At 63.4% G+C, this 113,936-nt stretch carries 95 protein-coding genes and 2 tRNA genes; 68 read left to right on the forward strand and 29 right to left on the reverse strand.

Translation table 11 applies throughout. The features are described 5' to 3' along the window. Both ACXAF3_RS12635 and ACXAF3_RS12640 read right to left on the reverse strand, forming a co-directional pair. The coding region (locus ACXAF3_RS12635) for a hypothetical protein (protein WP_475112668.1) at positions 1 to 753 on the reverse strand (753 nt) is incomplete at its 3' end. A gap of 43 nt (positions 754 to 796) precedes the next feature. After that, complete coding sequence (locus ACXAF3_RS12640; RefSeq protein WP_475112669.1) at positions 797 to 1,906, reverse strand: hypothetical protein; 1,110 nt, start codon at positions 1,904 to 1,906, stop codon at positions 797 to 799. Here ACXAF3_RS12640 and ACXAF3_RS12645 point away from each other — a divergent pair. From ACXAF3_RS12645 to ACXAF3_RS12670, 6 genes are all read left to right on the forward strand, one after another. Continuing rightward, positions 1,905 to 2,882: a DUF1722 domain-containing protein gene (locus ACXAF3_RS12645; RefSeq protein ID WP_475112670.1), complete on the forward strand. Its 978-nt coding sequence runs from the start codon at positions 1,905 to 1,907 to the stop codon at positions 2,880 to 2,882. The genes ACXAF3_RS12640 and ACXAF3_RS12645 overlap by 2 nt on opposite strands. A gap of 11 nt (positions 2,883 to 2,893) precedes the next feature. Then, positions 2,894 to 3,790 carry a MerR family transcriptional regulator gene (locus ACXAF3_RS12650; RefSeq protein WP_475112671.1) on the forward strand — a complete coding sequence of 299 codons (897 nt, stop codon included), beginning with the start codon at positions 2,894 to 2,896 and terminating at the stop codon, positions 3,788 to 3,790. After that, positions 3,787 to 5,247, forward strand: a complete 1,461-nt coding sequence (locus ACXAF3_RS12655) for a cryptochrome/photolyase family protein (RefSeq protein WP_475112672.1) — start codon at positions 3,787 to 3,789, stop codon at positions 5,245 to 5,247. The genes ACXAF3_RS12650 and ACXAF3_RS12655 overlap by 4 nt, the downstream gene beginning before the upstream one ends. A 135-nt stretch (positions 5,248 to 5,382) precedes the next feature. Next, positions 5,383 to 7,557, forward strand: coding sequence for an autotransporter outer membrane beta-barrel domain-containing protein (locus ACXAF3_RS12660; RefSeq protein WP_475112673.1), 2,175 nt, complete (start codon positions 5,383 to 5,385; stop codon positions 7,555 to 7,557). A 273-nt stretch (positions 7,558 to 7,830) separates the two neighbouring features. Beyond that, positions 7,831 to 9,039: a pyridoxal phosphate-dependent aminotransferase gene (locus ACXAF3_RS12665; protein WP_475112674.1), complete on the forward strand. Its 1,209-nt coding sequence runs from the start codon at positions 7,831 to 7,833 to the stop codon at positions 9,037 to 9,039. Between the two features lie 138 nt (positions 9,040 to 9,177). Then, a complete protein-coding gene (locus tag ACXAF3_RS12670; RefSeq protein WP_475112675.1) occupies positions 9,178 to 9,654 on the forward strand; it encodes an Lrp/AsnC family transcriptional regulator in 477 nt (158 codons plus the stop codon). 82 nt (positions 9,655 to 9,736) lie between these two features. On the opposite strand, the gene ACXAF3_RS12675 is transcribed toward ACXAF3_RS12670, so the two are convergent. The 5 genes from ACXAF3_RS12675 to ACXAF3_RS12695 form a co-directional block, all read right to left on the reverse strand. Beyond that, positions 9,737 to 10,555 carry a sterol desaturase family protein gene (locus ACXAF3_RS12675; RefSeq protein ID WP_475112676.1) on the reverse strand — a complete coding sequence of 273 codons (819 nt, stop codon included), beginning with the start codon at positions 10,553 to 10,555 and terminating at the stop codon, positions 9,737 to 9,739. Between the two features lie 192 nt (positions 10,556 to 10,747). Next, positions 10,748 to 11,815 carry a helix-turn-helix transcriptional regulator gene (locus ACXAF3_RS12680; RefSeq protein WP_475112677.1) on the reverse strand — a complete coding sequence of 356 codons (1,068 nt, stop codon included), beginning with the start codon at positions 11,813 to 11,815 and terminating at the stop codon, positions 10,748 to 10,750. A 3-nt stretch (positions 11,816 to 11,818) separates the two neighbouring features. Next, complete coding sequence (locus ACXAF3_RS12685) at positions 11,819 to 12,385, reverse strand: lytic transglycosylase domain-containing protein (protein ID WP_475112678.1); 567 nt, start codon at positions 12,383 to 12,385, stop codon at positions 11,819 to 11,821. 131 nt (positions 12,386 to 12,516) lie between these two features. Next, the gene (locus ACXAF3_RS12690) at positions 12,517 to 14,244 is read right to left on the reverse strand and encodes a proline--tRNA ligase (protein ID WP_475112679.1); all 1,728 of its coding nucleotides are present in this window, start codon (positions 14,242 to 14,244) and stop codon (positions 12,517 to 12,519) included. Positions 14,245 to 14,434: 190 nt separating this feature from the next. After that, entirely contained in the window at positions 14,435 to 14,851 is a 417-nt protein-coding gene (locus ACXAF3_RS12695; protein WP_475112680.1) for an HU family DNA-binding protein, read from the reverse strand. A 292-nt stretch (positions 14,852 to 15,143) separates the two neighbouring features. Here ACXAF3_RS12695 and ACXAF3_RS12700 point away from each other — a divergent pair, with 292 nt between their 5' ends. From ACXAF3_RS12700 to nadA, 18 genes are all read left to right on the forward strand, one after another. After that, positions 15,144 to 15,428 (forward strand): FmdB family zinc ribbon protein, encoded by a 285-nt coding sequence (locus ACXAF3_RS12700; protein WP_475112681.1) that lies wholly within the window; start codon positions 15,144 to 15,146, stop codon positions 15,426 to 15,428. Between the two features lie 60 nt (positions 15,429 to 15,488). After that, positions 15,489 to 17,267: an aspartate--tRNA ligase gene (aspS, locus tag ACXAF3_RS12705; RefSeq protein ID WP_475112682.1), complete on the forward strand. Its 1,779-nt coding sequence runs from the start codon at positions 15,489 to 15,491 to the stop codon at positions 17,265 to 17,267. Between the two features lie 165 nt (positions 17,268 to 17,432). After that, a complete protein-coding gene (locus ACXAF3_RS12710) occupies positions 17,433 to 18,176 on the forward strand; it encodes a YebC/PmpR family DNA-binding transcriptional regulator (RefSeq protein WP_475112683.1) in 744 nt (247 codons plus the stop codon). Positions 18,177 to 18,344: 168 nt separating this feature from the next. Further along, positions 18,345 to 18,875: a crossover junction endodeoxyribonuclease RuvC gene (ruvC, locus tag ACXAF3_RS12715; protein WP_475112684.1), complete on the forward strand. Its 531-nt coding sequence runs from the start codon at positions 18,345 to 18,347 to the stop codon at positions 18,873 to 18,875. Between the two features lie 180 nt (positions 18,876 to 19,055). Continuing rightward, positions 19,056 to 19,664, forward strand: coding sequence for a Holliday junction branch migration protein RuvA (gene ruvA / locus ACXAF3_RS12720; RefSeq protein WP_475112685.1), 609 nt, complete (start codon positions 19,056 to 19,058; stop codon positions 19,662 to 19,664). A gap of 111 nt (positions 19,665 to 19,775) precedes the next feature. Beyond that, positions 19,776 to 20,795 (forward strand): Holliday junction branch migration DNA helicase RuvB, encoded by a 1,020-nt coding sequence (gene ruvB, locus ACXAF3_RS12725; RefSeq protein ID WP_475112686.1) that lies wholly within the window; start codon positions 19,776 to 19,778, stop codon positions 20,793 to 20,795. Between the two features lie 37 nt (positions 20,796 to 20,832). Then, complete coding sequence (gene ybgC / locus ACXAF3_RS12730) at positions 20,833 to 21,237, forward strand: tol-pal system-associated acyl-CoA thioesterase (RefSeq protein ID WP_475112687.1); 405 nt, start codon at positions 20,833 to 20,835, stop codon at positions 21,235 to 21,237. A gap of 3 nt (positions 21,238 to 21,240) precedes the next feature. After that, on the forward strand, positions 21,241 to 21,930 hold the full coding sequence (gene tolQ / locus ACXAF3_RS12735; RefSeq protein ID WP_475112688.1) for a protein TolQ: 690 nt from the start codon (positions 21,241 to 21,243) through the stop codon (positions 21,928 to 21,930). Positions 21,931 to 21,947: 17 nt separating this feature from the next. Then, on the forward strand, positions 21,948 to 22,379 hold the full coding sequence (tolR, locus tag ACXAF3_RS12740) for a protein TolR (protein WP_475112689.1): 432 nt from the start codon (positions 21,948 to 21,950) through the stop codon (positions 22,377 to 22,379). A gap of 15 nt (positions 22,380 to 22,394) precedes the next feature. Continuing rightward, positions 22,395 to 23,168: a cell envelope integrity protein TolA gene (tolA, locus tag ACXAF3_RS12745; RefSeq protein ID WP_475112690.1), complete on the forward strand. Its 774-nt coding sequence runs from the start codon at positions 22,395 to 22,397 to the stop codon at positions 23,166 to 23,168. Further along, the gene (tolB, locus tag ACXAF3_RS12750; RefSeq protein ID WP_475112691.1) at positions 23,165 to 24,460 is read left to right on the forward strand and encodes a Tol-Pal system beta propeller repeat protein TolB; all 1,296 of its coding nucleotides are present in this window, start codon (positions 23,165 to 23,167) and stop codon (positions 24,458 to 24,460) included. Before tolA ends, tolB begins: the two co-directional genes overlap by 4 nt. A 96-nt stretch (positions 24,461 to 24,556) precedes the next feature. Next, a complete protein-coding gene (locus ACXAF3_RS12755; RefSeq protein ID WP_475112692.1) occupies positions 24,557 to 25,030 on the forward strand; it encodes an OmpA family protein in 474 nt (157 codons plus the stop codon). Positions 25,031 to 25,046: 16 nt separating this feature from the next. Next, complete coding sequence (gene ybgF, locus ACXAF3_RS12760; RefSeq protein WP_475112693.1) at positions 25,047 to 25,880, forward strand: tol-pal system protein YbgF; 834 nt, start codon at positions 25,047 to 25,049, stop codon at positions 25,878 to 25,880. Between the two features lie 121 nt (positions 25,881 to 26,001). Further along, positions 26,002 to 26,661, forward strand: a complete 660-nt coding sequence (queE, locus tag ACXAF3_RS12765; protein ID WP_475112694.1) for a 7-carboxy-7-deazaguanine synthase QueE — start codon at positions 26,002 to 26,004, stop codon at positions 26,659 to 26,661. A gap of 57 nt (positions 26,662 to 26,718) precedes the next feature. Next, the gene (queC, locus tag ACXAF3_RS12770) at positions 26,719 to 27,396 is read left to right on the forward strand and encodes a 7-cyano-7-deazaguanine synthase QueC (RefSeq protein WP_475112695.1); all 678 of its coding nucleotides are present in this window, start codon (positions 26,719 to 26,721) and stop codon (positions 27,394 to 27,396) included. Between the two features lie 128 nt (positions 27,397 to 27,524). Then, a tRNA-Lys gene (locus ACXAF3_RS12775) sits at positions 27,525 to 27,600 on the forward strand. Between the two features lie 106 nt (positions 27,601 to 27,706). Next, positions 27,707 to 27,782, forward strand: a tRNA-Lys gene (locus ACXAF3_RS12780). 144 nt (positions 27,783 to 27,926) lie between these two features. Beyond that, positions 27,927 to 28,997 (forward strand): quinolinate synthase NadA, encoded by a 1,071-nt coding sequence (gene nadA / locus ACXAF3_RS12785; RefSeq protein ID WP_475112696.1) that lies wholly within the window; start codon positions 27,927 to 27,929, stop codon positions 28,995 to 28,997. Between the two features lie 82 nt (positions 28,998 to 29,079). On the opposite strand, the gene ACXAF3_RS12790 is transcribed toward nadA, so the two are convergent. Then, entirely contained in the window at positions 29,080 to 30,588 is a 1,509-nt protein-coding gene (locus ACXAF3_RS12790) for a M48 family metalloprotease (RefSeq protein ID WP_475112697.1), read from the reverse strand. A gap of 303 nt (positions 30,589 to 30,891) precedes the next feature. Here ACXAF3_RS12790 and ACXAF3_RS12795 point away from each other — a divergent pair, with 303 nt between their 5' ends. The 12 genes from ACXAF3_RS12795 (at position 30,892) to ACXAF3_RS12850 (ending at position 43,871) form a co-directional block, all read left to right on the forward strand. Continuing rightward, positions 30,892 to 31,146 carry a sulfurtransferase TusA family protein gene (locus ACXAF3_RS12795; protein WP_475112698.1) on the forward strand — a complete coding sequence of 85 codons (255 nt, stop codon included), beginning with the start codon at positions 30,892 to 30,894 and terminating at the stop codon, positions 31,144 to 31,146. A gap of 16 nt (positions 31,147 to 31,162) precedes the next feature. Beyond that, complete coding sequence (locus ACXAF3_RS12800) at positions 31,163 to 32,263, forward strand: AI-2E family transporter (protein WP_475112699.1); 1,101 nt, start codon at positions 31,163 to 31,165, stop codon at positions 32,261 to 32,263. 136 nt (positions 32,264 to 32,399) lie between these two features. After that, positions 32,400 to 33,503 (forward strand): phosphoribosylaminoimidazolesuccinocarboxamide synthase, encoded by a 1,104-nt coding sequence (locus ACXAF3_RS12805; RefSeq protein WP_475112700.1) that lies wholly within the window; start codon positions 32,400 to 32,402, stop codon positions 33,501 to 33,503. A 372-nt stretch (positions 33,504 to 33,875) separates the two neighbouring features. After that, positions 33,876 to 36,218 (forward strand): marine proteobacterial sortase target protein, encoded by a 2,343-nt coding sequence (locus ACXAF3_RS12810; RefSeq protein WP_475112701.1) that lies wholly within the window; start codon positions 33,876 to 33,878, stop codon positions 36,216 to 36,218. Then, positions 36,218 to 36,805, forward strand: coding sequence for a class GN sortase (locus ACXAF3_RS12815; protein WP_475112702.1), 588 nt, complete (start codon positions 36,218 to 36,220; stop codon positions 36,803 to 36,805). The genes ACXAF3_RS12810 and ACXAF3_RS12815 overlap by 1 nt, the downstream gene beginning before the upstream one ends. Positions 36,806 to 37,307: 502 nt before the next feature. Continuing rightward, on the forward strand, positions 37,308 to 39,977 hold the full coding sequence (gene aceE, locus ACXAF3_RS12820) for a pyruvate dehydrogenase (acetyl-transferring), homodimeric type (RefSeq protein WP_475112703.1): 2,670 nt from the start codon (positions 37,308 to 37,310) through the stop codon (positions 39,975 to 39,977). Positions 39,978 to 39,994: 17 nt separating this feature from the next. After that, the gene (gene aceF / locus ACXAF3_RS12825) at positions 39,995 to 41,635 is read left to right on the forward strand and encodes a dihydrolipoyllysine-residue acetyltransferase (protein WP_475112704.1); all 1,641 of its coding nucleotides are present in this window, start codon (positions 39,995 to 39,997) and stop codon (positions 41,633 to 41,635) included. A gap of 170 nt (positions 41,636 to 41,805) precedes the next feature. Then, positions 41,806 to 42,075 carry a hypothetical protein gene (locus tag ACXAF3_RS12830; RefSeq protein ID WP_475112705.1) on the forward strand — a complete coding sequence of 90 codons (270 nt, stop codon included), beginning with the start codon at positions 41,806 to 41,808 and terminating at the stop codon, positions 42,073 to 42,075. 67 nt (positions 42,076 to 42,142) lie between these two features. Next, positions 42,143 to 42,433 (forward strand): hypothetical protein, encoded by a 291-nt coding sequence (locus tag ACXAF3_RS12835; RefSeq protein ID WP_475112706.1) that lies wholly within the window; start codon positions 42,143 to 42,145, stop codon positions 42,431 to 42,433. Further along, on the forward strand, positions 42,423 to 42,734 hold the full coding sequence (locus ACXAF3_RS12840) for a hypothetical protein (protein ID WP_475112707.1): 312 nt from the start codon (positions 42,423 to 42,425) through the stop codon (positions 42,732 to 42,734). Before ACXAF3_RS12835 ends, ACXAF3_RS12840 begins: the two co-directional genes overlap by 11 nt. 143 nt (positions 42,735 to 42,877) lie before the next feature. After that, positions 42,878 to 43,504 (forward strand): carbonic anhydrase, encoded by a 627-nt coding sequence (locus tag ACXAF3_RS12845; protein ID WP_475112708.1) that lies wholly within the window; start codon positions 42,878 to 42,880, stop codon positions 43,502 to 43,504. A gap of 25 nt (positions 43,505 to 43,529) precedes the next feature. Beyond that, the gene (locus ACXAF3_RS12850; RefSeq protein WP_475112709.1) at positions 43,530 to 43,871 is read left to right on the forward strand and encodes a hypothetical protein; all 342 of its coding nucleotides are present in this window, start codon (positions 43,530 to 43,532) and stop codon (positions 43,869 to 43,871) included. 10 nt (positions 43,872 to 43,881) lie between these two features. Here the strand turns inward: ACXAF3_RS12850 and tmpT are convergent, their stop codons facing one another. The 3 genes from tmpT to ACXAF3_RS12865 all read right to left on the reverse strand — a co-directional run bounded on the left by tmpT (position 43,882) and on the right by ACXAF3_RS12865 (position 49,060). Continuing rightward, positions 43,882 to 44,514 carry a thiopurine S-methyltransferase gene (gene tmpT, locus ACXAF3_RS12855; protein ID WP_475112710.1) on the reverse strand — a complete coding sequence of 211 codons (633 nt, stop codon included), beginning with the start codon at positions 44,512 to 44,514 and terminating at the stop codon, positions 43,882 to 43,884. A gap of 55 nt (positions 44,515 to 44,569) precedes the next feature. Beyond that, on the reverse strand, positions 44,570 to 47,758 hold the full coding sequence (locus ACXAF3_RS12860; RefSeq protein ID WP_475112711.1) for an efflux RND transporter permease subunit: 3,189 nt from the start codon (positions 47,756 to 47,758) through the stop codon (positions 44,570 to 44,572). 159 nt (positions 47,759 to 47,917) lie between these two features. Beyond that, complete coding sequence (locus tag ACXAF3_RS12865) at positions 47,918 to 49,060, reverse strand: efflux RND transporter periplasmic adaptor subunit (RefSeq protein WP_475112712.1); 1,143 nt, start codon at positions 49,058 to 49,060, stop codon at positions 47,918 to 47,920. A gap of 379 nt (positions 49,061 to 49,439) precedes the next feature. Between ACXAF3_RS12865 and ACXAF3_RS12870 the strand changes: the two genes are divergently transcribed. Beyond that, a complete protein-coding gene (locus ACXAF3_RS12870) occupies positions 49,440 to 50,393 on the forward strand; it encodes an AraC family transcriptional regulator (RefSeq protein ID WP_475112713.1) in 954 nt (317 codons plus the stop codon). Between the two features lie 12 nt (positions 50,394 to 50,405). Here the strand turns inward: ACXAF3_RS12870 and ACXAF3_RS12875 are convergent, their stop codons facing one another. The 7 genes from ACXAF3_RS12875 to ACXAF3_RS12905 form a co-directional block, all read right to left on the reverse strand. Continuing rightward, the gene (locus tag ACXAF3_RS12875) at positions 50,406 to 50,678 is read right to left on the reverse strand and encodes a high-potential iron-sulfur protein (RefSeq protein ID WP_475112714.1); all 273 of its coding nucleotides are present in this window, start codon (positions 50,676 to 50,678) and stop codon (positions 50,406 to 50,408) included. 168 nt (positions 50,679 to 50,846) lie between these two features. Further along, complete coding sequence (locus tag ACXAF3_RS12880) at positions 50,847 to 52,172, reverse strand: sensor histidine kinase (RefSeq protein WP_475112715.1); 1,326 nt, start codon at positions 52,170 to 52,172, stop codon at positions 50,847 to 50,849. Then, positions 52,172 to 53,521 carry a sigma-54-dependent transcriptional regulator gene (locus tag ACXAF3_RS12885; protein ID WP_475112716.1) on the reverse strand — a complete coding sequence of 450 codons (1,350 nt, stop codon included), beginning with the start codon at positions 53,519 to 53,521 and terminating at the stop codon, positions 52,172 to 52,174. Before ACXAF3_RS12885 ends, ACXAF3_RS12880 begins: the two co-directional genes overlap by 1 nt. A gap of 163 nt (positions 53,522 to 53,684) precedes the next feature. Continuing rightward, positions 53,685 to 54,890, reverse strand: a complete 1,206-nt coding sequence (locus ACXAF3_RS12890) for an ABC transporter permease (protein WP_475112717.1) — start codon at positions 54,888 to 54,890, stop codon at positions 53,685 to 53,687. Positions 54,891 to 54,900: 10 nt separating this feature from the next. Beyond that, positions 54,901 to 56,226, reverse strand: a complete 1,326-nt coding sequence (locus tag ACXAF3_RS12895) for an ABC transporter permease (protein WP_475112718.1) — start codon at positions 56,224 to 56,226, stop codon at positions 54,901 to 54,903. Positions 56,227 to 56,236: 10 nt separating this feature from the next. Beyond that, positions 56,237 to 56,935: an ABC transporter ATP-binding protein gene (locus tag ACXAF3_RS12900; protein WP_475112719.1), complete on the reverse strand. Its 699-nt coding sequence runs from the start codon at positions 56,933 to 56,935 to the stop codon at positions 56,237 to 56,239. Positions 56,936 to 57,134: 199 nt separating this feature from the next. Then, positions 57,135 to 58,415 (reverse strand): efflux RND transporter periplasmic adaptor subunit, encoded by a 1,281-nt coding sequence (locus ACXAF3_RS12905; RefSeq protein WP_475112720.1) that lies wholly within the window; start codon positions 58,413 to 58,415, stop codon positions 57,135 to 57,137. A 315-nt stretch (positions 58,416 to 58,730) separates the two neighbouring features. Here ACXAF3_RS12905 and ACXAF3_RS12910 point away from each other — a divergent pair, with 315 nt between their 5' ends. Beyond that, a complete protein-coding gene (locus tag ACXAF3_RS12910; RefSeq protein WP_475112721.1) occupies positions 58,731 to 60,233 on the forward strand; it encodes a SulP family inorganic anion transporter in 1,503 nt (500 codons plus the stop codon). Further along, a complete protein-coding gene (locus ACXAF3_RS12915; RefSeq protein ID WP_475112722.1) occupies positions 60,233 to 61,159 on the forward strand; it encodes a universal stress protein in 927 nt (308 codons plus the stop codon). Before ACXAF3_RS12910 ends, ACXAF3_RS12915 begins: the two co-directional genes overlap by 1 nt. Positions 61,160 to 61,325: 166 nt before the next feature. On the opposite strand, the gene ACXAF3_RS12920 is transcribed toward ACXAF3_RS12915, so the two are convergent. After that, entirely contained in the window at positions 61,326 to 63,008 is a 1,683-nt protein-coding gene (locus tag ACXAF3_RS12920; RefSeq protein ID WP_475112723.1) for an aminotransferase class V-fold PLP-dependent enzyme, read from the reverse strand. 192 nt (positions 63,009 to 63,200) lie between these two features. Here ACXAF3_RS12920 and ACXAF3_RS12925 point away from each other — a divergent pair, with 192 nt between their 5' ends. Next, entirely contained in the window at positions 63,201 to 63,671 is a 471-nt protein-coding gene (locus ACXAF3_RS12925; RefSeq protein ID WP_475112761.1) for an Lrp/AsnC family transcriptional regulator, read from the forward strand. Between the two features lie 7 nt (positions 63,672 to 63,678). Here the strand turns inward: ACXAF3_RS12925 and ACXAF3_RS12930 are convergent, their stop codons facing one another. Then, positions 63,679 to 64,386 carry a DUF2238 domain-containing protein gene (locus tag ACXAF3_RS12930; RefSeq protein WP_475112724.1) on the reverse strand — a complete coding sequence of 236 codons (708 nt, stop codon included), beginning with the start codon at positions 64,384 to 64,386 and terminating at the stop codon, positions 63,679 to 63,681. A 313-nt stretch (positions 64,387 to 64,699) separates the two neighbouring features. Here ACXAF3_RS12930 and fabV point away from each other — a divergent pair, with 313 nt between their 5' ends. The 8 genes from fabV (at position 64,700) to ACXAF3_RS12970 (ending at position 72,453) form a co-directional block, all read left to right on the forward strand. Then, a complete protein-coding gene (fabV, locus tag ACXAF3_RS12935) occupies positions 64,700 to 65,878 on the forward strand; it encodes an enoyl-ACP reductase FabV (protein WP_475112725.1) in 1,179 nt (392 codons plus the stop codon). A 303-nt stretch (positions 65,879 to 66,181) separates the two neighbouring features. Continuing rightward, the gene (locus tag ACXAF3_RS12940; protein WP_475112726.1) at positions 66,182 to 67,225 is read left to right on the forward strand and encodes an NADP(H)-dependent aldo-keto reductase; all 1,044 of its coding nucleotides are present in this window, start codon (positions 66,182 to 66,184) and stop codon (positions 67,223 to 67,225) included. Between the two features lie 91 nt (positions 67,226 to 67,316). Continuing rightward, a complete protein-coding gene (locus tag ACXAF3_RS12945) occupies positions 67,317 to 67,550 on the forward strand; it encodes a DUF2789 domain-containing protein (RefSeq protein ID WP_475112727.1) in 234 nt (77 codons plus the stop codon). Positions 67,551 to 67,640: 90 nt separating this feature from the next. Then, positions 67,641 to 68,606 (forward strand): LpxL/LpxP family Kdo(2)-lipid IV(A) lauroyl/palmitoleoyl acyltransferase, encoded by a 966-nt coding sequence (gene lpxL, locus ACXAF3_RS12950; protein ID WP_475112728.1) that lies wholly within the window; start codon positions 67,641 to 67,643, stop codon positions 68,604 to 68,606. Positions 68,607 to 68,691: 85 nt separating this feature from the next. After that, the gene (dapA, locus tag ACXAF3_RS12955; protein WP_475112729.1) at positions 68,692 to 69,567 is read left to right on the forward strand and encodes a 4-hydroxy-tetrahydrodipicolinate synthase; all 876 of its coding nucleotides are present in this window, start codon (positions 68,692 to 68,694) and stop codon (positions 69,565 to 69,567) included. Between the two features lie 71 nt (positions 69,568 to 69,638). Then, complete coding sequence (gene bamC / locus ACXAF3_RS12960; RefSeq protein WP_475112730.1) at positions 69,639 to 70,814, forward strand: outer membrane protein assembly factor BamC; 1,176 nt, start codon at positions 69,639 to 69,641, stop codon at positions 70,812 to 70,814. Positions 70,815 to 70,824: 10 nt separating this feature from the next. Then, positions 70,825 to 71,598 carry an MBL fold metallo-hydrolase gene (locus tag ACXAF3_RS12965; RefSeq protein ID WP_475112731.1) on the forward strand — a complete coding sequence of 258 codons (774 nt, stop codon included), beginning with the start codon at positions 70,825 to 70,827 and terminating at the stop codon, positions 71,596 to 71,598. Between the two features lie 30 nt (positions 71,599 to 71,628). Next, positions 71,629 to 72,453, forward strand: a complete 825-nt coding sequence (locus tag ACXAF3_RS12970) for a sulfite exporter TauE/SafE family protein (protein ID WP_475112732.1) — start codon at positions 71,629 to 71,631, stop codon at positions 72,451 to 72,453. Positions 72,454 to 72,573: 120 nt separating this feature from the next. Here the strand turns inward: ACXAF3_RS12970 and ACXAF3_RS12975 are convergent, their stop codons facing one another. After that, a complete protein-coding gene (locus ACXAF3_RS12975; protein WP_475112733.1) occupies positions 72,574 to 74,358 on the reverse strand; it encodes a peptide MFS transporter in 1,785 nt (594 codons plus the stop codon). A gap of 295 nt (positions 74,359 to 74,653) precedes the next feature. Between ACXAF3_RS12975 and ACXAF3_RS12980 the strand changes: the two genes are divergently transcribed. Continuing rightward, entirely contained in the window at positions 74,654 to 75,796 is a 1,143-nt protein-coding gene (locus ACXAF3_RS12980; protein ID WP_475112734.1) for a tetratricopeptide repeat protein, read from the forward strand. Between the two features lie 155 nt (positions 75,797 to 75,951). Here the strand turns inward: ACXAF3_RS12980 and ACXAF3_RS12985 are convergent, their stop codons facing one another. Further along, positions 75,952 to 78,654, reverse strand: coding sequence for a TonB-dependent receptor plug domain-containing protein (locus ACXAF3_RS12985; RefSeq protein WP_475112735.1), 2,703 nt, complete (start codon positions 78,652 to 78,654; stop codon positions 75,952 to 75,954). Between the two features lie 404 nt (positions 78,655 to 79,058). After that, positions 79,059 to 79,643, reverse strand: a complete 585-nt coding sequence (locus ACXAF3_RS12990; RefSeq protein WP_475112736.1) for a MarC family protein — start codon at positions 79,641 to 79,643, stop codon at positions 79,059 to 79,061. A gap of 193 nt (positions 79,644 to 79,836) precedes the next feature. Between ACXAF3_RS12990 and ACXAF3_RS12995 the strand changes: the two genes are divergently transcribed. The 3 genes from ACXAF3_RS12995 to ACXAF3_RS13005 all read left to right on the forward strand — a co-directional run bounded on the left by ACXAF3_RS12995 (position 79,837) and on the right by ACXAF3_RS13005 (position 83,170). Continuing rightward, the gene (locus tag ACXAF3_RS12995) at positions 79,837 to 80,817 is read left to right on the forward strand and encodes a class I SAM-dependent methyltransferase (RefSeq protein WP_475112737.1); all 981 of its coding nucleotides are present in this window, start codon (positions 79,837 to 79,839) and stop codon (positions 80,815 to 80,817) included. A gap of 127 nt (positions 80,818 to 80,944) precedes the next feature. Further along, positions 80,945 to 81,241 carry a hypothetical protein gene (locus ACXAF3_RS13000; RefSeq protein ID WP_475112738.1) on the forward strand — a complete coding sequence of 99 codons (297 nt, stop codon included), beginning with the start codon at positions 80,945 to 80,947 and terminating at the stop codon, positions 81,239 to 81,241. A 276-nt stretch (positions 81,242 to 81,517) separates the two neighbouring features. After that, the gene (locus tag ACXAF3_RS13005) at positions 81,518 to 83,170 is read left to right on the forward strand and encodes a tetratricopeptide repeat-containing sulfotransferase family protein (protein WP_475112739.1); all 1,653 of its coding nucleotides are present in this window, start codon (positions 81,518 to 81,520) and stop codon (positions 83,168 to 83,170) included. An 86-nt stretch (positions 83,171 to 83,256) separates the two neighbouring features. Here ACXAF3_RS13005 and ACXAF3_RS13010 read toward each other — a convergent pair whose 3' ends face one another. The 5 genes from ACXAF3_RS13010 to ACXAF3_RS13030 all read right to left on the reverse strand — a co-directional run bounded on the left by ACXAF3_RS13010 (position 83,257) and on the right by ACXAF3_RS13030 (position 94,907). After that, on the reverse strand, positions 83,257 to 86,262 hold the full coding sequence (locus tag ACXAF3_RS13010; protein ID WP_475112740.1) for a TonB-dependent receptor domain-containing protein: 3,006 nt from the start codon (positions 86,260 to 86,262) through the stop codon (positions 83,257 to 83,259). A gap of 246 nt (positions 86,263 to 86,508) precedes the next feature. Next, positions 86,509 to 89,307 (reverse strand): TonB-dependent receptor plug domain-containing protein, encoded by a 2,799-nt coding sequence (locus tag ACXAF3_RS13015; RefSeq protein WP_475112741.1) that lies wholly within the window; start codon positions 89,305 to 89,307, stop codon positions 86,509 to 86,511. Between the two features lie 553 nt (positions 89,308 to 89,860). Beyond that, complete coding sequence (locus tag ACXAF3_RS13020) at positions 89,861 to 92,758, reverse strand: TonB-dependent receptor (RefSeq protein WP_475112742.1); 2,898 nt, start codon at positions 92,756 to 92,758, stop codon at positions 89,861 to 89,863. A gap of 134 nt (positions 92,759 to 92,892) precedes the next feature. Further along, positions 92,893 to 93,954: a FecR family protein gene (locus ACXAF3_RS13025; RefSeq protein ID WP_475112743.1), complete on the reverse strand. Its 1,062-nt coding sequence runs from the start codon at positions 93,952 to 93,954 to the stop codon at positions 92,893 to 92,895. Between the two features lie 425 nt (positions 93,955 to 94,379). Beyond that, on the reverse strand, positions 94,380 to 94,907 hold the full coding sequence (locus ACXAF3_RS13030; protein ID WP_475112744.1) for an RNA polymerase sigma factor: 528 nt from the start codon (positions 94,905 to 94,907) through the stop codon (positions 94,380 to 94,382). Positions 94,908 to 95,132: 225 nt separating this feature from the next. On the opposite strand from ACXAF3_RS13030, the gene dnaX reads away from it, so the two are divergent. The 10 genes from dnaX to ACXAF3_RS13080 all read left to right on the forward strand — a co-directional run bounded on the left by dnaX (position 95,133) and on the right by ACXAF3_RS13080 (position 103,669). After that, positions 95,133 to 97,055, forward strand: a complete 1,923-nt coding sequence (gene dnaX / locus ACXAF3_RS13035; RefSeq protein WP_475112745.1) for a DNA polymerase III subunit gamma/tau — start codon at positions 95,133 to 95,135, stop codon at positions 97,053 to 97,055. A gap of 48 nt (positions 97,056 to 97,103) precedes the next feature. Continuing rightward, positions 97,104 to 97,448: a YbaB/EbfC family nucleoid-associated protein gene (locus ACXAF3_RS13040; protein ID WP_475112746.1), complete on the forward strand. Its 345-nt coding sequence runs from the start codon at positions 97,104 to 97,106 to the stop codon at positions 97,446 to 97,448. Positions 97,449 to 97,471: 23 nt separating this feature from the next. Further along, positions 97,472 to 98,077, forward strand: coding sequence for a recombination mediator RecR (gene recR / locus ACXAF3_RS13045; protein ID WP_475112747.1), 606 nt, complete (start codon positions 97,472 to 97,474; stop codon positions 98,075 to 98,077). Positions 98,078 to 98,085: 8 nt separating this feature from the next. Beyond that, positions 98,086 to 99,216 carry a ribonuclease D gene (rnd, locus tag ACXAF3_RS13050; protein WP_475112748.1) on the forward strand — a complete coding sequence of 377 codons (1,131 nt, stop codon included), beginning with the start codon at positions 98,086 to 98,088 and terminating at the stop codon, positions 99,214 to 99,216. After that, a complete protein-coding gene (locus tag ACXAF3_RS13055) occupies positions 99,213 to 99,500 on the forward strand; it encodes a YcgL domain-containing protein (protein ID WP_475112749.1) in 288 nt (95 codons plus the stop codon). The genes rnd and ACXAF3_RS13055 overlap by 4 nt, the downstream gene beginning before the upstream one ends. An 11-nt stretch (positions 99,501 to 99,511) precedes the next feature. Continuing rightward, the gene (locus ACXAF3_RS13060; protein ID WP_475112750.1) at positions 99,512 to 99,961 is read left to right on the forward strand and encodes a YcgN family cysteine cluster protein; all 450 of its coding nucleotides are present in this window, start codon (positions 99,512 to 99,514) and stop codon (positions 99,959 to 99,961) included. Between the two features lie 96 nt (positions 99,962 to 100,057). Continuing rightward, positions 100,058 to 100,438 carry a hypothetical protein gene (locus ACXAF3_RS13065; RefSeq protein WP_475112751.1) on the forward strand — a complete coding sequence of 127 codons (381 nt, stop codon included), beginning with the start codon at positions 100,058 to 100,060 and terminating at the stop codon, positions 100,436 to 100,438. A gap of 184 nt (positions 100,439 to 100,622) precedes the next feature. Next, positions 100,623 to 101,324 (forward strand): YEATS-associated helix-containing protein, encoded by a 702-nt coding sequence (locus tag ACXAF3_RS13070; protein ID WP_475112752.1) that lies wholly within the window; start codon positions 100,623 to 100,625, stop codon positions 101,322 to 101,324. Positions 101,325 to 101,522: 198 nt separating this feature from the next. Continuing rightward, on the forward strand, positions 101,523 to 102,368 hold the full coding sequence (locus ACXAF3_RS13075) for an AAA family ATPase (RefSeq protein ID WP_475112762.1): 846 nt from the start codon (positions 101,523 to 101,525) through the stop codon (positions 102,366 to 102,368). 119 nt (positions 102,369 to 102,487) lie between these two features. Beyond that, the gene (locus ACXAF3_RS13080) at positions 102,488 to 103,669 is read left to right on the forward strand and encodes a vWA domain-containing protein (protein WP_475112753.1); all 1,182 of its coding nucleotides are present in this window, start codon (positions 102,488 to 102,490) and stop codon (positions 103,667 to 103,669) included. Positions 103,670 to 103,733: 64 nt separating this feature from the next. Here ACXAF3_RS13080 and ACXAF3_RS13085 read toward each other — a convergent pair whose 3' ends face one another. Next, positions 103,734 to 105,209 (reverse strand): peptide MFS transporter, encoded by a 1,476-nt coding sequence (locus tag ACXAF3_RS13085; RefSeq protein ID WP_475112754.1) that lies wholly within the window; start codon positions 105,207 to 105,209, stop codon positions 103,734 to 103,736. 151 nt (positions 105,210 to 105,360) lie between these two features. On the opposite strand from ACXAF3_RS13085, the gene hrpA reads away from it, so the two are divergent. The 6 genes from hrpA to ACXAF3_RS13115 all read left to right on the forward strand — a co-directional run bounded on the left by hrpA (position 105,361) and on the right by ACXAF3_RS13115 (position 113,822). Continuing rightward, positions 105,361 to 109,281: an ATP-dependent RNA helicase HrpA gene (gene hrpA, locus ACXAF3_RS13090; protein WP_475112755.1), complete on the forward strand. Its 3,921-nt coding sequence runs from the start codon at positions 105,361 to 105,363 to the stop codon at positions 109,279 to 109,281. 233 nt (positions 109,282 to 109,514) lie between these two features. Then, on the forward strand, positions 109,515 to 109,862 hold the full coding sequence (locus ACXAF3_RS13095; RefSeq protein ID WP_475112756.1) for an HvfA family oxazolone/thioamide-modified RiPP metallophore: 348 nt from the start codon (positions 109,515 to 109,517) through the stop codon (positions 109,860 to 109,862). 62 nt (positions 109,863 to 109,924) lie between these two features. Further along, a complete protein-coding gene (locus ACXAF3_RS13100; RefSeq protein WP_475112757.1) occupies positions 109,925 to 110,827 on the forward strand; it encodes an HvfB family MNIO-type RiPP peptide maturase in 903 nt (300 codons plus the stop codon). After that, on the forward strand, positions 110,808 to 111,578 hold the full coding sequence (locus ACXAF3_RS13105; protein WP_475112758.1) for an HvfC family RiPP maturation protein: 771 nt from the start codon (positions 110,808 to 110,810) through the stop codon (positions 111,576 to 111,578). The genes ACXAF3_RS13100 and ACXAF3_RS13105 overlap by 20 nt, the downstream gene beginning before the upstream one ends. Before the next feature lie 111 nt (positions 111,579 to 111,689). Continuing rightward, complete coding sequence (locus ACXAF3_RS13110; RefSeq protein ID WP_475112759.1) at positions 111,690 to 112,601, forward strand: MlaA family lipoprotein; 912 nt, start codon at positions 111,690 to 111,692, stop codon at positions 112,599 to 112,601. A gap of 39 nt (positions 112,602 to 112,640) precedes the next feature. Continuing rightward, positions 112,641 to 113,822 (forward strand): PP2C family protein-serine/threonine phosphatase, encoded by a 1,182-nt coding sequence (locus ACXAF3_RS13115; protein WP_475112760.1) that lies wholly within the window; start codon positions 112,641 to 112,643, stop codon positions 113,820 to 113,822. Positions 113,823 to 113,936: the final 114 nt, after the last annotated feature.

Here is a 113,936-nt window from a genome sequence, read left to right on the forward strand (position 1 = left end):
CCGCTCGCGCTTGTGCGCCACCGGGGCCGGCGCGAGCCGGGTCTGCAGTGCCTGCATGGCGCGCACAAAGGTGCCGGCGCCCTCGCCGTGTACCAGCCAATTCACCGGCGCACCGGCGGCCATGGCCTGCTGGATCAGAGAGACCAGGTGATCCCGCTGGCGGTCGCTCTTGTGGCCGCCGTTTTGCCAGTAGAGGGAGTAGTGGTTGTCGGCCCGATTGATATCCTGTTCTTTGAGGGCGGCCCTGTAGGCTTGGCGGATATGCTCTATCAGTAATTTTCCTGCATCTTCCTTGCTGTCGAACTTGCCGCTGACGGCGGCGTAGTGGGCGTTATTCCAGCGGTGGGAGAGTTCCAACTTGGTTTGTGCATCTTCCCTCGTGGTCCATCTCAGACCACCGTCTTGGCTGCGCAAGAATTCAACTTTATAGAGACCAGTCGCCTGCCGGCCGCCCAGGGATTTGTAGTCGCTGTTGACTTCCAGGCCGTGGATCAGCACATCGCCGTCGCTGTCCAGCTGGTAGTGGATGGCCGCGCCGTCGAAGATCATCTTCTCGGTCTGGAAGCGGCGGCCCACCGCCGCACTGTTCAGTGAGTGGACGGCCCTAAGCACGCTGGTCAGGTAGTAGTTGCCACTGTGCTCGCGCTTGATGGTTTGCCAGGCGTCGTACTGGGTGTGCAGCACATAGACATTGCGGCCAATCCGGTTGGCACCGCCGCTGATCAGTTTCCAGGTTTTGTTTTCGCCTTGCATAACAGCTCCTTGTTATTTGGGATTAAGTTTTGGCGGATAGGTCTTAGGGGGTAAGCGCCGGCGGCGGGCTGCCGGGCTTTACAATCACTATGCTGTCCTCGCCCTTATCCCCGTCGCCATCGCGCCATTCGGGGTAAATCCAGGGCTCCGGATCGCGGTGTTCACTGGCGCGGGCATCGGGCCATTTGCGTTTCGCCTCGGCGAGACTCTTTTTCGCTGCAGGCCCAAACTCAAGATGCACTGAATCCAGTACCGAATCACGCAGTGCGTTCATATTTGCCAGGCAGTAGTCGACGGGTGCGTAACCGATGTAATCGAAGCCCATATTCAGGTAATAACGGTCGTCCAGTGGTGCCCGTAGACAACTGCCGCGATAGGTATGCATAAATTCGGGCGGCGGCTCCGCATTGTGGGAATAGTCGCGGTGGCTTTCGAAATAGAGCCAGGTTGTGCCGGATTTTCGGTAGCTGTGCCAGTTGATCGGGGCGCGGAATCTTCCTATTTGTGGCTGGGCGGGGCCACTGAACCAGAGGTCGCGCAGGGCCATCTGTTCGAAGTGGGCTGGATTGAAACAGCTCATACCGTCCGGCAGCGCGTCGTAGCGGCAGATACTAACGCCGAAATAAATGGTTCCATAGGGGCGGGCGCGCCACGGCGGACCGTAAAATTCCCAGTTGCGCTTTAAGAGGTTGAGCCACGCCATCCCCTCGCGCCGCCACTCCGGCAGGGGGCTGTCATCGATGTACGGCTCCGGATCATAGATATTCACCCGTGCCGGCGGCTCCTTGCCGGGGAAGCCGTCGTAGTTGGAGTGCGGCGGCATCGATAGGGTCAGCACACTGCCGGAGAGATCTACCGTTACCTGATCGGGCCGGTTCAGGGACGGCACATAGGGGTGCCTGCGGGATGCGAAGAGTCGTTTGAGCATGATTTCCCTGGCCTGCGGAAGGCCTTTGCCAGTCTTCGTGATCGAGCCTGGAATCCTACCGGCCACCTGGGTTCGGTGCAATCGCCGAATTGAGCCACTTCTCCGAAATTTTTCGATTAAAATCAATTGGTTAGGTGTTTTTTCGCGTTCGCGATAAAGCTTGTACAAAAAATTGTGTTGTACAAGTTTTACCGCCGCACTATAAAAGTTGTACAGATTTAACATGTGTACAACTGCGATGAAGATCGAGCTGCTGACGCAAAAGATACCCGTCGGGATCAGCCAGTGTGCGCTCGGAGAACCGGTGCGCTACAACGGCGGTCACAAGCACAGCAAAGTGTGTACCCAGCTGCTGAGCCACTGTTTCGAATACCGGCCCTACTGCCCGGAAGTCGCCATCGGCCTGGGGGTGCCGCGACCGCCGATTCACCTGATCGTCAGTGACCGGCTGCGCGCGGTGGGCAGGGACGACCCAAGCGTCGATGTGAGCGAGGCCCTGGAAGACTATGCACAGCAGCTGGCCCCCGAGATAGCGCAGTTGCGCGGCTTTATCCTGATGCAGAAGTCCCCCAGTTGCGGGCTGCGCAGCACGCCCCACTACAAGGCCGACGGCTCGGCGCCGGTCGGGCACGGCGCGGGTCTGTTCGCCGCGCGCCTGCACCAGCTGTTTCCGCATCTGCCACTGGAAGAGGCGGGGCGTTTGAATGCCAGCGATATCCGCGAGCACTTCCTGACCCGCGTCTTCGCCTATGATGCCTGGCACCGTTATGTGGAGCCCGATCCGCAGCCGGCCAGGGTGATCGAATTCTACAGCGCCTACAAATATCTGTTGCTGGCCCACCAGCAGCCGTTGACCCGCGAACTGGGCCGCTGGCTGTCCGGCGCCTCGGACATCGAACCGCGGCAGCTGGCCCATGGGGTGCGCGGCCGCATTATGGAGATACTTTCCCACCCGGCGAGCCGCAAGGACAGGACCAACGCGCTGATGCACAGCCAGGGCCACCTGAAGAAATACCTCAACCGGGAGGAAAAGGCGGAACTGACCCGGCTGATCGAGGAGTACCGCCGGGGCCTGAAACCGCTGTCCGCGGTGCTGACCATGCTGCGGCACTATCTGCCGCGCAGCCCGCATCACTTTATTCACAGTCAGGTCATGCTCGCCGCGGAGCCGGCGGAGCTGGGCCTGTGCGATTTCCGCTGAGGGGCGGCGTCGTGGATAGACCGCAAGCGCTGTTGCCGATTCGCGAGGTGGCCAGGCGCACCGGCGTGAACCCGGTGACACTGCGCGCCTGGGAGCGCCGCTACGGCCTGCTGGTGCCGGTGCGCAGCGGTAAAGGCCACCGCCTGTACAGCGAGAAGGATCTGCGGCGCGTCGAGGAGATTCTCACCTGGCTCGCGCGCGGCGTCGCGATAGGCCGGGTGCGCCCGCTGCTGGACGAGCGCGGGGAAAAGCCCGAGGCGGGGGACAGCTGGGAGCGGTTGGTGGACGAGAGCGCCGCGCTGGTGGAAGCGCTGGACGGCGCCGGGCTGCAGCGCCAGCTGCGGCAGCTGCTGGCGGGCTATCCGCTGCCGTTGCTGCTGGATCGCTGGCTGGCGCCGCTGCACCGGCTTTTCAGCCGCCGCAGCCGCTTCGGCAGCGGTGTAGCGCAGTCCCTGTTCTGGCAGCTGCTGGCGGAACAGCTGGCGGTCTCCGTACACGCCGGCCGCAAGAGTTTGCGCCGCGACGGCGGGGAGCGGTTGCTGCTGGCGAGCTATCCCGGCGCCGAGCAGCAGGCGTTTGCGCAGTTGTTTACCGCCGCGCTGATTGCCGCCGGCTTCGACGCGGTGCATCTGGGCCCTCAGGTGGAACCGGGTGAGCTGGCCTACGCGGCGGAAAAACTGCAGGCGCGGGGTGTGGTCTGTTACAGCCACAATGCGTTGCCGATGGCGGTTTTCGGCAGCGGCATGGAGCGGGGGCTGCGCAGCCTGCGCCTGCCGCTGTGGTTCGCGGGGGATTTTGTCGCCTTGCAGCGTCGCGACTTGCAGAAATTTGCCCGGCGGGAAAATGTCACCCTGCTGCCCGCGGACAGCGCTGCGGCGCTACAACAGTTGCGGGAGCAGCTGCAATGAAGCGTGAATTCGCCTTCCGGCGCGGCCTGGTGTGGTTGCGCAGCGATCTGCGCCTGCGCGACAACACGGCCCTGTACCGGAGTGCGCAGGGCTGCGGCGAACTGGCTGCGCTCTTTATCGCCTGTCCGCAGACCTGGCGCAGCCACGACGAGGGCGAACCGGTGGTCGCGTTTCGCCTCGCCTGCCTGCGCGAACTGCAACAGCAGCTGGCGGAGCGCAATATCCCGCTGTATTTTCTCGAGCTGCAGACTTTCGATCAGGTGCCGCGCGCGCTGGCGCAGGTGGTGCGGAAGCTGAAGGTCGAGGCCGTCTTCGCCAACGCCGAGTACCCCCTGAACGAGCGCCGCCGCGATAGCGCCGCGCGCGAGGCGCTGAAGGAGGTCGGCGTACCGATCGAATTCTGCAGCGATCGCACTCTGCTGCCGCCGGGGGCGGTAAAGACCGCAGACGGCCGGCCCTACAGGGTGTTCACGCCGTTCAAGCGCGCCTTTATCGAGCGGTGCGACGGCGATTTCGCACCGCTGCCGCCGCCGCGCCGCATGGACCCGCGCGCGCCCTGGCCCCGGTGGCTAAGTGTGCCGGGCGGGCCGCGGCTGGTGCAGGCGCTGCCGGAGCGCCTGCCGGGCTACGCGGCGCTGGCGGACGAGCGTGGCGCGGTGCTCGGCTGGCAGCCGGGAGAGAGTGGGGCCCTGCGGCGCCTGCGGGCATTCCGCGAGGATATCGACGGCTACGCGGACGAGCGCGATTTCCCCGCCATAGACGCCACCTCGCGTCTGTCACCCTATTTGAACTGCGGCGCCATCTCGGTCCGCCAGTGCGCGCATATGGCGCTCGGCGAAAACGACGGCCGCTGGCGCGGCGGCAGCGAAGGCATCAGTTGTTGGCTGGGGGAGCTGATCTGGCGCGAGTTTTACACCCACCTGCTGGTGGCCTTCCCGCACCTGTGTATGCACAAGCCGTTCAAGCCGGAGACCGAGCGGGTGCCCTGGTCCTACGACGAGGAAAAATTCCGGCGCTGGTGCGATGGTGAAACCGGTGTGCCGATCGTCGACGCGGCCATGCGCCAGCTGAATACCTGCGGCTGGATGCACAACCGCCTGCGCATGGTGGTGGCCTCCTTCCTGAGCAAGAATCTGCTGATCGACTGGCGCTGGGGCGAGCGCTATTTTATGCAGCGCCTGGTGGATGCGGACCTGGCCGCCAACAACGGCGGTTGGCAGTGGGCCGCTTCCACCGGTACCGACGCGGCGCCCTATTTTCGTGTGTTCAACCCCTACAGCCAGTCGAAAAAATTCGACAGGCACGGGGATTTTATCCGCGCCCATGTACCGCAATTGCGCCGGTTACAGGGCGATGCCATTCACTGCCCGCCGCCGCTGGCGGACTATCCCCCGCCGATCTGCGATGTGGCGCAGAGTCGCAAGCGGGCGATAGAGGCATTCGCGCAGTTGAAGTAAACCGACGCGCAGACAGCCGGTCCGGCTTCTCCTTTCTTCGCCTTATCGAAGCTATTGCGCCCGGGCAATTTTCACCGCGCGGCGTGTCTATACTTGGCCCATCGCGATCCGACCATCACCGCAAGGGAGTGCGCAATGGGATTTACCGTCAAAGCCGTGTTTGCCGCAGTGGCCGCGGCCACCGCCGTCTCCGCGCTCGCCGACAGCAGCGGCGCAAATCTGTATAACAAGATAGTCGTGTTCGGCGACAGCCTGTCGGACAGTGGCAACGCCGGCATTTTTACCAGCAGTGACCCGGACGGGATACTGCCGAAACAGCCGGCGGTCAGTTTTATGGCCCAGGACTTCGGCCTGGATCCGCTGCGCCCCTCCTGCTTCGGGCTGGGGCCGGCCTTCGGCGGCGCCATTCCCTGCGCGCCGGCGCCGGGCACGCCGGAAGAGCAGTTCCAGCAGGTGGCGGCTTCGGTGCTGGCCAATGGCAGCAACTGGGCCGTGGGCGGCAACCGCACCGCCGATGTGCTGCTGGATCTGGTCGGGCCGCAGCGCTTCCTCCAACTGTTTCCGGATACCACCGTCGCCGACCACAACACGCTGACGACGATACTGCCGGACTCCACCCGCTGCGGCGCCGACGGTATCTGCGATCCTGCCGCCGGCGAGAGCCCCTATCTGCCGCCGGCACAGGTGGCGGAGGCGGTTGCGGCCTTCGGCGATCCGGTCGCGTTGCAGGCGCTGGTGGACGATCCGAACAACAGCATCACCCTGACCGGCGTGCCCTTCGGTACAGGCCAGGGCTATCTGCCGCAGAACAGCATCGGCCGCGACACCCTCTACTACCTGAACGGCGGCGGCAACGACATTATCGGCGCCACCCTCGCCGGCACCGTTTCCCCGGACAGAATGCAGCGCTCCGCGACCTTCCTCGCCACTGCCGCGCGCGAACTGCGCAGAGCCGGCGCGCGCTATGTAGTGGTCTCCAACGCGCCGCGGGTGGGCAATACACCGTTGATGAACGATATCGGGCCGGCGGCAGTCAGCGCCGCCAACATCGGCACCGCACTGTTCAACGACGCACTGCGGGTGCAGCTGAACTTTATCGGCAACGTGCTGATTCTGGATACCGAGGGCTTCGGCACCCTGGCGCTCGACAAGCCGGGACTCTTCGGCTTCGCCGATATCGACCAGGCGAAGACCTGTTTTATGGCCGGTGGCTGCGCCAACCCGGATCCCGTGTACGGGGAAAACGGCAGTGCGCCCAACGCCAATCGGCTCTATTTCAACGACGGCGTGCACCCGACCCTGGCCGCGCAAAAAATACTGGGCGACTACTACCACTCGGTGCTGAGCGCGCCGGTGGGCTTTGCGATGCTGCCGGACCTCGGCTACCAGAACATGCGCCTGCACCAGACGAATATCGACCATCACCTGGTGGCGCAGCGCTTCCACGATCCGACCACGACGGTGTTTTTCGGCGGTGCCCTGGGCTATACGGACCTCGGCCATGGCCCGGCACCGAACCGCGAGGACCACGGTGTGGACGCGCTGATCGGTATCAGCTTCGCCGTCTCGGACCATTTCGAGGGAGCGCTGGCGCTCTCCTACGCCCGCAGCGATTACGATCCGAGCGGCCTGTCTTTGACCGCCCGCAACTGGAACCTGTCCGCCCTCGGCCGCTGGGACAACGCCTTCTTCTTCGTCGACGGCGGCCTCACTTACGGCGATATCGACTACTACGAAGTGGATCGCCGCATACAGCTGGGCAACAGTTTCACCAAGTGGATACGCGGAGATACCGACGGCAGCGCCACCGTCGTCTTCGCCCGCGCCGGCTACGACAGCGTGCCGGCGCTGCCCTGCCAGATGGGCCCCTTCGTGGCCGCCGAGTGGACCCAGGTGGATGTGGACAGCTTCCGCGAATCCACCAACCGCGACCTGACCTATATCGGCAACAACGGCGAGACCCTGGATCCACTCGGCCTCGCCGTGCGCCACCAGGACCGCGAGTACTACCGCCTGCGCGGAGGCTTCTTCTACAACGCGCCGGAGAGCGCGGACTGGCGCTGGTTCGGCGAAGTGTGGATGGAATACAACGGCGGCGACGACGTCGCCAAGGTGGGTATCGGCATCAAGTCCATCGCCGGCAACAGCGCCCGCCTCGCAGCCTACGACAGCCGCAACGCCGGCTTCTTCCAGAACGGCGTCGGCGCGCTGGTGGGGCTCAATGTGACGGACAAACTGCAGCTGTCCGGCAACCTGCTGGTGCGTCCGGAGGATACGGTCGGCGGCCTGAATATCAACTACCGCTTCTGACCTTTTTTGGGGAGCCCTGAACTCGACTTGAGTGTTTCGAAGTGGGGATCCCTATGCGAAGGTCCCGCCCGGAAGCTTTAAAATGGCACCAGCCTGGGAATCAAAATGCCGTATCGGTCACATCAAGGCTGAAACAAAAATGTCACCGAATTTTCTGCGGCAAAGGCGGCAAAAATTCCTTGGGAATGCGAAATTCACCCCCCCGAATCACTATCGATTACCCGCGCCGTTGTTAACGTAGAGATATGAATAACAACCGGATAGTGAGTGACGATGTTCAATCCCAGATTCAGCCTGCAGAGTGAAGCCCTGGACAGTGCCGACGCCGATGTCTGGGCGGTCAGCGACCGCGCCCACGAGCTGGCGGACAAGGGCGAGGACGTGATCTTCCTGTGTGTGGGCGACCCCAACTTCGACACGCCGGAACCCATTCTCGATTTCGCCCGCGCGCGCCTGGGCGTCGGCCGCACCCACTATTCCCCGGCCGCCGGCGAGCCGGTGCTGCGCCGCGCGATCGCCGATATCGAGAGCAAGGTCTCCCCGCATCCCTGCAGCCCCGATGACGTGGTGGTCTTTCCCGGCGGCACCAACGCCATCTACGCGGTGCTCGCCTGCCTGCTGAACCCGGGCGAGGAAATCGTGATCCCGGAGCCGATGTATATCGGCTATGTGCCCATCTGCGATGCGCTGCGCCTGAACGTCAAGAAAGTCGCCTGCCCGGCGGAGACCAACTTCGCCTTCGACGTGGACGCGATCAAGGCCGCGATAGGCCCGGACACCCGCGTGGTGATGATCAACACCCCCGTAAACCCCACCGGCGCCATGGCCACCCCGGAACAGCTGCGCGAACTGGCCGCCTACTGCCGCGAGCGCAACGTGTGGCTGGTGTGCGACGAGATGTACTCGATGATCACCTTCGCCCGCCGCCACACCTCGCTGCGCACCGCCGCCGAGCACCTGGACAATATCGTCGTGATCGACGGCCTGTCCAAGTCCCACGCGATGAGCGGCTGGCGCCTCGGCTGGGCCGTGGCCCGCGGGCCGCTGGTGGAGCGGCTGATCGAATTCGCCGGCGCCACCATCTTCGGCTGCCCGCAGTTTATTCAGGAGGCCGCCGCCTTCGCGCTGGAATTCGACACCTACTTCGTCAAGCAGATGCGCGACGCCTACGAGAAGCGCCGCGATCTGATCGTCGAGCGTATCAACAGGATTCCCGGCCTCAGCTGCTACTCCCCCGAGGCGGGCATGTTCGTGATGGTCGACGTGTCGCAGGTCACGCACGCGAAAGACGGTAACTGCGGCCAGGCCTTCGCCGAGGCGCTGCTGGACGCGGAGCGCGTCTCGGTGCTGCCCGGTGCCCCCTTCGGCGCCAGCGCCGTCAACCATGTGCGCCTGACTCTGGCCGCGGACGAGGCCGAACTCTCCCGCGCGCTGGACCGCATAGAGCGCTTCGTCACCGCCGGCAGCCGCCAGGCCGGCTGACAATCGCGCATCCGCCGCGGTTGTGCTGTAGGAGCCTGCAAGCAGGCTCCTGCGGGTGCCCCGCGGCGGAATCTGCAGTTCCAGCCCCCGGCGAATGTCGCTATCCTTGCCCTTTTCCAAGATCAAAAGAACAGCCCAGTGAAAATCGACCGGCACAATTTGCGTATTTTGCAGGCGCTGCAGACCAATGCGCGCATCAGCAACCTGAAACTGAGTGAAGAGATAGGACTGTCGGAGAGCGCCTGCCTGGCACGGGTGAAGCGGTTGACCAGCGAGCGCTATATTCGCGAGTTCCAGGCCGAGGTAAACCTGGACAAGGTGCGCCACGCCGAGTTCTACGTCAACGTGGCGCTGAAACGCCAGGATGCGCGCACCAGCGAGAACTTCCGCCGCGCCATCGACGATATTCCGCAAATCGTCTCCTGCGTGAAGATGTCGGGGGAGTTCGACTATATGCTGCGTTTCGTCTGCCCGGACGCGGCGGACTTCAACCGCGTGTCCGAGCAGCTGCTGGCCAACGAGGACGCGGCCATCTCCCGCATGACCTCCCATCTGGTGATCGAGAAGACCAAGCCTTTTACCGGCTACCCGCTGGAGCTGCTGTTCCAGGACTGAATCTCGGGTTCCCGCCACAAAAAAAACGCGGCCCAGGGGGCCGCGCAAGCACATGCGGATATCTGCCGATCAGCCGCAATTCTCAAGTCGCTACCGGTGTTCTCTCCCGTACCGGCGCCGCCTCAGCCTCCGCGCTGAATTCACCGTCGACTGCCCGGCGGAACACCTGCTTGTAGTTCTCGAATTCGGTGCCCATCCAGCGATCCCACCAGGTGAAATAGAAGCCGTAATTGCCCTGAAAACGCTGGTGGTGCAGGTCGTGGTGCGTGGTGGTGGTCATAAAGTCCAGCGGGCCGTCCACCCAGCTCCTCGGATGGAATTCGCAACCGGCGTGCAGCATCGCGTTGCGGAAGATCATCACGAAAATAAACGACAGCCAGATCATCACATGCAGCGGCAGCAGCATCAGGATCAGCGGCGAGAAGAGCGCCATCAGGAAGCTCTCGCCGATGGAGAAACTGTAGGCCGCCCAAGGGGTCGGGGTGCGCGACAGGTGGTGCACGCGGTGGAAGTGCTTGAACAGCAGCGGGTGGTGCATGGCGCGGTGGGTCCAGTAGAAGTAGGCGTCGTGCAGCAGTATCACCAGCGGCAGGCTGGCCAGGTTCCACCACAGCGGGTAGTCGCCCCACTGCCAGTAGATCTGCACCAGGCCCCAGCCCCTGAGGGTTTCGGTGACTATGCCGATGGTGGCGAAGACCCCCAGCGTGAGTATCGAGAAGCTGACTTCGCGGCGTATGTCCTTCCAGCCGGCGCGGCGACGCTGTAGGCGGCGACGATTCATCCAGCGGCGAAACAGCCAGCTGACCGAAAGGCTGACGGTGGTGGCCGCGAGCAGGTAGCGGAAGAGGTCGTGCCCGAAATGTTCGACCCAGCCCCGGGCCAGGTCCCACAGAAATTCCATAGTCTTACCTTGTTATTCTGTTTTAAGACTCCTGTAGGAGCGGCCGGTGGCCGCGATCTGGCTCTGCGGATGGCTGAGAGATAGATCGCGGCCATGGGCTCCTACAGGGGGTGGGTTGCAGTCTGGAGCAAAGTCGAGGTCACTGCTTACGGAAAGCGAACAACAGCTGACGGATTCCGAAAACACCGCCACTCAGGCGGGCAGTTTCTCCCGCCGGTACTCGGTCGGGGTCTGGTTGTGGCGGCGCTTGAAGGCGGCGTTGAACGGGCTCAGGGAGCGGTAGCCGATATCCAGGGCGATGGTCAGCACCGGCAGGTGCGCCTGCTCCGGGTCCGCCAGGCGCCTGCTCGCCTCGTCGATGCGGAACTGGTTCAGGTACTCGTTGAAGTTGCGGTAGCCCAGGTGGCGGTTGATCAGCGCGCGCAGCACATGTTCGCGGGCGCCCAGCTGTTCCGCCAGCTCGCGAATGGTCAGGCCCGTGTGGCGGTAGCCGCCGCCGCGCATATGGGACTGCAGCTTTTCCAGCAGCTGGCGCTGCTGTTCGTCCAGCGGTTGCAGCGCTTTTTCTTCTGGCTGCGCCGCGGTTTCGGCTTCCACCTCCACTTTTTGCGGCAGGGATTCGGCCAGCGCCCCCGGGGAGATGGCCAGCAGCCACAGGCAGGCGGCCAGGGCCAAGGCGCTGGTCAGTATCGCGTGCAGTGTGGGCACGCCGGCCGGGACCGGCAGGTAGGAGAAGAGGAACTCGGCACAGACGACGATCAGCATATAGCCGCCGGCGGCGATCAGCAGCACCGCCCGCAGGCGCCGGCGCGCCTCCACCAGGTCCGACTGGAACTGCTGCAGCAGGGCCACCAGGCCGGCGGCGAGCAGGCCCAGCTTCAACGGCTGCGCCAGTATGTACAGGGCTTGGTGTAGCCGCGACAGGCCGTCGAGGTCGAGATTGGCCGCAGTGGCGACGAGCAGTGACAGGGCGATCAGGGCCCAGCCCCAGCGGGGGAATTCCTCGCACTCGCTGCACAGGGTAAACGCGAACAGCCAGAAGGCCGCCGGGACCAGGTCTGAGGGGAGCTCCAGCAGCAGTTCCGCCCAGGCGCGCTCGGGTGCGATCAGCGGGTGCAGCAGATAGCAGAAGATGCCGGCCAGCAGCAGCATCAGCCAGCGGCCGGCGGCCTGCTGGCGGTAGCTGATCGCCAGCTTGGCCGCCGCCAGCAGCAGCAGTGCGCAGGCGGCACCGGTGAAAAATACATAGCTGCTGTCCACCGTTTACCTCCAGCGCGTCGCCCAGGCGTCCAGCACCTTGCTGGAGTAGGTGTGGCGGCCGTAGCTGCCGTTGTAGTAGGCGAGCGCGTTGGCCAGGTTGCCCTTGGCCTTGCGAATGTAGTGCTTGAGGATGGTGCAGCCGTAGCGCAGGTTGGTGTCCATATCGATCAGGTTGTCGTCCGGGCGACCGATTTCGTTCTTCCAGAAGGGCATTACCTGCATCATGCCCTGGGCGCCGACCCGGGACACCGCGTAGGGGTCGAAGGCGCTCTCTATCTGGATCACCGCGAGCACGATTTCCGGGCGCAGGCCGGCGCGGGTGGCTTCGCGGTGCACCGCCTTCAGCACCCGCATGCGCTCCTTGGGATCCTTGATATAGCGGGCCAGCGGCTGGGACTTGGCCATCAGCCAGACCTCCGCGTCGAAGCGGTCGACGAAACTGTCCGCCTCTGTGACAGCCTCCTTCAGCGCGAGCCTGAGCTCCGGATCTATCTCCGGAATCCGCTCCTGGGCCCGGGCGCCGACAAACAGCAGGCAGAGCAGCAGTGTGGTCAGAATTTTTCTTATCATGACAGCGGATTTTACGGAAAGGCGGGGAGGAAGGGCAGCGGCAATTGCGGATCGCGGGTCGGGACCCGGGCTGCGGAGCCGGAGCCTTCAGCGCCCTTGGGGAAATAGCTCCGCGTTCCCGGGGGGGGGAGCTAGCCGCGGATCATCTTCAGCAGCACTTCCTCCAGCTGCGACTCGGCAAACTCCTGGCTCTCGGCGTCGCGGCGGCCCTTGTATTCCACCACGCCCTTCTCCAGGCCGCGGTCGCCGACGACGATGCGGTGGGGTATGCCCATCAGCTCCACGTCGGCGAGCATGGCGCCGAGGCGCGCTTTGGGCTCGTCCATCAGCAGCACGTCGACGCCCTGGGCGCGCAGGGACTCGTACAGGTGTTCGCACTTCTCCCGCACCAGGTCGCTCTTGTGCATATTGATCGGCACTATCGCCAGCTGGAAGGGCGCTATCGCGTCCGGCCAGATGATACCGGCGTCGTCGTGGTTCTGCTCGATCGCGGCGGCGACGATGCGGGATACGCCGATACCGTAGCAGCCCATGGCCATGACCTGTTCCTTGCCGTTCTCGTCCAGTACCGTCGCGTTCATCGCGCGGCTGTACTTGTCGCCGAGCTGGAAGATATGGCCCACCTCGATACCGCGCTTGATTTCCAAGGTGCCCTTGCCGTCCGGGCTGGGGTCGCCGGCGACCACATTGCGCAGATCCTCGACGCGACCCAGTTCCACGTCGCGGCCCCAGTTGACCCCTACATAGTGGTAGTCGTCCCGGTTGGCACCGCAGATAAAGTCCGCCAGGTGTGCGGCGGAGCGGTCGACGATGGTCTCTATCTTCAGGCCCACCGGGCCCAGGGAACCGATGCCGCAGCCCAATTCCTTGGCGATGCGCTCTTCCGGGGCGAACTGCAGCGGGCTGGCGATGCCGGGCAGCTTCTCCGCCTTCAGCTCGTTCAGCTCGTGGTCGCCGCGCAGTACCAGTGCCACCAGCGGAGCTGTCTCCCCTTCCTCGCACTCGCCGAGGACTATCAGCGTCTTGACCGAGTGGGCCGGATCAGATTTCAGGAACTCGCTCACCGCGGCGATAGTCTTCTGCCCCGGGGTGTGTACCTCTGTCATTTCCTTCGTCGGCGCCGGGCGCTCGCCCGCCGGCGCCACGGCCTCCGCCAGCTCGACGTTGGCGGCGTAACGGCTCTCTGTCGAGAAGGCGATATCGTCCTCGCCGCTGTCGGCGAGCACGTGGAACTCGTGGGAGTGGGAGCCGCCGATGGAGCCGGTGTCCGCCAGTACCGGGCGGTAGTCGAGGCCGATGCGTTCGAAGATGCGGCAGTAGGCGGCGTGCATCGCGTCGTAGGTCTCCTGCAGGGAGTCGGCGTCGATATGGAAGGAGTAGGCGTCCTTCATCGTGAACTCGCGCGCGCGCATCACGCCGAAGCGCGGGCGTATCTCGTCGCGGAACTTGGTCTGGATCTGGTAGAAGTTGGCCGGCAGCTGCTTGTAGCTGCTGATCTCGTTGCGGATCAGGTCGGTGATCACCTCCTCGTGGGTCGGGCCCAGGCAGAAGGGATTGTCGTGGCGGTCTTTGACGCGCAGCAGCTCCGGGCCGTACTGCTGCCAGCGGCCGGACTCCTCCCACAGCTCCGCCGGCTGCACCACCGGCATCAGCACCTCCAGCGCGCCGGCGCGGTCCATCTCCTCGCGCACTATGCGCTCCACCTTGCGCAGCACGCGCAGGCCGGTGGGCAGCCAGGTGTAGAGGCCGGAGGCCAGGCGGCGGATCATGCCGGCGCGCAGCATCAGCTGGTGGCTGACCACGACGGCGTCGTTGGGGGTTTCTTTCTGGGTGGCGATCAGGTAGCGGGATGCGCGCATAGGGGGTTCAGTTCTGGTTGTGTTGCATTCGGGCCGGGTATTTTACGCTAAATGCCGGGGGCCCGGAAAAGAGTAGTGCAGTGGATACCCGACTCCGAGGGCCGGCTTGTGGCTGCTCGGGGCATTAAAAAACCCCGCCGTGGCGGGGTTTTGGCAGCGCCGAGCCCAGCCCGGTAACTCGCCTGAGGAATCAGGACTCGGCCATTTCCTTCAGTTTCTTCAGCGGGCGGATCTTCACCTGGATGCTGGCGGGCTTGGCCTTGAACACTGTCTCCTCGCCGGTGAAGGGGTTGATACCCTTGCGGGCCTTCTTGGCCGGCTTCTTGACGGTGGTGATCTTGAGCAGGCCCGGCAGGGCGAATTCGCCCACGGCGCGCTTCTTGATGTGGCCTTCGATCACATTGGACAGCTCGTCCAGCACGGCCTGAACCTGCTTGCGGGACAGCTCGGTGTTCTCGGCGATCTGGTTCAGAATCTGGGTCTTGGTGTACTTCTCTTTGATCGCAGTCACTTTTTTGGCCGGAGCGGCTTTCTTCGCGGTGGCCTTCTTGGCTGCGGTTTTCTTAGCGGGGGCTTTCTTGGCTGCGGCTTTCTTCTTTACGGCCATGAGTAGCTTCCTTCTATATGTTGTTTTTCCGGTGAGAGTGTGTTCGTACGCCCGCTGGGCTGCGTCCGGATGCCGGGGCACCGCAGCGAGTGTTGAGGGGAAGTATATATAGTTTTTGTTCGCCCGCACGGGGAAATGCCGGAAAAATAGTGCTTTTTCTCAAGTTTTTGGGGGTGAGACTGCGTCTCCGTGCTCAGATCCTGGTCGGGCCATTGCCCATTGCGGGCACAGCTTCTTCCCTCTAAAGGGCTCATGTATAATCTGCGCCCCCTTAACCATCGGGTACTGAGCAATGCCGATATACGAATACCAGTGCAATGCCTGCGGCCACGAGATGGAGGCCCTGCAGCGCATGAGCGACGCCCCGCTGACCGACTGCCCGGCCTGCGACAAGGCCGAGTTGCGCAAGAAGATTTCGGCCGCCGCTTTCCGCCTGAAGGGGGGTGGCTGGTACGAGACGGACTTCAAGACCGGCAGCAAGAAGAACCTGGCGGGAGACGCGGCCAACGCCTCCAAAGGGGATGGGGCCAAATCCGGCGGGGACAAGTCCGCGGCCAACACGGCCAAGGCCAGCTGAGCCCGGGGCCACCGGAGGGTGGCCCCTCAACTTATCGATCGACAACGGGAATTTGCATCCATGCGCACTGACTACTGTGGCGCCCTTCGTTCCGCGGATATAGACCGCGTAGTGACCCTCTGTGGCTGGGTTGACCGCCGCCGCGACCACGGCGGTGTGATCTTTATCGACCTGCGCGACCGCGACGGCATAGTCCAGGTGGTCTTCGACCCGGATGCGGGCGAGCACTTCGAGCAGGCGGACCGGGTGCGCAGCGAGTATGTGCTGAAGGTCACCGGCCGCGTACGCGCCCGCGCGCAGGAGGCGATCAACCCGAATATGGATACCGGCGAGGTTGAGGTCTACGGCACCGAGCTGGAGATCCTGAATATTGCCGAAACCGTGCCGTTTCAGCTCGACGAGCACACCGCGGTGGGCGAGGACGTGCGCCTCAAGTACCGCTATCTGGACCTGCGCCGCAACGAGATGCAGCGCAATCTGCGCTTCCGCTCCAAGCTGACCACCGCGATCCGCAACTACCTGGACGGGCAGGGCTTTCTGGATATCGAGACCCCGATCCTGACCCGCGCCACCCCCGAGGGCGCGCGCGACTACCTGGTGCCCAGCCGCACCCACGAGGGCAAGTTCTTCGCCCTGCCGCAGTCGCCGCAGCTGTTCAAGCAGCTGCTGATGGTGTCCGGCTTCGACCGCTACTACCAGATCGCCAAGTGCTTCCGCGACGAGGACCTGCGCGCGGATCGCCAGCCGGAATTCACCCAGATCGATATAGAGACCTCCTTCCTCGACGAGGAGGCTATCATGTCCATCACCGAGGGCATGGTGCGCAAGCTGTTTATGGAGCTGAAGGGGGTGGACCTGGGCGAGTTCCCGCGCATGACCCACTACCAGGCGATGCTGCGCTACGGCTCCGACAAGCCGGATCTGCGTATTCCGCTGGAGATGGTCGAGATCAAGGACCTGATGACCGAGGTGGAGTTCAAGGTCTTCTCCGGCCCGGCCAACGACCCCAAGGGCCGCGTCGCGGCGCTGAAAGTGCCCGGCGGCAACGACAAGCTGACCCGCAAGCAGATCGACGACTACGGCAAGTTTGTCGGTATCTACGGCGCCAAGGGGCTGGCCTATATCAAGGTCAACGACAAGTCCGACCTGGAAAACGGGTTGCAGTCGCCGATCGTCAAATTCCTGCCGACTGAGACCCGCGCGGCCATTCTCGACCGCCTCGAGGCCGAGAACGGCGACCTGATCTTCTTCGGCGCCGACAAGGCCAAGATCGTATCGGAAGCCCTGGGCGCGCTGCGCTGCAAGCTGGGCGCCGACCTGAATCTGTACACCTGTGAGTGGGCACCCCTGTGGGTCGTGGCCTTCCCGATGTTCGAGGAGGACGACGACGGCAGCCTGACCGCGCTGCACCACCCCTTCACCGCGCCCTCCTGCACCCCGGAGGAACTGGAGGCGAACCCGCTCGCTGCCCTGTCCCGCGCCTACGACATGGTGTTGAACGGCACCGAACTGGGTGGCGGTTCCGTGCGTATTCACGACCAGGCGATGCAGCAGGCGGTATTCCGCATTCTCGGTATCGACGAGCAGGAGCAGCGCGAGAAGTTCGGCTTCCTGCTCGACGCGCTCAAGTACGGCGCGCCGCCCCACGGCGGCCTGGCCTTTGGCCTCGACCGGCTGGTGATGCTGATGACCGGCAGCGACTCGATCCGCGATGTCATCGCCTTCCCGAAAACCCAGAGCGCCGCCTGCGTGATGACCGACGCCCCGGGCACGGTGGACGCCAAACAGCTGCGCGAACTGAGCATCAGGCTGCGGCAGAAAGAAGAGAAGATCGGCTGATATTTACCGCTTTCGGTAGGATGGGCAAAGCGAAGCCTGCCCATCAAATGCAATGATGGGCACCAGCCCGCCACGGATGGCGGGAATGCGGAAACGGCAGGGAGCATTTTTCCGTGCGCTTCGCTCCTTTGCCCATCCTACGAACTGACTGAAGAGAGATGAGGAATGGCCGGACACAGTAAATGGGCCAACATCAAGCACCGCAAGGCGGCCCAGGACGCCAAGCGCGGTAAGATTTTCACCAAGATCATTCGCGAGCTGACCGTGGCCGCGAAGGCCGGCCCCAACCCGGACGACAACCCCGCCCTGCGCGCCGCCATCGACAAGGCCCTGGGCGCGAACATGAAAAAGGACACCATCGACAAGGCCATCGCCCGCGGCGCCGGCAATACCGAAGGCGAGAACTACGAGGCGGTTACCTACGAGGGCTACGGCGCCGGCGGTGTCGCGATACTGGTGGAGTGCCTGACCGACAACCGCAACCGCACCGTCGCGGAGGTGCGCCACGCCTTCTCCAAGCGTGGCGGCAACCTGGGCACCGACGGCTCCGTGGCCTACCTCTTCTCGCGCAAGGGCCAGCTCTACTACGAGCCCGGCGTGGATGAGGATGCGCTGATGGAGGCGGCCCTGGAGGCCGGTGCCGAGGATATCCAGACCAACGAGGACGGCAGCATCGAAGTCACCACCGAGTTCCAGGACTATATGCCGGTCAAGGATGCGCTGACCGAGGCCGGTTTCAAACCGGACAACGCCGAAATCGCGATGATCCCATCCACCACAGTGCCGCTGGACAAGGACGGCGCCGAGAAGGTGATGGCGCTGGTGGATATGCTCGAAGACCTGGACGACGTGCAGAACGTCTACAGCAACGCCGATATCCCCGCCGAGGTGATGGAGCAACTGGGTTAAAGCCCAGATGCCGTAGGGGCGAACACAAGGTTCGTTCCGGCCGCTCCTGGTATTCGCGGCGCCTTCGGCCCCTACAGGGAGGAGAGGCCTTCAGCCCCTCCTCCCTTGACGCCCTTCCCCCACCTTGGGACACTCCCGCCACTATATAAACGTACAGGAAAACAGCCTGTGACCCGAATCCTGGGCATAGACCCCGGCTCGCGCAAAACCGGCTACGGCCTGATCGACGTGCAGCGCAACAAGGCCATCTATGTGGCCAGCGGTGTGATCCGCATCCCCGAGGGGCCCTTGCCGGAGCGGCTCAAGCTTATTTTTGATGCGATCAGCCAGATAGCGCAGCAGTACCTGCCTGCGCAGATGGCAATCGAAAACGTGTTTATGTCCAAGAGTGCCGGCTCGGCCCTGAAGCTGGGTCAGGCCCGCGGCGCGGCCATAGTCGCCGCCGCCAATGCGGACCTGCCGGTGGCCGAGTACGAGGCGCGCAAGGTCAAGCAGGCGGTGGTGGGTACCGGCGCGGCGGACAAGCTGCAGGTGCAGCATATGGTGAAGACCCTGCTGTCCCTGCCGGCTTCGCCGCAGGAGGACGCCGCCGACGCGCTGGCGGTGGCGCTGTGCCATATGCACACCACGCAGACCCTGGTACAGGCCGCCGGCGGTGCGCGCGGGCGTTTTCGCCGCGGTCGCCTGACCATCTCCTGATGGGCGTGCTGGCGAGGTCGTGGCGGCACTGCTGCCGGTACGCCCTTGCGAGACACGCCGTGAATACGTCCCTGTAGGCTTGTCGGCCGGGTCCCTCCGACCGACAGTCTCGCAAGGGCGTACCGGCAGCAGTGCCTTCGCATCGAACACTGTACCGGTTGGCAACTACGGGATAGAAGAATGATAGGAAGACTGAGCGGTACATTGGCCGCAGTACAGCCGCCGCTGTTGCTGGTGGATGTACAGGGGGTGGGCTACGAGGTGCTGGCCCCGATGACCACCATCTTCGAGCTGCCACCGCTGGGGCAGGTGGTGCAGCTGCACACCCACCTGGCGGTGTCGGAAACCGCGCAGACCCTGTACGGCTTCGTGCGCGACGCCGACCGCCAGCTGTTCCGCACCCTGATCAAGGTCAACGGTGTGGGTCCGAAGATGGCGCTGGCGATTCTGTCCGGCCTGGACGGCGCGGCCCTGTCCCGCTGCGTGGCGGAGGACAATGTGGCCGCGCTGGTCAAGGTGCCGGGGGTCGGCAAGAAGACCGCCGAGCGGCTGATCGTCGAGCTGCGCGACAAGCTGGCGCCGCAGTTCGGCGATTCGAACGATATACCGCTGATGGCAGCCGCGGCGCCGGTGGTCGACCATGTCGGCGAGGCCGAGAGCGCCCTGGCGGCGCTGGGCTACAAGCCCACCGAGGCCACCAGGATGGTGGCGAAGGCCAGCAAGGAGCAGCCGGATGCCGACAGCGCCACCCTGATCCGCCTGGCCCTGAAGAGCATGGCGCCGGCGTGATGAATGTGAAGAATCAGCCTGTAGGGGCCGAAGGCGCCGCGAATACCTGGAGTGGCCGGAACGAACACAAGGTTCGCCCCTACACGGTAGTCGATGTGCGTGGGGAAAGTGATGATTGAAGCCGACCGCCTGATAGCCCCGGAACCCCAGGGCCCCTCCGGCCAGGAGGAGCAGTACGACCGCGCCGTGCGCCCCAAGACCCTGGCGGATTATGTCGGCCAGCCGGTGGTGCGCGAGCAGATGGAGATCTTTATCCAGGCCGCCAAGCTGCGCGGCGAGGCCCTGGACCACACGCTGGTGTTCGGCCCGCCGGGGCTCGGCAAGACCACGCTGGCCAATATCATCGCCGCGGAAATGGATGTGGCCATCAAGACCACCTCCGGTCCGGTGCTGGAGAAGGCCGGTGACCTGGCCGCGCTGATGACCAATCTCGAGCCGGGCGATGTGCTGTTTATCGATGAAATCCACCGCCTCAGCCCCCATGTGGAGGAGGTGCTCTACCCGGCGATGGAGGACTACCAGCTCGACATCATGATCGGCGAGGGCCCGGCGGCACGCTCGATCAAGCTGGACCTGCCGCCGTTTACCCTGGTCGGCGCCACCACGCGCGCGGGGCTGCTGACCTCGCCGCTGCGCGACCGCTTCGGCATAGTGCAGCGGTTGGAGTTCTACAGCGTCGAGGACCTGACCAGCATAGTGCAGCGCTCCGCCGGCCTGATGGGGGTGGAGATGGACCGGGGGGGTGCCCTCGAAGTGGCCCGCCGCGCCCGCGGCACCCCGCGCATCGCCAACCGCCTGCTGCGGCGGGTGCGCGACTACGCCGAGGTGAAGGGCAACGGCAGCGTCGATGCCGCCATTGCCGACGCGGCGCTGAATATGCTCAACGTGGACGCGCGCGGCTTCGATCAGCTCGACCGGCGCATGCTGCTGGCGATGATCGAGAAGTTCGACGGCGGCCCGGTAGGCGTGGACAGTCTGGCCGCCGCGGTCAGCGAGGAGCGGGATACCATCGAGGATGTGCTCGAACCCTACCTGATCCAGCAGGGCTATATCGCCCGCACCCCGCGCGGGCGGGTGGTTACGGCGCTGGCCTACGAGCACTTCGGCATACCGAAGCCGGACAACAAGTAGCCGCGATCTGAGCTTAGAGAAATCACAAGGGGCAGGGGTGAAAGAAGCATTCAGCATCCCGATCCGCGTCTATATCGAGGACACGGACGCGGGCGGAATCGTCTATTACGTCAATTACTTGAAGTATATGGAGCGCGCGCGCACAGAACTGGTCCGCTCCCTCGGCTATGATAAGCCGGCCATGCCGGAGCGGGGCCTGTTGCTGGTGGTGCACTCGGCGGAGATACAGTACCGCCGCTCGGCGCTGCTCGACGACCATTTGCGGGCCACCGCGGCGATTGGCAAACTGGGTCGCGCCGCGGTGACTTTCGAGCAAAAAATCTGGCGCAACGATGAAATTATTTGCGAGGGCGTGGTCAAAGTCGCCTGCGTCGACGACGCCAGCCGCAGGCCCTGCGCGCTACCCGAACCCATTTACTCAGCATTAAAGGCAGCCATATAGAAGATGGAAACCGGTGAACAACTCTCCCTGTGGGGGCTGATACAGAATGCCAGTCTGCTGGTGCAGCTGGTGATGTTACTACTGCTGCTGGCCTCGGTGATCTCCTGGGTCATGATTATTCAGCGGGGCCTCTACCTGTCCCGCGCCAAAAAAGCACTGAACAACTTCGAGCGCCGCTTCTGGTCCGGCGCCGATCTGAACCAGCTGTTCCGCGAGGGCAACGGCCGCGCCGAGAAGGGGCGGGTCGACGGCGTCGAGTCCCTGTTCCGCGCCGGATTCACCGAGTTCACCCGCCTGCGCCAGCAGGGGCGCAGCAGCCCCGAGGCGGTGATGGAGGGCACCGAGCGGGCCATGCGCGTGGCCATGTCCCGGGAACAGGAAAAGGTGGAGATGAACCTGCCGTTTTTAGCCACCGTCGGTTCGGTCAGCCCCTATATCGGTCTGTTCGGTACCGTCTGGGGCATTATGAACTCCTTCCGCGGCCTGGCCACGATGCACCAGGCCACCATCGCCACCGTCGCCCCCGGTATCTCCGAGGCCCTGGTGGCCACGGCCATGGGCCTGTTCGCGGCGATCCCGGCGGTCATGGCCTATAACCGCTACTCGGCCAAGGCGGAGTGGCTGCTGTCCAGCTACGAGACCTTCGCCGAGGAGTTCTCCTCGATACTGCACCGCAAAGTGCACGCAAGCTGAGCGGATAGGCGATCCCTATGAGTGTTTTTCGCAAGGGCGGCAAGCGCAAACTGGTCTCCGAGATCAATGTGGTGCCCTACATCGACGTGATGCTGGTGCTGCTGATCGTGTTTATGGTCACCGCGCCGCTTCTGATGCAGGGGGTCAAGGTGGACCTGCCGGACGCGCCCTCGGCGCCGATCGAGGACACCGACGATGAGCCGCTGATCGTCTCGGTGCGCGCCGACGGCACCTACTACCTGAATCTGGGCGAGGAGGAGAAGAAGGCCAAGCCGCTGGCGGAGATCAAGGAAACTGTGGCCAAGGTTTTGCGTCAAAAACCCAAGACGCCGGTGCTCGTGTGGGGCGATACCGATGCCAAATACGGGCTGATCGTCAGCGCCATGACCCACTTGCAGCAGGCCGGTGCCCCCAGCGTGGGCCTGGTCACCGAACCGCCGCAGGAGTAAGGTGCCGGTACTTATATGAGATACCAACGAGGCTCTTATGCCCTGGCGATCCTGATCAGTCTCGCGCTGCACGGGGCCCTGATCGCGGTGCTCACCTACGGTTGGGAGGCCAGCAGCCAGCCCGAGCGCAAACCGATGCCGAAGTTTGTGCAGGCGAAGCTGGTCACCGTGGACGCGACGGTGACGAAGAAGAAGGCGCCACCGAAGGTGGACAAGATCAAGCAGCGCCAGCAGCGCGAGCTGGAGCGCCAGCGCCAGGCCGAGGCGGAGCGGAAGCGCCGCGCCGCGCTGGAGCGCAAGAAAAAAGAGGCCGAGCGCAAGAAGAAGGAGGCCGAGGAGAAGGCGCGCAAGGAAAAGGCGCGCAAAGAGCGGGAGCGCAAAGAGCGCGAGCTCAAGGAGCGCCTGGAGCGCGAGCGCCAGAGCGCCTTCGATGAGGCCCTGCAGGAAGAGGAGGAGCTGCTCGACGCGCGCGAGGACGCCCAGGCGGTGATGTCCGTGGCCCAGGCTATCCAGCAGCGCATCGAATCCGTGTGGAGCCGCCCGCCCAGCGCGCGCAACGGCATGCTGACCGTGGTGCAAATCAACTTTGTGCCCACGGGCCGGGTGGTCGCGGCCAATATTATCGAGGGCAGTGGCAATGCCGCCCTGGACCGCTCGGTGCTCACGGCCATCCGCCGGGTGGAGGTGTTTCCCGAGGTGGCGGAGCTGGCCCGCGAGGAGCCGAGCCTGTTCGAGCGCGAAGTGCGCACAACCCTGTTGAACTTTAGAGTCGAAGATCTGCGCCAATGATAAAAAGCCTACTGAAAACACTCGTTGTCATCGCCGCGGTATCGCTGAGCCTGGGCGCCCGCGCCCAGCTGGTGGTGGATATCACCAGCGGTATCGACGACCCGACCCCGATCGCGGTGTCGCCGTTCGCCTGGTCCGGCAGTGGCGTGCTGCCGGAGGATGTGTCCGGCATCATCTCCGCCGACCTGCGCCGCAGCGGTCTGTTCGCGCCGGTGCCCCGGGAGGACATGCTGTCCTTCCCGAAGAATCCGCAAGAGGTGGTTTTCCGCGATTGGCGAATTCTGGGAACCGAATACGTCGTCACCGGTCGTATAGAACCCCAGGCGGCGGGTTACCTGCTCACCTTCGACCTGGTGAACATCTTCGGGCAACAGAAGATGTTCACCAAGCAGGTCAGCGGTGGCAGCCGGCAGCTGCGGGATATCGCCCACCGCGCGGCGGACGAGATCTTCGAGGCGATCACCGGCATCCGCGGTGCCTTCTCCACCGAGATGATCTACGTGCTGGAGGAACAGCGCGGCGGCCGCCCCAGCTACGCGCTGATGCGGGCGGATATCGACGGGGCGCGGGCGCGGGAAATCCGCCGCTTCAGCGCGCCGGTGATGTCGCCTATGTGGTCGCCGAACGGGCAGGAAGTGGCCTATGTGTCTTTCGAGACCGGGCGGCCGGCCATCTTCCGCGAGAACCTGAGCACCGGTGCGCGCCAGCAGTTGACCAACTTCAAGGGCATCAACAGCTCGCCCACCTGGTCGCCGGATGGAACCAAACTGGCGATGGTGCTCTCCAAGGACGGCAATCCGGAGATCTATGTGCTGGATCTGAACACCGGGAAATTCACCCGGATGACCCGGCACTTCTCCATCGATACCGAGCCCAACTGGATGCCGGACGGTAAATCGCTGGTTTTCACTTCCGATAGGGGAGGTAAGCCACAAATTTACCAATTGACTCTTGCCACTGGTCAAGTAGACCGCTTAACCTTCGATGGCGACTATAACGCAAGGCCGCGTGTGTCACCGGATGGGAAAACGCTGGTAATGGTCCATCGCAGCCGGGGGGTGTTCACGATTGCGACGATGGATATCAATACCGGCAGAATGCGCCTCCTGACGGAGACGACGCTGGATGAATCCCCCAGCATCGCGCCCAACGGCGCTATGCTGATGTACGCCACCAAGCGGGGGAGCAAAGGTATTCTGGCGGCGGTATCGCTGGATGCCGGGGTGAAGTACAACCTGCCGTCCCAGCGCGGGGATGTACGCGAGCCGGCATGGTCGCCTTACTTTGATTGACTCGGGGTGCCCGCCGGTCGGTATGCGGCGGGTGTAAAACAAGACCAAATAAAAGTCTTACAGGATTTTTCTAAAACACTAAAAGCGGAGTAGCTTATGTTGAAATCAGTAAAAACTGGCCTGGGCCTGGCCTGCGTTCTGGCGGTAATGGCGGGCTGTTCCAGCACCGACACCGACGACAGCGCGCAGCAGCAGATGACCCAGGTTCAAGAACCGGTTATCGAAACACCGGCTCAGGAAACCGTGGCCCCGCTGGACAACGTCGTCTACTTCGACTTTGACCAGTCCCTGCTGAAGCCGGAAACCCGCGAGCTGCTGATCCGTCACGCCGACCGCATGCGCGGCAACACCGGCACCGTGCGCCTGGAAGGCCACGCCGACGAGCTGGGCACCCGCGAGTACAACCTGGCCCTGGGTGAGCGCCGCGCCAACGCCGTGCGCGACTTCCTGGTGCTGCAGGGCGTAGACGCCTCCACCCTGGAAGTCATCAGCTACGGTGAAGAGCGCCCGGCACAGCCCGGCTCCAGCGAGAGCGCCCGCGCGATGAACCGTCGCGTAGTGATCAACTGATCGCCAATGGATGCCAATGGCTTTGACGATTAGACAGATCGCGGTTGCCGCAGCCTTCACGGCTGCGGCATCGCCCGTTTTCTCACAGGCGCCGATTGTCGACCTGTCCAGTGACAGTGGGCGACAGTCGGCGTCTTCGTCTCCGGATTCCTCCTATGCGGAGCCGGCCTATCGGGATGCCCCCTACACGGAAACCACGATAGCGCGCGCGCCCGCGCCCGCCCAGCGCCAGTCCAACCCGCAGGCGGAAGCCTACTACCAGATGCAGGTGCTGCAGCAGGAGGTACAGGAGCTGCGCGGCGCGGTCGAGGAACTGCGCCACGAGGTCAAGCGCCTGAAGCAGCAGCGCACCGACGACTATATGGATCTGGACAGGCGCATCGCCCGCCTGTCGGGAACCGAGCCGGCCCAGCGGCCGCCGGCCGCAAATGGCAATGGCGCTGATGCCGGCGCCTCGCGCCCGGCCGCGCCGGCGGCCAGCGGAGACGAGCGCGAGCGCTACCAGGCCAGTTTCGGCCTGGCCCGCAACGGCGACTACGACGGCGCCAGCGCCGAGTTCAAGCGCCTGCTGCAGGACTACCCCAGCGGCAAGTACGCCCCCAACGCCAACTACTGGCTGGGCGAGATAGCCCTGGTGCAGGGCAATCTGGAAGAGGCGCGCCAGTGGTTCGTGGCTCTGCTCGACGGCTACCCCAACTCCACCAAGGTGTGGGACGGCCGCTACAAGCTGGGCACCGTCTACCACCAGCTCGGTGACCAGCAGAAGGCCCGGGAGCTGCTCGAACAGGTGGCCGCCAGCGATGCGCGCGCGTCCAACCTGGCGAAGAAGTACCTGGAAGAGAACTTTTAGGGCGATCACAAGGATCGCCCCTACAGCACCCGCCGCTGGTTTTTTGACCACAAAAGCTCTATGATCCCGCGCCCGGATGGCACCAGCCGTCCGGGCGTTTGTGTTTTTCCGCCGGGTGAATATGACCGACCTCTCTTCAGCATCGCTTCGCATCAGCGAAATCTTCTACTCCCTGCAGGGGGAGGCGCGGGATGCCGGGCTGCCGACGGTGTTCGTGCGCCTGACCGGCTGTCCGCTGCGCTGCACCTACTGCGACTCGGAGTACGCCTTCTACGGTGGCGAGCGCATGACCCTGGAGCAGATACTGCAGAAGGTACAGAGCTACCCGGCGCGCTATGTGTGTGTGACCGGCGGCGAGCCGCTGGCGCAGCCCAACTGCCTGCCGCTGTTGCGGGCCCTGTGCGACGCCGGCTATCAGGTGTCGCTCGAGACCAGCGGCGCCATGCCGGTGGAGCAGGTGGACGAACGGGTATCGCGGGTCGTGGACCTGAAGACCCCGGCCTCCGGCGAGCAGCACCGCAACCGCATGGAGAACATCGACGCGCTGACCGAGCGCGACCAGATCAAGTTTGTTATCTGTGACCGGGCGGACTACGACTGGGCCAGGTTCACGCTGGACCGCTACCGGCTGGCGGAGCGGGTCGGGGAGGTGCTCTTCTCGCCCAGCTACGAGCAGCTGCCGCCGCGCCAGCTGGCCGAGTGGATTCTCGAGGACGGCCTGCCGGTACGCATGCAGCTGCAGCTGCACAAGCTGCTGTGGGGCGATATCCCCGGTGTCTGACCCGTGCCGCGGGCGCAGGCCCGAGAAACCTCTCACACCTGAATCAACGAGGACGATATGAGCGCAAAAAAAGCCGTAGTTCTGCTGTCCGGTGGCCTCGACTCCGCCACGGTACTCGCCATGGCCCGCGCCGACGGATATGAGTGCTATGCCCTCGGCTTCGACTACGGGCAGCGCCACAGCGCCGAGCTGATGGCCGCACAGCGGGTCGCGGCGGATCTGGACGCGCGCGAACACAAGGTGGTCAAGCTGGATCTGCGCGCCATCGGCGGCTCGGCCCTGACCGACGACCGCATCGCGGTGCCGGAAGAGGAGACAGGCGGTATCCCGGTGACCTACGTGCCGGCGCGCAATACCGTCTTCCTGTCCATCGCCCTCGGGTGGGCGGAGGTGCTGGGCGCTCAGGACATCTTTGTCGGCGTCAACGCGGTGGATTACTCCGGCTACCCGGACTGCCGCCCGGAATATATCGAGGCCTTCGAGAAGATGGCCAACCTCGCGACCCGGGCCGGCGTGGAGGGGCTGAAGCTCAATATCCGCACGCCGCTGATGCATATGAGCAAGGCGGATATTGTGCGCCGTGGCACCGAGCTGGGGGTGGACTACAGTTTGACGGTATCCTGCTACCAGGCGCAGCCGAACGGCGCCGCCTGCGGCCGCTGCGACAGCTGCCGCCTGCGCGCGGCGGGCTTCGCCGAGGCGGGGCTGCCCGACCCCACGGTCTACGTCGGTTGAGCGGGGCGCTGTGAGCAATTTGAAAGCCGCGGCTAAGCCCTTAAATTCTTTAGATTTTTTTGCCGCCAAGTATTGTCTTTTGGAAATAGATCCGTAAGATACGCAGCTCCTCAAGTCGAGGGATCGATGGGTCGTTAGCTCAGTTGGTAGAGCAGTTGGCTTTTAACCAATTGGTCGCTGGTTCGAGTCCAGCACGACCCACCATATTCCGAAAGGGCTGCCAACCGGTGGCCTTTTTTATTGCGCTTGCCGGCGCGCCGCGAAGCGGCTTGTATTTTGCTCGCGGATCGGTATCATGCGCGCCTCTTTCGGGTCGTTAGCTCAGTTGGTAGAGCAGTTGGCTTTTAACCAATTGGTCGCTGGTTCGAGTCCAGCACGACCCACCATTTTTATTAGGGCTGCAGTTGCAGCCCTTTTTTTTGCTTGATCGCGCTGTCGCGGCAGGGGCGGCCTCGCCCCCCGCGGGTGCTGTCCCGGTACCCGCAGGCCATGCGCTATAATGCGCGCTTTTCCTCTAGTGGTGGTTAGCCATGAGTCAGAAGTTGAATTCCACAGAGACTGTTGATTCCCGCTCAGATTCCAGGGCGATAGTGCAGGCGCACCTGGCGGAGCCGGCCGTGCATCAGTACAGCGAAGAGGAGCTGGAGCTGTGGCGCGAACGCATCAAGCGCCTGCTGAAGGAGCAGAATGCGGTGCTGGTGGCCCACTACTATACGGACCCGCTGATTCAGGCCCTGGCGGAAGAGACCGGCGGCTGTGTGTCCGACTCGCTGGAGATGGCCCGCTTCGGCGCCGAGCACCAGGCGGATACCCTGATCGTCGCCGGGGTGAAATTCATGGGCGAGACGGCCAAGATACTGACCCCGAACAAGCGTGTACTGATGCCGACCCTGGAGGCCACCTGCTCCCTGGATCTGGGCTGCCCGCCGGAGGAGTTCTCCGCCTTCTGCGACGCGCATCCGGACCGTACCGTCGTCGTCTACGCAAATACCTCCGCCGCGGTCAAGGCGCGCGCCGACTGGGTGGTGACTTCCAGCATCGCGCTGGACGTGGTGGACCACCTGGACGCCCGGGGCGAGAAGATCCTGTGGGCGCCGGACAAGCACCTGGGCAGCTATGTGCAGCGGGAGACGGGTGCGGACGTGTTGCTGTGGAACGGCTCCTGCATAGTGCACGAGGAGTTCAAGGCCAAGGGGGTGGCGGACCTGAAGGCCCTCTACCCGGACGCGGTGGTGCTGGTGCACCCGGAGTCGCCTGCCTCGGTGGTGGCGCTGGCGGATGTGGTGGGCTCCACCTCGCAGATCATCAACGCGGCCAAGACGCGGCCGGAAAAGCGCTTTATCGTCGCCACCGATCAGGGCATCTTCTACAAGATGCAGCAGCAGTGCCCGGACAAGGAACTGATCGTGGCCCCCACCGCCGGCGCCGGCGCCACCTGCCGCAGCTGCGCCAGTTGTCCGTGGATGGCGATGAATTCACTGGAAAATCTGTGCGGCGTGCTGGAGCGTGGAGACAACGAGATCTTCGTCGATCCGGAACTGGGCGAGCGTGCGATGAAACCGCTGCAGCGGATGCTGGATTTCCGCAAGCCATTGGATTGAGGTCTTTATAGGTGGTTTGAAGCTGGTCCGGTGGCGGCAAAGCGCTGGGGGCCTGCTTCAAGACCTCTCACAGGGGCTGGGGTTAAAGCTCCTTCGCCTTCTCCTGCATCTTGATCACATCCTTCATGCGCTGCTCCAGAATCGCGTGTGTCTGGTAGTCGTTCTTGGCCATGCGCACGCCGTGGCGCAGGTGTTGCAGCGCTTTGTCGAAGACGCCGTTCAGTATGTAGTACTCGGCCCGCGCCTCGTGCACGCCGATGATGTCCCCGGCCAGGCCGTGGGTCTCGGCGAGCAGGTACCAGACCGCAGGGTCTTTTTTGCGCACGCGGCTGTGTCTGGCCAGGATACGCTCTGCGGCCAGATAGTTGCCGGCCTTGAAGTGGGCATTGGCCAGGCCCATGGTCAGGGCGTGGTCGCCGGGATTCCTGTCCAGCGCCTCCTGTAGCCGCTTGGTGGCGCTGGTGTAGTCGTGCCGCGCCAGGTCGATATCGGCGCGCGCCAGCACGAAGGCGGCCTTGTCCGGCTCCCTGTCGAGCAACGGCTGCAGTGTCTCCAGTGCCAGATCCGGCTTGCCGGCCGCAGTCTGTGCCAGCGCCAGGCCGTAGCGGGCCGCGTCCTCGTTGTCGTTGATACCGTTCAGTTCCGCCTGAAAGCGCTTGACCGCCTGCTGTGGGGTCGGCTCCGCGGCCACACGGATCCGGGCGCGCATCAGGTGGTATTCGCGGCTGTCGCTGGGCTTGGCCGGAGGCATGCGGCTGGCGCGCAGCTTGGCGTCGGCGATGCGCTTTTCGGTCACCGGGTGGGTCAGCAGGAATTCCGGCGGGCGGCGATAGTAGCGGGTGGCCTTCAGCATCTGCTCGAACATCTCCCCGGCGGCCTCCGGGTCGCGCCCGGATCTGGCCAGTGTCTCGATGCCGACCCGGTCTGCCTCCTGTTCGTTCTGGCGGCTGAAGCGCAGCTGGCTGTCCAGTGCCGCCGCCTGGGTGGCGGTCATCGCGGCGATACCGGCGTCGCCACCGGCGGTGGCAGCCAGCACCAGGGCGCCGAGCATACCGGCGAGGGTGGGGATGGTGCTGTTGCGCTGGGCCTCCAGTGAGCGCGCGTAGTGGCGCTGGCTCAGGTGGCCCAGTTCGTGGGCGATGACCGAGGCGAACTGGTCTTCGTTTTCGGCGAACAGGAACAGGCCGGTGTGAATGCCCATGATGCCGCCGGGCACGGCGAAGGCGTTCATGGTGTCGTTCTTGACCACCACCACATCGATGTTCTTGTCTTCCAGCGGGCTGAACTCCGACAGCCCCTTGACCGTGTTCTCCACATACTGCTGCAGCAGGGCGTCGTTGGAGGTGCGCACCTGGCTGCGGAACATGCGCAACCACATCTGCCCCAGTTCCTTCTCGCGCGCGCGGGAAACCAGGCCGCTGCTGCTGTCGCCCAGCTCCGGCAGCTGGATCTGGTTGTCTTCCGCCACTGCGGCGAGGGGGGCGCTCCCGAGCAGCAGCCCCGCGCCCAGCGCCGCCAGGCCGCCGCTGATGCGCCGGCGCAGTGAGCGGCGGGTGTATCCCCGGGGGGGCTTGTTGTGGAGGTCGATCATCGGTGCTTACTGTTCGGTCTGCTTCGGGGGGCACTAGGGCCTGTTCACACTAAATTCAATGGCCCCGTCCCTTCGCGTTGCCGCCCCAAAACGCGGCTATCGAATTTAGTGTGAACAGGCCCTAGCCCAACTCTATACGCAACTCTGTCGAACTGTCGAGGTTTTGACCAGTCCGGCGGCGGAAGGTTCGGCTGTTATGTGAACGGTGACCGTTTTGCGCAGATTGTGTCGGTCCAGCTTCTGGCGCAATATCCGCGCTATAATTCGCCCCAATCAGAAAGTGTGACCGAAGGGGCAGATTCAGTGTCCGTTAGCGACGACTTGAACCGGGAGAGCGCGGTGACCGTGGATGCGCGCGGACTGCCGTGCCCGCAGCCGCTATTGGCAATGCGCCGCGCCATGCGCGAACATCCGCCCGGAACTCTGCTGCTGGTGCTGGCGAGCGACCAGGGCTCCTGGCGCGACTTCCACAGTTTTGCCGAGCTGAGCGGCAGGCCGCTGTTGCGCGCCGAGCGGTGCGGCAACAGCTTCCGCTACTGGCTGCGCGCCGGCAAGTAACGAACTTTGAGGATCTATGCTCGAAATCGTCAAAAATTGGGTCAATCGCTATTTCAGCCAGGAAGAGGTGGTGCTGCTGGTGCTGTTGCTGCTGGCGGCACTGGTGGTGTTTGCCACCCTGGGGCAGGTGCTGGCGCCGGTGCTCGCGGCCCTGATTATCGCCTTCCTGATGCAGGGCATGGTGCAGCGGCTGACGTCCTGGAAGGTGCCCCACTGGCTGGCGGTAAGCCTGGCCTGTCTGGTTCTCGTCGGCACCATAGTGGCGCTGTTTCTGGTTGTGCTGCCGATTATCTGGCGCCAGCTGGTGCGGCTGTTTGCCGAACTGCCGAATATGGTCGATCGCGGCCAGGAGCTGCTGCTGTTGCTGCCGGAGCGCTATCCGCGCCTGGTTTCCGCGCAGCAGATTGACGAGATCTTCAACACGCTCGGCAGCGAGCTGGGTACCATCGGCCAGACCCTGGTGACCTTCTCCCTGACGAACTTGCCGGTGCTGGCTGGAATCCTGATTTACGCGGTGGTGGTGCCGATTCTGGTGTTCTTTTTCCTGAAGGACTCGGACAAGCTGATCAACTGGTGCACCGCCTTCCTGCCCCGGCAGCGGCCGATGCTGCGCCAGATCTGGCACGAGATGAACGACCAGGTGGCCAACTATGTGCGCGGCAAGGTCATCGAGATCGGCATAGTGGCGGCGGTCAGCTACGCCGCCTTCCTGCTGCTCGGGGTCAACTACGCGCTGCTGCTGGCGGTGGCGGTGGGCCTCAGCGTGCTGATCCCCTATATCGGCGCGGCGGTGGTAACTATACCCGTGGCGGCCATCGGCCTGTTCCAGTGGGGCTGGAGCAGCGAGTTCCTCTACCTGATGATCGCCTACGGTGTTATCCAGCTGCTCGACGGCAATGTGCTGGTGCCGCTGCTGTTTTCCGAGGCGGTCAACCTGCACCCGGTGGCCATTATCCTCGCGGTGCTCTTCTTCGGCGGCATCTGGGGTTTCTGGGGCGTCTTCTTCGCGATTCCGCTCGCCACTCTGCTGAAGGCGATCATGAACGCTTGGCCCACGGCGGACCACCAGGCCGAGTGGCAGGCCAGAGAGGCGGCGGAGGGCGCCGCCGAGAAGTAGTTCCCGGTGCCCCGCACCAGGGGCGGTCGGGGCCATCGAATTTAGTGTGAACAGGCCCGAAGTCTCTGTCTGTGATGTCGGGCTTTTGCTAGAATTCCGCGCTTCCTTTTTAGCCCTCCCGAATAGGTAAAGATCCATGGGTCTTGCTGACAAAGTACTGGCGGTCAACGACGACCTGCCGATCCGCACCGACAAACCCGTCCACAGCGGCAAAGTCCGTTCGGTTTACTGGTTGACCGAGGCCGACAGCCGTCGCCTGATCGAGGAGAAGGGCTACCCGGTGGCTCCGGACGCGCCGCTCGCGGTGATGGTGATCTCCGACCGCATCTCCGCCTTCGACTGCATCTGGAAAGGAGAGGGCGGCATGCGCGGCGTGCCCGGCAAGGGCGCGGCGCTGAATGCGATTTCCAACCACTGGTTCAAACTGTTCCGGGAAAACGGCCTGGCGGACAGCCATATCCTGGACATTCCCCACCCGCTGGTGTGGATAGTGCAGAAGGCGCGCCCGATCATGATCGAGGCCATCGCCCGCCAGTACATCACCGGCTCCATGTGGCGCGCCTACCAGAAAGGCGAGCGCGAATTCTGTGGCATCCGGATTCCCGACGGCCTGCAGAAGGACCAGAAGCTGCCGGAGCTGCTGATCACCCCGTCCACCAAGGGCATCCTGAAGGGGATTCCGGGGGTTCCGGAGGCGGATGATGTGAACATCACCCGCGCCAATATTGAAGACAACTTCGAGGCCTTCAATTTCCGCTCCAGGGACGATATCGACCTGTACGAGAAGCTGCTGAAAGAGGGCTTCGATGTGATCTCCTCCGAGCTGGCCAAGCTCGACCAGATTTTCGTCGATACCAAGTTCGAGTTCGGCTATGTCACCGACGCCAACGGCGAGGAGCAGCTGATCTATATGGACGAGGTGGGCACACCCGACTCCTCCCGCATCTGGGATGGCGCCGAGTACCGCAACGGCAAGGTGGTGGAGAATTCCAAAGAGGGATTCCGCCAGGCGCTGCTGAACCACTTCCCGGATCCGGATATCCTGCTGAACAAGGATCGCATGGCCGAGCGCCAGGCCCTGGCGCGCGACAACGAACTGCCCGCCTCCATGCTGATGGACGTGTCCGCAACCTACGTCGGTATCGCCGAGAAGATCACCGGGCGGAAGCTGGAGCTGCCCGACAACCCCAAGGCGGAGCTGATCGAGATGCTGCGGGATCAATACGGCCTGATCGATTGAGGCGGAGCTCATAGAAAAACTGGTGCGAGTGCGGTTTCACAGTGTTGGTCCTTCCCCCGCCGTTCGTTCTAAGCAGGGGGGGGTGGCGGCAAAGCACCAGGGCGGGTATTTCGAACCGCTGTAAATACATCCTTGTCGCCGACGGTTCGAAATACCCGCCCTGGCACTTTGCCTTCGATTCCGCTTTTCGGACTTTGTCAGCAAGCTGAAACCGGCGCAAGCGCCGGTTTTTTATGCTATGGAAACAGGCTCTCAGTGCCATTGCCATAATTCGCCATTTTTCCTCACCGCTTCGCCAGAATTCGCGCCCGCTTTCGCCCAGTTGCTCCCTTGTAATGCACTCCAGAAAGAGACAAAACCGGAGGGATACAAGTGAACAGGGCGATCTTTTCAGGCCAGCGCATACCGCGCGAACTGGTGGTGCTGCCGACCGAGGAGTACTACCGCCGCCGTTTTCAAGGTAATAGGGGCGGTAGTCGGCGCGGCCGCTGGTTGCTGTTTATTGTCACCGCGCTGGCGGTGTTCGTCGCCGCGATCGGCGCGAGCGCCACGCGCGCGGAGCTGCCGGTGCAGGAACAGCCACAGGCGGTGACGCTGGACGATGTGAAGGCCGGCGACCTGCTGTTCACCGGCGCGGGGCAGGGCGGCTATGTGCCGGCGGTGCATCTGGCCAGCCGCGCGCGCATCTCGGTGCGCGGCCTGGTGGCAGAGGTGCACCTGCAGCAGGAATTCGTCAACCGCAGCGACGCCTGGCAGGAGGCGGTATACGTACTGCCGCTGCCGGAGCAGGCGGCCGTTGCCGGCCTGGAGATCGAAGTGGGCGAGCGCCGTATCGTCGGTGTGGTGCGCGAGCGGGCGCAGGCGGCAAAAATCTACAAGGCGGCCCGCGACGCGGGCAAGCGGGCGGCGCTTTTGGAGCAGCAGCGCCCGAACCTGTTTACCAACAAGGTCGCCAATATCGCGCCCGGTGAAACGGTGCGCGTGCATATCCGCTATCTGCAGCCGGTGGCCTATGACGGCGGCATGTTCGGCCTGCGCCTGCCGACGACACTGACCCCGCGCTATATTCCGGGTGAAGTACTTGTAGATACGGAGCTGGTTACCGACAGCAGCGGCTGGGCACTGCCCACCGATCAGGTGCCGGACGCCGACAAGATTACGCCTTTCATGCAGCCGGTCGCAGAATTGGCGCAGCTCGGAAGCCACAAAATCTCGATCGAGGTGGAACTGGAGGGCGGACTGCCGCTGGCGGATATCACCAGCCCCTACCACGATATCGATTTCAACAAACAGGCGGACGGCCGCTACTCGATCAAGCTGCGCGATGGCGACGCGCTGATGGACAGAGATTTCGCGCTGCACTGGCGCCCGCGCCCGTCGGTCATGCCGCGCGCGGCACTTTTTACTGAACAGGCGGAGGCCGGGAGTGAGGCGGGGCCGGAGAGCACCTATTTGCAGTTGCTGCTGTTACCCCCGGACGCGGGGAAAAATGTGCGGCGCCTGCCGCGGGAGGTGGTCTATGTGATCGACACCTCCGGCTCGATGGGCGGCAACTCCATCCGCCAGGCGAAGGAGAGTCTGGCGCTGGCACTGTCGCGTCTGCGGCCAAATGACCGTTTCAACGTGATCGAATTCAACAGCACTAGCCGCGCCTTATTCCCGCGCCCGGTCGCCGCGGATGCCGGCAATATACACCGCGCCCGCAACTGGGTTGAGGGGCTGCAGGCAAGCGGCGGCACCGAGATGGCGCCGGCGCTGCGCCTGGCGCTCGGCCAGCAGCTGCCGGGCGAGGACAGCCTGGTGCGCCAGGTGATCTTTATCACCGACGGCGCCGTCGGCAACGAGCGCGCGCTGTTCGAGCTGATCCGGCAATCGCTGCGGGATGCGCGCCTGTTTACCGTCGGCATCGGCTCGGCCCCGAACAATCACTTTATGCGCAAGGCGGCGCAGTTCGGCCGCGGTGCCAGCGTCACTATCGGCGATCTGGGTGAAGTCCAGCAGCGCATGCAGGCGCTGTTCACCAAGCTGGAAAATCCGCTCGTGACGGACCTGCAGATCCAGTGGCCCCAGGGACTGGTGGTGGATGCCTATCCGAAGCGCCTCCCGGACCTCTATCGCGGTGAGCCGCTGCAACTGGTGGCCAGAGTCGACGGCGAACTGGGCGGAGAGCTGCTGTTGCACGGCCGCCTGGCGGGCCAGCAGTTTGTGCAGAAGCTGGTGTTGAAAGAGCGCGGCGCGAACGGCGGGCGGGGGATCGGCAGTGTCTGGGCGCGCGCCAAGATCGAATCGCTGCGCGATCGGCAGCTGCAGGCCGGCGAGCAGAGTGACGCAGGCGTGGCGCTGCGCGAGCAGATACTGCGCCTGGCACTGGAGCACCAGTTGGTGAGCCCTTACACCAGTTTTGTCGCGGTGGAGGAGAAGGTGGTGCGGCCGCAGCGGGAGGGGCTCTCCAAAAGCCCTGTCCCCAATGCGGTGGCCCGCGGCCAGCTGCTGCAGCGCCAGACCTACCCGCGCACCGCCGCCGGCCTGCACGCACAGCTGCTCACCGCCGCGGGCCTGCTCGGCCTGGCGGGACTGCTGCGCCGCGGGCGCCCGATGAAGTACAAGCTGCCGCGGCGCCTGCGCGAGTTGTTGCGGAAAGTGCTGCCGGACCTGCGCCGCGCGCGCGGACCCGTCGAGCGCGCTCTGGTCGGATCCGGGGCGGGGGCGCACTGATGTTGCGCGGGGCACTGTTCGCCGTCTGCCTGGCAGCGGGAGTCTGGCAGCTGGGCGGCGCCGTCTGGCTGTTGACCAAGGCGCAGCTGGCGCAGGTGCTGATCAGCGATGCCTGGGAGGAGCAGCTGCAGACGGGGCGCGCGGTCAGACCCTGGCCCTGGGCGGATACCTGGCCGGTGGCGAAACTGCTGCTCGACCGCCAGGCGCCGCTGATGGTGCTGGCCGGCGGCAGCGGTCAGGCGCTGGCCTTCGGGCCGGGTCTGCTGGCCGGCTCCGGCGCGCCGGGCAATCTGGACGAGCCGCGCACCACGGTTATCGCCGCGCACCGCGACACCCATTTCGGCGGCCTGGCGGGACTCCGGCCCGGCGCGCCGATACAGCTGCAGGACAGCCGCGGCCGCTGGCACAGCTACCGGGTCAGCGAGGCGCGGGTGGTGGACAGCGAGCGCGAACTGCTACCTATCTTCGCCGAACCGGGGTTGCTGCTGGTGACCTGCTATCCGTTCGACGCGATAGATGCCGGCGGCCCGCTGCGCTATGTCGTCTACGCCGAATATCTCGGCGCCGGTGCACCGGTACAGCTGTGACCAAAGTGCCGGTTTGGGACTCGATATTGTAATTAAATTCCCGCCTTTTTCCGCAATATCTTCCGTATAAATAGCAAATAGACAAATAATTGTTTTGCAAACTGGTTTTAATTGTTACTAATCGTCCTATCTGGAAAAAATTTTGTAGTAATACTACAATCGCCCCCGCTTAGAGACCGGGATGACCGATCGGCCGCCAGGGCGGTCGGCGCGCCCGGGCTAGAATTCACAGTCACAGATACAGAATCACGGCAGCAGCTCATCGGTTCTCCCCGACTTTGATTTTCGCCAACGAAGGTGGTGAATTGGCGGAATTGCTGAAAAAAAGAAGCAATTTTCCGCCCGCGCTGTACTTTGCCCGATCGCCAGAAAAAGTATTCTGACCCGATGCCGCCCCTGCGGATCAGTGCCGAAGCAAGGCTCGGCGCCGCCGCGAATCCCCGGCTCGGGCCAAAAAGAAGCTACCGACTCGACGTCGTTCATTTCGCCGAGGAGCATTTAGATGCACGAAGAAACCGATAACCAGGAAACGCAGGAGTGGCTGGACGCGCTGCAGGCGGTGATCCGCTACAGCGGCAAGGAGCGCGCGGCCTTCCTGCTCAAGCAGCTGTCCGACCGCGCCACCGATGTGGGCGTGCAGCTGCCCGCGGCCATCACCACCCCGTACCGCAACACCATTCCGCCGAGCGCGGAGAAACGCATGCCCGGCGATCTGTTTATGGAGCGGCGCATCCGTTCGCTGATCCGCTGGAACGCGCTGGCGATGGTGGTGCGCGCCAACCAGAACAACGACAACCTGGGCGGCCATATCTCCAGCTTCTCGTCCGCCGCGACTCTCTACGACGTGGGCTTCAACTACTTCTTCCGCGGCAATGAGGGCGAGCAGCTGGGCGACCTGATCTTCTTCCAGGGCCACAGCTCCCCCGGTATCTACGCCCGCTCCTATCTCGAGGGCCGCTTCGACGAGGAGCAGTTGGACAACTTCCGCCGCGAGGTGAACGGCAACGGCCTGTCCTCTTATCCGCACCCGTGGCTGATGCCGGACTACTGGCAGTTCCCCACCGTCTCCATGGGCCTGGGTCCGATCCAGGCCATCTACCAGGCGCACATCATGCGCTACCTGTCCGCGCGCGGCCTGTCGCCGCGGGGCGACCGCAAGGTGTGGGCCTTCCTCGGCGACGGCGAGTGCGACGAGCCGGAAACCCTGGGCGCCATCTCCCTGGCTGGCCGCGAGCAGCTGGAGAACCTGGTGTTCGTGGTCAACTGTAATCTGCAGCGCCTGGACGGTCCGGTGCGCGGCAACGGCAAAATCGTGCAGGAGCTGGAAGGCGTCTTCCGCGGCGCCGGCTGGAACGTGATCAAGGTTCTCTGGGGCCGCCTGTGGGATCCGCTGTTCGAGAAGGATGAGAAGGGCCTGCTGCAGAAGGTCATGGACGAGGTGGTCGATGGCGAGATGCAGAATTTCAAGGCCAACGGCGGCGCCTACACCCGCGAGCACTTCTTCGGCCGCTACCCGGAGCTGCTGGAGATGGTCAAGGACCTCTCCGACGAAGACATCATGAAGTTGAACCGCGGCGGCCACGACCCCTACAAGGTCTACGCCGCCTACGCCGAGGCCATGGCGCACAAGGGCCAGCCCACGGTGATTCTGGCGCAGACCGTCAAGGGCTACGGCCTGGGTGCCGCCGGCGAGGCGGCGATGGACACCCACTCGGTGAAGAAGCTGGATCTGGAGGCGCTGAAACGCTTCCGCGACCGCTTCGGCATTCCGCTGTCCGACAAGGAACTGGAGGAGGTGCCCTACTACCGCCCGGCGCCGGACAGCCCGGAAATGAAATATATGGCCGAGCGCCGCAAGGCCCTGGGCGGCCCGGTGCCGTCCCGCCGCACCGACTTCCCGGCGCTGAAGGTGCCGGGCCTGGACGCCTTCAGCGCCCTGACCAAGGGCTCCGGCGACCGCGAGATCTCCACCACCATGGCCTTCGTGCGCGCCATCTCCGCGCTGGTGAAGGACAAGAACATGGGCAAGAACGTGGTGCCGATCGTCCCCGACGAGGCGCGCACCTTCGGCATGGAGGGCCTGTTCCGCCAGCTGGGTATCTACTCCTCCCAGGGGCAGAAGTACACGCCGGTGGATCACGGCCAGATCATGTATTACAAGGAAGACAAGAAGGGCCAGATCCTCGAAGAGGGTATCAACGAGGCCGGCGCCATGGCCGCCTGGATGGCGCTCGGCACCGCCTACAGCAACCACGGCGTGCCGATGGTGCCCTTCTACATCTACTACTCGATGTTCGGCTTCCAGCGTATCGGCGACCTGGCCTGGGCCGCCGGCGACATGCAGGCGCGCGGCTTCCTGATCGGCGCCACCGCCGGCCGCACCACCCTGAACGGCGAGGGCCTGCAGCACCAGGACGGCCACAGCCACGTGCTGGCCTCCACCATCCCCAACTGCAAGAGCTACGACCCGGCCTACGGCTATGAGCTGGCGGTGATCATCCAGCACGGCCTGAAGGAGATGTACGAGGAGAAGAAGAACGTCTTCTACTACATCACTATCGAGAACGAGAACTACGTGCAGCCGGAAATGCCCCAGGGTGTGGAAGAGGGCATTATCCGCGGCATCTACAAGCTGCAGTCCAACGCCAAGAAGGGCGGCAAGGGCGAGGCGGCCAAGAAGCATGTTCAGCTGATCGGCGGCGGCACCATCCTGCGCGAGGTGCTGGCGGCGGCGGATATCCTCGCCGACCAGTTCGGTGTGACCTCCGACGTCTGGAACCTGACCTCCGGCGTCGAGGCCGCGCGCGAGGGCCAGGATGTGGCGCGATGGAACCTGCTGCACCCGACCGAGAAGCCGCGCAAGGCCTGGATCACCCAGCAGTTCGAGGGCAACGAGTCCCCGGTGATCGCCTCCACCGACTATATCCGCTCCTATGTGGAGCCGCTGCGCGAATTTATCGACGGCGACCTGACCGTGCTCGGCACCGACGGCTTCGGCCGCAGTGATACCCGCGAGCAGCTGCGCCGCTTCTTCGAAGTGGACCGCAACTATGTGGTGATCGCGGCGCTGAACGGCCTGGCCAAACAGGGTGTGATCGATGCGAAGGAAGTGAGCGACGCAATCGTCAAGCTCAATATCGATCCGGAAAAAGTCAACCCGCGCATCAGCTAAGAAAGGGCAGAATCGATATGGCAAAACAAGTCATTAAAGTGCCTGATCTCGGCGGTGCCGATCAGGTAGACGTAATCGAAATCACCGTCGCCGTGGGCGATACCGTCGCGGAGGAGGATTCGCTGATCGTCGTCGAGGGCGACAAGGCCTCGATGGACGTGCCTTCCCCGGTTGCCGGCAAGATCCTCAGCATCAGCGTCAAGGAGGGTGACAAGGTCTCCGAGGGCGATGTGATCGGCGAGATAGAAACCGAGGCCGCTGCGGAAAGCGCCGCGGAGGAAGAAGCCGCGGAAGCGCAGGTCGAGGAGAAGCCGGCCGCAGCCCCGGCTGAAGAGGCCGCCGCAGAGGCGCCCGCGGCCGAAGCCGGCGAAGAGAAAGAGGAGCGCATCAGTATCCCGGATCTGGGCGGTTCCGACTCGGTGGATGTGATCGAGGTCTGCGTACAGCCCGGCGACGAAGTGGCCGAGGGCGATTCGCTGATCGTCGTCGAGGGAGACAAGGCGTCCATGGACGTGCCCTCGCCGAGCGCCGGCACCGTGGTCTCCATCGCGGTCAAGGAGGGCGACAAGGTCTCCACCGGCGACGACCTGGGCGTGCTGAAGGTGGTCTCGGCCGCTGCTGCCCCGGCCGCAGAACCGCCGGCGCCGCGGAAAGAGGCCGCGCCGGCGCCGGCAGCGCAGATTCCGGCCGAACCGCCGGCCGCGCCGCAGAAAGATCACCATCTGGAGCGCGATCTGACCGTCTCCGCACAGGTCTACGCCGGCCCTGCGGTGCGCAAGCTGGCGCGCGAGCTCGGCGTGACCCTGGGCAAGGTCAAGCCCACGGGCCCCCGCGGCCGCGTCACCAAGGACGACCTGCACGCCTATATCAAGGAGCAGGTGAAGAAGGCGGAGAGCGGCGCCGTCGGCGTCGGCGCCGGACTCGGCATCGCCAAAATGCCAGAGATCGACTTCAGCCAGTTCGGCCCGGTCAAAGTCGAGCCGATGAGCAAGATCCACAAGGTCACCGCCGCCAATATGGCGCGCAACTGGCTCAACGTGCCCCACGTGACCCAGTTCGACGATGCGGATATCACCGAGCTGGAGGAATTCCGCAAGTCCATGAAGGCGGAGGCGGAGAAGCGCGGCGTGAAGTTGACGCCGGTGCCCTTCCTGCTCAAGGCCGCCGCCGCCGCGCTGCGCGCCGAGCCCAGCTTCAATGTGTCGCTGCACAACGACGGCGAGCACATAGTGCGCAAGGACTATGTGCATATCGGCATGGCGGTGGATACACCCAAGGGCCTGATGGTGCCGGTGATCCGCGACGTGGACAAGAAGGGCCTCTACGAACTGGCGGCGGAAGCCTCCGAGCTGGCGCTGAAGGCCCGCGACGGCAAGCTGCTGCCCAAGGATATGCAGGGCGCCTGCTTCACCATCTCCAGCCTCGGCGCCATCGGCGGCACCGGCTTTACGCCGATCGTCAACGCGCCGGAAGTCGGCATCCTCGGCGTCTCCAAGCTGGCGGTGAAGCCGGTGTGGAACGGCGCGGAGTTCGTGCCGCGGCAGATGTTGCCGCTGGCGCTGTCCTACGACCACCGCGCCGTCAACGGCGGTGACGCCGGGCGCTTTATGACCTATCTGGTCAGCGTCCTCGGCGACGTGCGCCGCCTGCTGCTGTAGGGCGCCGCGCGCCCCGGTGGCCGGTGGTGGCTTTACGCTCCACCGGCCACCGACCACGCGTCGAATTCCGCGCATAAATCCCCCCAACTCCCGCAAGCCGAATCCCCCGCCAGCTAAACTGAAGTTGTATAAATAGTAAGCGCAGCTCTGAAAGCGAGAGGTATTCGGAAATGAAGCGCATAGGGATATTCGCTCTGCCGCTGGCCGCGGCACTGGCGATGCAAGGTTGCATTTTTCTCCCGGTGGAAAACGGCGACAGAGATGATCCGTTCTTTTTCGACCCCGATGACGCCAGCCGCCGTGCCGACTTTGTCGAAGTCGGACACTACCAGCCCAACTCCCAGTTACCGCCCTCCGCCAGCCGGCACTGCTCGGTAGAGGCGGAAATGAGCAAGGTGGGCTCCGCCTGCTGGTTTTTCCCGGTGATGCGGGTGTACTGACCGGGCGCGGGCGTGAACAGACAGCCCCCTCTCCCCACCGGGAGAGGGGCAACAGGAGGCAAACCCTATGCACAGATACGCGATAGCTATTTCCGCCACCGCGATACTGCTCGCCGGCTGCGGTGTCGCCGACACCCGCGACGAGGTGGTCTACCCCTACAGCCCGCCGGTCCCCCGCGCCGCCGAGTACCGGGCGCCGCAAGCGCAGCGGGCGCCGGCGCAACCCGCCGCGCGCAAGACCAGTTACGACGCCTGCCCCGGCGATGCCGAGGAACTGGCGGAGGGCTCCATCTGTCCACCCACCGCCCAGTGTTTTGACATTTCCGGTGGCCGCCGGTGCATCGTCTATGAAAAGTAACCTTCCCTTCGCCCTGTCCATCGCGGCGCTGCTCGGTGGCTGTGCCGGTTTCGACGGTTTCTGGGACGATCTGCGCGGCACGCCGCAGGTCTACACCCACCGTTCGATACCCATAGAGCAGATGCCGGCATTCCCGCGCCACTGTCTCGCCGGCGATACACCCGCGGCCGGACTGGGCCAGTGTCTCGAGCGAGGCATCCACTGTTACCAGCTCGACACCGGTGATTGGTGTGCCGGCCCCTATTCGCCATTCGCGCTGGAACCCGCTTACGGTATGCGCGCGGCGGAATGGTCCAAGTGACGCTCCGCCGCACTCACCCCTGGGCCTGAGCCGCCTCCGCCGCCTTTCCCCTACTGCGACGCCGCTTTCTTTCGGACCGCAGCGGAAATCCGTTATCCTTGCCCTTCACTCATCTTGTCGACAAGCCGTTAATTGGGGGAGCAATGATCGATGCGGCAGAAGCGCTGCGCCGCCTGCAGGAGGGCAATCGCCGTTTTGTGGCCGGCCATTGGGACAAAAATGCCGGGATGGATGCGAGCAAGCGCAGGTCACTGCTCTCCGGCCAGGCACCTTTTGCGATTATTCTCGGCTGTTCCGATTCGCGCGTACCGGCGGAATTGATTTTCGACCAGGGCCTCGGCGACCTGTTCGTGATCCGTGTTGCCGGCAATGTGGTGGCGCCGTCGCAGATCGGCAGTATCGAGTTCGCCGCCGAGCGCTTCGGCACACCGCTGGTGGTGGTGTTGGGGCACTCCAACTGCGGCGCGGTACAGGCCACGCTCGAGGAGCTGGAGCGCCCGCAGGAGAGCCGCTCGCCGAACCTGCGTTCCATTGTCGACCGCATACGCCCGGCGGTGGAGCCGCTGCTGGAATCCGCCGGCGGGGAGGGCGCGGAGAAGCTGGCGGAGCGTGCGGTGCGCGCCAACATCCGCGCGTCCGCGAACCAGTTGCGCCACGGCTCGCAGATACTCGAACAGTTGGTACAGAAGGGGGATCTGCTGATCGTCGGTGCCGAGTACTCGCTCGAGAGCGGCGAGGTGAATTTCTTCGACGGCGTGCCCGCCACCTGATGTCGTCCACACGAGGGAAACCGCAATGCGCTGGATGAAGGGTGTGCTGGTTGCGATAGACCAGTTGGGCAATGCGATAGCCGGCGGCAACCCGGATGCGACCATCTCGGCGCGCACCGGCTATTTCGCCCGGGTCGAGGAGACGCCGCTGCGGCCCTACTGGCGGTTGATGGAGCGGATTATCGATTTCACCTTTCTGCCCATCGACGGCCCGGACCACTGCTACAACGCCTACCTGGCGGACAAGGACGAAAAGAACGAAGAGGGCAGCGATCTGATGCGCGGAATACTGGGGCTTATAGTGATCGCCGTGTGTATTCCGCTGTCCGTAGTCACCCGGCTGTACGCGCTGATCTTTCTCCGTTGATGCGGGAGTCTCAGCGCAACAGCCAGACATTTTCCTGCGCCGGACATTTTCCCTTCAGCCCGCCGGAGACGTCGATGCTGGCCAGTTGGGTCAGATCGTAGTTCCGTTCGTAGTGTCGGCGGACCTCTTCGCTGCCCACCGAGAAGGGCGGCCCGGGCATCAGTGCCTGATCGTATTCGAAGGTAATCAGCAGCTGCGGTGCCCTGTCCGTAAGTTCCACCAGGTGCGTCGTGTAGCGGCGGCGCATTTCCTCCGGCAGGGCGACCAGTGCGGCCCGGTCGTAAATGGCATCCACCCGGCCGAGCAGTGCGGGGCTCAGGTGAAATATATCGCCGGCAAAGATATCGACACCTTCCGCCCGGTAGTGATTGAACTCGCCCGCGGCGGAAATCTCCGGCTCCACGCCGAGTTCGGCGAACAGCTGCTGCACGGCCAGCTCACTCAGTTCCGCACCGGCGACCCGATAGCCTCTGGCAAGCAGCCAGCCGATATCCAGGGTCTTGCCGCACAGCGGCAGAAAGACGCGGCTGCCTTTCTCCAGGGAAAGTGCCTTAAAATACTTGACCAGCATCGGGTTGGCTTCCCGCTCGTGGAAAGCGATTTCATTTTTCTCCCATTTGCGATGCCAAAAATCTGGATCCATATCGATTCCTCAAGCCAATTTCCGTGGCGGCACACCGGGTGCCGCCGTTCGCGGTCTATGCGGCCTGCTGCAGACGCGGCGCCTCTGCGGCGGGGCGGGCGCCGTGCGCCGACAGCTTGCGCAGGGCCACATAGAATACCGGCGTCAGCAGCAGGCCGAACAGGGTCACGCCGATCATACCGGTAAATACCGTCACACCCATCGCGTTGCGCACCTCGGCGCCGGCGCCGCTGGCCAGTACCAGGGGCACCACGCCGGCGATAAAGGCCACCGAGGTCATGATAATCGGCCTCAGGCGCAGGCGGCAGGCCTCCAGTGCGGCGCGCACCGGATCCAGCCCTCTTTCGATTTCCAGTTCGCGGGCGAACTCCACGATCAGTATCGCGTTCTTGCACGCCAGCCCCATCAGCACCACCAGGCCCACCTGCACGAACACATTGTTGTCGCCGCCGGTCATCCAGACGCCGAACAGCGCGGCGAGCAGACACATGGGCACTATCAGGATCACCGCCAACGGCAGCACCCAGCTCTCGTAGAGGGCCGCCAGTACCAGGAATACCAGCAGCAGTGCCAGCGGGAACACCAGCATGGAGGCGTTGCTGCGGTTGACCTGCTCGAAACTGAGATCCGTCCACTCTATCTGCATACCCGGCGGCAGTGTCTGCGCGGCGACCCGCTCCACCGTGGCCAGGGCCTCGGCGGATGACAGCATGGTCGGGTCCGACTGACCCAGCAGGTCCGCGGCCGGGTAGCCGTTGTAGCGGATTACCGGGTCCGGGCCGTAGCTCTGCTTCAGCTGCACCATGGTGTTGATCGGCACCATCTCGCCGCGGTTGTTGCGGGTGTAGAGGTGGTCGATATCCGCTATCTCGTCGCGGAAGGGCGCATCCGCCTGGGCCATGACCCGGTAGGTGCGGCCGAACAGGTTGAAGTCATTGATATACAGGGAGCCGAAATACAGCTGCAGCGTGCCGAACAGCTCGTCCAGGCGCACACCCTGGGCCTTGGCCTGCAGCCGGTCCACCTCCGCGTCCAGCTGCGGCACATTGGCCTGGTAGGAGCTGAACGGATAGCTGAGTCCCGGGGTTTGGCTCAGCGCACCGGCCAGTTGATTGGTGGCCGTCTGCAGCTCGCCGTAGCCGGCACCGGTGCGGTCCTGAGCGCCGCGGCGATTCTGAATGTAGAGTGAATAGCCGGAACCGGCGCCGAGACCGAAAATCGGCGGTGGCATAAAGCTGACTGCAAAGCCCTCCTTGATCTGCGCCAGCTTGCCGTTCAGCTCCGCGGCGATTTCCTCGGCGCTGCGGTTGCGCTCGCTGAAATCGTCGAACAGAACAAACACTGTGCCGACGTTGGGCGTATTGGTGGCCTGTAGCGCATTGAAGCCGACAAAGGCGGCGGCGTGGGACACGCCCTCGGTCTCCAGTGCCAGTTCGCTGACCCGGCGTGCGACCGCCTCGGTGCGATCCAGCGACGCGCCCTCCGGCAGGCGGATACTGCCCACCAGGTAGGTTTTGTCCTGGGTCGGAATAAATCCGCCCGGCACCTGGTTGAACATAAAGACCGTGCCGGCCAGCAACGCCGCGTAGACGGCGAATACCAGACCGCGGCGCTTCAGGCTGCGGCCGACAAGGCCCTGGTAGCGCTCTGCATTTTTGTTGAAGAAGCGGTTGAACGGGCGGAATATCCAGCCGAACAGCCGCTCGATAATCCGCGCGGGCATATCCGGCTGGCTGCCGTGGGGTTTCAGCAGCGCCGCAGACAGCGCCGGCGACAGTGTCAGCGAGTTGACCGCGGAGATCACCGTCGCGATGGCGATGGTCATCGCGAACTGGCGGTAGAACTGGCCGGTGATGCCGTCCAGGAAGGCCATGGGCACGAACACGGCGCAGAGCACCAGGCTGATGGCGACAATCGGTCCGCTCACTTCGCGCATCGCCTGGTGGGCGGCGGCCAGCGGGCTCAGGCCCTCCTCGATATTGCGCTCGACGTTTTCCACTACCACGATCGCATCGTCCACGACGATACCGATCGCCAGCACCATGCCGAACAGGGTCAGGGTGTTGATCGAAAAGCCCATTGCGTGCAGCACCGCAAAGGTGCCGACAATGGAAACCGGCACCGCCAGCAGCGGAATCAGCGATGCGCGCCAGGTCTGCAGGAAGAGGATCACCACCAGCACCACCAGCAGCACCGCCTCCAGCAGGGTTTTGATCACCGCCTTGATGGAGGTACTGACGAACACCGTCGGGTCGTAGGCGATCTCCCACTCCAGCCCCTCGGGGAAGTGATCGTCCAGTTCGGCCATCTTCTCGCGCACCGCCTGCGAGACTTCCAGTGAGTTGGAGCCCGGGGCCTGGAAGATCGGCAGCGCCACCGCCTGGCGGCCGTTCAGCAGTGCGCGCAGCGTGTCCTCGGATGCGGCCAGCTCGATACGCGCGACATCCCGAAGGCGGGTGATCTCGCCGTCGCTGCCGGTTTTCAGCACCACATCGCCGAACTCCCCGGCGCTGGCCAAGCGGCCCTTGGCGTTGATGGAGATCAAAAAGTCGTTTTCCCCCGGCATCGGCTGGGCGCCTATCTGACCGGCGGATACCTGCACATTCTGTTCGCGCACAGCGTTGACGATATCCGATGCTGCGATGCCGAGGGCGGCGGCCTTCTGCGGGTCCACCCACAGGCGCATGGCGTAATCGCCGGCGCCGAACAGGCCCGCCTGGCCGACGCCGGGGATGCGCGCCAGTTCGTCGCGGATGTGCAGCACCGCGTAGTTGCGGATATAGGTGGCATCGAAGCGGTCGTCCGGCGAAAGCAGGTGCACAGCCATCATCAGGTTGGGCGACTGCTTCTGGGTGGTGACCCCCTGGCGGCGCACATCTTCCGGCAACCGCGGCAGCGCCTGGGATACGCGGTTCTGCACCTGCACCTGGGCCTGATCCGGATCGGTACCCAGCTTGAAGGTCACCGTCAGCGACAATGTGCCGTCACTGCCGGCAACGGATTTCATATAGATCATATTCTCCACGCCGTTGATGGCCTCCTCCAGCGGCGTGGCGACGGTTTCGGAAATCGTCTTAGGGTTGGCGCCCGGGTAGCGCGCGGTCACGGCGACGCTGGGCGGCACCACCTCCGGATATTCGCTGACCGGCAGCACCGGAATGCTGATCAAGCCGACGACGAAGATGATGATCGACAGCACCGAGGCGAAGATGGGCCTGTCGACAAAGAAGCGGGAAAAATTCATACAGAGTTACCCCGTGTGCGGCTTCGGAAACCACAGCAAAAAATTCGAAATTCAATAAATGCTTTGTAGGAGCGGCCCATGGCCGCGATCGGAATACGGGTAAACGATATAGTTCGATCGCGGCCATGGGCCGCTCCTACAGGGGGAAGCAATTGCGGATCAGCGGCTGGCAATCTGCCGTGTCGAATCCGCCCCGCGCATCTGTACCAGCTCCGGCTGCACCGGCATACCGGGGAAAAAGATTTTCTGCAGTCCGTTGACCACCACCCGCTCGCCGGCCTGCAAACCGCTGCGGATCACCACCAGCTCGTCCTGCTGCGGTCCGGTTACCACATCGCGGCGCTCGGTGACATTCTGCTCGTTCACCACATACACGTAGCGGCGGTCCTGGTCCGTCAATAGCGCCCGGCTGTCCACCAGCAGCGCCCGCTCCAACTGTTCGGTGGGCATTTCCACCCGCGCAAACTGTCCCGGCTTGAAGGTGCCGTCAGGGTTCGCGACCACCGCGCGGAACTGGATGGTGCCGGTGTGGCTGTTCAACTGGTTGTCGATAAAATCCAGCTCGCCGGTATGCGGGTAGCCCTCTTCACCGGCCAGGCCGATGCGCACCTGCGGGCGCTGCTCGGGGGTAAAGAAGGTGCGGCTGCCGACGAAAGTCTGCTGGTCGCTCTCGAAATAGACGTACATAGGGTCCACGGAAACCAGCGTGGTCAGCAGCGTCCGGTCGGCGCTGGCGAGGTTGCCGCGGGTGACGAGCGCGCGACCGGCGCGGCCGTCGATCGGCGCTCTGATCACTGTGTACTGCAGATCCAGGCGCGCATTTTCCAGCGCGGCCTCGGCGGCGCTGACCGCGGCGCGGTCGGAATCCCGCGCGGCCACGCGCTGGTCGTACTCCTCGCGGGATATCGCGCGGTTGCCCAGTAGCTGCCTGGCGCGCTCCGCCCGGCTCTCGCTCAGGGTCAGCTGGCTGCGGGCGCGGGCCAGCTCAGCCATGGCCGCGCGCTCGCGGGCGCGGTAGGGGCGCGGGTCTATCGTGAAGAGCACATCGCCGCGCTTGACCAGTTCGCCCTCGCTGAAGGAGACCTCTTCGATATAGCCGCTGACCCGCGGGCGCAGCTCCACGGTTTCCGGTGCGGCCACGCGGCCGGTAAAGTCGCTCCAGAGTGTGGCCGGCCGGGCGGTCACTTGCGCCACTTCCACTATCGCGGGCGGCGCCTGCCGGCCGTCCGGCTCACCGGCGCCGCATCCTGCCAACACCAGCGCCAGCAGGCCGAGCAGTGATAATTTCGGTTTTCTCGCCATTGCGTCATTACTCCCTCAGATACGGCAGAGTCGAAAATGTCGGAGGCACGGCCTCCGACGGCTGCAAACCATAGCGGTGCGCGGTGGCCTGGCGGTATCCGGTTACTGCCGGCTGATTGCCTAATTCTGCTTGGATCGGGCTGGCACTGAGTGGTCGCGCCTTCGGCCTCGCCGCGGGGTTTGCCGCTAATGCAAGTTTTTATGCTAGCTGAAGGCCTTGTCAGGAAGTGTCAGCAGACATCGGTAGGGGGCGGGTTGCTTATTACTGCTCGGTGATTGCCTAATTCTGCAAAAGTCTAAGCGCCTTGCCTAAAGCTCCGTATACTGGGCCAAGTCAGATTGAATCGGCCCGCTGACTGCCGGGTCGGGAGGGGAGACTATGTCGATAGAGCACAAGCATTCCGCCGCGCGGGAGCTGGAGGCGGCGCGGGTCAAGCTCGCGCGCAAGATACTGCGCTGGGCGCCGGAGCAGGGGTTGCAGGAGTCCGCCCTCGAGGGCGTCGCTCTGATCCGCTCCGACGAGGCAACCAGTTGTGTCTCAACGGTATACGAGCCCTCCCTCGGCTTTATCGTGCAGGGCAGCAAGACGCTGCAACTGGGGGACAAGGAGATCTCCTACGGTGCCCTCAGTTACCTGGCGTCGTCGGTGCACCTGCCGGTGCTGGGGGAAGTAAAGGAGGCCTCGCCGGAACAGCCGTTTCTGGCGGTGAAGTTGATTGTCGACCCGCAGGAGGTGACCGACCTGGTGCTGGAGCTGGGCGACAAGGCGCCGGAGCTGGAGGCGGAGTTCGACTGCCCGGAGATCAACTGCGGCCTCTGTGTGGCGCAGATGGATCTGGGCATGCTGGATGCGGTCAGCCGCCTGGTGGGGCTGCTGGACAGCCCGGCGGACGCAGCGATACTGGCGCCGCTGGCACGGCGGGAAATCATCTACCGCGCGCTGATGGGAGATATGGGCGCGCGCATGCGCAAATTCGCGGTGGCGGACAGCCAGGCCAACCGCATCTCGCGGGTGATCGCGCTGCTCAAGGACCGCTTCGCCGAGCCGTTGCGGGTGCGCGATCTGGCCGAGCAGGCCAATATGAGCGAGTCGTCCCTGTACCACAGCTTCAAGCAGGTCACGCGCATGTCGCCGCTGCAGTTCCAGAAGCGGCTGCGCCTGCACGAGGCGCGGCGGCTGATGCTGGCCGAGGGGCTGGAGGCGGCTTCCGCCAGCTACCGGGTCGGCTACGAGAGCCCGTCCCACTTCAGCCGCGAGTACAGCCGCATGTTTGGCGCGCCGCCGCGGGCGGATGTGAACAAGCTGCGCGGCGAATTGCGGGTGCCGGCGTGAATTCCTGAGCGCTTACGACGGCTTGGGCGCAAACAGGCTGCACCAGCCCTCCGGGCTGATTTTGCCCTCGACGACCTTGCAGCCCTCGGGCGGCTCGAAGAGCACGCAGTCCACACACTTCTGCCCGTTCTTGGGGGTGTCCTGATACTGCACCGCCTCTTGCTTCGCCTTGCCCTGCGCACTGGCGCGGTCGCTTGCGATCAGCGTTGCCGCCGGCAGTGTCAGTGTCGCGGCGGACAGCTTGAGAAATCTCCGCCGCGTCATGTCCTGATTTCGCTCGCTCATGGCCGATTTACCTCATCGGGTTGAAAATCGTCTCTGATATTCAGACTAGCCCGGGAATGTGGCTTTGCCGGCCTTTCGGATCGAGATGAGATTGATAATCGGTCGTGCTAACAGCCGCGCCCGCAACCGCGCGGACTATCCCGATTGGCGGCGGCAATTGCAGCGATATTATTCGACAGTATCCGGCCAGGGAAGTTGGATACTGATCTGCAGGCCCCCGCCGGCGCGGTTGTGCAGCTGAATACGTCCGCCGTGGGCGTCGACTATCTCGCGGCACAGCGCCAGGCCGAGACCTGCGCCCTGGGGTTTGGTGGAATAGAAAGGCAGCAGGGCCTGTTGCAGCACCTTATCGCTCATGCCGCAGCCGCGATCGCGTACCACGAGCTCCTGGCCGCGGGCATCCGCGCGGATCTGCAGCTGCGTATACTCGGGATCGCTGCCGGCCTCGGCGGCATTCTTGAACAGGTTCAGCAGTGCCTGCTCCATCTGCACCGGGTCGAAATAACCGGGGCGGCTGGGCAGGTTGTCCTGTAGCGTGAACTGGTGCAGTGGCGCTATACGATCGATCAACTGCTGCCACTGCACGGTTTCGCAACTGGGCGCCGGCAGTTTCGCGAAGCGCGCGTAGCCCTGCGTGAATTCGGTCAGGTGGCGGCAGCGCTCGGCGATAATATCGAACACCTTTTCCAGTGACTGGAACTTATCCGGCTGCTGAATCAGCAGTTTGCCGCTGTGAGCCATCGAGGATATCGGGGCCAGAGAGTTGTTCAGCTCGTGGCTGATCAGGCGAATGACTTTTTTCCACACCTGGACCTCGGCGCGGGTCAGCTCGCGGGTCATTTCTCGGATAACGATCAGCCGGTGCCGCTGTGCATTGAGCACAAAGGTGCTGTTGCCGATATGGATTGTCTGGGTGCTGTCGCTATCGCTGTAGCTGAACAGGCCGTCTTCGCCCGTGGAAATGGCGTCGGCCAGTTCCTGCGGGCAGCGCGGCAGCAGCCGTTCCAGCGTCAGGCCTTGAATAGGTTTGCCGCCGTTCAGCAGGTGCCGCGCGCTGCTGTTGGCGTAGATGATGTGTTCGCCCTGATCCATCAGCAGCAGGGCCTGGGGAGAACTCTGGATCACCGTATCCAGCAGCAGTTCACGCTGATAAATATGCGCGCGCTCGCGGCGCAGTATTTCGCCCACCTCGTTGTACAGCCTGGCCAGCTGCCCCAGCTGGTCACTGCGCTCGACCGCGAGCGAGATGGAAAAGTCGCCGTCGCGGAAATTCAGCAGGCCGCCCTCGAGTGCGTCCAGGTGGCGGGTCAGCGGTCCGGTTACGAAGCGCAGTGAGAAGAGTACGGCCAGCAGTGCGAGCAGAATCCCCGAAACCCAGGCGAGGCCGGGATCGAAACCGAAAAACAGCAGGGCAAACGGAATACTGGTGCCGACAGTGACGGCGGCAATGGAGATGGCAGCAATTCGCCCTTCCAGTGACGTAGGCGCGGGCATCAATAGGGAATCCCGTATTTATCCAGGCGGCGGTACAGCGCCTGCCGGCTCATGCCCAGTTCCCGCGCGGCCTGGGCGATAACGCCGTTGCAGCTGGCCAGCGTCTGCTCAAGCAGCTCGCGGCTGGGCTCGAAACTGACCTCCACCTTGTCGGCCAGCTGTTGCGCCGGCAGAGCCAGGGTTTCCTCTTCGATGGTTTGCGACTGACTCAACACGGATGCCCGTTGCATGGTGTTCTGCAGCTCGCGCACATTGCCCGGCCAGCGATAGCGCATCAGCGCCGACTGCGCCTGGGGCGACAGCTGTTTGCCGCCGCCGTTGGCAAGGAATGCGCGCGCCAGCGGCAGTATGTCTTCCGGCCTGTCGCACAGCGGTGGCAGCCGCAGTTCGATTACATTCAGGCGATAGAAGAGGTCCTGGCGAAAATTCCCCTCGGCAATCTGCCGCGGCAGGTCGCTGTTGGTGGCGCTGATGACGCGCACCCTGACCTTGCGTGTCTGGCTGCTGCCGAGACGCTGGAACTCGCCGGTCTGCAGTACCCGCAGCAGTTTTACCTGGCCGCTGGCGGACAGCTCGCCTATCTCGTCCAGGAACAGGGTGCCGCCGTCGGCGGCCTCGAAGCGGCCCTGGCGCGCGCGATTGCCGGCACCGGTATAGGCCCCCGGCTCGGCGCCGAACAGCTCCGCCTCCATCAGCTCTTCCGGCAGCGCGCCGACATTGACCTTGATATAGGGGCCGTCCCTGAGCGGCGAGTTGGCCTGTACTATATCGGCGATCTTCTCCTTGCCGGCGCCGTTGGGGCCGGTGATCAGCAGCGGCACTTCGGACCTGGCCACCTGGGTGGCCATTTCCAGCAGCTTCTGCATGGCGTCGCTGCGGTAGACGATGCCCTGCAGGTCGAAATCCTCATTCAACTGCTGGCGTGCCTGCAGCGCCTGCTGTTGGGTTTTGCGCTGCTGCTCCTGTAGCTCGCTCAGCTCGAGCAGGTTGTTGACCGTCGAAATCAGCTTGTTGTCGTCCCAGGGTTTGCCGATATAGTCGGCCGCGCCGGCCTTGACCAGCTCCACGGCCATTTCCAGCTGGGTCCAGGCGGTCAGCAGAATCACCGGCAGATCCGGCTTGATGTCCCGAATGGCGAAGAACAGCTCGCGGCCCTCCTCGCCGGAGGTGGTGTCTGCGGTGAAGTTCATATCCTGGATGACCAGGCTGATATCCGGGTGCTCGCGCAGCAGCTGCAGGCCGGCCTGTGGCGTGATCGCGCTGACGGTTTCTATCTGGTGCAGGGACAGCAGTAGTTCCAGGGCGGAGATGATGCCCTGGTTGTCGTCGATAATCAGTACCTTGTCCATCTTTCCCTGCTTTTTACCTGGCTCTCTAGCTGTCCATCGTAGGAGCGGCCTCTGGTCGCGATCAGACTTCCAGTTTACCCGGATATCGATCGCGGCCAAGAGCCGCTCGTACACCATGTGCGAATAAACAAGAAAGCGGCTCCTTGACCCGCCTTCATTGAAATCAAACGCTGCGCGTGGCCGTAGCCGGCGAGATATTTGCCGCGCGCATTGCCGGAACCAGTGCCGCCGCCAAGCTGACGCCGAGCAGCATTAACGCGCAGACCAGCATCACGGGCAACGACAGCGCCGGCTGGTGATAGTTGGCGACCATAAAGTGGTTGCCTATCTGTGCCGCGGCCATGCCGATGGCGATGCCGGTGCCGGCAATCAGCAGGTTTTCCAGCAGGAAGTAGCGGCTGATATTCGCGCGGGTGGCGCCCAGGGCGCGGCGCACGCCGATCTGCTTGCGGCGCTGGTTGATCCAGAAGAAGGTCAGGCCGACGATACCCAGCGCGATGATAAAGGTCAGCATCACGATGACCACGGAGAGTACCTTGACCATCAGATTGTCCGTTGCGTAGCTCTCGGCCATATAGTCCGAGAGAGGCTTGATATCGATGACCCGGTTGGGATCCCTCTGTGCAAGTTTTTCCTCGACCAGTTTGAGTACCCGGTCTCTTTGGCCCGGTTCTGCGCGAATCAGGTGGCGGCCGAAAGTGAAGGAAGACATGGCGGGGTAGAAGGCCACGTTGCCCGCCCGGGACCAGCCCACCCAGGCGCCCAGGTGACGATCTATGATACCGATGATTTCTATCGGATTGTCGCCGCCGGTATAAATAAATTTACCCAGTGCGTCTCCTTCCGGAAACAGCTTTTCGGCAAACTGTCTGGTGACTATGGTGACCTTGGGCCTGTACTGTACGTTCGGGTCGCGTACCTCCATATCGCCGTGCGTGAAGCTCCGGCCCGCGATCAGTTCCAGTCCCAGCGTCTCGATGAATTCCGGCCCGGTGAAATAGATATTCGCAACCTCGTCGTCTATCTGCTGGTTGGGCTCGCGGTAGAAGTCGTTCGCCGAGCCGGAACCGGACAGCGGGATATGGTTGGTGTGCACGGCATTCACGACGCCGGGAAGAGTGCGCAGCATGTCCAGGTCTGCGCTCGCCATGGCGGGGATGTCGGCATCCGAGCGGGTCGGGAAGTAGGTGGCCGCGATAAGGTCCTCCACAGGCATGCCGGTCGGGCGCGCAATCTTGTCCTGACGGTCGCCGACAATAATGCTGGCATTGCCGACGATGGCCAGGGTCAGTGCCAGCTGCACCGCGATCAGCAGCGCCGCCATTTTGTTGCGCCAAAGGGCGGACAACATGGGTTTCAATTCAAACATGGCGCTGTCCTCACTGGGTTTTCAGATAGATCGACGGGTTGGTGCGGCTGATACGCCAGGCCGGGTAGAGGCCTGCCAGCAGGCTGGCGACGACTGCCAGGCCGATGGCCGAAAACATCATCACCCAGTCCATATGGGCGATGCGATCGGCGAAGCCCATGGCGAGACTTTTCACCGCGGCCAGTCCGATCATGCTGAGCAGTATGCCGATCAGACCGCCGATAATGCCGATACAGGCACTCTCTATCAGGTGTTGGGTAAATATCGCGTTGCGGCTCGCGCCCAGTGCGCGGCGCACACCCGCCTCCGGTGCCTTGCGCAGGAACTTGGCCAGCAGCAGCGCGACCGCGTTGACCACGCACACCAGCAGGAATGCCAGCGACAGCCAGCCGAGTACGCGGTTGTCGTCGCGCAGTACCTGGTTGACCACCAGCCACTCCGACGGCCGGGTAAGGCCGAACTTGAGCGGGCGTTCGAAGCGCCCCTGGGCCTTCTGTTCCTGGATATAGCCGCTCAGGAAATTCTCGTAGCGCTGTTTCTGCTCATCGGTTTCCAATTCCACCCAGTATTGGATCCAGACGCTCTCGCTCTGCAGGAAGCCCTCGAAACCCTCCAGATCTCCCTCGTGCTTCCAGGCGTTGGTATTGCCCCAGCTGTAGATCTCCAGCTTGCGGTGCAGCCCGAAGGGGATATAAAGCGCTTCCGAGTCATTGAAGGCGCCATTGTTCAGGTCGTGTACCTTGGGCACCGGGTTCCAGTCTTCGATAACGCCGATGACGGTAAATGGGTGCCCGTCCAGGTTGATCGACTTGCCAACGCTGTCCTCACCGCCAAACAGTTTCTCGTTGGTCTTGCGGGTGAGGACTACCTGTTGCACGGGATTGTGATCGGCGCTTTTCTCCCAGGTGGCGCCGTACAGAAAATTCACATCGAACAGCGCAAAGAAATCCCGCGTCGTGACCCGAGTCTCGCCGATAAACGGGCGCAGTTCCGAGTCGTCGACGGTTACCGTGGCACCCCAGCGGTGCATGGCCACCTGGCGGCTGGGAATGTCCGAGCGCAGCAGTGCCTGGGCGTCCCGGTAGGTCAGTTCCCAGGGCATGCGTGTGAGGTTGCTGTCGCCCTGGTAGGAGGCGTTGGGATCCCAGCCGTCCAGCTGCACCGCGTAGAGCACTTCGTCCTTATGGGACAGGGCGTTCTGGGACATCATATAGTTGACGGTCAGCACCGTCATGGATGCGCCGACGCCGACGGCGATGGCGGCGACCATCAGCGCGCTCAATATCGGCGTGCCGCGCAGGCTGCGCATCGCCAGGGAGATATAGTAGCCAAGCATTATTTTTTCCTCAGGCGGTTGCGGCTTCTGCGGTGGCACTTCGGTGCAGATCGGCAACCTGTCCGTCGACAATCTGGATATTGCGGTGTGCGCGCCGCGCCAGGTCCGGATCGTGGGTGACCATGACGATGGTGGTGCCCCACTCGTTGATAAATTCCAGCAGTTCCATCACCTGGCGCGCCATCAGCGAGTCCAGGTTGCCGGTGGGTTCATCCGCGAGCAGGAAGCGCGGTTCGCCGGCCAGCGCGCGGGCGATGGCGACGCGCTGCTGCTGGCCGCCGGACAGCTGCGCCGGCAGATGCCTGGCGCGCGCCGACAGACCGACCTGTTCCAATACCTTCTCGATACGCTTCTTGCGCTCCTTGGCGTTGAAGCCGCGGTAGCGCAGCGGCACGTCGATATTGTCGAACAGATTCAGGTCCGGGATCAGGTTGAAGCCCTGGAAGATAAAGCCGATCTTCTCGTTGCGCAGGCGCGAGCGCGCCCGGTCGTTGAGGCCGCTGACGTCCTCGCCGTCGAGCAGGTACTGGCCGCCGGTGGGGGTTTCCAGCAGGCCGGCGATATTCAGGAAGGTGGTCTTGCCGGAACCGCTGGGGCCGGTGACCGATACGAATTCCCCCTCGGACACCTCCAGGCTGAAATCGCGCAGCGCGTGGGTTTCTATGGCGTCGGTGCGGTAGCTTTTGCGGATATTGTGCATTTTCAGCATGGGGTTTCCCTGTCGTTAGTTCTGATTTCTCGGTGCCTTGATTCTGATTTCGGTGGCGGTCCCGCTGCCGGTAAGCGTTTGCGGGACACGCTGTAAATACTTCCCTGTACGCTCTCCGCGGCCATCCATGGCCGTGAAAGGTCCCGCAAACGCTTACCGGCATCGGAACCTTCACATCAAACTTTGGGCTATTTCGTTTTTATTCCTTCAGTGCGACCAGCTGCGCCTTCTCCAACTCCTCGGCGGCGGAGACGATGATCTGGTCCCCCACATCGAGGCCGGAGACGATTTCCACCTGGTTCAGGCCCAGGGCGCCTATCTGGATGGGGACCCGCTCCGCCTGCGCATCGCCGTTCAGGCGGAACACATAGCGGCCGCCGCCCTGGTCGAGGAAGGCGCCGCGCTTGACCAGCATCACGTTCTCGCGGTTCTCCAGCAGTATGCGCGCGGTCAGGCGCAGGTTCTGGCGCAGCTTCTGCGGCTGGCCGTCGGTGAAACGCACGCGGGCCTGCACCTGGTTGTCGATCACTTCCGGGGATATCGCGGTGATCTCACCGGGCAGCTTTTTGCCGCTGAGGTTGATCTCCACCGCCATATTCAGGCCCAGGTCGTCGGCGTAGTTTTCCGGCACCGCGGCCTCCAGTTCGAAACTGGTCAGGTCCACCACGGTGATCAGCGGCACATTGGCGGCCACGGCGCTGCGCTGGGCCACGGCGAGGCTGCCGATGGTGCCGTCCAGCGGCGACAGGATTTTCAGGTCGCGCACCCGGCGCTCCAGCTCCTGCACCTGCAGCTTCTGCTGGGAGACCTGCAGTTCCAGAGTCCGGGTCTCGAAGGCGAGGGATTCCTTTTCCAGCTCGGCGTTCTGCACCGCCTGTTGGTATTCCAGTTGGGCGCGCGCCAGGTCGTCGCTGGCCTTTTCGAAATCGAGGCGTGAGATGATCTGTTTCTGCATGGACAGTTCGGCGCGCTTCAGCTCGCGCTGGGCGGCGGTCAGGTTGACCTTGGCCAGATCCGCCTTCTGGCGGTTTTCCAGCTGCTGGCGCTTGGCCTGGATCTTCTGCCGCTGCAGTTCCACCGAGAGCTTGTTCAGCAGGGCCTTTTCCTGGGCCAGCTGATTGGACACTTCCGGGCTGTCCACCTCCGCCAGCAGTTGCCCCCGGGTGACCGTGTCACCGGCCTGGACCGCGAACTTGACGATACCCTGGGCGGGGCTGTACAGGGTGGGGCTGTTGGCGGCCACCACCTTGCCCTGGACCACCAGGTCGCGCACCAGGTCGCCGCGCTGTACTTCGGCGATATTGATGCGCGTCAGGGACAGGGTGCCGTCCACCGAGCCGCTGGCGCGCCAGGCGCTGGCGCCCCAGCCGAGGAAGGCGACGGCGAGGAGCGCGGCGGCACCGGCCTTCAGTATTTTGGGGTTCTTCCACGCCGGCGCAGCGGCGATTCGTACGTCCTGTCCGGAGGTGTCTCTGATCATTGCCGTTTTCCGTCTCTTATCTTTCCGGTGTGCGGCGCGCCGACAGGGAATCTGACGCGCGCAGGCCGAATCTGGATGCAGGGGCGCCGCTGTGCTTTCCCCGCTTGGGACTGTGGAGGGCAAGGGCCGTGCCAGTTTTGCAGGCTCTTTTAACCACTTGAAATACAAGGCATTTTTGGGGTTTTTCGGCCGGCGCGCGAGCGGCCGGGTGTCCGCTCCGGGTGTCCGCTGTCCGGCGGGTGGCGGCCGGACAGTGAGCATCATTTGTGGTAGAGTGCGCGGCCTTTTTTTGACCAACTCCGACTGTTGTTTCCTATGCTTCCTTCGATCCTGTCCTCAACCAAGGCCGACTGGTTCGGCAATATCCGCCGCGATGTGCTCGCGGGCCTGGTGGTGGCACTGGCGCTGATCCCCGAGGCCATCGCCTTCTCGATTATCGCCGGGGTGGACCCGCGGGTCGGCCTCTACGCCTCCTTCTGTATCGCGGTGGTGATCGCCTTCGTCGGCGGCCGCCCGGGCATGATCTCCGCGGCCACCGGCGCCATGGCGCTGCTGATGGTGACGCTGGTGAAGGAGCACGGCCTGCAGTACCTGCTGGCGGCGACGCTGCTGACCGGGGTGCTGCAGATTGTGGCCGGCTACCTGAAGTTGGGCAGCCTGATGAGTTTCGTCTCGCGGGCGGTGGTGGCCGGTTTCGTGAATGCGCTGGCGATACTGATCTTCCTGGCGCAGCTGCCGGAACTCACCGATGTGACCTGGCATGTCTACGCGATGACCGCCGCCGGCCTCGGCATCATCTACCTGTTCCCGCACATCCCGGTGATCGGCAGGGTGGTGCCGTCGCCGCTGGTGTGCATACTGCTGCTGACCGCGGTGGCGGTGACCCTGGGGCTGGATATCCGCACCGTCGGCGATATGGGCGAGCTGCCGGACACGCTGCCGGTGTTCCTGTGGCCGGATGTGCCGCTGAATTTCGAGACGCTGCAGATCATCTTCCCCTATTCCGCCGGCCTGGCGGTGGTGGGCCTGCTGGAATCCCTGATGACGGCCACCATCGTCGACGACCTGACCGATACGCCCAGTGACAAGAACCGCGAGTGCAAGGGCCAGGGTATCGCCAATATCGCCACCGGCCTGATGGGCGGCATGGCCGGCTGTGCGATGATCGGCCAGTCGGTGATCAACGTGAAATCCGGCGGCCGCGGGCGCCTGTCCACCCTGGTGGCCGGTGTCGGCCTGCTGACGCTGGTGGTCTTCCTCAGCGACTGGGTGGCGGTGATCCCGATGGCCGCGCTGGTGGCGGTGATGATCATGGTGTCCATCGGCACCTTCAACTGGGAATCCATCCGCAACCTGAAGCGCTATCCGCTGTCCACCAATCTGGTGATGCTGGCCACGGTAATCGTGGTAGTGTGGACCCACAACCTGGCCTATGGTGTATTTGTCGGCGTGCTGCTGGCATCGCTGTTTTTCGCCAACAAGGTGAGCCACTTTATGTATGTGGCCAGCGAGTTGGACGAGGCGGCGGGCTGCCGCACTTACCGGGTGGTGGGGCAGGTGTTCTTCAATTCCGCCGACAAGTTCGTGGACGCGTTCGATTTCAAGGAAGTGGTGGACAAGGTGGTGATCGACCTGAGCCGCGCCCACTTCTGGGATATTTCCGCGGTGCACGCGCTGGACAAGGCAGTGGTGAAATTCCGCCGCGAGGGCGCCCAGGTGGAGCTGATCGGATTGAATGAGGCCAGCGAGACCATCGTCGACCGCTTCGGCGTGCACGACAAGCCGGAAGAGATAGAGAGGGTCCTGGGAGGACATTGATGACCGTCAACAGTAGTGCCGATAACAATAACAGCATGAACAATAAAGAAGTCAACGGACACAGCCAGCGGGCCCAGGATCCAGTGGTGCTTTCCTGTATCGACGGCTCACAGTATACGGGCGCCGTGTGCGACTACGCGGCCTGGATAGCGGCCAGTATCGGGGCGCCGCTGAAACTGCTGCACAATATCGAGCGCGGCAATGTGCCGGCGGTGGCGGACCTGACCGGCAGTATCGGCCTCGGTAGCCAGGAGGAGCTGCTCGAGGAGCTGACCGCGCTGGAGCAGCAACGCTCGCGCCTGATGGTGCAGCAGGGCAAGCTGATGCTGCAGGCGGCGCGGGAGCGCGCCGAGCAGGCCGGGGTGCAGCAGGTCATCACCTGCCAGCGCCACGACACCCTGAGCGAGTCGGTGGTCGAACTGGAAGACAGTATCCGCGTGCTGGTGCTCGGCATCCGCGGCGAGGAACACGGCGGTGCCGAGCGCGGACTGGGCGCGCAGCTGGAGACGGTGGTGCGCTCGCTGCACAGGCCCATCCTGGTGGTCAACCGGGATTTCCAGCCGCCGGGCCGCATCATGCTCGCCTACGACGGCAGCGAGGCCGCGCGCAAGGCGCTGGCGCTGGTGTCCGAGAGCCCGCTCTTCCGCAATCTGTCCTGTCACCTGGTCCACGTGGGTTCAGCGGAGGTCGCCGAGGGCCTGCTGGCGGAGGCCAGCGCGGCGCTGGACGACGCCGGCCTGGCGGTAACCGCGAGCCGCCTGGAGGGGCGCACCGTCGAGGCGCTGACCGCCTATCAGGCACAGCACGGTATAGACCTGACCGTGATGGGCGCCTTCAGCCACAACCGCCTGCGCGACCTGCTGATGGGCAGTATTACCGCGAAGATGTTGTTGAGCACCCGGCAGCCGCTGTTGTTGTTGCGCTAATCGTATTGAATCCGCAGGCGCCCGCTTGCGGGTGGGCGGAAAGCGGTAAGCCCGAAGCTATTCGCCCGCCGGCAAGCCCCATCGCCGGAATCGCGGCCATGGCCCGCGGGAGGCAGGAGCGGTCCGCCGCGCTCACCGCCCCGGGGCCAAGGGTTCGGTGACCACGCTACAGCCCCTCTGCGTCCGACACCTCCTGCGGCAGCACGAACCAGCGCAGCCGCTCCACCTCGGCGGGCAGTTCCAGGCTGTAGCGGATACCCTCGCGCCGCTCGCGGCGCAGCTCCCGCTCCGCCAGGGCCAGTTGTTCGCGCAGGCAGAATTTTTCCGGCGCCGGGGCCTGTCGCGGCGCCGCGGCCAGCCGCTCGAAATCGATTTCCGCGAGGCTGGCGGCGGGGCGGGTGCGGGTGTCCTGGTAGCGCCAGACGCCGTGTTCGGCGTCGAAGCGGTAGTAGGGCAGCAGCCTCCAGCCGTGTTCCGCCACCAGCTCAATTGCCCGCACCAGGTACTCGAGGGTGTCCTCGTCGATAAAGTAATTCAGGTTCAGGCGCACCCAGCCCGGGCGCAGCACCATATGCCCTTCGAGCAGCTGCGCCTCCAGCGCCTTGCTGTAGCCCATGTCCATGCCCAGCAAGCGGTGGCCGTAGGGGCCGGCGCAGGAGCAGCCGCCGCGGGCCTGGATACCGAAGAGGTCGTTCAGCAGTGCGACGACGAAGCCGTAGTGCAGGTCCCTGCCGCGCCATTTGATACGCAGCGAGGTGATGGACAGCCGCGGCGCCCTGGGGTTGCCGAGGATCTCGATGTTCTCGCACTCGGACCAGCGCGCCAGTGCGCGCTGCACCAGCGCCGTTTCGCGCCGCTCTATCTCCTCTGTACCCACCGCCCGCTGCAGCTTGAACACCAGGCCTGCGCGGATGGATTCGACGATGGCCGGGGTGCCGCCCTCCTCGCTGCGCTCCGCGTCGCTCAGGTAGCGGTGATCCTCCGGCGTCACGTAGAGCACCGTGCCGCCACCGGGCACGGCCGGAACCGAGTTGCTCAGCAGGCGCTGCTTGACGACCAGCACCCCCGGTGTGCCGGGACCGCCGATAAACTTGTGCGGGGAGATAAACACCGCGTCCTTGCTGCTGTCGCCGTCGGCGGTCTGCGCGCCGTGCATATCGATGCCCACATAGGGGGCGGCCGCGGCGTAGTCCCAGAAGGACAGGGCGCCGTGGCGGTGCAGCAGCCGCGCGGTGGCGTCCACATCGGTTTTTACGCCGGTCACGTTGGAGGCGGCGGAGAAGCTGCCGATCTTCAGCGGGCGCCCGGCGTAGGCGCGCAGTCGGGTTTCCAGTGCCCGCAGGTCGAGGGTGCCGTTTTCGTCCAGCGGGATACACACCACCTCGGCGATGCTCTCCCGCCACGGCAGTTCGTTGGAGTGGTGCTCGTAGGGGCCGATAAAGACCACCGGCCGCTCGCCGGGCGGAATATTTTCCAGCAGCCGGTAGCGCTGGTTCAGGTCTGCGGGCAGGCGCAGGTTGAGGATATCGATCAGCTTGTGGATGGCCGCGGTGGCGCCGGAGCCGCAGAAGATCACCCGGTCCTCCGGCCCCGCATTGACGGCGTGGCGGATCTCGTCGCGCGCCTCCTCGCGCAGCGCCGTGGTCTGGGCGCCGGTGTAGGAGGTCTCGGTGTGGGTGTTGGCGTAGTAGGGCAGCACCCGCTCGCGGATATAGTCCTCGATAAAGCTCAGTGCGCGCCCGGACGCAGTGTAGTCGGCGTAGACCAGCGGCTTGGTACCGAAGGGGGTCTGTATCGGCTGCAGATCGCCGATAACGGCATCGCGAATGGCTGTGATCAGTGAGTTCATGCCGGTTCCCGCAGAAAGACGAAGCGGTGACTATAAGAGGATAGGGGTGAAACAATGTCTCTTCCTGGACCGATCTGGTTGCTTTTTTCGGTTTGACGTTTCATCTTTTCGAAAAATTCGAGACAATGTGCCGGCAAAGTTGAATTAATAGAGACGATATCGGACCCGGCGGGTCGGGGGGATCAGTTGGCGGTGAAGATAGGCCGGCAGGACCGGCAGATTCTGGACCTGTTGCAGCGGGACGCGACCCTGTCGGTCGGCGATATCGCCGAGCGGGTCGGTATCTCTAAATCCGCCTGCTGGCGGCGCATCCACAAGCTGGAGGAGGCGGGGGTGATCCGGGAGCGGGTGACACTGCTGAACCAGGACAAGGTCAACCTGCCGCTGACGGTCTATATCGCGATCCGCACCAACCAGCACAACGACAGGTGGGCGGCGCAGTTCGGGCGGGTGGTGCAGGGTATCGCGGAAGTGCTGGAAGTGCACCGCATGAGCGGCGACCTGGATTACCTGGTCAAGGCGGTGGTGACGGATATGCCCGGCTACGACCGCCTGTACAAGGAGCTGATCAAGGCGGACCTGTTCGACGTCAGCTCCAGCTTCGTGATGGAGACGATGAAGCAGACCACACGACTGCCGCTGAACTATATCTCCGGCGGCTGAAACCGGCTCAGCCGCCTTTCCGGCGCAGCTGCTCGCGGATCCGAACCTCGCCCAGGATCCGGTCATTTGCGGGCACGCGCAGGCTGTTGCGGATTTCACTCCAGGTCCTGGAGTTCAGCCACAGGTTGAGCAGCAGCACGATCAGCATCGCGATAATCGCGCCGACACCCGCCAGCAGCATATCTTTCTGCGCATCCCAAATATCCCCCTGGCTGCCGAGAAACGCGAGCCCCAGTTCCGGCGACACCCTGGCCGCCGCCTGCCACTCGATAATCTCGTAGATGGAGGAGAGTGCGAAGGTGACATCGACCGGAAAGAAGTAGGCCCAGAAGCCGCGCAGCCCCGCCAGGCGTATCAGCACCTCGCGCACCGGGTAGGCGAGCAGCAGGCCGAAGCAGAGATGCACCAGGCGGTCGTACATATTGCGCTCGGCGCCGACCCACTGCCTCAGCGTCTCGCCGAAGGGCACTTCCGCATAGGTGTAGTGGGAGCCGATCACGTGCAGGCACATAAACAGCGTGATCAGCGTATAGGACACGTTCGAGAGCCGGAAGATACGCGCGGTGACCAGCACTACGGGCACCGAGATGAAGATCAGGTAGTTCTCCAGCAGCCAGTCCTCCGGGTGCAGCGGCTCCCAGGCGGCCCAGCACCAGGTCAGGGAAAAAACAGTGAGCAGAAAAATCTGGTAGCCGTAGCGCTGTAAAACATGCATCGCGATCGATCGGGACAACTCAGCGGGGTGTCTTCGCCCGGGGGAGGGGTTCTCGGGGGGCAGTTTAAATCATCGCGCCGGCTCAGTGTCACCTTCGCGACACCTGTTTGCGCGACCCGGATCTGCACGGGCACGGCGCGCCGCGCGCGACCGCGGGGTGCGGTCGCTTTGGCCGCGAACATGGATATTCTGGACAGGGAGGGCGCGCCACCGTGACTGCGGCTATGGGACTGAGGCCGCTCTGCCATTAGAATGCGCCGTTAGCGTGACCGAACAACCACGATTCCCAATCGAGAGGGGGAGACTGACAGGCATGATTATCCAGCCGAAAGTACGCGGTTTTATCTGCACTAACGCCCACCCGCAGGGCTGTGCCGCCAATGTGCGCGAGCAGATCGAATATATCCAATCCCAGCCGGCCATAGAGAATGGCCCCAAGAATGTGCTGGTCGTCGGCGCCTCCACCGGTTACGGCCTGGCCTCGCGCATCACCGCCGCCTTCGGCTGCGGCGCCAAGACCCTGGGCGTCTTCTTCGAGAAGCCGCCGACCGAGAAGCGCACCGCCTCCGCCGGCTACTACAATGCCGCCGCCTTTGAAGAGGCCGCGCACGAGGCCGGTCTCTACGCCAAGAGTATCAATGGCGACGCCTTCTCCGACGAGGTCAAGGCCCAGGCCATCGATATGATCAAGGCCGACATGGGCAAGGTGGATCTGGTGATCTACAGCCTGGCCTCGCCGCGGCGCAAGGACCCGAAGACCGGCGAGCTGTACAGCTCGGTGCTGAAGCCGATCGGCAAGTCCTACACCGCCAAGAACCTGAACACCGACAAGCTGGAAATCTCCGATATCACCGTGGAGCCCGCCAGCGAGGAGGAGATAGCCGCGACCGTCAAGGTCATGGGTGGCGAGGACTGGGAACTGTGGATGGACGCCCTCAATAAGGCCGGCGTGCTGGCGGACGACTGCAAGACCGTCGCCTACACCTATATCGGCGACAAGCTCACCTGGCCCATCTACGGCCACGCCACCATTGGCAAGGCCAAGGAGGACCTGGACCGCGCCGCCAAGGCGATTTCCGACAGCGGTGTGGCCGATGCCCATGTGGCGGTGCTGAAGGCGCTGGTGACCCAGTCCAGCTCCGCGATTCCGGTGATGCCGCTGTATATCTCCCTCGTCTACAAGGTGATGAAGGAGGAGGGCACCCACGAGGGCTGTATCGAGCAGCTGTATCGCCTCTACACCGAGGGCCTCTACACCGACAGCCCGCGCCTGGACGACACCAACCGCTTCCGCATGGACGACAGGGAGCTGCGCCCGGAGACCCAGGCCAAGATCGAGAAGCTGTGGCCGGAGGTGACCGAGGAAAACCTGTTCCAGCTGACCGACTACAAGGGCTACCAGGAGGACTTCCTGAAGCTGTTCGGTTTCGGTATCGACGGCATCGACTACGATGCCGATATCAGCCCGCTGGTCGAGGCGGATTTCAAATAAACCAGCTTTGTAGAAAAGACCTGAACTCGATGCGAAGGCCCTGATAGCCCGGCCATGGATGGCCGGGTCGCAAATCAAGCACTTAAGTGCTTGATTGGTCGTGGAGGGTTTGCGGACATGCGCCGCAAACCCGGGCTGAAAAAACTATGGATGGTTTTTTTCAGCAGCCTGCTAGCCGCCCCGATATTCTCTTACGAGCTCAATCTCCTGGGGCTGCCGGATCGACCGCGGCCACCGGCCGCTCCTACATTTCCTCTCCCCGAGCCTGCATAATCCCGCTCTTTGATCTGCAGGAGTCTCTCCATGGAATACCGCCAGCTCGGCACCACCGATCTCAATGTCAGCCTGATCTGCCTCGGCACCATGACCTACGGCGAGCAGAACACGGAGTCTGAGGCCTTCCGGCAGCTGGACTACGCGCTGGAGCAGGGGGTGAACTTTATCGACTGCGCCGAGATGTACCCGGTGCCGCCGCGGCCCGAGACCCAGGGGCGCACCGAGGAGATTATCGGCAACTGGCTGGCGGCGCGGGGCAGCCGCGACAGGGTCGTGCTGGCCACCAAGGTCACCGGGCGCGGCGATGCCAACTCCGGCGTGGCCCACATCCGCGGCGGTCCGCGCCTCTCCCGCGAACAGATACTGCAGGCCTGCGACGACTCCCTGGTGCGCCTGCGCACCGACTACATCGATCTCTACCAGGTGCACTGGCCCGAGCGCCAGACCAACTTCTTCGGGCGCCTCGGCTACACGCACGGCGGCGACGACGGTATCGCGATCGCCGAAACCCTGGATGCGCTGACGGAGCTGGTCGCGGCCGGCAAGGTGCGCCATATCGGCGTCTCCAACGAGACCCCCTGGGGCATGCACCGCTACCTGCGCCTGGCCGCGCACGGCAACAGGCCGCGTATCGCTTCCATCCAGAACCCCTACAGCTTGCTGAACCGCAGCTTCGAGATCGGCTGCGCGGAGATGGCGATCCGCGAGCAGTGCGGCCTGCTGGCCTATTCGCCGCTGGGCTTCGGCGTGCTGTCCGGCAAATACCTGGGCGGGCGCAGGCCCGAGGGCGCGCGCCTGACCCTGTACCAGCGCTTCCAGCGCTACACGGGCCCGCGCGCGCTGCAGGCTACCGAAGCCTATGTGAAACTCGCGCGCGAATACGGGCTGGACCCGGCGCAGATGGCGCTGGCCTTCGTGAACCGGCAGCCGTTCGTGACCTCGAACATCATCGGCGCCACCAGCATGGCGCAGCTCGAGCACAATATCGCCAGCGCCGAGCTGCAGCTGAACGACGAGCTGCTGGAGGCCATAGAGGCGGTGCATGCGGCCAACCCCAACCCGGCGCCCTGAGGGGCAACTGGGCCGCCCGGCGCTGGCTATCTATACTTTCTGCATCGGTTTTCCCCGCCGCCTGGCGGCGGGGCCTGCTGCGGGAGCGACCATGGAAACCACCGGATTTCACACCCTCAACGACCTCTTCGCCCAACTGGGCCTCCCCTCCGAGGATGCGGCCATAGAGGAATTTCTCGAGCACCATCACCTGAGCGGCCAGCAGCACCTGTCCGAGGCGCCCTTCTGGTCACAGGGGCAGCGCGCCTTCCTGGAAGAGGCGATTCAGGACGACTCCGATTGGTGCGAGGCGGTGGACGAGCTGGATACGCTGTTGCGCCAATAGGTGGGGCCTGTTGAGCGCCAGTCACTGACCAGCGGCCACCAACCGCTATATAATGCGCCGCTTTCGACCGGCGGCGGATTGCAATACCCGATGGAAAAACCCCGATTCCGCGCGGCGCTGCTGCACCCGCGCTACTGGCCCACCTGGCTGCTGTTTGCTCTCTGGTTCCTTGTCGCACAGCTGCCCTATCGCTGGCAGCTGGCCCTGGGGCGCCTGCTCGGCCGCCTGATGCTGCGCCTGGCGCCGAGCCGCCGCACCATCGCCGAGCGCAATCTGGCGCTGTGCTTCCCGGAGCTGTCCGACGCCGAGCGCGCGCAACTGCTGCGGCGCAACTTCGACGCCAACGGTATAGCGCTGATGGAGACCGGCATGGCCTGGTTTCGCTCCAGCCGCTGGCTGCGCAAGCGGTTTGCGATTGAGGGGCTGGAACACCTGCGCGAGCCCCAGTCCCGCGGCCAGGGGGTGGTGCTGCTGGCCATGCACTTCACGACCCTGGAGATAGGCGCCGCCTTTATGGCCATGAGCCACCGCATCGACGGCATGTACCGCCCGCACAAGAACCCGGTCTACGACTATATGCAGCGCAAAGGCCGCGAGCGCCACGGCGAGGACTCGGAGGTCTACCAGCGCAAGGATGTGCGCGGCATGTTGCGCGCGCTGAAGAACGGGCGCGCGGTCTGGTATGCGCCGGACCAGGACTACGGCATCAAGCAGGGCGTCTTCGCGCCGCTGTTCGGGGTGCCGGCGGCGACGGTGACCGGCACCTCGCGCTTCGCCCGCGTCGGCCGCGCCCAGGTCGTTCCCTATACCGTCACGCGCCTCGAGGACGGCTCCGGCTATCGCGTCAAGGTCTACCCGCCGATCGAGGAGATTCCCTCCGGTGACGAACTGCAGGACGCGGTGCTGGTCAATCGGTTTGTCGAGGCGCGTATGCGCGAGAACCCGGCCCAATATATGTGGGTGCACCGCCGTTTCAAGACCCGGCCGGAAGGGGCGCCGAATGTCTACGAGGGTGTGCGCAAGAAGAAAAAGAAGCGCCGCAAGGTGGCCGGCTAATCGCCGCTGGCATAGAGCCGGCGCCCTCAGTAACATACCGGTTTCTTTTTCGGCTGCGGGTCGAGTGCAAAAGTAAGGAGTAAGGATGTTTACCGGCAGTATGGTGGCGCTGGCTACCCCAATGTATGCAGACGGCAGCCTGGACTGGGACAGCCTGCACAACCTGGTGGAGTGGCACATAGAGCAGGGCACCCGCGCCCTGGTCGCCGTGGGCACCACCGGTGAATCCGCCACTCTGGATGTCAACGAGCATATCGAGGTGATCCGTCGCGTCGTGGACCAGGTGGCCGGGCGCATTCCGGTCATCGCCGGCACCGGTGCCAATTCCACCTCCGAGGCGATTGAACTGACGGAAAACGCGGCCAAATGCGGCGCCGACGCCTGCCTGCTGGTCACCCCTTACTACAACAAGCCCACCCAGGAGGGCCTGTTCCAGCACTACCGCGCCATCGCCAAGGCCGTGTCCATACCGCAGATTCTCTACAATGTGCCCGGGCGCACCGCCGTGGACATGCTGCCGGACACGGTGCGGCGTCTGGCCGCGATCGGCAATATCGTCGGTATCAAGGAGGCCACCGGCGACCTGGAGCGCGCGCGCGAGCTGCTGGACACGCTGCCGGACGGCTTCGCGGTCTACTCCGGTGACGACGCCACCGCGATGGAGCTGATGCTGATGGGCGGCCACGGCGATATCAGTGTCACTGCCAATGTGGCCCCGGCGGCCGTGGCGCAGATGTGCGAGGCGGCGCTCGGCGGCGACGCCGAAACCGCCCGCGCCATCGACCAGCGCATCCGCATATTGCACCAAGTGCTGTTTGTGGAGTCCAACCCGATACCGGTGAAATGGGCGCTGCGGGAGATGGGGCGTATCGACGGCGGTATCCGCCTGCCGTTGACCGGCCTCTCCGCCGAGCACCACGCCACCGTGCGCGAGGCGCTGCGCAGCGCGGGCGTACTGTAGCAGCGGCCCGCGGCCGCGATCGGCGTTGCCGGCTTGCACCATAGCGAGAAGATGAATTTAGGATACGAATAATGACAAGATTGACCGCAGGAGCCGCCCTCTGTATTGCCAGTATCGCGCTGTCGGGCTGTGGCCTGTTCGGCAGCGAGGGCTATTTCCGCGACCGCGGCGACGACTACCAGCGCGCGGACAGCCTGCCGCCCCTGCAGATGCCCCCAGGCGTGACCGCCAAACACCAGGAGGAGCTGTACGAGATCCCGCAGATCGCCAGCAACGACTTTACTGAGGGTGAGTTCGAGGTGCCGCGCCCGCAGGCGCTGTCGGTCAATGTGGGCCTGGACAGGGTCAAGATCCAGAAGCTCGGCAACCGCCGCTGGGTATTGGTCAGCCAGCCGCCGGCGGAGGTGTGGCCGCAGCTGCACTACTTCCTGCGCAGCGCCGGGCTGCAACTGGAGATGTCCGACGCCAGCGCCGGCATTATGGAGACCACCTGGCTCAAGTTCGACAGCAGCCCCGAGACCAAGGACAAGTACCGCCTGCAGGTGGAGTCCGGCGTGCAGCCGGATACCACCGAGATCCACGTGCGCCACCTGTCGGTACCGGCGGATGCCCCGGTCGGCGGCAGCGTCAACTGGCCGGCCCAGTCCGTCAACCCGGAACGCGAGGGCTGGATGATCGACGAGATGTCCTCGGCGCTGGCCGCGGAGGCCAGCGGCGCGGCGGCCTCGCTGGTGGCCCAGGCCATCGGCGGCACCTCGGTCAAGGTGCAGCTGCAGGAGCCCGCCGGGCGCGAACCCTATATCTCCATGAACCTGGCCATGGACCGTGCCTGGGCCACGGTCGCCCACGCCCTCAACAGCGGCGCCTACCGCCTGCATCGGGAGGATGCCGATATCGGCATCTTCTACGTCACCTACGACGAGGAGCGCGAGCTCGCCGATGACGAAGAGGACGGCTGGTTCTCCTGGGGCGGCAAGGGTGAAGACAAGCTGGCTGCGGCCGCCGAAGCGGTGACCCTGCAGCAGGTTCTGGCCAATATCGACCCGAGCAGCGACGCGGAGCCGGCCCTGTTCAAGGATATCCGGGGGCTCGGCGGCGCGCCGGCGGCCGAATACCCAGGCTACCTGGTGGTGCTGCGCGGTGCCAACGAGCAGATCCAGGTGCGCATCCGCAATACCCGCGGTCAGCCGCTGTCCCGCGCCAAGGCCTCGCAGCTGCTGCAGGCAATTCGCCAGAATCTGATATAAGGGCCGCCCGGTGGCCCTTCGCTTCGCCTCTCTGGGGAGCGGCAGCAAAGGCAATGGCACACTGGTCGCCAGCGGCGACCACTGCCTGCTGGTGGACTGCGGCTTCAGCATCAGGGAAACCGAGCGGCGCATGGCGCGGCTCGACCTGTCTCCTGCGGACCTGTCCGCGATTCTGGTTACCCACGAGCACAGCGACCACCTGTCCGGCGTGGCGCCGCTGGCGCGCAAGTACCGCATACCCGTCTACCTGACACCGGGTACGCTGCGCGCGCGGGATATCGGCGTCCTGCCCGAGGTGCATCTGATCGAGGGGCACAGGCCGTTTGCGGTGGCGGATATCCAGATCACGCCGGTGGCGGTGCCCCACGACGCCCGCGAGGCGGCGCAGTTCGTGTTCCGCGCCAGAGGCCGCAGCCTCGGGCTGCTCACCGATCTGGGCACGGTCACCCCCCACGTCGAGACGCACTTCGGCGACTGCGACGCGCTGGTGTTGGAGGCCAACCACGACCCGCAGATGCTGGCCCAGGGGCCCTATCCGCCCTCCCTGAAGCGCCGCGTCGGCGGCGCCTACGGTCACCTGAGCAACCAGCAGGCGGCGGGCTTCCTGCACCGGGTCGGCTGCGACCAGCTGCAGCACCTGGTCGTGGCCCATATCAGCGAGAAGAACAACAGCGTCGAACTGGCCCGCGCGGCCCTGGCCGAAGCGGCGGAAAAGGTCGCCAACTGCATCTTTGCCTGCCAGCAGCAGGGCTTCGACTGGCTCGATATCGACAAGCGCGGCTGACAGCGCAGGGGCGGAACCGGGGAGGGGGAATTGGAGACTCTGCTGATCTATCTGGCCGTCGGCGCCGCCGCCGGCACCATCGCCGGTCTCTTCGGCGTCGGCGGCGGCCTGATCATAGTGCCGGCGCTGGTGCTGGTCTTCACCGCCCTCGGCATAGCGCCGGAGATACTCACCCATATGGCCGTGGCCACGTCGCTGGCCACCATCGTCGTGACCTCGATCAGCTCCATTCGCACCCACCATTTGAAGGGCGCGGTGGACTGGCCCGTGTTCCTGGCGATGGCGCCGGGCATACTGCTCGGCTCCTGGCTCGGCGGTGTGACCGCCCACTTACTGCCGGGCGCCTGGCTGCAGCTGCTGATCGGCGTCTTCGCGCTGTCGATCGCGGCCAAGATGTGGCTGGACGGCCGCCGCCACGCGCGGTTGCCGCAGAACGGTGAGCGGCTGCCGGTTGCGCCGCTGCTGGCGGCTGTCGGCGCCGGGATTGGCTGGGCCTCCGCCATCTTCGGTATCGGCGGCGGCTCCCTGACGGTGCCCTTCCTGTCCCGCTGCCGGGTGCAGATGCAGCGCGCCGTGGCCACCTCCGCCGCCTGCGGATTGCCCATCGCCATCGCCGGCGCGATCAGTTTCGCCGTGCAGGGCTGGGGAGACACTCGGCTGCCGGCCTGGAGCAGCGGCTATATCTACTGGCCCGCGTTTTTCGGCATAGTGCTGGCCAGCACCCCCTTCGCCCGCTTCGGCGCCAACCTGGCCCACCGGCTGTCGCCGCAGCTGCTGAAGAACTGCTTCGCCGGCCTGCTGTGTGTGATAGGGCTGCGCTTTATCTGGTTGAATGCGGGCTTGCTGTTCGGCTGAGCGGGTTCGCCCAAATGCCATTGCCGTTTGTCACCGGCGAGGTGGGGGCCGTGGATGGCCCAAATGAAAAAGGCCGCTGCGCAAGCAGCGGCCTTTCTGTTTCGGGGCAGATCCGCCAGATCAGCGGATTCCGCACATGCCTTTCTTCAGCAGCGGCGAGATGACGATCATCAGCGCGCCGACGCCGAGACCCCACCACATCAGGTACTCGTACAGACTGGTGTAGGTAGCCAGGGTCGAGGCCAGGTCGGTGGCGCCGTCCTGGGGCACCGCGGCCATCTTGCCGATACGGGTGGCCACCGTCTCGGACAGGGCGGTGGCCAGGAACCAGGTGCCCATGCTGACGCTGACCACCTTGCCGATGGACAGCTTGGTCACCGCGGACAGGCCGACCGGAGACAGGCACAGCTCGCCGGTGGTGTGCAGCAGGTAGGCCAGTACCAGCCAGATCATCGCCACCTTGCCCGCTTCGGTCGGGAAGGCCGCGCCCAGCACCAGGGCGCCGAAGCCCAGGCCTGCCTGAATGATGCCGAGGCCGAACTTGACCGGCGTGCTGGGTTCCCAGCCGCGCTTGCCGAGCCATACCCACAGGGCCGCAAACGGAATCGCCAGCAGCATGATAAAGCCGGCGTTCAGGGAGCCGAACATGGAGGCGCGAATCTCGCCGTCGCCGATGGAGCGGTCCAGTACCCGGTCCGCGTACAGGGTCATGGATCCGGCGGACTGCTCGAACAGCGCCCAGAAGACGATGGTGGAGGTGATCAGCACCATCAGCACCACGGTGCGGGAGAACTCCTCGCTGTAGTGGCGCGCGAAGCCGTAGCCGATAAAGGCCACCAGGCCCAGCAGCATACCGCCGAGCCACACGTCCGCATCGGTGAAGGCCCAGATCAGACCCAGTGCCGCTGTCACCGCGGCCATACCGATGGCGAGCATATCCTTGCCCTTGCTGTCCTGGTGCAGCATCGAGTACAGGATCAGTCCGACGATCGCGACGATCAGCAGGCTGTTCTGTGCCAGGTGCACCACCGGCTCGCTCTGCACCAGGAACCAGACCAGCGCCAGGGACGCGATACCGCCCAGGTATACGGCCCACTCCTTGTTGATCGGGCCCAGGGCTTTTTCTTTCAGCACTTCCGGGCGGCTCGGCTCGGCCAGACCGTCCAGATACTTCTGACCCCACAGGAAGGTGACGAGTCCTAGCAGCATACCGACACCGGCCAGACCGAAGCCGTAGCCCCAGCCGTAGGTCTCGCCCAGCCAGCCGCACAGCAGGGTGGCGACGAAGGAGCCGATATTGATACCCATATAGAAGATGGTGAAACCGGCGTCGCGGCGCGGGTCATTCTTGGCGTAGAGCTGGCCGACGATGGTGGAGATATTCGGTTTCAGGAAGCCGACACCGACGGTGATCAGCGCCAGGGCCATAAAGAACACCTTCAGCGCCACCACATCCTGAATCACCACGTCGTTGGTCAGGGTGGTGCCGGCGGCGATCACGGTACCGTCGTTCAGCGTGATGGCTTCGCTCAGTACTGTGCCGGCGGCGTAGGTGACCGCCTGGTGCCCTTCAAAGGCCATTAACAGGTGACCCAGGCACAGCAGTATGCCGCCGAAGACCACCGCCTTGCGCATGCCCAGGTAGCGGTCCGCCAGCAGGCCGCCGATCAGCGGCAGCGCGTAGACCAGGCCGGCGTAGGCGCCGAGCACGTCGTAGCCGGCGCTATCGGTGAACAGGTGGTATTTGGTGAGATAGAGCAGGAGCAGATACTTCATGCCGTAGAAGGAGAAGCGCTCCCAGAGCTCTGTGGCAAAGCAGATATAGAGCCCTTTGGGGTGGCCGAGCAACTCGCCCGAACCGGCAGTAGTGGTCGCCGTAGTGGCGTCCGCGACATTAGAAGACATAGAAGTTCCTCTGTCTGTAATAGTTATTGGGGAACCTCGGTCAGCCGGCGTCTCGGCGGGGGATGGCGGTGCTCCCGTCTGCGGTTTGCACCTCTGTAGGCCTTGCGGCCGCCATCTGTGAGAGAGTTGCAGACTGTGCCAGAGCTTCCAAATCAAACCCGCGAAGTGTAACAGCTGTGTGTTTGGCAGGCGAATGGTTGCAGATGTAACCGGGCAATTTAACGTATCGCTATTCCCAGCGGCGGCGATTAGTGGTAAATGCTGTAGTGAGAGCGATAAACAGGGGAATATAAAGATGAAGACCCCGCTTCTTCTGGTCACACTACTGTTTCTGGCCGCCTGTGCCGCCAGCCCACCCAGTGAAAACAGCGCCATTGATACCGGTTCGGCCCTGAGCGGAGCCGCGATTCTCGGCCGCCCGGTGGATATCGCCATGCTGCCGGAGGACGACCTGCTGGCGCTGACACCGGAAATGCGCGCCTATCTGGCCAGGGTGGCGCCGAATGAGTCTCCGCAGCGGAGGCTCGCGGCCCTGATCCGCGCCTTCGAACGGCGCGAATTCACGGTCACCTACGACGAGCACAGCACCCTGACCGCGGCCGAGACCTACCACGAGCAGCGCGGCAACTGCATGGCCTTCACCCTGATGATGGTGGCCATGGCGCGCGAGCTGGGGGCCGACGCCTATTTCAACCAGGTGGATGTGCCGCCGGTGTGGGGCCACGACGAGGCGCAGACCTTCGTCGTCTACCGCCATATCAATATGGTCTCGGAAAGTGCGCGCGGGCGTCGCGTGGTGGACTTCAACCTGGCCGCTTACGATCCGATCTACGACCAGCGCAAGCTGTCCGATACCGCCGCCTTTGCGCAGTACTACAGCAACCGCGGTGTGGAGCTGATGCAGCAGGACCAGCGCGAACAGGCGTTCCTGTACCTGCGCAAGGCGCTGGAGCTGCGCCCGCAGGAGAGCGCCCTGTGGTCAAACCTGGGTGCCCTCTACAGCCGCTTCGGCCACCGCCATGAGGCGGAGCAGAGTTACCGCCAGGCGCTGCAGCTGGATCGCGGCAACCTGGTCGCGATCAGCAATCTCGAGCGCCTCTACCGCGCCAGCGGCCGCGAGGAACTGGCCGAGCACTACGCCCAGCGCGCGCGCTTCCACCGCGAGCGCAACCCCTACTATCTCTTCTACCAGGCCCGCAACGCCTACGAACAGGGTGAATACGAACGGGCCAGAAAGCAGTTGCGCCGGGCCCTGTGGCAGTACGAGGACGACCACCGTTTCCATTTCCTGATGGGGTTGACCAACTACCGGCTCGGAGAAGTGGAGGATTCCAAGGAGAGTTTCAGGGAGGCCTTCTCTCTGGCGAATAACCCGGCCACGGTGAACTCCTATACTCGCAAACTGAATTATTTAAGGCTCGAGGCCCAGTCACAATAAATATCGCCCGCAGTAGCCTCTTTACAAAATAAGGGAGCCCTGCAGGCATACCAAACAATGAATTTCTGATGTGGGAGTCTGCCCGCAGACGATACCCAAAAACAAAGAAGGGGCGCCGAGGCGCCCCTTTATTTTTTGACTTCCGAAGTCGTTACTTAGAACTGGTAGCTGACACCAGCCCAGGCGTAACGGCCCATGAAGTCGTAAGTGCCGTTCCAGTCGGAACCAGAGGTGGTTGCCGGCTCGCGATCGGTCACATTGTCGATGCCCGCAGTCAGGCGCGTCGCGTCGTTCACATCCCAGCCCGCACGCAGGTTCAGGTAGGTGTGTGAAGGCATACGCAGGTAGGGGCTGTGGCCGTCGCTCAGGTGCTGGACTTCGGCGCCCAGGTCCCAGTTGCTGCCGTACCAGGTGGCGCTGGCCAGGCCGCGCCACTTGACGTAGGCTTCGCTGTTGGTACCGATGTAGTCCAGCTTGTCGGTGGTCTGGCCGGTCTGGGCGTTGAACTCCTCGTACTCGAGCAGGCGGGTAGCCTGGGCGCGTACGGCCAGCTGGCCGGCGTCGTAGTGGAAGTTCTGCACCACATCGATGTCCACACCCTTGGTGTTGATTTCACCGATGTTCATCAGTGCACCTTCCAGGGCGATGATCTGGCCAGCGCCATTGTTGTTGCGCACTACGCGCTCACAGGCGGAGGCGATACCGGCGCGGTAGCAGTCATCCAGGATGCGCTGCAGGTCCGGAGAGGTGATCGCGTCTTCCACCTGGATGTCGAAGTAGTCCAGGGTGATGGACAGGTCTTCGGCGAAGGACGGAGTCCAGACCACACCTGCGGTGAAGGTGGTGGCCTCTTCCGGCTGCAGATCCGGGTTGCCGCCGATGTTGGTCGGAACCTGGCTGCCGGACTGGACGATTTCCGCCTTACAGTGGGCGCCAACGCCGTCCTCGTTGACGGTGCCGTTGTCACACGGGTCGATCAGGTACTCGTAGCTCTGTGCGACACCGCTGAACAGCTCGTAGATGCCCGGTGCGCGGAAGGCGGTGGACAGGCTGGTGCGGAAGCGCAGGTCTTCGGTCGGTGCGTAGACCAGGCCGATCTTGCCGGTGCTCTGGCCGCCGAAGGTGTCGAAGTCGGAGTAGCGCAGTGCGATATCCGCAGACAGTTCTTCCGCGTACTTGGCGCCGGCCAGGATCGGCAGGTTGAATTCCGCAAATACCTCGGTTACGGAGTACTCGCCGGCGGTGGCATCCTGCTTGTTGCCGAAGGTGTCACCGCTCTGGGTTTCCTGGCTCGGATTGAACTCGCCGGACTCCTCACGGTACTCGATACCGGTCGCGAAGCCGAGGGCACCGCCCTGGAACTGGATGGCTTCGATGTCGCCGGTCAGGCTGGCGCCGAAGTTAACCAGTTCGTACTCGTTGTCTTCCTTGTCGTCGTAGCGGATGTAGTCGATCACGTCCGCGCCGATGCCGCCCAGGAACTGCGGGTTGGCGATCGGGGAGGTGCCGTCCAGCACTTCCTGCAGCAGGCGCTTGTTGTAGGAGTTGCTGATGCTGTTCTCGCCTTCGTTCTTGCCGTAGCTCAGGAAGGTATCCCAGCCCCAGCCGTTGGCCAGGTCGCCGCGCAGACCGCCGATAATACGGTAGGTGTCGGTGGTCTGCTCGTAGTCGCGGGTGCCGCCGTCAACCGGGCGCAGGCGCACGTCAAAGGCTTCCGCGTCGTCCCAGGTTTTGCCGTGAGTCGCCTTGGGCTTCTTCGGCTCCAGGCCTTCCGGGCTGCCCTGAGCTACCCACTCGGCGTGGGCGGCGTTGTAGGCGGCCAGTTCGATCTGGTAAGCGTCTTCGGCTTTCTGCCAGGCTTCCTGCAGCTGCTGCTGTACTTCAGCCGGCATGTGATCCGGAGTCAGCGCCAGGCCGTTGCCGGCGTACATCGGCTGTGCGGCCAGCTGCTGGTTGGTGGTCTTGGTGGTGTAGCTGGCTTCACCATAGGCTTCCACCGAATCGGTGATGGAGTAGGTGCCGTTCAGGGTGAGCGCGGTGCGCTCCATAGCGCCGGACAGCCACATATGCTGGCCGATATCGTACGGCGTATAGCCGGAGGTCAGGGACTTGCCGTCTTGGCCAACGGTAAAGCTACCGTAGTTGGTAAAGATATTGCCGTTCGGGCCCATGGAGCTGGTCAGGCCGGCCCACTCGCGGTCGTTGTAAGTGATTTCGTCGCGCTGTGCGTGGCTGATATTGCCGATAAAGCTGCCGCGCTCACCTTCGCCGCCGAAGGTGATGGAGAACTCGCCATTCTCGCCGCCGCCATCTTCAGTAGAGCCGGCGCGGGCGCTGACGCGTACGCCTTCTACAGACTTCTTCATCACGATGTTGATCACACCGGCAACGGCATCGGAGCCGTATACCGCGGAAGCGCCGTCAGTCAGCACTTCGATACGGTCGATCATATCAACCGGGATATTGTTCATATCCACTGCGGAGCCCACGCCGGAGCTGGAGGATACGAAGCGACGACCGTTTACCAGCACCAGGGTGCGTGCGGAGCCCAGGTTGCGCAGGTCCACAAATGACAGACCAGCGCCGCCATTGTTGTCGTTGGCGTTGATGCCGGTGGTACCCATGGACGGCAGCTGGTTCAGCAGCTCGTCGATGGTGCCGACGCCGGAGCGCGAGATAGCCTCGGAATCAACGATGGTGATAGGGCCAGTAGTAGACAGCGGGTCGCGGGCAATGCGGGAACCGGTAACAACTACCTCTTCAACTTCCGGCCCGGGCACTGCGTCTTGGGCGAATACGCCGGTGCTGGCGATAGTGCCAAGAGCCGCAATAGCAACGCTCAGTTTGGTCTTGATCATAATGCATCCTTTTTGTACTTAGGGTACTTATAATGCGTTTGTTAGCTTGTAGCATTTAATGCGCGGGCTGACTTTAATGCATTGAATACAATTATGGAACTATCGTGACATTGAGGGATCTTTTTACGCCCCTTGGGGGTGGTTGTATTTTGATCTATCCGTTTTTTTTGTGATCATCGAAAAGCATCCACATCCGCTCTCCTCAAGAAATTTGTGACATTTTTTGCTGAAAGATCTGATATTTGAGTAAGAGTCTGCCGAATGTAAAGGCGCTCAGGCGATCGAAATTTCGATCAAATAATGATCTATTTGGGCGGCTTCCGGGGTGGAGGGGGGGAGAACAGGGGTGTTTAAAATTCAATCAGCACCCCTTCGGGCTGAAGGGGTGCTGTGAGCGATAAATATTAGGCGAGACTTTGTTTCATTCCGTCGAGAAACAGTTGTACGGCCAGCATCACCAGCACCATCCCCATCAACCGCTCCACCGCGATCAACCCGCGGTTTCCGAGCAGCCGTGCCAGCGGCGCAGATGCCAGCAGAATCACAGCCGAAACACCCCAGGCGCCAAGCAGCGCCAGGGTCCAATCCAGTAGCTGCTCACCTTCGCTGTTGGTCATCAGCATCAGAATGGCCATGGTAGAAGGACCCGCCACTAGCGGTACCGCCAGCGGCACAAAGAAGGGTTCCCCCTCCAGGCGCTCCCCCATAATTCCCCCCTCGGTCGGAAAAACCATACGCAGCGCGATCAGAAACAGGATGATCGCCCCGGCGATACGGATCGCCTCCTGGGAAAGCCCCAGCCACGCGAGCACGAAGCGCCCGCCATAGAGGAATACCAGCAGAACGATCAGGGCGAAGATCAGTTCGCGTGTGATGACGTAGAGTTGGCGGCGCTGGGGGACGTTTTTCAGCGCGGCTAGGAAGACTGGGATGTTGCCCAGGGGGTCCATGACGAAGAGGAGGGTTAGAAACGCAGTTAGTGTATCCATTTAGTGTCCGTGATAGGGCGAAGTTGTTGTTGATGTGTGGTTGCGTAAATGTTCGGATTCTAGCCGTAGATTCTAGCCGTAAAGGTGTCGCGGGAAAGCCTGTTGCATCTTGTGTGCGCCAAGGAATGGATATGGGCGCTAAATTTGGCCACATTTCGCGCAATAAAGGCATATTTCTCTTTATAATGCGGTGATGGATAAAAGGCGTAACCCTGACACCAAAGCCTGTTCAGACTGGCGTGCGTACTGGAAAGGTGCTAGAGCCGGTGATGCGTTCCGATCCGGAGGAACCGATCACCCCGCAGTGTGCGCATTCTGGCACGACTATTTCAAATTAGTCGCCTCGAACGACTCCTACCTCGAAATCCTGGATATTGCAAGTGGCAGCGGAGCGGTGCTTAGCCAGGCTGCTGATATTATCCCGGAGCAAAATGTTGGGCTGGCAAGTATCGATATCTCTTTTGAGGCCGTGCAAGGTGTGGTGGACCGATTACCGGTAGTGCGTGGCATCGTCGCTGACGCTGTAGCCTTGCCGTTGACTGAGAATTGCATCGATATCGGTGTCAGTCAGTTTGGTATCGAATACGCGGGCGTCGAAGCGATCGCTGCGCTGCTTCAAGCCATTAAACCTGGAGGTCAAGTTGCACTATTGATGCACTATAAGGCAGGTGCTATCTATGAGGAGTGTGCCAACAGCCTTGCTGCCATTCGCGAAGTGCAGAGGATCGGCTTTGTCGAGGATGCAATAGCGATGTTTGAGTGCGCATTTGAAGTGCTCGCAGGTGGACCCAGAGGCGAGTACGAGAGAGCTTCCCAAAAGCTGGTTCCCGGGTTTCGCGCAATGGAGCAAGTTATGCGGCAGCATGGAAAGCGAGTGGCTGGCGATATTGTCCGCAGACTTTGTCTTGACGTGAATGATATTCATACCCATTTGCCAAATTATGATAAAAGAGAGGTCGTCGGCTGGTTACAAAGAACCATTAGTGAGTTGGAGAGTTATGCTGGAAGAATGGCATCGATGTGTGATGCATCAATTGATGAGGTTGATTTTCACAGTGTTGTCGAACTGGCTAGGAGTCAAGATTTTTTCGTAGAAATCGCTGAGCCGCTTAAAGCCGAAGATTTGCGGTTGCCGCTTGCCTGGGCAATGGTGGCAAAAAAGGGTGGTAGATAAGTTCCTCCGTGCGGCGGGTTAGATGTTCGGATCTTGTCACTGGATGGCACCTGCTATGCGCGGTAAGATGTGCTTTCCTGCCTTTAAGGCAGGATGAAGGGTCGCAATAAGAACTACGGGTATTGATATGAAATCGAATATGTTTTTGTTTGCTGCGCTCAGTTTTGGTCTCCTGGCAGGCTGCACTTCCGGCACTGGGGGTGATCAGGTCGCGGAAACGTCATCAGCAGGGCGGAATAGAGAGGTTGCCAGCAACCTGGTGCAAGACGGCGGAGAGCGTAAGATTTGCAAGGTGCGCGCTATTACCGGCTCTCGCTTCAAGCAAAAGACCTGTATGACTGCAGAAGAGTGGGAAAATATGCGAGTTGAAACCCAAAAGATGCTTGATAAGGGTACTCGGAGTAAGCCAACGAACATTGATTAATGATTCGAAGTGGCATCTATAGCTTTTTTGTATCGAGGCTAAGCGCCACTTCTTTTGTGTTCCGCAAGGTTTTTTAGCACTGTTTTGTAGTGGCTATCCTGGATATGATGACACATGATGTGTCGCGACATATTGCTCTGCTTCGAGCCGTTTTTGAGGTCGAAGTTTATGTATGCGGTTCATTGGCGGCATTGTTGATGTGAGCCCCCCATTTCTGGAGTCTAGCCATTTAGATGGCTGTCCTGAAGACTGTCAGTATTTCTATCGTTTAGACCTATGACCTTCTCCCCTGAGTTTCTAACCCGTCTTCGGGAGGCGAGAGCTCTTGTTGTCAAGAGCCGCTTCTCCGAAGCTGAACGACTCTATCGCGATCTCTTATCCGCTGAGGAGGGACAGGATGGCGTGCTGCGGGAGCTGTTTCAGTTGTATATGCAGTGGGGCAGGCGGGCTGAAGCGCTTTCCTGTCTCGAGCAGCTCGCCAAAATCGTTGCCGAGCGGCCAGAATACTGGCTGCGTGTGGCTGAGTTGGCACAGTCAGTTGGCGACCTAGAAAAAGCTATCTGCGCATACCGTGAGTATCTAAAAGTCGTTCCCGATCGCCCAAATATTATTTTTAATTTCGCCTATTTGTTGAGGCGGGCTGGCTACCTTGAGGATGCCTTGGAGAGGTATCGTGAAGCCTTGGGGAAAAATATTTCAGATCGGGAAGAGGTTTACACCAATATGGGGGTTATTTACTCTGAATTGCGCAGAGAGGCAGAAGCCAGAAAAAGCTTCGAAAAAGCACTTGATGTCAATGAAAAATATTTTCCTGCGATGATTAATCTCGCTGGATTGCTCGAGGAGTTGGGCGATAGAGATTCTGCAGCTGATTATTATAGGAAAATTTTAGAACTCGATGATGGGTGTTCTCTGGCACTCTGCCGCTTGGCGTATTTGCAGAGGGCGGAAGACGAGAAGGATCCGCGGATAAAGCGAATATTTTCTCTGATCGCTAGAGGAGGCCTGCCGGTTGGCGATCTGGAGGAGCTATATTTTGCGCTTGGTAAGCTTCTGGATGATTGTGGCAGTTATGATCAGGCTTTTTCAAACTTTGAGGTTGCCAATAAGTTAGGTGCGCAGCGGTTTAACCCATATAACCGCGAGCGCCATACTAAATTAATTGACGGCTTAGTCGAATTTTTCTCTCAAGATTGGTTTTCCGACAGGCGCAGTGAGCTCTCCGATGCGCCGGTATTTATCTGCGGTATGTTTCGTTCGGGATCGACACTGGTGGAGCAAATTCTGAGTGGTCACCCAGAAATTACCGCCGGAGGTGAGCTGGACTTCTTTCCCAGTGTGGTTCACGCATTGAAAGGTGGATATCCGGAGGATATTGCACAAAAAGAGCCGCAATATTTTGAGGACCTCGGAAGAGGTTATCTAAGTTATCTGAATAAACGATTTCCATCTGCAATATTGGTTACAGATAAGCGGCCAGACAATTTTCTACACATTGGTTTGATCAAGAGCGCCCTGCCGAAATCCCGGATAATTTGGACTAGGCGGAACCTCCTGGATAACTGTTTATCGGTCTATTTTCAGCAGCTGGGTGGTGGCATGAGCTATTCGGTGAGTCTGGATAATATCGGTCACTACTATTCCGAGCAGGTGCGAATTATGATGCACTGGAAGACGCTGTTCCCGGATAGTATTTTCGAAGTCAACTACGAAAATTTGGTTGGGAAACCGGAAAAAGAAGTTCGGCGCTTATTGGATTTTCTGGGCCTGTCGTGGGATGCAGCTTGCCTTGATTTCAGTGGGCGCAAGAACTACGTCAAAACCGCAAGTATCTGGCAAGTGCGTGAATCAATTCACCAGAAGTCGATAGGCAGGTATAAGCACTATAGATCTCACTTGAAGACTTTGGATAAGTATTTGCCTGATTAAACACTATCCTCTCAAAATTTAGGCGCAAAAAAGGCGCGGTGGGAAACCACCGCGCCTTTTCTGTAAGGCTTGCTAATTCAGGAGAATTAGAAGTTTACAGTAGCACCCAGGAATGCGTAACGGCCCAGAGCATCGTAGATGCCCGGGAAGGTGTTGCCGTTACCGAAGATGCCAGCGCCGGCGTCGGCAGTCAGAGGCGGCTCTTCGTCCATTACGTTATTGATACCACTGCGGATAGTGATGTTGTCGGAAGCAGCCCACGATGCAGCCAGATCGAAGTAGTTTACTGCATCGAAGTCTGCGCCGTTGGCACCGAGGTCGGTCACCTCACCGATATGGCGCCAGCCGCCAGTAACGTCAACATTCCACGGGGTGGCCCAGGTGGCGCGAACGGTGCTTACGAATTCCGGAGTCGGAGTGCCGCAAGAGCCGTTCCATACACCCACGCAGTCCTCAACCGGCTGACCAACGAATTCCTGCTGATCCCACTTGGTGAGATAAGTAGCAATCCAGTTCATGTCAATGGAGCCGTAAGCACCGACGTCAAAGCTGTAGTTGGTGTTGATATCTACACCCTCGGTTTCGAAGAAGCCGATGTTGACGTCAGTAGCGCTGATTGCTGCAGAGCCAATCCACAGGTTGCCGTTGCCGCCGCGGTTGATTGCGTCACAGAAGAGGGCATCGCCAGTTTCCGCACATTTGCGCAGAATGGTTTCCGGCTGAATGCCTGCAATGGCTTCAGTTACCTCGATGTTGAAGTAGTCGGCGCTAACAGTTAGGCCTTCGACGAAGGACGGAGAGTAAACGAAACCGAAAGATAAGGTCTCAGACTCTTCCGGAGCGAGGTCCGGGTTGCCGCCACCGATGAAGTTGTACTGGCCGGCCGGAGAATCAATGTTACCGCCATAGTTGGCCGCAGAGATGCCAGTTCTGGCGCACTCTTCCTGGCTGTACTCGGGACCTATCACGTTGCCATCGGCATCGGTGCGGGAGCCGCAGGGGTCGATAGTCATGTCGAACAGGCCGATGGTCTGAGCGCGGAACAGTTCACGGATGTTGGCGTGACGAACGGCAGACTGGAAGCTGGCGCGCAGCTTCAGGTCAGCGGTCGGCTGCCAGTCAGCGGCCACCTTGTAGGTGTTTGTCTGCTCATCGGTGGAGTAGTCGGAGTAGCGATATGCCAATTCCAGGCCCAGGTATTCCATGCCCGGCTTGCTATTTACCAGAGGCACGCTCATTTCGCCAAAGACTTCCTTCACGCTCAGAGAGCCGTCTACACCCAGAGTCGGGCCGCCCTGGCCAGCACCTTCACCGTTCTCAAAGCCGGAATCCGGAGAGTAGTTCAGCGATTCGCGGCGGCTTTCCAGGCCCATGACAACCGCAATACCGCTATCGGCGGTCGGCATTTTCAAGCCGTAATCGGTCAGATCGCCAGTCACGTATCCGGAGATAATTTCCTGATCGGTGGTGCCGCGGGCGTACAACGGCAGTACCAGGTAATCGATCGCTTCCTGGGTCACGCCGCCTTCCTGGAAGATGTTCCAGGGCACACAGTTCGGATCAGAGCCGTCTAGTACAGACTGACACACCGGCTTGCCATATGTTTCTGCATTTACGGGATCGCCGTTAGGTTTCAGACGATCGTCAGTGCGGACATCGAGGGCGCGACGGATGCGGGTTACGGACATGTCGTTCAGGTAGGTCTGCTCCAGGCTAACTTCGGAGTACTGACCGTATACGTCGTAAGACCAGTTCTCGTTGATGTCGCCGCGAACACCGAACACACCGCGGAAGGTGGTATGGCGCATATCGTCTTGGCGCGGACCACCTTCTACGTTACGGCGGCCGATATAGATGGCACCGGGCGAGGTGGTTACATTGCCGTCGTCATCGGTATTGGTAACTACCAAGTCGCTGATGAAGTCGTTTTCGGTCAGGCCGTAAACACCACAGATGGCGTCGAATTGCTCATCAGACAGGAAGGGGTTGCCGCAGTATAGGTCGTTGGTCACAAAGAAAGCGCCGGATGGAGCGATCTGAGCAACGGTGCGGTCGTCGGCGTACATTACCTGGGTGTAAGCTTCGGCGTGCTCGTTGATCTCGTAGTGACCGAAGGCGCCCATGGTCCAGCGCTCGTCCGGACGCTGGAAGTAGTTCAGCGGGCCGTAGTTGTACAGGCGGTTGAACGGGGTGAAACCGTCACCGTCGACGCTGTAGTCGAAGCCTTCAGTGGTATCACCTTTGTTCAGGCCGAAGTCAGTAAAACGGCCCCAGGGTACTGTAGAGGAGCCACCACAGTCGAAGTTGTCGGGGCCTCCACGCAGGGCACAACCGCTGTAGTCACGATCGGCCTGCAAGACCGCATCGATCTTGCGATAGTTGGCGTAGGCGGTGACGTTGCCGCGGCCGTTATCTAAGTTGGCACCCATGATAAGTGAGAAATCATTGGTCTCGCCATCTGTCACGCTGCCATCAGCCACATCGAAGCCGTTGGAGGTAACCAGGTCTTGCATCTTGCTGTTGTCGTTGTTGTGCTGGTAGACGCTGGTCTGGGTCTCGAAGCGGACACCCTCAAAGTCGTCCATCATAATGAAGTTCACAACACCGGCGATAGCGTCGGAACCGTAGGTGGCGGAGGAGCCGCCGGTCAGTACTTCAACACGTTCAACCAGGGCGCCCGGGATTTGGTTCAGGTCGGCGCCGGAGCCACCTGCCAGTGGAGAACCAGCCGGCATACGGCGACCGTCGATCAGTACCAGTGTGCGCTGTGAACCCAAGCCGCGCAGGGATACTGTCGCAGTACCTGTAGAGCCGTTGGCCTGGCCGGCGGTCTGGGTAGCGGCGACTTGTGGAAGGTCGTTGATCAGATCTTCAACACGTACAACGCCGGTAGCCTTGAAGTCTTCGGCGCTTACAGAGGTAACCGGGCTTACGCTTACATCATTGGCGCGCTCGATACGCGAACCGGTTACAACAACCTCTTCGACCATTTCCGCATCTTGAGCCAGGGCGGGTATGGCTGGAACCATAATCGCAGCCGCGGTCAGGCCCAGAGCGCCCTTAACAGCTACAGACAGGAGGTTCTTTTTCATTGTAAATCCTCTCTTGATCGTTGGATTTATAGTCTTTTGCCTTGAATGGCGATTGATGGAAATGGCTACCCCCAAGCGGCCACTTCCCTCCCAACACAGGTAATGACGACCGGGCACAGAAGTCCCTCAAAAAAATCGCAACTTTTTTTCCATTACTTCGTAATGTCAGGACTGGGAGGTCGAATTGGCTGAAAAATGATCTGGGGAGGTGGGGAAGCCCCGCCCTGGGCGGGCGGGGCGGGGGGCTTAGAAGGAGAAGGTGATACTGCCGTAGAAGAAGCGGCCCACGGTGTCGTAGTTCAGCGGCAGGGTGTTCATGTCATCGTAATTGGTGACATAGGGGGGCTGCTGGTTCCAGACGTTGCGGATGCCGCCGGAGATCTTTATGTCTTCCCAGCAGAAGTAGCTGGCGCGGATGTCCTGGTACCAGGTGGCGTCCACCTGGGTGGCCAGGTCGGTAGGCTGGGGGTCTATGTCGCTGACTTCGCCTTCGACCCGTACCGTGGTGCCTATGCTCCAGTACTCCAGTTCGTAGTCGCCGCTCAGGTAGAACTTCCAGCGCGGGAAGGCGGCAGTGCGGGTGGTGACCGGGTCTGTGCCGAACTTGCCGGCGAGATCGATTTCCGGGTCGAACGCGCTGGCCTGGAACTTGTAGTCGCGCAGATAGGTGGCGAGTCCCTGGAAGGTCACCGTGCCCGGGCCCACGTCCATGCTGTAGTTGGCCCCCAGATCGGCCCCGGATGTCTCGAAGGTCGAGATGTTCTGGGTGATCAGGGCCTGGCCGGCGATGGTGCCGTTGGCGGCGCGGCGCGGGCCATCGGTGCCCGGGAACTGGCCCACCGCTTCCGGGCCGAGCAGCAGGTCGCAGGTCGGATCCGAGAAGTTGGGGCTGCGGTAGCAGTTGTTCACTATCTGGTTTGTGGTGAAGGTGCCGATGGCGTCTTCCACCTGGATGTCGAAGTAGTCCAGCGTGAAGCTGAGGTCCTCGACGAAGGTCGGGGTCCACACGATGCCCAGGGTCCAGCTCTCGGAGGTCTCCTTGTCCAGGTCCGGGTTGCCCGCGAAGAAGCCGGTGGCCTGCGGCGAGGCGAGGTTTTCGTTGTTGGGGTCCACGCCGTCGGCGGTACAGTTGGCCTGGACGACCGGGTCTGTGCCGGGGGCGTCGAACTCGAAGCAGGGGTCCGAGTAGGTTTCCGCAGACAGCACCGGCGGGCTGAACAGATCGTCGATGCCCGGGGCGCGGAAGCCCTCGGAATAGGTGCCGCGGAAGCGCAACTGCTCCAGGGGGGCGTACTCGATCACCGCGCCGAAGGTGGTGTCGTCGCCGATGGTGTTGTAGTCGGAGTAGCGGGCGGAAACCTCGAACGCCAGCAGGTCGACCCAGGGTTCTCCCTCCATGATGGGGGCGCGTACCTCGAAGTAGACCTCGTCCACGTCGTAGCTGCCACCCCAGTCGGTGCCCTGTACGAAGTAGATCTGTCCAATCTGTGCCGCGCCGTCAGCGGTGACCTCGACGGTTTCGGAGCGGTGCTCGTAGCCCGCGGCCCACTGCCAGGGTTCGCTGGTGAGGGAGAAGTCGCAGAAGTCGCCGGTCAGGTTGGCCTGGAAGCTGCGCAGTGTCTCCTTCTCCACCGGTGAGTTGGTCACCAGCGCGTAGTCCTGCATCTCCTGGGTCAAGCTGTCGCGGATAAAGGGGTTGAACAGTCCGGGGCAGTCGGGATCGTCCGCGCAGGGGGTGGATACCGGCTCGCCGGTAGAGGGATCGATGGACCCGAGCAGAGTATCGAAGCGCGGTTGGTTGGCGCGGCCGCGATCGATCTGGGTGTCCACCCAGCGGGCATAGGTGTAGGAGATGTCCCACAGCCACTCGTTGGCCAGCTCTCCGTTAAAGCCGATGACCCCGCGCCAAGTGCTGAGATCCTGGGTGAAGGAGCGGCCGCCGGTTTCGAACAGGCGTCGCGCGACGAAGACGTCTTCGTCGATGGGGTTGCCCGGGTGGTCGGCCGGTACCAGTGGGATCCAGAAGGTGCCCTCGGCGGCCAGCAGCTGATCGGACTGGCGGTTGACGTACAGCAGCTCGCTGAAGGCATTGACGGTGGTCCAGTCCTCGAAGTTCCACAGCTCGTACTCGCCGTAGCCGTAAATGGAGAACACTTCCTGGGGGGTGACCAGGTAACTGAACTCGGCGAAGTTGAATGCATCCCTGGCTGCGTCAAACGCGCGCACCTGCCCGGTTTCTGGGTCGACGATCAGACTGTCTTCCCCAGTGCGGGCAGTAAACGGGCTGCCCTCTACGGTAAAGAAGTGAGCGGGGTAGGTGGTGCCGCTGCCGCCGCACAGGACCTGGTCGCCGGATTCGAACAGCGGGCATTCGGAGAATTTGCGGTCGCCCTGGAAGATGTCGTCGCGGCGGCTGTACTCCCAGTTCAGCATTACGTGACCTTTTTCACCCTCGGCGCCGAAGGTCATTGAGGCCAGCCACTCTTCGCCGTCGCTCTCATCGGTGATACCGTAGTCGGCGCGCAGCTCCGCGCCTTCGAAGTCCTTCTTGGTGATGATGTTGACCACGCCGGCGATGGCGTCAGAACCGTAAATGGACGAGGCGCCGCTTTTCAGGATTTCCACCCGTTCGATGATCGAGACGGGAATGGTGTTGAGGTCCACGGTGCCGGTCAGCGGGCCGGCGGATACTACGCGGCGGCCGTTCAGCAGCACCAGGGTGCGCGACGAGCCGAGGCCGCGCAGGGAGACCGTGGCCAAGCCGGGGTTGCCGTTGTTGACGGAGGAACCCAACTGGCCGCCGGTCATGGCCGGGAGTTCCTGCAGGAAGTCTTCCAGTGTGGTGTTGCCGGAATTCTCCAGCGCCGCGGCATCGAATACGCTGACGGGGACGGCGCTGGTGGCGTCTGTAGTGCGCTGGATACGCGTACCAGTGATGACGACTTCTTCCAGCTCCTGAGCAAACGACAAGGTGGCAAAACTGGTGGAAACGGCCGCGGCTGCAATTGCGCCCTTAATTGCCCGGGATAGGCGGGATCTGTCCATGGTATACCTCTCCTGATACCGATTCTTGACGCCAAATACGGCGGTGCCCTCCCTGACAACTGCAAACTTCTATCAACAGAGGCTTGCTAAAACACTAGAACATTTTTTCGCCGGTCAATGGCCTTGGCGAACAATCGGGCGTCTATTGGTACGTTCGTGCATTCCAGTTCGTTTGGATAACGGCGACAGTGAGGTGTGATGCGGTGCCGGGTTGGCGCGGGAATCGCGGGGAAAGTAACCGCGAGCGAACATTCGAGTGTCGCACTCGGGAACCTGTGAGTAATTCCCTAGGGAACCTCTGATTAAGTCCGTAATGTCTCTGCGGGGCCTGAAGGCTGCAGATGTTAGGCGCAGCTCGCCGCGAATGGCCCAGCCCTTTGCAAGAGCTGCAACGCAGCAGCTGCGGCCTTCAGGCCCTGCCCTTCGGGGCTTTCAGAGCGATTCACACTCTGCGTTGCGACTTCTTGAAAGGTCTAGGCATTCCTGCGAAGCCGCGCCTTGATTGTGAACCGCTCTGAGAGCCAGAGACATCACGGACTTATTCAGAGGTTCCCTAGAGGTTGTAGGCGAGGGTGGTGTACCAGTAGCGGCCGCTGAGATCATAGGTGCGGCCGTCGAAATTGTCGTTAAATGCCGTGGCGGCAAATGGCGGCTCGCGGTCGAGCAGATTGTCGATACCGATTGCGAATCGCAGCCCCAGGGGCAGGGCATAGGCGAGCTGCAGATCGTGGGTCGACCAGCTTTCGATTTTGCGGGTCACACGGGCCTGGTCGAGTGTGAAGGACTCCTCCAGCGCGTCGACAAAATGAACGGTGTAGCCCCCTTCCCAGCGCCCCTTGTGCCAGTAGATGCCGGTATTGGCTTTCCAGCGCGGCAGCGAGCCGGCACCGCCGCTGGCGGCATCGGAGAAGGTGCCGGCCAGATCTTCGACCGGAGAGCCAGGCGCCGCCTGGTTCAGGTAGCGTTGCATATGGCTGGAGTTCAGTGACCAGCGCAACTGCCCCAGGGCTTCCGAGTAGTGCTCGTAGCGCAGCGTCAGATCGAATCCGCGTACCTCGCGCGCACCGATATTCAGGCGCGTGGCGGAAATTTTTGTGATATCGCCCTTTTCGTCGCGCAGGACGCGGTCGGTAAACAGGCCCGCGTAGGCGTTTTTGTCGATCAGGTACTGGGGGCTGGTGTCGATGACGTCATTCTGGCGGATATCGAACAGGTCCAGCGTCGCGCTGAAGCCTTTGAGCTGCTCGGGTGTCCACACGACGCCGAAGGAGCGGTTGTCGGAGGTCTCCGGCTGCAGGTTCGGGTTGCCGCCGTACTCGGTTAAATACTGAATGCGCGCGCCGTCGGCCTGGCCGCGGCAGCCGGGCAGGGCATCGGCTTCCGCGCTGGTGCAGGGGTCGAATAGGAACTCCTGGCTCTGGTAGCCGCTCTGGTTCATGTCGATCAGTGTCGGCGCCTTGAAGCCGGTGGCGTAGCTGGCGCGCAACATCCACGACCGCGACGGCCGCCAGCGCAGCGCTATTTTGGGGTTGGCGGTGCTGCCGAAATCACTGTAATCGGAATAGCGCAGGGCGCCGTCGAGCCAGACTTTGTCCTCGAGCAGCGGGATGGAAATTTCGGCAAAGGCTTCGCCGATAATGCGTTGACCCTCCGCCGAGCCGGAGGCGTTGCCGCCGACGAACGACAGGCCCATCGCATCGTTGGAGTGGAAGTCGATCGCTTCGCGGCGCGCTTCCACACCGGCGGCGCCGAGTATGTCGCCGGCGCCGCTGCTGCCGAGGATACCGTTGGCGACGTAGGTCAGCGAGGTCATACGGGTGGCGCCGTCCACCAGGCTTTCCCCGCGGATAAAATCCCGCTGTGCGGCGTCGATACTGCCGCTGGGGCCGAGCAGGTTGGTCGCCACGCAGCCGCTCTGCGGGTTGCAGATATCGGGGCCCTTTAGGCTCTGTGCGAGCGCAAGCGGATCGATCAGATTGTTGAGGCGTTCGGCGGCGCGGGTATAGTGCAGGGCGGCGGTCAGCTCCCACTCCCAGTCGTCCCAGCTGCCCTTGAGTCCGGAATTGAGGCGCCAGGTATCGGTGTGGTTTTTCTGGATGCGGGGCCCCAGCTCCAGGACCCGCTTGCGCACATCGAGGATTTCCTGGTCGAACGGGTTGTAGGCTTGATCCGCGGCGATGCTCAGGTCGCCGTTGTCGAAACGGGTGAACACCGGCGTCGGCGCCATGGTGGCTTTTGCCGAGGTGCGGATGCCCATGATCTCCACGAAGACCTGCTTGTCTTCATCCAGGTCCAGGTTTCCCTCCGCATAGACAGACAGACGATCGGATGGTACCACCGCGGAGGTGAATTCCCGGTAGTTGTAGCGGTCTTCCTGGGTCCACTGGCGGTAGCCGCCATCTGCGCTGTTGGTCAGCACCCGCCCATCATTCAGGGCGATATATCCGGACGGGGATGCGGAGGAGCGCTGGTCAGTGCCGCCGCGGTGGCGGTTGTCCGCGGACGCAGACAGTTCCCGGTCGCGACTCTTCAGCTCGCCCTGGCGGTAGTACGCCAAGCTCACCATCAGGTGGCCGTGTTCGCCGCTCCTGCCCCAAGTCAAATGGTGGGATTCGGTCTGCTGGTCGCCCCTCTGCGCCTGGCCGTAGTAGCTGTTCAGGGACAGTCCCTCGAAATCGCGGCGCAGGATGATGTTGACTACGCCCGCGATGGCGTCGGAGCCGTAGACCGCCGAGGCGCCGTCCTTGAGGATTTCGATGCGATCCACCGCGGAGAGGGGGATGGTGTTCAGGTCTGCGGCCTCGCCGCCGAAGCCGTTGTTGACGATGCGGCGGCCGTTGATCAGCACCAGCGTATTGCTGGCGGGGAGGCCGCGCAGTGTCACCGTGGCGGTACCGTCGCCGCCGTTGCTGACCGAAGTGCTGGTGGAATTGCCGGAAACCGCCGGCAGGAACTTCAGCAGCTCGGCAATCGTCTGGGCACCGGTGATCTCGAGTTCGGGCTGGGCCAGCACGTCGATGGGGGCATAGCTGTCCAGCTGCAGGTGGCGCAGGTGGCTGCCGGTGAGGCTGCGGCCGGTGACCGTCACTTCCTCGGTCTGCGCCGGCAGCGGTTCGGGATCCTCCCCGGGCTCACTTTCACGGATCATCACCGCCACCGCGCCGGGGCCCACGCGCTTATAGGTAAAGGGAGAGCCCCGCAGCAGCTGTTGAAGAACCGGCTCGAAGTCGCCGTCCCCGCTCGGCAGTGCCTGTTCCGGCAGCGTGTAGTTGGCGGCGGAGGAGGTCTGCACCAGTACGGAGATCTTGCACTGGCGCCCGAGGGATATCAGCGCCCGTGACAGATTGCCGGCGGGCAGGTGGACGCCGGATTCCGGGCAGGCGGCAAGGGCCCCTTCGGAGAGCACCATCGAGGTCGCCAGCGACAGTGTGGCCCAGAGCCGTGAATTCAATGGAGTGCCCGTCTCGCCTGTTCTGCCCCCGCGCCGCGATGTGCGAGGGCTTTTCTCTTGTTGTATTTGGGTGTTGTTACGGGCGGGACGTACAGAGGCTGTACAATAAACGATCGCCCAGGCGGGTTTATAACTTAGTTCCGCTTGGGAGACAAGAGAGTCAGGTTAGGGTCACTGTGGTCCTGGTGCAGGTCCAGCGCCGTGGCGATGGCCTTGAGGGTGTTGTCCGGATCGGACAGCTCGAAGGTGCCGGATACCCTGCGCTCGCGCACACTGGGGTCGGCTGCGACGGGCACTTTCAGGTAGCGATTTAACTCCTCCAGTGCCTCCGCCAGCGGGGTCTGCTCGAATACCAGTACGCCGCGGGTCCAGTCCAGCGCCTCTTCGGCGGAGGTGCGGCTGACTTCGCCGAGGCCGCCGCTGGAAACGCTGACCTTCTGGTTCTTGACCAGCTTCACGGACTCCGGCTGCAGGCCGGGCGCGCTCTGCGCCTCACTTACTGCGACAACGCCGCCGGTCACGGATACGCGGGTGCTGTCGGGGTTGCGCTCCACATTGAACTCGGTTCCGAGCACGCGGATATTGGCTTTGCCCGCCGCAACGGTGAACGGGCGCGCGGTCTGGCGGGCGACATCGAAGTAGGCCTCTCCGCGCAGCAGCTGGGTGCGGCGCTCATCGCGGCTGAAGGCCACGCGCAGCTCGGAGTTGGTATTCAGTTGGACCTGGGAGCCGTCGGCGAGGGTCACGGTGCGGGTCTCGCCGACCTGGGTGACGAAGGTCTGCTCGCGGAGGTCGCCGCCGCCCAGCCACTGGTTGCCCACCCACAGGGTCACAACCAGGCAGGCGGCGACCAGGCCGCCGCCCATCAGCCACTGGGCGAAATTCCAGCCGCCGGCGGCCGCGCTGCCCGCGGCGATGCGGGTATCGCGCTCTGCGCGGCGGGCGCCGGATCCCGCCGAGGGGCGGCTCTCGGGGAACAGGGTGTCGATCGGCATCCGCGCCAGGGCGCCGAGATCCCCCCAGAGTTCGCTCATCTCATCAAAGGCCCGGCGGTTCGCCTCTGACTGGCCCAGCCAGCGGGCAAATTCGCGGCGGTCGGCGGCGCTTGCGGCATCCGAGCGCAGGCGTGCGATCCAGGCGCAGGCCTGGTCCAGCCTCTCTTCGTTTGGTACCTCTTGTACGCCCGCTGTATTCACCGCTCTCTACCTTGCCAAACCGTATTGCTTTGCTTGCTTTGCCAAATACCCTGCCAAAACCGGCCTTTTGGAAGCTTCCCGCTCCGCACTTTTGTTGTGCATTTTACGTCTGCGGCCGATTTTTTGGCGCGTTTTTTCAGTGCGCTCTATGGTTGCCGCAATAACTGTCGCTAACGCCGCGCTATTTTAGCGTTTTGTTTGCTCTTCGCGCCGGTATTTGTGTTCAAATGACCGGGCTCTGAGATAAGACGACCGACCGGCGGTCCCCCTCAAGTAAATTTGTGAATGGATGGGGGCTTTCGTGCACGGAGCCTGTGCACTTGCCCGTGTTTTTGCAATGCAGTTGCGGCCGGTGGGGTGATTTGCGCGCCAGGTGGCGGCCGTCCCTCTTCCTTTTCGGGGCTGCCCCCATTTCTATCTGCCCGCTACCCGTGCCGCTCTATCCGCCGGCGGCACACTTTCAGCGCCTGCAGTATGTACTTCTCCACACTGCTGACCGAGGTGTTCATCTCCCGGGCGATCTCGCTGTATGAGAGACCGCGGGTGCGGTGCAGCAGGAATGCCTGGCGGCACTTGAGGGGCAGGCTGTCCATGGCCTCGTAGATGGACTGCAGCTGCTGGCGCGCCGCCAGTACCCGCTCAGGGGACAGGTGGTCGGCGTGGTCGTCCCCGACAGACTCGCCTTCGGCCGGCATCTGCTGGCTGACATACTCCATATGCAGCTTGCCGCGGCGCAGCTGGTCTACGGCCAGGTTGTTGGCGATCTGGTAGAGGTAGGCGCGCGGGTTGTCCAGCTCTTTCTCGTCGCTGAGCTTTTGCAAGCGCAGGTAGGCGTGTTGGGCTATGTCTTCGGCGTCCTCGGTGCTTTTGACAATGCGTGCCACAAAGCGCACCAGTGCCTGGCCGTGGTCGGCAAACAGCTTTTCCAGAAGCGTTTTCCGAGCTTTATTCATCAGATGGCGGTTTCCCCGTACTGCACTCGCCGCGGTTATTGGTTTAGTGGCTTTGGCGAGCAGGCGCACAGTTATATCACAGGCCTCGGCCCGGCGACGAGGGGCTTCCGGTCATCGCAACGGTCGCCCGCTATCCCTCGCCGTCTATGCCGGTATAATGGCCCCGGCGCCAGCCGGCGCCCAATTCTTAAGGTACGGTAGAGGCGCCAGAGCGCCGGAGAGCGGATGAGTTATCAAGTACTGGCGCGCAAGTGGCGGCCGCGGTTGTTTCGGGAGATGGTGGGCCAGGAGCATGTGCTCCAGGCGCTGATCAACGCCCTGGACAACGATCGTTTGCACCACGCCTACCTGTTTGCCGGTACCCGCGGGGTGGGCAAGACCACCATCGCGCGCATCCTCGCCAAGTGCCTGAATTGCGAGAGCGGCGTCAGCTCCGAGCCCTGCGGCCAGTGTACCGCCTGTACCGAGATCGCCGAGGGGCGTTTCGTCGACCTGATCGAGGTGGATGCGGCGTCGCGCACCAAGGTGGAGGATACCCGCGAACTGCTGGAGAACGTCCAGTACGCGCCGACCAGGGGCCGCTACAAGGTCTACCTGATCGACGAGGTGCACATGCTCTCCAACAGCTCTTTCAACGCGTTGTTGAAGACCCTGGAAGAGCCGCCGCCGCACGTCAAATTCCTGCTCGCCACCACCGATCCACAGAAGTTGCCGGTGACGGTGCTGTCCCGCTGTCTGCAGTTCAACCTGAAGAATATGAGCCCGGAGCGGGTGGTCGAGCACCTGCGCTTCGTGCTCGAACAGGAGATGGTGCCCTTCGAGGAGGGGGCGCTGTGGCACCTGGGTCGCGCCGCCGACGGCAGTATGCGCGATGCCATGAGCCTGACCGACCAGGCCATCGCCTTCGGCGGCGGCGTGATCAGCGAGGCCGAAGTGCGCGCGATGCTCGGCAGCATCGATTCCGGGCTGGTTTGGAAACTGCTGCAGGCCCTGGCGGACGAGAGCGCCCCGGCGCTCCTCGCCGCGGTGGAAGAGCTGGCCCAGCAGGCGCCGGACTACAGCGCGGCCCTGGCGGAGCTGGCCAACAACCTGCACCGCATCGCGGTGGCCCAGGTAGTGCCGCAATCGGTGGACAATGCCCTCGGCGACGGCGAACGCCTGCGCGAACAGGCCGCGCGCCTGGCGCCGGAAAATGTACAGCTCTATTACCAGATGGCCCTGCTGGCGCGCCGCGACCTGCCGCTGGCACCGGATCCGCGCAGCGGCTTCGAGATGGCCCTGTTGAGGATGCTGGCCTTCCGCCCCCAGGGCGTGGCCGATATTCCCCGCGCCAGCCTGCCGAACGGCACCGCGGCGGCGCCGGTGCAGGCACCCGCGCAGGCCCAGGCAGATACGGCGGCGCAGGCCACAGAAGAGGCGCTGGTCGAGGAAAAAAAGCCGCAGGCGGACGTTGAGCCGGCCGAGGCCGGCGCAGCCGTTGCCGATAGTACACCTCCCTGGGAGGCGCCGGCTGCGGAGGCGGCACAGGCGCCCGCGGCGGCCGCAGCGGGTGTCGTCGAAGCGCCGCCGCAGCCGGTTGCCGAAGCTGCGCCTGAAGAGCCGCGGCCCGAGGCCCCGCAGCCGCAGACAGACCTGCGTGCCGCACTGCGCGAGCAGCTGCGTCAGCAGGTTGCGGAAGTGGAGGCCTCTCCGCCGCCCCCGAAGCCCGAACCCCGGGCCCCGGTTCCCGACAGGGCCCCGGCTCGCCTCGATGCGCTGACGCCGGGCAGCTGGCCCGCCCTCTACAGCCAGCTGGGTGTCAGCGGCATCCTGCATTCCATCGCCTTCCACCTGGAACTGGTCGGAAGGCAGGACAATATACTTTCCTTTACTCTGGACGAGTCCTACAGCAGCCTGTACGACGAGGTGCACCAGCGCCGCCTGGCAGACCTGCTCAGTGACTTTTTCCAGCAACCGGTTGTGGTGCAGATACAGGTCGGGCAGGTGCAGGGCAGCACGCCGGCACGGCTGGCCGCGGCGACGCGCGAGGCGCGCCTGGCAGCCGCGCGCGATGCGCTGGCGGCGGATCCGCTGGTGCAGGACCTGCAGCGGGAGCTGGGCGCCGAACTGCTGCCCGACTCGGTGGAGTCCCTGGTGGACGCCGAATAACCCTACACAGGGTGCGCTGCGCGCACCGAACAGCGAATGAGGTTCACGATGAAAGGTTTGGGCGATTTGATGCAGCAGGCCCAGAAGATGCAGGCCGAGATGCAGGAAAAAATGCAGAAGATGCAGCGGGAGCTGAATGAGCTGCGCATCTGCGGAGAGGCCGGCGCCGGCATGGTCAAGGTCACGATGAACGGCCGCCACGACGTCACCTCGGTGGAAATAGATCCGGAGCTGCTCAGCGAAGACAAGGAGATGCTCGAGGATCTGCTCGCCGCGGCGGTGAACGACGCCGTGCGCCGCGTCGAGGAAAAAACACAGGAACTGCAGAAGCAGCAGATGGGCAATCTCGCCGCCGGAATCAATCTGCCGGAAGGCTTCAAGTTCCCCTTCTGAGTCGCGCCCGAGTTTTCAACACCATGTTTAGCCCCCTGATTGAAGAATTGATCCGCGCCCTGCGCTGCCTGCCCGGCGTCGGCCCAAAGTCGGCGCAGCGCATGGCGATGTACCTGCTGGAAAAGGACCGCGATGCTGCGGGCACTCTGGCGCGCACCCTGGAGCAGGCGGTGGAGAAGGTCGGCCGCTGCGGCCAGTGCCGCACCCTGACCGAGCAGGAGATCTGCGCCCTGTGCAGCAACAGCCGGCGCGACCCCAAAGCCCTGTGCGTGGTGGAGACACCGGCAGATGTGCTGGCCATAGAGCAGGCCGGAAATTACCACGGCCGCTACTTCGTTCTGCACGGCCACCTGTCGCCCATCGACGGTGTGGGCCCGGCGAATCTCGGCATAGACCTGCTGGAACAGCGGCTCGCCAGCGAAGAGTTGGAAGAGCTGATTATCGCCACCAACCCCACGGTGGAGGGCGAGGCCACCGCGCAGTTCATCGCCGAGCGGGCCCGGGCCTGCGGCGTTGCGGTCAGCCGTATCGCCCACGGCGTGCCCATCGGCGGCGAGCTGGAGTATATCGACGGCGGCACCCTGGCCCACGCCTTCAACAGCCGCACCGCCTTTTTTCAGGGTGGTTGAGGACGCAGATGCTGAAAGTAGATACCACCCCGGTCTGGATCGACAGCGGCGAACAACTGGCGGATCTGTGCGCGCACTGGCGCCGGCAGAAAGCCATAGCGCTGGACACCGAATTCATGCGCAGCCGCACCTTCTACCCGCAGCCGGCCCTGGTGCAGGTGGGCGACGGCGAGCGCTGTTTTCTGATCGACACTCCGGCGATCGACGATCTGCAGCCGCTGCGCGACCTGCTGCTGGACACCCGTGTGACCAAAATCATGCACAGCTGCAGCGAGGATCTGGAGACTCTGGAACGGTTGCTGGGCGCCATCCCCGAGCCGATCTTCGACACCCAGATAGCCGCGGCGCTGACCGGCATGGGCGCCGGCCTCGGCTACGCCGCCACGGTGAAGGCGCTGCTCAATATCGAGCTCCCGAAGAGCGAAACCCGCTCCGACTGGCTGCAGCGGCCCCTCAGCGAGGCGCAGAAAAACTACGCGGCGTTGGATGTGGCCTGGCTGCCGCTGCTGTACGGCGTGTTGCTGAAGCGCTTGCGCGAGCGCGGACGGCTGGAATGGTTGCAGGAGGACTGCGCCGCGCTGGTGGCCGCCGCGCGGAATCCGCAGCCGCCGGAGCTCTATTACCAGAAGGTCAAGGGGGCCTGGCGCCTGCGCGGTGCGCAGCTGGCGGCGCTGCAGGATCTCTGCGCCTGGCGCGAGCGCGAGGCGCGGCTGCGGGATCTGCCGCGCAATCATCTGCTGAAGGAAAGCGTCTGCCTGAGCCTGGCCCAGCAGCTGCCGCGCCACAAGGCGACGCTGGCTCAGCCGGGGCTCGAGGGGCGCACACTGCGCGAGCACGGGGATACCCTGCTGCAGATTATCGCCCGCGCCGCCGAGCGCGAAGATGTGCCACCGCCGCTGCCGCAGCCCCTGAGCCGCCGCGAGGGCGAGTGGCTCAAGCTGCTGCGCCAGCGCGTGGCGGCCATTGCCGAATTGGAAAACCTGCCGGCGGAAATACTGGTGCGCAAAAAAGAGCTGGAGGCCCTGGTGCAGTCGGACCGCCCCGAATTGCATGGGCGCCTGCGCGGCTGGCGCGCATCGGTGGTCGGCGAACCGCTGCTTGAAACCCTGCGCGAGCTGCGCGGAGAGGAAAAGAAATGAAAGTCCTGTGCGATATCTATCGCAGCCCCAAAAAAGACGAGATGTACCTCTATGTGGACAAGCGCGAGGGCACATCCCGGGTGCCGGAAAACCTGCTGAACCTGTTCGGCAGGCCGCAGCATGTCACCACCCTGCTGATGACCCCGGAGAGAAAACTCGCGCGCGCGGATGCGAACAAAGTCCTGAACGAGATCTCCGAGCGCGGCTATTATCTGCAGATGCCGCCGCTGGTCGATTCCGAGATGGGCGCCATCGCGGCCAAGAACTGCAAGTTGCAGCGCTGAGCCGGCAGGCGATGGCCGACAAGCCCTTCTGGCAGTGCAAGCCGCTCGAACAGATGACAGAGGCCGAGTGGGAATCCCTCTGCGACGGCTGCGGCCGCTGCTGCCTGCATCGGCTCGAGGATGAGGACAGCGGCGAGGTGTACACCACCAACGTGGCCTGCCGCCTGCTCGACACCCACTCCTGTCGCTGTGGCGACTACGCGAACCGCAAGCTGCGGGTGCCCGACTGCATCCAGCTGCGCGCGCGGGATCTGCCGGGGTTCGACTGGCTGCCCGCCACCTGTGCCTACCGCACCCTCGCGGAGGGGCGCCCGCTGGCGGACTGGCACCCGCTGGTATCCGGCCGTGCCGAGTCGGTCCACGAAGCGGGTATCTCCGTGCGCGGCTGTGTCATCAGCGAGGACTTGGTGCACCCGGACGATTTCGAAGAGCATATCGTCCACTGGGTGGGCGACCACTGATCGGCAACCGGTCCGCAACTGCTTAGACCCCTCATGCCGGCCTGCGCCGCAACGACGGGGCTTTATCTCGATTGTATAAGTTGAAGAACGAAAACTATGGCCGAAGAGTATCGAATTGCCTGGACGATTTACGCCGCCGGCACCCTGCTTTTGCTGCTGGCGGGTTGGTGGTTTATGCGCAACTGGAAGTGGGGCTGGCCGCGCCGCACACTGCTGCTGACCTTCGCCGCCGCGCTGCTGATTCCCGCGCGCGGTTCGGCGCCGGATGCGGTCGCCGTGCCGCTGCTGCCGCTGTTCGTCTACCAGACGCTGTTCGAAGAAGACGGCGCCGCGCCTGAGGTCACCGCCAACCTGGTGTTTGCCACCGGCGGTGCGCTGGCGCTGATGGCGATCTGGGGCCTGGTAACGCTCTATCTGGGCCACAGGCGCGAAAAGCGCCGGCGCGCGGACGAAGATCCCTACTTCAACGAGCAATAGAATCCCGGTCACGAGTGACCGGGGCCTGCGTCTCAGCCCCGGATCAAAGGCGCCGCATCCCCTCTCCGCCGCTACTGCCCCCTGCGACAGCTGCTATATCTATAAGGCTGGCCCCGCCATTGGCGCGGAGCCCGTCGGAATAGAAAAATGCCGGTGCCGGCTGGTACACGGCAGGGGAACACGGATGCTCGACCATCTGCTTATCTTGACCGCGGTAATGCTGGTATCGGGCATCCTCGGTGGCCTGGTGAACTACTACCAGATGCTGTTTACCGAGGAGGATCCGGCCGGTCTCGCGCGCTGCCTGATTATGGGGCTGTGCGGCGCGCTGATGGTGCCGATTTTCCTGAAGTTCACCCAAAGCGACCTGCTGATCGAGATTCAGGGCGACCCGTCGCGCCTGCTGATCTTCACCGGCTACTGCCTGCTCGCCGCCATCGCCTCGCGCATGTTCGTCTTCAACGCCGCGCGCCGCCAGCTGCGCGACGCCAGCATCGCCCGCGCGCGGGTCGAGAACCTGGAGCAGGAGCTGCGTGCGATGCAACTGGAGATGATGCCGCTGCTGGAGCACGAGATTGAGGGCGATCCGGAGCAGGGGCCGGCGCTGGATTTCAACCTGATTCGCAAGCTGGACGAAAACGCGCTGCATGTGCTCGGCCTGCTGAACAACGGTGACTGCGTGTTCCGCTCCCTGTCCGGCATGGTGCAGGAGAGCGGCATGGAGACCAATTCCGTCGCCCGAGCCCTGAACAGCCTGCTGGTGCTGGAGATGGTGGGCAAGATCCACAGCCACCTGGGCATCCGCTGGTATATCACCGACAAGGGCCGCCAGGTGGTGCGCCGCCGCAGCACCCAGACGACCGACGGCCGCGTTGTGAGCGGTTAGATACCGGCTATTGATTGCCCAAATTGATCGCTTCCGCCTTTGGCCTGCCGGGAAAGCGGCGTTCCGGTTCTCCATTCGGGCCGCAGGCCCGCCCGACGATGTCCCGCCGGTCATTCGATCTGGCTGATTCCGCCTTTGGCTCCCCTCCCCGAATCACTTAATATCTGCCGTTTCCCAAGCGCAGATACGAGAGTGACGATGAAATTTACCGGCACCGACAGTTATGTAGCCACCGACGACCTGCAGATGGCCGTGAACGCGGCGGTCACCCTGCAGCGGCCGCTGCTGATCAAGGGCGAGCCGGGCACCGGCAAGACGCTGCTGGCCGAGGAGGTGGCGCGCAGCCTGGGCCTGAAGCTGATCCAGTGGCATATCAAATCCACCACCAAGGCGCAGCAGGGCCTGTACGAGTACGACGCGGTTTCCCGCCTGCGCGATTCCCAGCTGGGGGTGGACAGGGTCCACGATATCCGCAACTACATCAAGCGCGGCAAGCTGTGGGAGGCCTTCGCGGCCGAAGAGCGGGTGGTGCTCTTGATCGACGAGATCGACAAGGCGGATATCGAGTTCCCCAACGACCTGCTGGTGGAGCTGGACCGGATGGAGTTCTTCGTCTACGAGACCGGCGAGACGGTGAAAGCCAAGCACCGCCCGATCGTTATCATCACCTCCAACAACGAGAAGGAACTGCCGGACGCCTTCCTGCGCCGCTGTTTCTTCCACTACATCAGCTTCCCGGACCGGGACACGATGCACAAGATCGTCGAGGTGCACTACCCGGGTATCAAGCGCCAGCTGGTCACCGAGGCGATGGATATTTTCTTCCAGTTGCGCGAAGTGCCGGGGCTGAAGAAAAAGCCCTCCACCTCCGAGCTGATCGACTGGCTGAAGCTGCTGCTCGCAGACGATATTCCCGAGGAGGTGCTGAAAAACCGCGACAACAGCAGCGCGATTCCGCCGCTCTACGGCGCACTGCTGAAGAACGAGCAGGACGTGCATATGCTCGAGCGCCTGGCCTTTATGGCGCGCCGGGAGAATCGCTGATCCCGGCGGATGCGTTCGAGATGTAGGATGGGCAAAGCGCAGCGTGCCCATCGCCACGCCAGATGATGGGCACCTCGCTGCGCTCCTTTGCCCATCCTACACGCTAGCCGCGAATTGTTATGCTGATCGGATTCTTCCTCAACCTGCGCCGCTATAGACTGCCGGTCTCGATCACCGAACTGCTGGCCCTGCTCGAGGCATTGCAGCGGCGCTTGGTATTCGCCGACCTGGAGGAGTTTTACTTCCTCGCCCGCACCTGCCTGGTCAAGGACGAAAAGCACTTCGACAAGTTCGATCGCGCCTTCGACGCCTACTTCAAGGACCTGGAGACCCTCGACGATATTCTCGAGCAGATGATTCCCGAAGACTGGCTGCGGGCGGAATTTATCAAGCAGCTTTCCGAAGAGGAAAAGGCAAAAATCGAGAGTCTCGGCGGTCTGGAAAAGCTGCTGGAGGAATTCCAGAAACGCCTCGAGGAGCAGAAGAAACGCCACAGCGGCGGCAACCGCTGGATAGGTACCGGCGGCACCAGCCCGTTCGGCAACAGCGGTTATCACCCTGAGGGCATCCGCGTCGGCGGCAGCAGTCGCAACCGCTCCGCGGTCAAGGTGTGGCAGAAGCGCCAGTTCAAGAACCTGGACGACAGCATCACACTGGGCACGCGCAATATCCAGGTGGCGCTGCGCAAACTGCGCAAGTTCGCCCGCACCGGCGCCGCCGAGGAGCTGGACCTGGACGACACCATCTCCTCTACCGCGCGCAACGCCGGCCTGCTGGATATCAAGATGGTGCCGGAGCGGCACAATGCGGTGAAGGTGCTGATCTTCTTCGACGTGGGCGGCTCCATGGATCCCTATGTGCGGGTGTGCGAGGAGCTGTTCTCCGCCTGCCGCTCCGAGTTCAAGCACCTGGAATATTTTTATTTCCACAACTTTATCTACGAACACGTGTGGAAGGACAACCAGCGCCGCTACTCGGAATCGACGCCGCTGCTGGAAGTGCTGCGCACCTATGGCAAAGACTACAAGGTGATCTTTGTCGGCGACGCCTCCATGGCCCCCTACGAGATCACCAGCCGCTACGGCAGTGTCGAGCATATGAACGAGGAGCCGGGCGCGGCCTGGATGGCGAGGGTCACCGATACCTACGGCAAGCTGGTATGGCTGAATCCGGTGGGGGAGGAATACTGGCAGTACACGCCCAGTATCGGCCTGACCCAGCGCCTGGTCGGCGGGCATATGTACCCGATGACGCTGGAGGGGCTGGACAGGGCCATCGCCTATCTGGTGAAGGGGCGCTGATTGGGAAAAATGAATGCGGAATGATGAACACGGGTTTGAGTCCCGGTTCATCATTCACCATTCGTCAGTCCGAGAAATGCCGCGGCGGTGCGCCCTCGTGGTCGGCGGTAATGCCGAGCTCTTCCTTGGTGGACTCGACCACCTTCACATGCGCCTCCTCGACGCCGTGCATCCAGTCCACCAGCTTGTTGCGCAGGAAGAACAGAATAATGCCGGCGCCGATCGCCGCTATGGCCACGCCGCCGAAGGTGGCCAGTGGGCCCGATTCGCCCACCAGCTTGCCGATCTCCGCCGCGCCCTTGTTGGCGATACCGATAAACGCAAACCAGAGCCCCATCATCAGCGACAGGTAGCGCAGCGGTGACAGCTTGGTGACCATCGACAGGCCGATCGGCGACAGGCACAGCTCGCCGATGGTGTGGAAGATATAGGCAAACACCAGCCACCAGATACTGGCCTTGATGGTTTCGGAATCGCCGATCTGCAGCGCGGCGCCGCACATGGACACGAAGCCCAGGCCGAGAAACACCAGCCCCAGGCTGAATTTCGCCGGCGAATTCGGCTCGCGGTCGCCGAGGCCGACCCAGATGCTGGCGATGATCGGCGCGAGGATGATGATAAACAGCGGGTTGACCATCTGCAGCCAGCTGGCGGGAATCTCGAAGCCGCCGATCATCAGGTCCGTCTTGTACTTCGCAAACAGGTTCATCGATCCGGCCGCCTGCTCGAAGCCGGCCCAGAAGATCACGGTGAACACGCCGAGGATCAGTATCACCTTGATGCGGTCGCGCTCCTCCCGGGTCAGCGGTGCATGCTTGTCCTCGACGTTTTTCTTCAGGCCGAGTTTTGCCGAAGGCTGGTTGCCGATTTCGCCCAGGTAGCGCTTCGCCTGGGTGGCCTGCAGTATCAGTCCCAGCAGCATGCCGAGCCCGGCGACGAAAAAGGCCAACTGGTAGTTCACCTTCTCGCCGATCCAGCCGATCACCAGATAGCCGAGAATCGACCCCAGGTTGATACCCATGTAGAAAATCGTAAAGGCGGTGTCGCGGCGGTGATCGCCCTCGTCGTAGAGGTCGCCGACCATGGTGGAGATATTCGGTTTGAAGAAGCCGTTGCCGAGAATCATCAGCGCCAGGCCCAGCCACAGCATATAGATCTCGCTGCCGTCCGGCAGCCAGCCGTGGGGAAAGCCGAGTGCGAATTGCCCCAGCATCATCAGCACACCGCCGAACATGATGCAGCGGCGCTGCCCCCACAGGTTGTCCGCCATCCAGCCGCCGACGATCGGCGTCAGGTACACCAGCATCGCGTACCAGCCCAGGTAGGACAGCGCCTTGGACTGCAGCTCCGTCTCCGAGAGCTGCTCCCAGCCGAACACCGCCGCGGTGGCCGCGGAGGTCAGGTAGAAGACGAAGATGCCCCGCATGCCGTAATAGCTGAGGCGCTCCCACATCTCGGTGCCGAACAGCAGAAACAGGCCCTTGGGGTGGCCGAGCATTTCCCCGGCGCTGGTCGGTGGTTTGGGTTTCAGATCTTGCATGGGTACCGCTCGCAAGTTGTGGGGTGTCTATTGCCTTCGGGGGCACGGGGCAGGGCAATCGACCTCAGTATAGTTCAGCGCCAGATGGTTCAAGCCTGCGCCAGCGCGGCGGGGCGGTTATAATCGCCCGTTTGCAGTTATTTCCCGAACCATGAGTCACACCGATTCCGACAACGCCCTCGAGGCCCTGGAAAGCCAGATTCCCCAGTGCATGGGGCGCGACCGCCAGCGCCTGCGCAGAACGGCGAAAAATGCGCGCCGGCGGCTGCGGGAGGGCAAGCCGGCGGACCGCATGCTCGCGCAGCTGGCGGAGCAGATCGAAACCTCGCGGGCGCTGCTGGAGGCGCGCCGGCAGAAGCTGCCGGCGCTGACCTGGCCCGAGGGGCTGCCGGTGGTGGCGCGGCGCGACGAGATCGCCGCGCTGATCGACAGGCACCAGGTCGTCGTCGTCGCCGGCGAGACCGGCTCCGGCAAGACCACCCAGCTGCCGAAAATCTGTCTGCAGCTCGGCCGCGGCGTCAGCGGCCAGATAGGCCACACCCAGCCGCGCCGCATCGCCGCGCGCACCGTGGCCAACCGCATCGCCGAGGAGCTGGGGCAGCCGCTGGGGGAGTCCGTCGGCTACCAGGTGCGCTTCACCGACCACAGCACCGAGCACACCCATGTGAAGCTGATGACCGACGGCATTCTGCTGGCGGAAATCCAGCGCGACCCGCTGCTGCACAGGTACGACACGCTGATCATCGACGAGGCCCACGAGCGCAGCCTCAATATCGATTTCCTGCTCGGCTACCTGAAGACGCTGTTGCCGAAGCGCCCGGACCTGAAGCTGATCATCACCTCGGCCACCATCGATCTGCAGAAATTCTCGCGGCACTTCGGCGACGCGCCGATAATCGAGGTCTCCGGGCGTACCTATCCGGTCGAGATCCTCTACCGCCCGCCATTGGACAGCGACCAGGATCTGAACGAACAGGTGATCGCCGCGGTGGAGGAGCTGCTCGCGGCGGAGAAATCCAGTGGCCGGCGCGGCGGCGACATACTGGTGTTTATGAGCGGCGAGCGCGAGATTCGCGAGTGCCACAAGGCGCTGCGCGATGCGCAGATACCGCAGGTGGAAATACTGCCGCTGTACGCGCGCCTGAGCCTGGCCGAACAGGCAAAGGTTTTCCACGGCCACAAGGGGCGCCGGATAGTGCTGGCCACCAACGTGGCCGAGACATCGATTACGGTGCCCGGTATCCGCTATGTGATCGACCCCGGCACGGCGCGCGTCAGCCGCTACAGCTACCGCAGCAAGATTCAGCGGCTGCCGGTGGAGGCGATTTCCCAGGCCAGCGCCAACCAGCGCGCCGGCCGCTGCGGCCGCGTCAGCGCCGGCGTCTGTGTGCGCCTGTACGACGAGAAGGATTTCGAGCAGCGCCCGGAGTTTACCGACGCGGAAATCCTGCGCACCAATCTGGCCGCGGTCATTCTGCAGATGCTGCAACTCAGGATCGGCGATATCCGCGACTTCCCCTTCGTCGACCCGCCGGACCAGCGCCTGATCAACGACGGCTACAAGCTGCTGCAGGAACTGCAGGCGGTGGATGCGGGCGGCCGGGTCACCGAACTGGGCCGCGCCCTGTCGCGCCTGCCGCTGGACCCGCGCCTGGGGCGCATGCTGATGGCCGCCGCCGAAAATGGCAGCCTGCGCGAGGTGCTGATCATCGTCAGCGCGCTGGCGGTGCAGGACCCGCGCGAGCGCCCGGCGGAAAAGCGCCAGGCGGCGGACGAGAAGCACCGGCAGTGGCGGCACGAGCAGTCGGATTTTCTGTCCTATGTGCAGCTGTGGGACGCCTTCGAGGCCGAGCGCCAGGCGCTGAGCCAGAACCAGCTGCGCAAGTGGTGCCAGAAAAACTTCCTGTCCTGGCTGCGCATGCGCGAGTGGCGCGATATACACCACCAGCTGCGCGTCGCCTGCCGCGAGCTGCAGTGGCGGGAGAACCGCGAGGCCGCCGACTACGAGGCGGTACACAGGGCCATAGTGCCGGGTCTGCTCGGCAATATCGGCGTGCGCGACGAGAACAAAGAGTTTGTCGGTTGCCGCAACCGCCGCTTCCATATCTTCCCCGGCTCCGGCCAGTTCAAGAAGCCGCCGCGCTGGGTGGTGGCCGCACAGCTGCTGGAGACCAGCCGCCTGTTCGCGCACACGGTGGCCAAAATCGAACCGGACTGGGTCCTGGCCGCCGCCGAGCACCTGGTCAAGCGCAACTATTCCGAGCCCCACTACGACGCCCGCGGCGGCCGCGTGATGGCGTTCGAGAAGATTTCCCTGTACGGCCTGGTGCTGGTGGAGAAGCGCCGCATCCACTACGGCAAGCTGGATCCGCAGACGTCGCGCGAGGTCTTTATCCGCCAGGCGCTGGTGGAAAGGCGCTACCGCGGCAAGGGCAGGTTCTTCCAACACTACACCGACCTGCTGCAGGAGCTCGAGGATCTGGAGGCCAAATCCCGGCGCCGCGATATCCTCGTCGACGACGAAGTGATATTCCGCTTCTTCGACGAGCGCATTCCCGCGGATATCGTCAATCTGGCGGGCTTCGAGCACTGGCGCAAACAGGCGGAGGCGAAGGATCCGCAGCTGCTGTTTATACCCCGCGATCTGCTGATGCTCTCGAGCGCCGATCACCTCGGCGAGGCGCAGTTTCCGGACGAGCTGCAGGTGGGCGGTGTCGTCTATCCGCTCGCCTATCACTTCGAGCCGGGCAGTGTCGACGACGGCGTCAGTATCCGCGTGCCGGTCGGCGCGCTGCACCAGGTGCCGGCGGCGCGGCTCACCTGGCTGGTGCCGGGGCTGCTGCGCGACAAGTGCATCGCGCTGGTCAAGGCGCTGCCGAAGCAGTGGCGCAAGTACTTCGTGCCGGTGCCGGCGGCGGTGGACAGGGCGCTGCCGAAGCTGCAGCCGGACAATGTGCCGCTGTGGCAGTCGCTGGCCCATGAGCTGCGGCGCCAGACGGCCCAGCAGGTGCCGGACGCCGCCTGGGAATCGGCGGAACAGTCGCTCGAGGACTTCTACCGCTTCAATATCCAGGTGCTGGACGAAGAGGGGCGGCTGCTCGACCAGGGCCGCGACCTGGCCGAGCTGCAGGTCCGCTACAAGGACCGGGTACAGGAGGGGCTGGCCGCGGCCGGCGATGATTTCGAGCGCGACGGCATCACCCGCTGGGATTTCGGCGACCTGCCGGAGACGCACACCCTCACCCAGGGCGCCCTGAAGGTGCGCGCCTACCCTGCGCTGGTGGAGGAAAAAGACAGTGTCTCGCTGAAGCTGCTCGACAACCCGCTAGAGGCGCAGAGGCTCAGCCGCGCCGGCATCTGCCGTCTGGCGCTGCTGCACCTGCCGGAGCCGGTCAAGTATCTGCGCAAGGAGCTGCTGCGCGGCAAGGAGTTGGGCCTGTCCGCCGCCGACCTGGGCAAGCGCGAGGAGGTCGCGGACGACATAATGCTGGCCGCCGCGCGCGAACTCTTCTGGGCGGACGAACAGTGGCCGCGCACCAAGCAAGACTTCCTCGCCGCGCTGGAGAGGAGTGGCGAACTGGTGTCCGTGGCCCAGCAGATCGCCGATCTGCTGGTCAACGCGCTGGCGCAGTTGGTGCCGCTGCGCAAACAGATCAAGCAGCAGAAAAACCTGGCCGTCGCCATGGCGGTGGGGGATATACAGCAGCAGCTGGCCGGGCTCTTCTACCGCGGTTTCCTGTTTGATACGCCGCTTTCGCAGTTGCGCCAGTACGGCCGCTACCTGAAGGGTATAGCCCTGCGGCTGGAGAAGGCCGCGCTGGACCCGAACCGCGACCGCCGCCTGCAGGCGGAATTCCACAGGGCCGCCGAGCCCTACCTGGCCCTGGCGGAGCGCCATGCGCCGAGATTCCTGGCGGCAGATCCGCAGCTGTCCCAGTACCGCTGGATGCTGGAGGAATTCCGCATCTCGCTGTTCGCCCAGAGCCTGAAAACCCTGATGCCGGTTTCCGCCAAACGGCTGCACAAGCTGTGGATGGAAATTGAACAGTCCGCCGCCGGATTGCCGCTGTAACGGCAACCGGATCGCCGGAAATTTTTTCACTGGCGCTGTAATAAGCCGAGTGCCCGTGCGACAGAGTGAATGAGAAAGGGATACAAATGCGGAAACGCGGGTGAACGCCGCCGCAAGGCGCCCTGTCTCAACGTGTGACCGGTTTTTCCGCGGTGGCACTATACTCCCCCGGAGGTCTGGCACGCTCAAGCGTGTGTCCTTTATTACCCAGGGTTTTTATCAGGAGATTCATTATGAACAAGAAACATCTTTCCCCGGTCGCCGCCGCCGTAGGTGCGGCTTTCCTGGCATCCGCGGCGATGAACGTGTCCGCGGCCGCCGACAACAGCAATCCCTTCGCGGCCGAGGAGCTGTCGTCCGGCTACAACCTCGCGATGAGCGATCACGAGAAAAAGGACGACAAGAAGAAAGAGGGCAAGTGCGGCGAAGGGAAGTGCGGCGAAGGCAAGAAGAAGGAAGGCAAGTGCGGCGAGGGTAAATGCGGCGAAGGCAAGAAGAAGGAAGGCAAGTGCGGCGAGGGTAAATGCGGCGAAGGCAAGAAAAAGGAAGGTAAATGCGGCGAGGGCAAGTGCGGCGGATAGGCCGGGCCTGAGCCGGGGAGGGGCACGGGCGTGCCCCTCCCCGCCGACTGCGAGCAACAATCATGAAGAATACCGCCACGCGAGATGTGCCCGCCGGGGACCTGTCCCGGCGCGACTACCCGGTTGAGGGGGCCGGTCTCGGCCTGCGCCGCTCGATGATCGGGGAGGAACTGCCGCCGGACGCGGTGGATTTTCTCGAGGTGGCGCCGGAAAACTGGATCGGTGTCGGCGGGCGCTTCGGGCGCTGGTTTCGCCAGTACACCGAGCGCTTTCCGTTCGTGACCCACGGCCTGTCGCTGTCCATAGGCGCGCCGGCGCCGCTGGATCTGGATCTGGTCAGGTCCATCAAGGCGTTTATTCGCGAGCACGATATCCGCTGCTACAGCGAGCACCTGAGCTACTGCTCGGACCACGGCCACCTGTACGACCTGCTCCCTATCCCGTTCACCGCCGAGGCGGTGATCTATGTGGCCGAGCGCATCCGCATAGTACAGGACCTGCTGGAGCAGCGCATCGCGATGGAGAATGTGTCCTACTACGCCGCGCCCCGCGTCGAAGGCGAGGCGCAGATGAGCGAACTGGAGTTCCTGAACGCGGTGCTGGCCGAGGCGGACTGCGATCTGCTGCTGGACGTGAACAATATCTACGTCAATTCCATCAACCACCGCTACGACCCGCTCGAGTTTCTGCGCGGCCTGCCCAGCGAGCGCATCCGCTACGCCCATGTGGCCGGCCACTACGACGAGGCGGACGACCTGAAGGTGGATACCCACGGCGCGCCGGTGATCGATCCGGTGTGGGCGCTGCTCGAGCAGGCCTACCGGATTCACGGCCCGGTGCCGACGCTGTTGGAGCGGGATTTCAACATACCGCCGCTGCCGGAACTGCTGCAGGAGGTGGCGCAGATCCGGGCGGTGCAGGCGAGCCATTCCGCGGAGGCGGCCCATGTCCACGCTCGTCGATAAACAGCGCAAATTCCAACGCCTGCAGCGGGATTTCGCCGCACACCTGCGCGCGCCGGATACACACGCGCCGCCGCCGGGTATCGAAGACAGGCGCATGGGCATCTACCGCGACCTGATCTACAACAATATCGAATCCTTTATTTCCGGCGGTTTCCCGGTGCTGCGCAGCCTCTACAGCGACGAGCGCTGGCACAAAATGGTGCGCGATTTCGTCCATCGCCACGCGTCCCAGAGTCCATACTTTTTGCAGATCAGCGAGGAGTTCCTGCACTACCTGCAGAATGAGCGCGGTGCGCAGGCGGGGGATCCCCCCTTTCTGCTGGAGCTGGCCCACTACGAGTGGGTGGAACTGGCGCTGGATGTAAACGGCGCCGAACTCCCCGCCGGGCTGTCGCTCGACGGGGATGTGCTGGAGGGGATCCCGGTGGTGTCGCCGCTGGTGTGGAGCCTCAGCTACCGCTATCCGGTGCACCGCATAGGTCCCGGGTACCAGCCGCAGGAGCCGCCGCAGAACCCCACCTTCCTGCTCGTCTACCGCGACCGCGAGGACGAAGTGGGCTTTATGGAGATCAACGCGGTGACCGCGCGGCTTCTGCAGCTGGCGGAGGAGGGCGCGCAGACCGGGCGCCAGTTGCTGCAGCGGCTGGCGGCGGAGATGGCGCAGACCGACAGCGGCGCGCTGCTGGCGTTCGGGCGCGAACTGCTGCAGAAACTGCTGCGCGCCGGCGTGCTGGCGGGACTGAAGGGCTGAGGCTTGCCGGATACTCTGCAATTCTTGGCCGATCCAGGCCCCAGGGTGGTTTACGCAGTGCGGGGGCGGTAGAATCCTCGCACTGCCAACGTGAAAGAGAGGAGCAGGTCTTTGCTGGGACGCACAGTTATCTCGCCCTGGCTTTTCGCCGCGACACTGGCCACCGCGCCGGCGCTGTCTCCGGCGGCCCAGGATCCTTTTGCGGAGCCGGGACAGGAAGTCGCCGCGCCGCAGGTGCCCGCCGGGGAAACTGACTCCGATGCCGGCCAGGCCGGCGACCCCTTTGCCGAGGGCGACGCTGATTCGGAGGGCACTTCCGCACTCGAAGACGAGTATGGTTTCGACCCGGCGGACGAGTTCGCCAGCGACGAGGAGCCGGCCGCGCGCGACCCCTGGGAGGGATTCAACCGCGCCGTCTTCCGCTTCAACGACAGCGCCGATCGCTGGGTACTGAAGCCGGTGGCCACCAGCTACCGGCAGATCACGCCAATCTTCGTGCAGCACGGGATCAGCAACTTCTTCGATAACCTGCGCGAAGTCACCAATACCTTCAACAGCGCCCTGCAGGGCAAGTGGGGCCAGGCGGGCAACGACGCCGGCCGCTTCCTGGTCAATACCACCGTGGGAGTCGCGGGCCTGTTCGACGTGGCCCAGCATATGGGGCTGGAGGCCAGTGACGGCGAGGATTTCGGCCAGACACTGGCGGTCTGGGGCGTGCCCTCGGGGCCCTATCTGGTACTGCCGTTTATGGGGCCGTCCACGGTGCGCGATGTGCCCGGCGAGGTGGTGGACTGGTATACCAACCCGCTCACCTATATCGATCACGACCCGACGCGCTACGCGTTCAAATTCACCGACCTGGTGCAGACCCGCGCCAGTCTGCTGAAGGCCGAGTCCGTGTTGCAGGGCGACCGCTATATCCTGCTGCGCGACGCCTACCTGCAGCGGCGCGACTACCTGATCAAGGACGGCGAGCTGGAGGACGATTTTGGCGGCGACTTCGAAGATGATGCCGATTTCTGACGCCCCCCTGTCCCCCAGCCCCCGTTCAAGAAGCGCCCCATGGCCCCGCGCAGAAGCCTGTTGCTGATCGATGAAGACGAGCGCTGCCGCGACTTCGTGCGCGGCGCCCTGTCGCGCCTCGGATTCGAGGTGGTGGTGGCGCGGAGCGGCGTGGAGGGTATAGGCCGCTTCGCCCCGGGGCTCTTCCAGATTGTGATCACCGATCTGCACCTACCGGATATGGGCGGTCTGGAGGTGTTGCGCAAAGTCAAGCACCTGTCTCCGGACACGCCGGTGGTGGTGCTGGCCTCTGACAGCGAGGTCAGCGACGTGGTGCAGGCCCTGCGCCTCGGCGCCAGCGACTATCTGCTCAAGCCCTTCGAGAACGCAGCGGTCATCGACCACGCCATCTGCCGCATCACCAACGCCGAATCCCTCGCGCGGCAGAACCGCGAATACCGCGAGGAACTGGAGCGGCGCAACCGCGAGCTGCACGACCATATCGAGGTGCTGCAGCGCGACCAGCAGGCCGGCCATATGTTGCAGCAGCACCTGCTGCCGCGCACCCCCTACCGCTACCCCGGCGGCCTCGAGGCCGCCTACCGCCTGATTCCCTCCCTCTACCTCAGTGGCGACTTTATCGATTACGGCCTGTTCGGCGAGCGCTTCGTCGCCTTCTACCTGGTGGACGTGTCCGGCCACGGCGTCTCCTCGGCACTGGTCACCGCGCTGATCAAGCACAGCATCATGCACCTGCTGCGCGAGCGGCCCCTGTTCGCGCAGCTGGATACCCTCGACAGCGACCTGCTCTATATCCTCACCCTGATCAACCGCGAGCTGCTGTCCACCCGCCTCGACAAGCACGCCAGCATGTTCGTGGGGGTGATCGACAGCCGCGCGCGCCAGCTGCACTACGCGGTCGCGGGCCAGGTCCCGATGCCCGCCCTGGTGACCGAAGACGGCGCCGAGTGGCTGCCGGGCAAAGGGCGCCCGCTGGGATTGTTCGAGCACGGGAACTGGCAGGTGATCTGCGCCAAGCTCCCGCCCAACTGGCGCCTGGTCGCCTGTTCCGACGGTGTGCTGGAGCTGCTGCAGGGGGATCTGCTGCAGAAGGAGGCGCAGCTGCTGCAGGCGATCGACCGCAGCCGCGGGGATCTGGACAGCCTCTGTGGCGAGCTGCACGTGGACACCGCGGAGGCTTTGCCGGACGACATCACTATACTCACCCTGAGACAGGGCTGAGTCGCGCGTTTACGGCGCATTGCGCCGTGCGCGACTCAGCGACCCGCCAGGGATGGCGGGGCCGGGGCCGGATCGAAAGCGCGGGGTCGCGCCAGGGATGGCGGGCATGCCCGC

The organism is Microbulbifer sp. ABF4_143, from assembly GCF_056160225.1.

Coding starts and splice junctions, on each gene's coding strand:
- ACXAF3_RS12835 (WP_475112706.1), top strand. CDS start 42,143: ATGCACAGATACGCGATAGCTATTTCCGCCACCGCGATACTGCTCGCC.
- ACXAF3_RS12840 (WP_475112707.1), top strand. CDS start 42,423: ATGAAAAGTAACCTTCCCTTCGCCCTGTCCATCGCGGCGCTGCTCGGT.
- ACXAF3_RS12910 (WP_475112721.1), top strand. CDS start 58,731: ATGCTTCCTTCGATCCTGTCCTCAACCAAGGCCGACTGGTTCGGCAAT.
- ACXAF3_RS12930 (WP_475112724.1), bottom strand. CDS start 64,386: ATGCATGTTTTACAGCGCTACGGCTACCAGATTTTTCTGCTCACTGTT.
- ACXAF3_RS13060 (WP_475112750.1), top strand. CDS start 99,512: ATGGCCGACAAGCCCTTCTGGCAGTGCAAGCCGCTCGAACAGATGACA.
- ACXAF3_RS12915 (WP_475112722.1), top strand. CDS start 60,233: ATGACCGTCAACAGTAGTGCCGATAACAATAACAGCATGAACAATAAA.
- ACXAF3_RS12710 (WP_475112683.1), top strand. CDS start 17,433: ATGGCCGGACACAGTAAATGGGCCAACATCAAGCACCGCAAGGCGGCC.
- ACXAF3_RS13030 (WP_475112744.1), bottom strand. CDS start 94,907: ATGAATAAAGCTCGGAAAACGCTTCTGGAAAAGCTGTTTGCCGACCAC.
- ACXAF3_RS12665 (WP_475112674.1), top strand. CDS start 7,831: ATGTTCAATCCCAGATTCAGCCTGCAGAGTGAAGCCCTGGACAGTGCC.
- ACXAF3_RS12870 (WP_475112713.1), top strand. CDS start 49,440: ATGTCGATAGAGCACAAGCATTCCGCCGCGCGGGAGCTGGAGGCGGCG.
- ACXAF3_RS13105 (WP_475112758.1), top strand. CDS start 110,808: ATGTCCACGCTCGTCGATAAACAGCGCAAATTCCAACGCCTGCAGCGG.
- ACXAF3_RS12850 (WP_475112709.1), top strand. CDS start 43,530: ATGCGCTGGATGAAGGGTGTGCTGGTTGCGATAGACCAGTTGGGCAAT.
- aceF (WP_475112704.1), top strand. CDS start 39,995: ATGGCAAAACAAGTCATTAAAGTGCCTGATCTCGGCGGTGCCGATCAG.
- ACXAF3_RS12890 (WP_475112717.1), bottom strand. CDS start 54,890: ATGTTTGAATTGAAACCCATGTTGTCCGCCCTTTGGCGCAACAAAATG.
- ACXAF3_RS12640 (WP_475112669.1), bottom strand. CDS start 1,906: ATGTTAAATCTGTACAACTTTTATAGTGCGGCGGTAAAACTTGTACAA.
- ACXAF3_RS13095 (WP_475112756.1), top strand. CDS start 109,515: ATGAACAAGAAACATCTTTCCCCGGTCGCCGCCGCCGTAGGTGCGGCT.
- ACXAF3_RS12995 (WP_475112737.1), top strand. CDS start 79,837: ATGGATAAAAGGCGTAACCCTGACACCAAAGCCTGTTCAGACTGGCGT.
- ACXAF3_RS13100 (WP_475112757.1), top strand. CDS start 109,925: ATGAAGAATACCGCCACGCGAGATGTGCCCGCCGGGGACCTGTCCCGG.
- ACXAF3_RS12830 (WP_475112705.1), top strand. CDS start 41,806: ATGAAGCGCATAGGGATATTCGCTCTGCCGCTGGCCGCGGCACTGGCG.
- ACXAF3_RS12755 (WP_475112692.1), top strand. CDS start 24,557: ATGTTGAAATCAGTAAAAACTGGCCTGGGCCTGGCCTGCGTTCTGGCG.
- ACXAF3_RS12945 (WP_475112727.1), top strand. CDS start 67,317: ATGGAAACCACCGGATTTCACACCCTCAACGACCTCTTCGCCCAACTG.
- fabV (WP_475112725.1), top strand. CDS start 64,700: ATGATTATCCAGCCGAAAGTACGCGGTTTTATCTGCACTAACGCCCAC.
- rnd (WP_475112748.1), top strand. CDS start 98,086: ATGCTGAAAGTAGATACCACCCCGGTCTGGATCGACAGCGGCGAACAA.
- tolR (WP_475112689.1), top strand. CDS start 21,948: ATGAGTGTTTTTCGCAAGGGCGGCAAGCGCAAACTGGTCTCCGAGATC.
- ACXAF3_RS13070 (WP_475112752.1), top strand. CDS start 100,623: ATGCTCGACCATCTGCTTATCTTGACCGCGGTAATGCTGGTATCGGGC.
- ACXAF3_RS12880 (WP_475112715.1), bottom strand. CDS start 52,172: ATGCCCGCGCCTACGTCACTGGAAGGGCGAATTGCTGCCATCTCCATT.
- nadA (WP_475112696.1), top strand. CDS start 27,927: ATGAGTCAGAAGTTGAATTCCACAGAGACTGTTGATTCCCGCTCAGAT.
- ACXAF3_RS12695 (WP_475112680.1), bottom strand. CDS start 14,851: ATGGCCGTAAAGAAGAAAGCCGCAGCCAAGAAAGCCCCCGCTAAGAAA.
- ACXAF3_RS12980 (WP_475112734.1), top strand. CDS start 74,654: ATGAAGACCCCGCTTCTTCTGGTCACACTACTGTTTCTGGCCGCCTGT.
- ruvA (WP_475112685.1), top strand. CDS start 19,056: ATGATAGGAAGACTGAGCGGTACATTGGCCGCAGTACAGCCGCCGCTG.
- ACXAF3_RS13010 (WP_475112740.1), bottom strand. CDS start 86,262: ATGAAAAAGAACCTCCTGTCTGTAGCTGTTAAGGGCGCTCTGGGCCTG.
- ACXAF3_RS13040 (WP_475112746.1), top strand. CDS start 97,104: ATGAAAGGTTTGGGCGATTTGATGCAGCAGGCCCAGAAGATGCAGGCC.
- ybgF (WP_475112693.1), top strand. CDS start 25,047: ATGGCTTTGACGATTAGACAGATCGCGGTTGCCGCAGCCTTCACGGCT.
- ACXAF3_RS13005 (WP_475112739.1), top strand. CDS start 81,518: ATGACCTTCTCCCCTGAGTTTCTAACCCGTCTTCGGGAGGCGAGAGCT.
- ACXAF3_RS13075 (WP_475112762.1), top strand. CDS start 101,523: ATGAAATTTACCGGCACCGACAGTTATGTAGCCACCGACGACCTGCAG.
- queE (WP_475112694.1), top strand. CDS start 26,002: ATGACCGACCTCTCTTCAGCATCGCTTCGCATCAGCGAAATCTTCTAC.
- ACXAF3_RS13115 (WP_475112760.1), top strand. CDS start 112,641: ATGGCCCCGCGCAGAAGCCTGTTGCTGATCGATGAAGACGAGCGCTGC.
- ACXAF3_RS12920 (WP_475112723.1), bottom strand. CDS start 63,008: ATGAACTCACTGATCACAGCCATTCGCGATGCCGTTATCGGCGATCTG.
- tolA (WP_475112690.1), top strand. CDS start 22,395: ATGAGATACCAACGAGGCTCTTATGCCCTGGCGATCCTGATCAGTCTC.
- tolB (WP_475112691.1), top strand. CDS start 23,165: ATGATAAAAAGCCTACTGAAAACACTCGTTGTCATCGCCGCGGTATCG.
- ACXAF3_RS12660 (WP_475112673.1), top strand. CDS start 5,383: ATGGGATTTACCGTCAAAGCCGTGTTTGCCGCAGTGGCCGCGGCCACC.
- tolQ (WP_475112688.1), top strand. CDS start 21,241: ATGGAAACCGGTGAACAACTCTCCCTGTGGGGGCTGATACAGAATGCC.
- bamC (WP_475112730.1), top strand. CDS start 69,639: ATGACAAGATTGACCGCAGGAGCCGCCCTCTGTATTGCCAGTATCGCG.
- hrpA (WP_475112755.1), top strand. CDS start 105,361: ATGAGTCACACCGATTCCGACAACGCCCTCGAGGCCCTGGAAAGCCAG.
- aspS (WP_475112682.1), top strand. CDS start 15,489: ATGCGCACTGACTACTGTGGCGCCCTTCGTTCCGCGGATATAGACCGC.
- ruvB (WP_475112686.1), top strand. CDS start 19,776: ATGATTGAAGCCGACCGCCTGATAGCCCCGGAACCCCAGGGCCCCTCC.
- aceE (WP_475112703.1), top strand. CDS start 37,308: ATGCACGAAGAAACCGATAACCAGGAAACGCAGGAGTGGCTGGACGCG.
- recR (WP_475112747.1), top strand. CDS start 97,472: ATGTTTAGCCCCCTGATTGAAGAATTGATCCGCGCCCTGCGCTGCCTG.
- ACXAF3_RS12860 (WP_475112711.1), bottom strand. CDS start 47,758: ATGAATTTTTCCCGCTTCTTTGTCGACAGGCCCATCTTCGCCTCGGTG.
- ACXAF3_RS12700 (WP_475112681.1), top strand. CDS start 15,144: ATGCCGATATACGAATACCAGTGCAATGCCTGCGGCCACGAGATGGAG.
- ACXAF3_RS12895 (WP_475112718.1), bottom strand. CDS start 56,226: ATGCTTGGCTACTATATCTCCCTGGCGATGCGCAGCCTGCGCGGCACG.
- ACXAF3_RS12975 (WP_475112733.1), bottom strand. CDS start 74,358: ATGTCTTCTAATGTCGCGGACGCCACTACGGCGACCACTACTGCCGGT.
- ACXAF3_RS13055 (WP_475112749.1), top strand. CDS start 99,213: ATGAAAGTCCTGTGCGATATCTATCGCAGCCCCAAAAAAGACGAGATG.
- ACXAF3_RS12805 (WP_475112700.1), top strand. CDS start 32,400: ATGGGTCTTGCTGACAAAGTACTGGCGGTCAACGACGACCTGCCGATC.
- ACXAF3_RS12985 (WP_475112735.1), bottom strand. CDS start 78,654: ATGATCAAGACCAAACTGAGCGTTGCTATTGCGGCTCTTGGCACTATC.
- dnaX (WP_475112745.1), top strand. CDS start 95,133: ATGAGTTATCAAGTACTGGCGCGCAAGTGGCGGCCGCGGTTGTTTCGG.
- ACXAF3_RS12865 (WP_475112712.1), bottom strand. CDS start 49,060: ATGGCGAGAAAACCGAAATTATCACTGCTCGGCCTGCTGGCGCTGGTG.
- ACXAF3_RS12655 (WP_475112672.1), top strand. CDS start 3,787: ATGAAGCGTGAATTCGCCTTCCGGCGCGGCCTGGTGTGGTTGCGCAGC.
- ACXAF3_RS12800 (WP_475112699.1), top strand. CDS start 31,163: ATGCTCGAAATCGTCAAAAATTGGGTCAATCGCTATTTCAGCCAGGAA.
- ACXAF3_RS13065 (WP_475112751.1), top strand. CDS start 100,058: ATGGCCGAAGAGTATCGAATTGCCTGGACGATTTACGCCGCCGGCACC.
- ACXAF3_RS12685 (WP_475112678.1), bottom strand. CDS start 12,385: ATGATAAGAAAAATTCTGACCACACTGCTGCTCTGCCTGCTGTTTGTC.
- ACXAF3_RS12990 (WP_475112736.1), bottom strand. CDS start 79,643: ATGGATACACTAACTGCGTTTCTAACCCTCCTCTTCGTCATGGACCCC.
- ACXAF3_RS12690 (WP_475112679.1), bottom strand. CDS start 14,244: ATGCGCGCATCCCGCTACCTGATCGCCACCCAGAAAGAAACCCCCAAC.
- ACXAF3_RS12815 (WP_475112702.1), top strand. CDS start 36,218: ATGTTGCGCGGGGCACTGTTCGCCGTCTGCCTGGCAGCGGGAGTCTGG.
- tmpT (WP_475112710.1), bottom strand. CDS start 44,514: ATGGATCCAGATTTTTGGCATCGCAAATGGGAGAAAAATGAAATCGCT.
- ACXAF3_RS13085 (WP_475112754.1), bottom strand. CDS start 105,209: ATGCAAGATCTGAAACCCAAACCACCGACCAGCGCCGGGGAAATGCTC.
- ACXAF3_RS12905 (WP_475112720.1), bottom strand. CDS start 58,415: ATGATCAGAGACACCTCCGGACAGGACGTACGAATCGCCGCTGCGCCG.
- ACXAF3_RS13080 (WP_475112753.1), top strand. CDS start 102,488: ATGCTGATCGGATTCTTCCTCAACCTGCGCCGCTATAGACTGCCGGTC.
- ACXAF3_RS12790 (WP_475112697.1), bottom strand. CDS start 30,588: ATGATCGACCTCCACAACAAGCCCCCCCGGGGATACACCCGCCGCTCA.
- queC (WP_475112695.1), top strand. CDS start 26,719: ATGAGCGCAAAAAAAGCCGTAGTTCTGCTGTCCGGTGGCCTCGACTCC.
- ACXAF3_RS12845 (WP_475112708.1), top strand. CDS start 42,878: ATGATCGATGCGGCAGAAGCGCTGCGCCGCCTGCAGGAGGGCAATCGC.
- ACXAF3_RS12885 (WP_475112716.1), bottom strand. CDS start 53,521: ATGGACAAGGTACTGATTATCGACGACAACCAGGGCATCATCTCCGCC.
- dapA (WP_475112729.1), top strand. CDS start 68,692: ATGTTTACCGGCAGTATGGTGGCGCTGGCTACCCCAATGTATGCAGAC.
- ACXAF3_RS12645 (WP_475112670.1), top strand. CDS start 1,905: ATGTGTACAACTGCGATGAAGATCGAGCTGCTGACGCAAAAGATACCC.
- ACXAF3_RS12900 (WP_475112719.1), bottom strand. CDS start 56,935: ATGCTGAAAATGCACAATATCCGCAAAAGCTACCGCACCGACGCCATA.
- ACXAF3_RS13000 (WP_475112738.1), top strand. CDS start 80,945: ATGAAATCGAATATGTTTTTGTTTGCTGCGCTCAGTTTTGGTCTCCTG.
- ACXAF3_RS12875 (WP_475112714.1), bottom strand. CDS start 50,678: ATGAGCGAGCGAAATCAGGACATGACGCGGCGGAGATTTCTCAAGCTG.
- lpxL (WP_475112728.1), top strand. CDS start 67,641: ATGGAAAAACCCCGATTCCGCGCGGCGCTGCTGCACCCGCGCTACTGG.
- ACXAF3_RS13015 (WP_475112741.1), bottom strand. CDS start 89,307: ATGGACAGATCCCGCCTATCCCGGGCAATTAAGGGCGCAATTGCAGCC.
- ACXAF3_RS12940 (WP_475112726.1), top strand. CDS start 66,182: ATGGAATACCGCCAGCTCGGCACCACCGATCTCAATGTCAGCCTGATC.
- ACXAF3_RS12675 (WP_475112676.1), bottom strand. CDS start 10,555: ATGGAATTTCTGTGGGACCTGGCCCGGGGCTGGGTCGAACATTTCGGG.